The organism is Mesorhizobium newzealandense, assembly GCF_042682145.1.
GTDB classification, from domain to species: Bacteria; Pseudomonadota; Alphaproteobacteria; order Rhizobiales; family Rhizobiaceae; genus Mesorhizobium; species Mesorhizobium newzealandense.
On sequence record NZ_JBHUGZ010000002.1, the window covers coordinates 275,375 to 384,182 of the forward strand.

At 64.0% G+C, this 108,808-nt stretch carries 117 protein-coding genes and 1 pseudogene (2 of these 118 cut by a window edge); 72 read left to right on the plus strand and 46 right to left on the minus strand.

The features are described from left to right. The 3 genes from ccmB to ACFSOZ_RS05510 form a co-directional block, all read left to right on the plus strand. On the plus strand, window positions 1-71 hold the 3' end of the coding sequence (gene ccmB / locus ACFSOZ_RS05500; RefSeq protein ID WP_379094491.1) for a heme exporter protein CcmB. The gene continues 595 nt to the left of window position 1, outside the view; the window shows 71 of its 666 coding nt (coding positions 596-666); its start codon lies beyond the left edge, outside the window; it ends in the stop codon at window positions 69-71. Window positions 72-216: 145 nt separating this feature from the next. Beyond that, a complete protein-coding gene (gene ccmD / locus ACFSOZ_RS05505) occupies window positions 217-384 on the plus strand; it encodes a heme exporter protein CcmD (protein WP_095083995.1) in 168 nt (55 codons plus the stop codon). Then, entirely contained in the window at window positions 381-956 is a 576-nt protein-coding gene (locus ACFSOZ_RS05510; protein ID WP_379094493.1) for a DsbE family thiol:disulfide interchange protein, read from the plus strand. The genes ccmD and ACFSOZ_RS05510 overlap by 4 nt, the downstream gene beginning before the upstream one ends. A gap of 161 nt (window positions 957-1,117) precedes the next feature. Here ACFSOZ_RS05510 and ACFSOZ_RS05515 read toward each other — a convergent pair whose 3' ends face one another. Further along, on the minus strand, window positions 1,118-1,285 hold the full coding sequence (locus ACFSOZ_RS05515; RefSeq protein WP_379094494.1) for a hypothetical protein: 168 nt from the start codon (window positions 1,283-1,285) through the stop codon (window positions 1,118-1,120). Window positions 1,286-1,669: 384 nt separating this feature from the next. On the opposite strand from ACFSOZ_RS05515, the gene ACFSOZ_RS05520 reads away from it, so the two are divergent. Together ACFSOZ_RS05520 and ACFSOZ_RS05525 are read left to right on the plus strand one after the other, a co-directional pair. After that, entirely contained in the window at window positions 1,670-2,590 is a 921-nt protein-coding gene (locus ACFSOZ_RS05520) for an SMP-30/gluconolactonase/LRE family protein (protein WP_379094496.1), read from the plus strand. 71 nt (window positions 2,591-2,661) lie between these two features. Then, window positions 2,662-2,871: a tautomerase family protein gene (locus tag ACFSOZ_RS05525; RefSeq protein WP_379094498.1), complete on the plus strand. Its 210-nt coding sequence runs from the start codon at window positions 2,662-2,664 to the stop codon at window positions 2,869-2,871. 72 nt (window positions 2,872-2,943) lie between these two features. On the opposite strand, the gene ACFSOZ_RS05530 is transcribed toward ACFSOZ_RS05525, so the two are convergent. The 8 genes from ACFSOZ_RS05530 to ACFSOZ_RS05565 all read right to left on the minus strand — a co-directional run bounded on the left by ACFSOZ_RS05530 (window position 2,944) and on the right by ACFSOZ_RS05565 (window position 10,200). After that, window positions 2,944-3,474 carry an NADPH-dependent FMN reductase gene (locus ACFSOZ_RS05530; RefSeq protein WP_379094500.1) on the minus strand — a complete coding sequence of 177 codons (531 nt, stop codon included), beginning with the start codon at window positions 3,472-3,474 and terminating at the stop codon, window positions 2,944-2,946. A 41-nt stretch (window positions 3,475-3,515) separates the two neighbouring features. Then, entirely contained in the window at window positions 3,516-4,136 is a 621-nt protein-coding gene (locus ACFSOZ_RS05535; RefSeq protein WP_379094502.1) for a pyridoxamine 5'-phosphate oxidase family protein, read from the minus strand. Between the two features lie 111 nt (window positions 4,137-4,247). After that, a complete protein-coding gene (locus ACFSOZ_RS05540; protein WP_379094504.1) occupies window positions 4,248-4,922 on the minus strand; it encodes a septation protein A in 675 nt (224 codons plus the stop codon). Between the two features lie 61 nt (window positions 4,923-4,983). Continuing rightward, on the minus strand, window positions 4,984-6,696 hold the full coding sequence (ftsY, locus tag ACFSOZ_RS05545; RefSeq protein ID WP_379094506.1) for a signal recognition particle-docking protein FtsY: 1,713 nt from the start codon (window positions 6,694-6,696) through the stop codon (window positions 4,984-4,986). A 12-nt stretch (window positions 6,697-6,708) separates the two neighbouring features. Then, a complete protein-coding gene (mtaB, locus tag ACFSOZ_RS05550; protein WP_379094508.1) occupies window positions 6,709-8,007 on the minus strand; it encodes a tRNA (N(6)-L-threonylcarbamoyladenosine(37)-C(2))-methylthiotransferase MtaB in 1,299 nt (432 codons plus the stop codon). Beyond that, on the minus strand, window positions 8,007-8,891 hold the full coding sequence (gene dapF, locus ACFSOZ_RS05555) for a diaminopimelate epimerase (RefSeq protein ID WP_379094510.1): 885 nt from the start codon (window positions 8,889-8,891) through the stop codon (window positions 8,007-8,009). The genes mtaB and dapF overlap by 1 nt, the downstream gene beginning before the upstream one ends. 74 nt (window positions 8,892-8,965) lie before the next feature. Continuing rightward, window positions 8,966-9,115 (minus strand): DUF1328 domain-containing protein, encoded by a 150-nt coding sequence (locus tag ACFSOZ_RS05560; protein ID WP_379094512.1) that lies wholly within the window; start codon window positions 9,113-9,115, stop codon window positions 8,966-8,968. 74 nt (window positions 9,116-9,189) lie between these two features. Next, the gene (locus ACFSOZ_RS05565) at window positions 9,190-10,200 is read right to left on the minus strand and encodes an MBL fold metallo-hydrolase (RefSeq protein WP_379094514.1); all 1,011 of its coding nucleotides are present in this window, start codon (window positions 10,198-10,200) and stop codon (window positions 9,190-9,192) included. A gap of 304 nt (window positions 10,201-10,504) precedes the next feature. Here ACFSOZ_RS05565 and ACFSOZ_RS05570 point away from each other — a divergent pair, with 304 nt between their 5' ends. After that, on the plus strand, window positions 10,505-11,044 hold the full coding sequence (locus ACFSOZ_RS05570; protein ID WP_379094516.1) for an AprI/Inh family metalloprotease inhibitor: 540 nt from the start codon (window positions 10,505-10,507) through the stop codon (window positions 11,042-11,044). Window positions 11,045-11,134: 90 nt separating this feature from the next. Further along, window positions 11,135-12,331, plus strand: a complete 1,197-nt coding sequence (gene zapE / locus ACFSOZ_RS05575; RefSeq protein WP_379094517.1) for a cell division protein ZapE — start codon at window positions 11,135-11,137, stop codon at window positions 12,329-12,331. Between the two features lie 95 nt (window positions 12,332-12,426). On the opposite strand, the gene ACFSOZ_RS05580 is transcribed toward zapE, so the two are convergent. After that, the gene (locus tag ACFSOZ_RS05580; protein WP_379094519.1) at window positions 12,427-12,855 is read right to left on the minus strand and encodes a GNAT family N-acetyltransferase; all 429 of its coding nucleotides are present in this window, start codon (window positions 12,853-12,855) and stop codon (window positions 12,427-12,429) included. Between the two features lie 216 nt (window positions 12,856-13,071). Here ACFSOZ_RS05580 and mdh point away from each other — a divergent pair, with 216 nt between their 5' ends. From mdh to ACFSOZ_RS05645, 13 genes are all read left to right on the plus strand, one after another. Then, entirely contained in the window at window positions 13,072-14,040 is a 969-nt protein-coding gene (mdh, locus tag ACFSOZ_RS05585; RefSeq protein ID WP_379094521.1) for a malate dehydrogenase, read from the plus strand. 31 nt (window positions 14,041-14,071) lie between these two features. Further along, window positions 14,072-15,265 (plus strand): ADP-forming succinate--CoA ligase subunit beta, encoded by a 1,194-nt coding sequence (gene sucC / locus ACFSOZ_RS05590; protein WP_379094523.1) that lies wholly within the window; start codon window positions 14,072-14,074, stop codon window positions 15,263-15,265. Between the two features lie 4 nt (window positions 15,266-15,269). Continuing rightward, window positions 15,270-15,641 carry a cupin domain-containing protein gene (locus ACFSOZ_RS05595; RefSeq protein ID WP_379094525.1) on the plus strand — a complete coding sequence of 124 codons (372 nt, stop codon included), beginning with the start codon at window positions 15,270-15,272 and terminating at the stop codon, window positions 15,639-15,641. A gap of 2 nt (window positions 15,642-15,643) precedes the next feature. Then, window positions 15,644-16,141: a DUF1579 family protein gene (locus tag ACFSOZ_RS05600; protein ID WP_379094527.1), complete on the plus strand. Its 498-nt coding sequence runs from the start codon at window positions 15,644-15,646 to the stop codon at window positions 16,139-16,141. 13 nt (window positions 16,142-16,154) lie between these two features. Then, window positions 16,155-17,057 carry a succinate--CoA ligase subunit alpha gene (gene sucD, locus ACFSOZ_RS05605; RefSeq protein WP_379094529.1) on the plus strand — a complete coding sequence of 301 codons (903 nt, stop codon included), beginning with the start codon at window positions 16,155-16,157 and terminating at the stop codon, window positions 17,055-17,057. Window positions 17,058-17,188: 131 nt separating this feature from the next. Then, entirely contained in the window at window positions 17,189-20,176 is a 2,988-nt protein-coding gene (locus ACFSOZ_RS05610) for a 2-oxoglutarate dehydrogenase E1 component (protein ID WP_379094531.1), read from the plus strand. A 49-nt stretch (window positions 20,177-20,225) separates the two neighbouring features. Then, window positions 20,226-21,512, plus strand: a complete 1,287-nt coding sequence (gene odhB, locus ACFSOZ_RS05615) for a 2-oxoglutarate dehydrogenase complex dihydrolipoyllysine-residue succinyltransferase (protein ID WP_379094533.1) — start codon at window positions 20,226-20,228, stop codon at window positions 21,510-21,512. A 16-nt stretch (window positions 21,513-21,528) separates the two neighbouring features. Beyond that, entirely contained in the window at window positions 21,529-22,185 is a 657-nt protein-coding gene (locus ACFSOZ_RS05620; protein WP_379094535.1) for a DUF4241 domain-containing protein, read from the plus strand. Window positions 22,186-22,243: 58 nt separating this feature from the next. After that, window positions 22,244-22,744, plus strand: a complete 501-nt coding sequence (locus ACFSOZ_RS05625) for a hypothetical protein (protein ID WP_379094537.1) — start codon at window positions 22,244-22,246, stop codon at window positions 22,742-22,744. Further along, on the plus strand, window positions 22,741-23,490 hold the full coding sequence (locus ACFSOZ_RS05630) for an SDR family oxidoreductase (protein WP_379094539.1): 750 nt from the start codon (window positions 22,741-22,743) through the stop codon (window positions 23,488-23,490). The genes ACFSOZ_RS05625 and ACFSOZ_RS05630 overlap by 4 nt, the downstream gene beginning before the upstream one ends. Window positions 23,491-23,514: 24 nt before the next feature. Beyond that, window positions 23,515-24,921, plus strand: a complete 1,407-nt coding sequence (gene lpdA, locus ACFSOZ_RS05635) for a dihydrolipoyl dehydrogenase (protein WP_379094541.1) — start codon at window positions 23,515-23,517, stop codon at window positions 24,919-24,921. A gap of 72 nt (window positions 24,922-24,993) precedes the next feature. Beyond that, window positions 24,994-25,377, plus strand: coding sequence for a hypothetical protein (locus ACFSOZ_RS05640; protein WP_379094544.1), 384 nt, complete (start codon window positions 24,994-24,996; stop codon window positions 25,375-25,377). Window positions 25,378-25,674: 297 nt separating this feature from the next. After that, the gene (locus ACFSOZ_RS05645; RefSeq protein WP_379094547.1) at window positions 25,675-26,142 is read left to right on the plus strand and encodes a DUF2867 domain-containing protein; all 468 of its coding nucleotides are present in this window, start codon (window positions 25,675-25,677) and stop codon (window positions 26,140-26,142) included. An 11-nt stretch (window positions 26,143-26,153) separates the two neighbouring features. Here ACFSOZ_RS05645 and ACFSOZ_RS05650 read toward each other — a convergent pair whose 3' ends face one another. After that, on the minus strand, window positions 26,154-27,224 hold the full coding sequence (locus tag ACFSOZ_RS05650) for a TraB/GumN family protein (RefSeq protein ID WP_379094549.1): 1,071 nt from the start codon (window positions 27,222-27,224) through the stop codon (window positions 26,154-26,156). Window positions 27,225-27,285: 61 nt separating this feature from the next. Beyond that, window positions 27,286-28,224 carry a tyrosine recombinase XerC gene (locus tag ACFSOZ_RS05655; RefSeq protein WP_379094978.1) on the minus strand — a complete coding sequence of 313 codons (939 nt, stop codon included), beginning with the start codon at window positions 28,222-28,224 and terminating at the stop codon, window positions 27,286-27,288. Window positions 28,225-28,399: 175 nt separating this feature from the next. Between ACFSOZ_RS05655 and rimM the strand changes: the two genes are divergently transcribed. Genes rimM through ACFSOZ_RS05670 form a run of 3 tightly spaced genes read left to right on the plus strand, consistent with a single transcriptional unit; the run spans window position 28,400 to window position 30,112 of the window. Next, on the plus strand, window positions 28,400-28,999 hold the full coding sequence (gene rimM, locus ACFSOZ_RS05660) for a ribosome maturation factor RimM (RefSeq protein WP_379094551.1): 600 nt from the start codon (window positions 28,400-28,402) through the stop codon (window positions 28,997-28,999). Further along, on the plus strand, window positions 28,996-29,673 hold the full coding sequence (gene trmD, locus ACFSOZ_RS05665; RefSeq protein ID WP_379094553.1) for a tRNA (guanosine(37)-N1)-methyltransferase TrmD: 678 nt from the start codon (window positions 28,996-28,998) through the stop codon (window positions 29,671-29,673). The genes rimM and trmD overlap by 4 nt, the downstream gene beginning before the upstream one ends. A 16-nt stretch (window positions 29,674-29,689) precedes the next feature. Next, entirely contained in the window at window positions 29,690-30,112 is a 423-nt protein-coding gene (locus tag ACFSOZ_RS05670; RefSeq protein WP_379094555.1) for a DUF4279 domain-containing protein, read from the plus strand. 6 nt (window positions 30,113-30,118) lie between these two features. Here the strand turns inward: ACFSOZ_RS05670 and ACFSOZ_RS05675 are convergent, their stop codons facing one another. Next, the gene (locus ACFSOZ_RS05675; RefSeq protein ID WP_379094557.1) at window positions 30,119-30,871 is read right to left on the minus strand and encodes a sulfite exporter TauE/SafE family protein; all 753 of its coding nucleotides are present in this window, start codon (window positions 30,869-30,871) and stop codon (window positions 30,119-30,121) included. A 312-nt stretch (window positions 30,872-31,183) separates the two neighbouring features. Here ACFSOZ_RS05675 and rplS point away from each other — a divergent pair, with 312 nt between their 5' ends. From rplS to ACFSOZ_RS05720, 9 genes are all read left to right on the plus strand, one after another. Beyond that, window positions 31,184-31,723 (plus strand): 50S ribosomal protein L19, encoded by a 540-nt coding sequence (gene rplS / locus ACFSOZ_RS05680; RefSeq protein WP_379094559.1) that lies wholly within the window; start codon window positions 31,184-31,186, stop codon window positions 31,721-31,723. 140 nt (window positions 31,724-31,863) lie between these two features. After that, complete coding sequence (locus ACFSOZ_RS05685) at window positions 31,864-32,298, plus strand: organic hydroperoxide resistance protein (RefSeq protein WP_379094561.1); 435 nt, start codon at window positions 31,864-31,866, stop codon at window positions 32,296-32,298. Next, window positions 32,295-32,795 carry a MarR family winged helix-turn-helix transcriptional regulator gene (locus ACFSOZ_RS05690; protein ID WP_379094562.1) on the plus strand — a complete coding sequence of 167 codons (501 nt, stop codon included), beginning with the start codon at window positions 32,295-32,297 and terminating at the stop codon, window positions 32,793-32,795. Before ACFSOZ_RS05685 ends, ACFSOZ_RS05690 begins: the two co-directional genes overlap by 4 nt. A 177-nt stretch (window positions 32,796-32,972) precedes the next feature. Next, on the plus strand, window positions 32,973-33,770 hold the full coding sequence (locus ACFSOZ_RS05695) for a transporter substrate-binding domain-containing protein (RefSeq protein ID WP_379094564.1): 798 nt from the start codon (window positions 32,973-32,975) through the stop codon (window positions 33,768-33,770). 83 nt (window positions 33,771-33,853) lie between these two features. Next, window positions 33,854-34,663 (plus strand): amino acid ABC transporter permease, encoded by an 810-nt coding sequence (locus tag ACFSOZ_RS05700; protein WP_379094566.1) that lies wholly within the window; start codon window positions 33,854-33,856, stop codon window positions 34,661-34,663. Window positions 34,664-34,764: 101 nt separating this feature from the next. Then, window positions 34,765-35,400, plus strand: a complete 636-nt coding sequence (locus tag ACFSOZ_RS05705; protein ID WP_379094568.1) for a class I SAM-dependent DNA methyltransferase — start codon at window positions 34,765-34,767, stop codon at window positions 35,398-35,400. Window positions 35,401-35,691: 291 nt separating this feature from the next. Continuing rightward, window positions 35,692-37,101 (plus strand): 3-isopropylmalate dehydratase large subunit, encoded by a 1,410-nt coding sequence (leuC, locus tag ACFSOZ_RS05710; protein ID WP_379094570.1) that lies wholly within the window; start codon window positions 35,692-35,694, stop codon window positions 37,099-37,101. A 224-nt stretch (window positions 37,102-37,325) separates the two neighbouring features. Beyond that, complete coding sequence (locus ACFSOZ_RS05715; protein ID WP_379094572.1) at window positions 37,326-38,522, plus strand: GGDEF domain-containing protein; 1,197 nt, start codon at window positions 37,326-37,328, stop codon at window positions 38,520-38,522. A 76-nt stretch (window positions 38,523-38,598) separates the two neighbouring features. Further along, complete coding sequence (locus ACFSOZ_RS05720) at window positions 38,599-39,795, plus strand: GGDEF domain-containing protein (RefSeq protein WP_379094573.1); 1,197 nt, start codon at window positions 38,599-38,601, stop codon at window positions 39,793-39,795. Window positions 39,796-39,802: 7 nt separating this feature from the next. Here ACFSOZ_RS05720 and ACFSOZ_RS05725 read toward each other — a convergent pair whose 3' ends face one another. Further along, complete coding sequence (locus ACFSOZ_RS05725; RefSeq protein ID WP_379094575.1) at window positions 39,803-40,162, minus strand: hypothetical protein; 360 nt, start codon at window positions 40,160-40,162, stop codon at window positions 39,803-39,805. Window positions 40,163-40,411: 249 nt separating this feature from the next. Here ACFSOZ_RS05725 and ACFSOZ_RS05730 point away from each other — a divergent pair, with 249 nt between their 5' ends. The 8 genes from ACFSOZ_RS05730 to ACFSOZ_RS05765 all read left to right on the plus strand — a co-directional run bounded on the left by ACFSOZ_RS05730 (window position 40,412) and on the right by ACFSOZ_RS05765 (window position 46,337). Continuing rightward, on the plus strand, window positions 40,412-40,756 hold the full coding sequence (locus ACFSOZ_RS05730) for a hypothetical protein (protein ID WP_379094577.1): 345 nt from the start codon (window positions 40,412-40,414) through the stop codon (window positions 40,754-40,756). Window positions 40,757-41,002: 246 nt separating this feature from the next. Next, window positions 41,003-41,422 carry a succinate dehydrogenase, cytochrome b556 subunit gene (gene sdhC, locus ACFSOZ_RS05735; protein WP_379094579.1) on the plus strand — a complete coding sequence of 140 codons (420 nt, stop codon included), beginning with the start codon at window positions 41,003-41,005 and terminating at the stop codon, window positions 41,420-41,422. Window positions 41,423-41,424: 2 nt separating this feature from the next. Next, complete coding sequence (gene sdhD, locus ACFSOZ_RS05740; RefSeq protein ID WP_379023756.1) at window positions 41,425-41,820, plus strand: succinate dehydrogenase, hydrophobic membrane anchor protein; 396 nt, start codon at window positions 41,425-41,427, stop codon at window positions 41,818-41,820. Window position 41,821: 1 nt separating this feature from the next. Further along, window positions 41,822-43,660, plus strand: coding sequence for a succinate dehydrogenase flavoprotein subunit (sdhA, locus tag ACFSOZ_RS05745; RefSeq protein ID WP_379094581.1), 1,839 nt, complete (start codon window positions 41,822-41,824; stop codon window positions 43,658-43,660). A gap of 2 nt (window positions 43,661-43,662) precedes the next feature. Then, window positions 43,663-44,100 (plus strand): DUF3052 domain-containing protein, encoded by a 438-nt coding sequence (locus tag ACFSOZ_RS05750; protein ID WP_379094583.1) that lies wholly within the window; start codon window positions 43,663-43,665, stop codon window positions 44,098-44,100. Further along, window positions 44,100-44,879, plus strand: coding sequence for a succinate dehydrogenase iron-sulfur subunit (locus tag ACFSOZ_RS05755; protein ID WP_111548527.1), 780 nt, complete (start codon window positions 44,100-44,102; stop codon window positions 44,877-44,879). Before ACFSOZ_RS05750 ends, ACFSOZ_RS05755 begins: the two co-directional genes overlap by 1 nt. Before the next feature lie 8 nt (window positions 44,880-44,887). Next, window positions 44,888-45,607, plus strand: coding sequence for a nucleotidyltransferase domain-containing protein (locus tag ACFSOZ_RS05760; RefSeq protein ID WP_379094585.1), 720 nt, complete (start codon window positions 44,888-44,890; stop codon window positions 45,605-45,607). An 88-nt stretch (window positions 45,608-45,695) separates the two neighbouring features. Further along, on the plus strand, window positions 45,696-46,337 hold the full coding sequence (locus tag ACFSOZ_RS05765) for a YceH family protein (RefSeq protein WP_379094587.1): 642 nt from the start codon (window positions 45,696-45,698) through the stop codon (window positions 46,335-46,337). 138 nt (window positions 46,338-46,475) lie between these two features. Here the strand turns inward: ACFSOZ_RS05765 and ACFSOZ_RS05770 are convergent, their stop codons facing one another. Further along, window positions 46,476-46,901, minus strand: a complete 426-nt coding sequence (locus tag ACFSOZ_RS05770; RefSeq protein WP_379094589.1) for an OsmC family protein — start codon at window positions 46,899-46,901, stop codon at window positions 46,476-46,478. A gap of 143 nt (window positions 46,902-47,044) precedes the next feature. On the opposite strand from ACFSOZ_RS05770, the gene ACFSOZ_RS05775 reads away from it, so the two are divergent. From ACFSOZ_RS05775 to ACFSOZ_RS05785, 3 genes are all read left to right on the plus strand, one after another. Then, on the plus strand, window positions 47,045-47,365 hold the full coding sequence (locus tag ACFSOZ_RS05775) for a hypothetical protein (protein ID WP_379094590.1): 321 nt from the start codon (window positions 47,045-47,047) through the stop codon (window positions 47,363-47,365). Further along, a complete protein-coding gene (locus tag ACFSOZ_RS05780) occupies window positions 47,362-47,718 on the plus strand; it encodes a YciI family protein (RefSeq protein ID WP_379094592.1) in 357 nt (118 codons plus the stop codon). Before ACFSOZ_RS05775 ends, ACFSOZ_RS05780 begins: the two co-directional genes overlap by 4 nt. A gap of 141 nt (window positions 47,719-47,859) precedes the next feature. After that, window positions 47,860-48,387, plus strand: coding sequence for a hypothetical protein (locus ACFSOZ_RS05785; RefSeq protein ID WP_379094594.1), 528 nt, complete (start codon window positions 47,860-47,862; stop codon window positions 48,385-48,387). A 9-nt stretch (window positions 48,388-48,396) separates the two neighbouring features. Here the strand turns inward: ACFSOZ_RS05785 and ACFSOZ_RS05790 are convergent, their stop codons facing one another. Next, the gene (locus tag ACFSOZ_RS05790) at window positions 48,397-49,656 is read right to left on the minus strand and encodes a ubiquinone biosynthesis hydroxylase (protein WP_379094596.1); all 1,260 of its coding nucleotides are present in this window, start codon (window positions 49,654-49,656) and stop codon (window positions 48,397-48,399) included. Between the two features lie 99 nt (window positions 49,657-49,755). Between ACFSOZ_RS05790 and tesB the strand changes: the two genes are divergently transcribed. The 4 genes from tesB (at window position 49,756) to ACFSOZ_RS05810 (ending at window position 53,175) form a co-directional block, all read left to right on the plus strand. Beyond that, window positions 49,756-50,628, plus strand: coding sequence for an acyl-CoA thioesterase II (gene tesB / locus ACFSOZ_RS05795; RefSeq protein WP_379094598.1), 873 nt, complete (start codon window positions 49,756-49,758; stop codon window positions 50,626-50,628). Window positions 50,629-50,848: 220 nt separating this feature from the next. Next, window positions 50,849-51,187 (plus strand): P-II family nitrogen regulator, encoded by a 339-nt coding sequence (locus ACFSOZ_RS05800; RefSeq protein ID WP_379094600.1) that lies wholly within the window; start codon window positions 50,849-50,851, stop codon window positions 51,185-51,187. Window positions 51,188-51,218: 31 nt separating this feature from the next. Next, on the plus strand, window positions 51,219-52,574 hold the full coding sequence (locus ACFSOZ_RS05805) for an ammonium transporter (protein WP_379094602.1): 1,356 nt from the start codon (window positions 51,219-51,221) through the stop codon (window positions 52,572-52,574). 325 nt (window positions 52,575-52,899) lie between these two features. After that, window positions 52,900-53,175: a hypothetical protein gene (locus tag ACFSOZ_RS05810; RefSeq protein WP_379094604.1), complete on the plus strand. Its 276-nt coding sequence runs from the start codon at window positions 52,900-52,902 to the stop codon at window positions 53,173-53,175. 121 nt (window positions 53,176-53,296) lie between these two features. Here ACFSOZ_RS05810 and ACFSOZ_RS05815 read toward each other — a convergent pair whose 3' ends face one another. After that, a complete protein-coding gene (locus ACFSOZ_RS05815) occupies window positions 53,297-53,668 on the minus strand; it encodes a hypothetical protein (RefSeq protein ID WP_379094606.1) in 372 nt (123 codons plus the stop codon). A gap of 211 nt (window positions 53,669-53,879) precedes the next feature. On the opposite strand from ACFSOZ_RS05815, the gene ACFSOZ_RS05820 reads away from it, so the two are divergent. From ACFSOZ_RS05820 to ACFSOZ_RS05830, 3 genes are all read left to right on the plus strand, one after another. Next, complete coding sequence (locus ACFSOZ_RS05820) at window positions 53,880-56,555, plus strand: DNA translocase FtsK (protein ID WP_379094608.1); 2,676 nt, start codon at window positions 53,880-53,882, stop codon at window positions 56,553-56,555. 152 nt (window positions 56,556-56,707) lie between these two features. Next, window positions 56,708-57,388, plus strand: coding sequence for an outer membrane lipoprotein carrier protein LolA (locus ACFSOZ_RS05825; protein ID WP_379094981.1), 681 nt, complete (start codon window positions 56,708-56,710; stop codon window positions 57,386-57,388). Between the two features lie 165 nt (window positions 57,389-57,553). Further along, window positions 57,554-58,360, plus strand: coding sequence for an exodeoxyribonuclease III (locus ACFSOZ_RS05830; RefSeq protein ID WP_379094610.1), 807 nt, complete (start codon window positions 57,554-57,556; stop codon window positions 58,358-58,360). Between the two features lie 99 nt (window positions 58,361-58,459). On the opposite strand, the gene ACFSOZ_RS05835 is transcribed toward ACFSOZ_RS05830, so the two are convergent. The 3 genes from ACFSOZ_RS05835 to ACFSOZ_RS05845 form a co-directional block, all read right to left on the minus strand. Continuing rightward, window positions 58,460-59,560, minus strand: coding sequence for a glycosyltransferase family 9 protein (locus ACFSOZ_RS05835; RefSeq protein WP_379094612.1), 1,101 nt, complete (start codon window positions 59,558-59,560; stop codon window positions 58,460-58,462). A 205-nt stretch (window positions 59,561-59,765) separates the two neighbouring features. Then, window positions 59,766-60,221: a Crp/Fnr family transcriptional regulator gene (locus ACFSOZ_RS05840; RefSeq protein WP_379094614.1), complete on the minus strand. Its 456-nt coding sequence runs from the start codon at window positions 60,219-60,221 to the stop codon at window positions 59,766-59,768. Window positions 60,222-60,340: 119 nt separating this feature from the next. Beyond that, entirely contained in the window at window positions 60,341-61,024 is a 684-nt protein-coding gene (locus ACFSOZ_RS05845; protein ID WP_023760937.1) for a response regulator transcription factor, read from the minus strand. Window positions 61,025-61,168: 144 nt separating this feature from the next. Between ACFSOZ_RS05845 and ACFSOZ_RS05850 the strand changes: the two genes are divergently transcribed. Continuing rightward, window positions 61,169-61,705 carry a L,D-transpeptidase family protein gene (locus ACFSOZ_RS05850; RefSeq protein WP_379094984.1) on the plus strand — a complete coding sequence of 179 codons (537 nt, stop codon included), beginning with the start codon at window positions 61,169-61,171 and terminating at the stop codon, window positions 61,703-61,705. 72 nt (window positions 61,706-61,777) lie between these two features. On the opposite strand, the gene ACFSOZ_RS05855 is transcribed toward ACFSOZ_RS05850, so the two are convergent. After that, complete coding sequence (locus tag ACFSOZ_RS05855; protein WP_379094616.1) at window positions 61,778-62,044, minus strand: hypothetical protein; 267 nt, start codon at window positions 62,042-62,044, stop codon at window positions 61,778-61,780. A 129-nt stretch (window positions 62,045-62,173) separates the two neighbouring features. Here ACFSOZ_RS05855 and gcvA point away from each other — a divergent pair, with 129 nt between their 5' ends. Beyond that, window positions 62,174-63,097 (plus strand): transcriptional regulator GcvA, encoded by a 924-nt coding sequence (gene gcvA, locus ACFSOZ_RS05860; RefSeq protein WP_379094618.1) that lies wholly within the window; start codon window positions 62,174-62,176, stop codon window positions 63,095-63,097. A gap of 4 nt (window positions 63,098-63,101) precedes the next feature. Here gcvA and ACFSOZ_RS05865 read toward each other — a convergent pair whose 3' ends face one another. The 7 genes from ACFSOZ_RS05865 to tsaD are packed head-to-tail and all read right to left on the minus strand — an operon-like array spanning window position 63,102 to window position 67,877. Continuing rightward, complete coding sequence (locus ACFSOZ_RS05865; protein WP_379094620.1) at window positions 63,102-63,845, minus strand: glycosyltransferase family 25 protein; 744 nt, start codon at window positions 63,843-63,845, stop codon at window positions 63,102-63,104. Between the two features lie 12 nt (window positions 63,846-63,857). Then, on the minus strand, window positions 63,858-64,274 hold the full coding sequence (locus tag ACFSOZ_RS05870) for a DUF1761 domain-containing protein (RefSeq protein WP_379094622.1): 417 nt from the start codon (window positions 64,272-64,274) through the stop codon (window positions 63,858-63,860). 50 nt (window positions 64,275-64,324) lie between these two features. Beyond that, on the minus strand, window positions 64,325-65,023 hold the full coding sequence (locus ACFSOZ_RS05875) for a class I SAM-dependent methyltransferase (protein WP_379094624.1): 699 nt from the start codon (window positions 65,021-65,023) through the stop codon (window positions 64,325-64,327). Continuing rightward, a complete protein-coding gene (locus ACFSOZ_RS05880) occupies window positions 64,978-65,403 on the minus strand; it encodes an EVE domain-containing protein (protein WP_256751992.1) in 426 nt (141 codons plus the stop codon). The genes ACFSOZ_RS05875 and ACFSOZ_RS05880 overlap by 46 nt, the downstream gene beginning before the upstream one ends. 41 nt (window positions 65,404-65,444) lie before the next feature. Then, window positions 65,445-65,741 (minus strand): YciI-like protein, encoded by a 297-nt coding sequence (locus tag ACFSOZ_RS05885; protein ID WP_379094626.1) that lies wholly within the window; start codon window positions 65,739-65,741, stop codon window positions 65,445-65,447. Between the two features lie 37 nt (window positions 65,742-65,778). Then, window positions 65,779-66,795 (minus strand): NAD(P)H-dependent glycerol-3-phosphate dehydrogenase, encoded by a 1,017-nt coding sequence (locus tag ACFSOZ_RS05890; protein ID WP_379094628.1) that lies wholly within the window; start codon window positions 66,793-66,795, stop codon window positions 65,779-65,781. After that, window positions 66,792-67,877 carry a tRNA (adenosine(37)-N6)-threonylcarbamoyltransferase complex transferase subunit TsaD gene (gene tsaD / locus ACFSOZ_RS05895; protein ID WP_379094987.1) on the minus strand — a complete coding sequence of 362 codons (1,086 nt, stop codon included), beginning with the start codon at window positions 67,875-67,877 and terminating at the stop codon, window positions 66,792-66,794. The genes ACFSOZ_RS05890 and tsaD overlap by 4 nt, the downstream gene beginning before the upstream one ends. Before the next feature lie 101 nt (window positions 67,878-67,978). Here tsaD and hemC point away from each other — a divergent pair, with 101 nt between their 5' ends. From hemC to ACFSOZ_RS05925, 6 genes are all read left to right on the plus strand, one after another. Further along, a complete protein-coding gene (hemC, locus tag ACFSOZ_RS05900) occupies window positions 67,979-68,905 on the plus strand; it encodes a hydroxymethylbilane synthase (protein ID WP_379094630.1) in 927 nt (308 codons plus the stop codon). 1 nt (window position 68,906) lies between these two features. Continuing rightward, the gene (locus ACFSOZ_RS05905; RefSeq protein WP_379094632.1) at window positions 68,907-69,623 is read left to right on the plus strand and encodes a uroporphyrinogen-III synthase; all 717 of its coding nucleotides are present in this window, start codon (window positions 68,907-68,909) and stop codon (window positions 69,621-69,623) included. A gap of 111 nt (window positions 69,624-69,734) precedes the next feature. After that, on the plus strand, window positions 69,735-71,207 hold the full coding sequence (locus ACFSOZ_RS05910) for a COG4223 family protein (RefSeq protein ID WP_379094634.1): 1,473 nt from the start codon (window positions 69,735-69,737) through the stop codon (window positions 71,205-71,207). A 10-nt stretch (window positions 71,208-71,217) separates the two neighbouring features. Then, window positions 71,218-72,816, plus strand: coding sequence for a heme biosynthesis protein HemY (locus tag ACFSOZ_RS05915; protein WP_379094636.1), 1,599 nt, complete (start codon window positions 71,218-71,220; stop codon window positions 72,814-72,816). A gap of 103 nt (window positions 72,817-72,919) precedes the next feature. After that, entirely contained in the window at window positions 72,920-73,399 is a 480-nt protein-coding gene (locus ACFSOZ_RS05920) for a tellurite resistance TerB family protein (protein ID WP_379094638.1), read from the plus strand. A gap of 18 nt (window positions 73,400-73,417) precedes the next feature. Further along, on the plus strand, window positions 73,418-74,134 hold the full coding sequence (locus ACFSOZ_RS05925) for a glutamine amidotransferase (protein ID WP_379094640.1): 717 nt from the start codon (window positions 73,418-73,420) through the stop codon (window positions 74,132-74,134). A 104-nt stretch (window positions 74,135-74,238) separates the two neighbouring features. On the opposite strand, the gene ACFSOZ_RS05930 is transcribed toward ACFSOZ_RS05925, so the two are convergent. Continuing rightward, on the minus strand, window positions 74,239-75,477 hold the full coding sequence (locus ACFSOZ_RS05930) for an MFS transporter (RefSeq protein WP_379094642.1): 1,239 nt from the start codon (window positions 75,475-75,477) through the stop codon (window positions 74,239-74,241). Between the two features lie 19 nt (window positions 75,478-75,496). Here ACFSOZ_RS05930 and ACFSOZ_RS05935 point away from each other — a divergent pair, with 19 nt between their 5' ends. Continuing rightward, window positions 75,497-76,183 carry an arginine deiminase-related protein gene (locus ACFSOZ_RS05935; protein WP_379094644.1) on the plus strand — a complete coding sequence of 229 codons (687 nt, stop codon included), beginning with the start codon at window positions 75,497-75,499 and terminating at the stop codon, window positions 76,181-76,183. Window positions 76,184-76,238: 55 nt separating this feature from the next. Here the strand turns inward: ACFSOZ_RS05935 and ACFSOZ_RS05940 are convergent, their stop codons facing one another. The 7 genes from ACFSOZ_RS05940 to ACFSOZ_RS05970 form a co-directional block, all read right to left on the minus strand. After that, window positions 76,239-76,568, minus strand: a complete 330-nt coding sequence (locus ACFSOZ_RS05940; RefSeq protein ID WP_379094646.1) for a PLP-dependent aminotransferase family protein — start codon at window positions 76,566-76,568, stop codon at window positions 76,239-76,241. Continuing rightward, window positions 76,561-77,337: a pyridoxal phosphate-dependent aminotransferase gene (locus ACFSOZ_RS05945; protein ID WP_379094648.1), complete on the minus strand. Its 777-nt coding sequence runs from the start codon at window positions 77,335-77,337 to the stop codon at window positions 76,561-76,563. Before ACFSOZ_RS05945 ends, ACFSOZ_RS05940 begins: the two co-directional genes overlap by 8 nt. 125 nt (window positions 77,338-77,462) lie before the next feature. Then, window positions 77,463-77,921, minus strand: a complete 459-nt coding sequence (locus tag ACFSOZ_RS05950; RefSeq protein WP_379094650.1) for a Ros/MucR family transcriptional regulator — start codon at window positions 77,919-77,921, stop codon at window positions 77,463-77,465. Between the two features lie 213 nt (window positions 77,922-78,134). Continuing rightward, the gene (locus tag ACFSOZ_RS05955) at window positions 78,135-78,839 is read right to left on the minus strand and encodes an ROK family protein (RefSeq protein ID WP_379094652.1); all 705 of its coding nucleotides are present in this window, start codon (window positions 78,837-78,839) and stop codon (window positions 78,135-78,137) included. 12 nt (window positions 78,840-78,851) lie between these two features. Next, window positions 78,852-80,228: a glucose-6-phosphate dehydrogenase gene (zwf, locus tag ACFSOZ_RS05960; protein ID WP_379094654.1), complete on the minus strand. Its 1,377-nt coding sequence runs from the start codon at window positions 80,226-80,228 to the stop codon at window positions 78,852-78,854. Window positions 80,229-80,250: 22 nt separating this feature from the next. Then, on the minus strand, window positions 80,251-81,267 hold the full coding sequence (gnd, locus tag ACFSOZ_RS05965; RefSeq protein ID WP_379094656.1) for a phosphogluconate dehydrogenase (NAD(+)-dependent, decarboxylating): 1,017 nt from the start codon (window positions 81,265-81,267) through the stop codon (window positions 80,251-80,253). A gap of 49 nt (window positions 81,268-81,316) precedes the next feature. Continuing rightward, on the minus strand, window positions 81,317-83,734 hold the full coding sequence (locus ACFSOZ_RS05970) for a glucan 1,4-alpha-glucosidase (RefSeq protein ID WP_379094658.1): 2,418 nt from the start codon (window positions 83,732-83,734) through the stop codon (window positions 81,317-81,319). A gap of 152 nt (window positions 83,735-83,886) precedes the next feature. Here ACFSOZ_RS05970 and ACFSOZ_RS05975 point away from each other — a divergent pair, with 152 nt between their 5' ends. From ACFSOZ_RS05975 to ACFSOZ_RS06010, 8 genes are all read left to right on the plus strand, one after another. Next, a complete protein-coding gene (locus ACFSOZ_RS05975) occupies window positions 83,887-85,173 on the plus strand; it encodes a sensor histidine kinase (RefSeq protein WP_379094660.1) in 1,287 nt (428 codons plus the stop codon). Further along, window positions 85,173-85,907, plus strand: coding sequence for a response regulator (locus ACFSOZ_RS05980; RefSeq protein ID WP_379094662.1), 735 nt, complete (start codon window positions 85,173-85,175; stop codon window positions 85,905-85,907). The genes ACFSOZ_RS05975 and ACFSOZ_RS05980 overlap by 1 nt, the downstream gene beginning before the upstream one ends. 172 nt (window positions 85,908-86,079) lie before the next feature. Further along, entirely contained in the window at window positions 86,080-86,970 is an 891-nt protein-coding gene (locus tag ACFSOZ_RS05985; protein ID WP_379094664.1) for an SMP-30/gluconolactonase/LRE family protein, read from the plus strand. Between the two features lie 94 nt (window positions 86,971-87,064). Further along, window positions 87,065-88,078 carry a substrate-binding domain-containing protein gene (locus ACFSOZ_RS05990; protein ID WP_379094666.1) on the plus strand — a complete coding sequence of 338 codons (1,014 nt, stop codon included), beginning with the start codon at window positions 87,065-87,067 and terminating at the stop codon, window positions 88,076-88,078. Window positions 88,079-88,127: 49 nt separating this feature from the next. Next, the gene (locus tag ACFSOZ_RS05995; RefSeq protein ID WP_379094668.1) at window positions 88,128-89,597 is read left to right on the plus strand and encodes a sugar ABC transporter ATP-binding protein; all 1,470 of its coding nucleotides are present in this window, start codon (window positions 88,128-88,130) and stop codon (window positions 89,595-89,597) included. Window position 89,598: 1 nt separating this feature from the next. Then, window positions 89,599-90,579, plus strand: coding sequence for an ABC transporter permease (locus ACFSOZ_RS06000; RefSeq protein WP_379094670.1), 981 nt, complete (start codon window positions 89,599-89,601; stop codon window positions 90,577-90,579). A 2-nt stretch (window positions 90,580-90,581) separates the two neighbouring features. After that, window positions 90,582-91,529 (plus strand): ABC transporter permease, encoded by a 948-nt coding sequence (locus tag ACFSOZ_RS06005; RefSeq protein WP_379094672.1) that lies wholly within the window; start codon window positions 90,582-90,584, stop codon window positions 91,527-91,529. 170 nt (window positions 91,530-91,699) lie between these two features. After that, window positions 91,700-93,769 (plus strand): 3-hydroxyacyl-CoA dehydrogenase NAD-binding domain-containing protein, encoded by a 2,070-nt coding sequence (locus ACFSOZ_RS06010; protein WP_379094674.1) that lies wholly within the window; start codon window positions 91,700-91,702, stop codon window positions 93,767-93,769. A gap of 17 nt (window positions 93,770-93,786) precedes the next feature. On the opposite strand, the gene ACFSOZ_RS06015 is transcribed toward ACFSOZ_RS06010, so the two are convergent. The 9 genes and pseudogenes from ACFSOZ_RS06015 to ACFSOZ_RS06055 form a co-directional block, all read right to left on the minus strand. After that, window positions 93,787-94,671, minus strand: a complete 885-nt coding sequence (locus ACFSOZ_RS06015) for an intradiol ring-cleavage dioxygenase (RefSeq protein ID WP_379094676.1) — start codon at window positions 94,669-94,671, stop codon at window positions 93,787-93,789. 8 nt (window positions 94,672-94,679) lie between these two features. Then, window positions 94,680-96,434, minus strand: coding sequence for an FAD-dependent oxidoreductase (locus ACFSOZ_RS06020; protein ID WP_379094678.1), 1,755 nt, complete (start codon window positions 96,432-96,434; stop codon window positions 94,680-94,682). Continuing rightward, entirely contained in the window at window positions 96,427-97,515 is a 1,089-nt protein-coding gene (locus ACFSOZ_RS06025; RefSeq protein ID WP_379094680.1) for a branched-chain amino acid ABC transporter permease, read from the minus strand. The genes ACFSOZ_RS06020 and ACFSOZ_RS06025 overlap by 8 nt, the downstream gene beginning before the upstream one ends. Before the next feature lie 5 nt (window positions 97,516-97,520). After that, window positions 97,521-98,384, minus strand: coding sequence for a branched-chain amino acid ABC transporter permease (locus ACFSOZ_RS06030; RefSeq protein WP_379094682.1), 864 nt, complete (start codon window positions 98,382-98,384; stop codon window positions 97,521-97,523). A gap of 1 nt (window position 98,385) precedes the next feature. Then, window positions 98,386-99,090 carry an ABC transporter ATP-binding protein gene (locus ACFSOZ_RS06035; protein WP_379094684.1) on the minus strand — a complete coding sequence of 235 codons (705 nt, stop codon included), beginning with the start codon at window positions 99,088-99,090 and terminating at the stop codon, window positions 98,386-98,388. Beyond that, window positions 99,090-99,809: an ABC transporter ATP-binding protein gene (locus ACFSOZ_RS06040; protein WP_379094686.1), complete on the minus strand. Its 720-nt coding sequence runs from the start codon at window positions 99,807-99,809 to the stop codon at window positions 99,090-99,092. Before ACFSOZ_RS06040 ends, ACFSOZ_RS06035 begins: the two co-directional genes overlap by 1 nt. A 2-nt stretch (window positions 99,810-99,811) precedes the next feature. Beyond that, window positions 99,812-101,086 (minus strand): ABC transporter substrate-binding protein, encoded by a 1,275-nt coding sequence (locus ACFSOZ_RS06045; protein ID WP_379094688.1) that lies wholly within the window; start codon window positions 101,084-101,086, stop codon window positions 99,812-99,814. A 23-nt stretch (window positions 101,087-101,109) separates the two neighbouring features. Further along, window positions 101,110-102,170 (minus strand): annotated as a pseudogene (locus ACFSOZ_RS06050) (maleylacetate reductase). Further along, on the minus strand, window positions 102,167-103,036 hold the full coding sequence (locus ACFSOZ_RS06055; protein ID WP_379094690.1) for a dioxygenase family protein: 870 nt from the start codon (window positions 103,034-103,036) through the stop codon (window positions 102,167-102,169). Before ACFSOZ_RS06055 ends, ACFSOZ_RS06050 begins: the two are co-directional and overlap by 4 nt. A gap of 91 nt (window positions 103,037-103,127) precedes the next feature. On the opposite strand from ACFSOZ_RS06055, the gene ACFSOZ_RS06060 reads away from it, so the two are divergent. After that, complete coding sequence (locus ACFSOZ_RS06060) at window positions 103,128-104,078, plus strand: LysR family transcriptional regulator (protein WP_379094692.1); 951 nt, start codon at window positions 103,128-103,130, stop codon at window positions 104,076-104,078. Between the two features lie 3 nt (window positions 104,079-104,081). Here the strand turns inward: ACFSOZ_RS06060 and ACFSOZ_RS06065 are convergent, their stop codons facing one another. Further along, a complete protein-coding gene (locus tag ACFSOZ_RS06065; RefSeq protein ID WP_379094694.1) occupies window positions 104,082-104,888 on the minus strand; it encodes a response regulator transcription factor in 807 nt (268 codons plus the stop codon). A 114-nt stretch (window positions 104,889-105,002) separates the two neighbouring features. Here ACFSOZ_RS06065 and ACFSOZ_RS06070 point away from each other — a divergent pair, with 114 nt between their 5' ends. From ACFSOZ_RS06070 to ACFSOZ_RS06085, 4 genes are all read left to right on the plus strand, one after another. Further along, window positions 105,003-106,139, plus strand: a complete 1,137-nt coding sequence (locus ACFSOZ_RS06070; protein WP_379094696.1) for an ABC transporter ATP-binding protein — start codon at window positions 105,003-105,005, stop codon at window positions 106,137-106,139. After that, window positions 106,120-107,283 carry an ABC transporter substrate-binding protein gene (locus tag ACFSOZ_RS06075; RefSeq protein WP_379094698.1) on the plus strand — a complete coding sequence of 388 codons (1,164 nt, stop codon included), beginning with the start codon at window positions 106,120-106,122 and terminating at the stop codon, window positions 107,281-107,283. The genes ACFSOZ_RS06070 and ACFSOZ_RS06075 overlap by 20 nt, the downstream gene beginning before the upstream one ends. A 63-nt stretch (window positions 107,284-107,346) precedes the next feature. After that, window positions 107,347-108,210, plus strand: coding sequence for an ABC transporter permease (locus ACFSOZ_RS06080; protein ID WP_379094700.1), 864 nt, complete (start codon window positions 107,347-107,349; stop codon window positions 108,208-108,210). Further along, window positions 108,210-108,808, plus strand: partial view of an ABC transporter permease gene (locus ACFSOZ_RS06085; protein WP_379094702.1) — the 5' portion only. 214 nt of this gene lie beyond the right edge of the window; only the first 599 of its 813 coding nucleotides appear in the window; it begins with the start codon at window positions 108,210-108,212; its stop codon lies off the right edge, out of view. The genes ACFSOZ_RS06080 and ACFSOZ_RS06085 overlap by 1 nt, the downstream gene beginning before the upstream one ends.

Here is a 108,808-nt window from a genome sequence, read left to right on the forward strand (position 1 = left end):
CGCTGACCTTGTTTCTTGCTGTGCTGGGCCCGGTCTCGGCGGCCCTGGCGCTGCGCCATGGAACGGATTGAGTGACGTCAGTCGTGGTTTGCGCAACGTCAAAGGCTGCGGCGCGGCGACCGATTGCGAAGCCGATGGCGCGGGGCTAAGGGAAGGCATGTTCGAATTGTGCGAAACGATCGGTTTGGAAAGCGGCACTTTGGCGGGGCCTGCCGCATGAGCGCGCACGCACTCTACGTGACCGCCGCCTATACGATCACCGCCGTGGTGCTGGCCGGGCTGGTCGGCTGGATCCTGCTCGACCAACGGGCGCGCAAGCGGGAACTCGCGGAGCTGGAAGCGTCCGGCGTGCGGCGTCGTTCCGACAAGGGCGCCAAGCCATGAGTACAGAGACGGAAACGCCGACGCCCCGTCGCCGCCTGTTCGTGCTTTTGCCGCTGTTGATCTTCCTCGGCCTGGCCGGACTGTTCCTGGCGCAGCTGTTGTCGGGGCGCGACGTTTCGGAAGTGCCGTCGGCCTTGATCGGCCTGCCGGCGCCGCAGACCAACCTGCCGGCGCTGGAGGGCATCAACCTGCCCGGGCTCGATTCGAAAACGTTTGCCGGCAAGGTCACGTTGGTCAACGTCTTTGCGTCGTGGTGCGCGCCGTGCCGCGAAGAGCATCCGGTGCTGCTGGCGCTGGCGCAGGACAAGCGTTTCGTCATGGCGGCGCTGAACTACAAGGACCAACCGGAAAACGCCCGCCGGTTCCTCGGTGATCTCGGCAATCCGTTCCAGGCGATCGGTGTCGACGAAGCCGGCCGCACGGCAATCGACTGGGGCGTCTACGGCGTGCCGGAGACCTTCGTCGTCGGCAAGGACGGCAAGATCGCCTACAAACATGTCGGCCCGTTGACGGCCGAGGCGGTGCAGACGCTGCTGTTGCCGCAGATCGACAAGGCACTGGCGGCGCATTGATATTCAGGCGATGCCGGCCTGCAAACGGCGGTTTCCTGCGCTTCCGGTGCTCACGTACGAAAAGTACGCTCCGCTCCGGTTCTGGGAAGCCACAGTTTTCGGCTCGGCCTGACCCTGAATCTCAACGCGCCCGAGTGGCGCAAAGTCGATGGATCTTAAGATCAACCGTAGATCTGCTTGTGGACCTGGTAGAGCATTTCTGAGCGGTCGGCGCGCATGTCGGCCAGATCGCGGCTGGTGAAGCTGTCGATTTCGGCGACAAGGCGGTTGTAGTGCTTGCGCTTGGCAATGCTGGCACGAGCGCGGGTCATGAGGCTGTCGATGATCATAGCAAGGTTCCTTTTGGTGCCGCATTTTCGCGGACGTTTCTTCCTCCCTTGATCGATACGAAGCATGACATAGTAATGGTGCGTTGCAAAAAGAAGATGTTGCAATGCACCATTGCGCCCAGCGCATAGCCGGTTAACCGGCCCTTACCGGCAGTTCTGATGAGATGGCATCGCTCCCCGCCTGCCTCGAGACCTCAAGATGCGGTGAAGCACTCATCATCGATCTTGCCAGATCGATCTCCGGCTGGCTTGATCGCGCCTGCAGCGCCACGTCCTTCCGGACGCGCAAGGAACGCTGCAGCACTTCATTTCGCGCAGGATCCGTTCCGAAAATCGGAAGCGATTGTCGGGGTCATGCGCTAGCCTGAACGCCGGGAGGAAAGCATGGCCGCCGCAGATTATTATGAAATTCTCGATCCGCGTTTCGCGCGGCTGTTCAATTCCAACGCGCAAGTGGAAAAGCTGTTCACCGGATGCCAGTGGGCGGAAGGACCCGCCTGGTTCGCCGCCGGCCGCTATGTCGTCTGGTCCGACATCCCCAACAACCGCATGCTGCGCTACGACGAGACCGACGGCAATGTCAGCGTCTTCCGTCAGCCATCCGGCAATTCTAATGGCAATACGGTCGACCGGCAGGGCCGTCTGGTAACCTGCGAGCATTCGGGCCGCCGTGTCAGCCGCACCGAGTTTGACGGCTCGGTCACCACCATCGCCGACAAGTGGCGCGGCAAGCGGCTGAATTCACCCAATGACGCGGTGGTGAAGTCCGATGGCTCGATCTGGTTCACCGATCCGAGCTACGGCATCGACACCGACTATGAGGGCGACAAGGCGAAAAGCGAGATCGGCGCCTGCAATGTCTACCGGGTCGATCCCGGCACGGGTGAGGTCGAAGCCGTCATCACCGACATGGTCAGGCCCAACGGCCTTGCCTTCTCGCTCGACGAGACCAAGCTCTATGTCGTCGACACCGGCCGCACGCATGGCGCGCAAAATCCGGCCCATATGCGGGTGTTCAATGTCGGCAAGGGCGGCAAGAAGGTGTCGGGCGAAAAAGTCTTCGCCGACTGCACGGCCGGCCTGTTCGACGGCTTCAGGCTCGATGAGGACGGCCGCATCTGGACCAGTGCGGCCGACGGCATCCATTGCTATGATCCGGACGGCACGCTGATCGGCAAGGTCAAGGTGCCGGAGGTGACCGCCAATTGCGTGTTCGGTGGCAACAAGCTGAATTGCCTCTACATCGCCGGCACCACTTCGCTCTACATGGTGCGGCTGATGGTCAACGGCGCCAAGACCTATTGAGACTGGTTTCGATTAAGGCGCAGGCGGTTTCTTCAAACGATCGCGAATACGAACATCCTGGGAGGATACAAATGCCATTCGTCAACATCCGCATCGTCAAGGAAGTGATCGCCGCCGATCCGGCGGGCAAGAAGGCGGACATAGCCAAAAGGGTCACGGCGGCCATCATGGACGCCACCGGACTGGGCAACGACGATGTCTGGGTGGTCTTCGAGGAGGTCAATGCCCGCGACTGGTATGTCGGCAAGACCGATGTCGAGACGCTGAGACGGAAGGGCTAATTCCCCGACGCAGGGTGGCGGGACAGCGCCCCCGCCTCTGCCCCTGGAACGACGAAGGCATGTGGCCGCCGCTCAACGCGCGCGGATGAAATCCGCAAAGGCTGAAACGGCGTCGCGCATCACCAGCTGGTTTTCCGGCTCAGCCAGGATGCCCTCGACTTCCGGCGGCTTCTTGCCGAGCAGGGCGATCTCCAGCACATCTTCGCAAAGCGCAAACGACATGGTGCGCATGATCTCGGCCAATGCGGCGCGGGCGAACAGCGAGCGCGGCGAGGCGTGCACCAGCATGGCCGGCTTGGCGACGGCAGCGTCGCGCGACACCAGCCAGTCGAGGGCGTTCTTCAGCCCGCCGGGCACTCCATGGGCATATTCCGGACAGGAGATGATGACGCCATCGGCTTGAGTGACGGCGTCGATCAGCGCGGAGGCTTCTTGCGGCGTCCGCTCGCCCTCATCGTCGGGATTGAAGATCGGCAAGCGGCCAAGCCGGTCATGGACGGTGACGCGGCAGCTGGGCGGGGCGTTGCGCGCCAGTGCCGAGACCAGTGCGGAATTGGTGGAGGCCGCCCGCAGGCTGCCGGAAATGGCTAGGATTTCGATCAAGGGAGAGCGGCCGGATACGGGCGAATCGTGACGGGAAAAGACTACCACAAGGTCTTGCGGTAATCCTGGTCCAGCTCGCGGTCGATGCTGCCGGCAGTCTCCGCCAGCGCCAGCTGGTCGCGCAGGATCTGGCCGAGCGTCGGCAGCGTCGCGCGGTCGTACCAGGTTTCCGGCTTCCACAGATCTGAGCGCATGAAGGCCTTGGCGCAATGCATGTAGGCGGCCTTGACGGTGACCACGACGACGCTTTGCGGTTCCTTGCCGTCGACGGCGAGCCGTTCGCGCAAGGTCGTGTCGACGGTGATACGGGCGTCGCCATTGACGCGCAGCGTCTCGTTCATGCCGGGAATGAGGAAGAGCAGGCCGACCGAGGGATTGAGGAGGATGTTTTCCAGCGTGTCGAGCCGATTGTTGCCGGGCCGGTCTGGAATGGCGATGGTCGTGTCGTCGAGCACGGCGGCGAAACCCGGCCTGTCGCCCTTCGGTGTCACGTCGGCATTGCCGGCGCCGTCGGACGAGCCGATCAGCACGAACGGGCTCTTGCCGATGAAGGAGCGGCAATGGCCGTCGAGCGCCTTCAATTCCTTGCGGATCGAGCCGTCGGTTGGGCGCGGCGTCTTGTAGATCGCCCTCAGCTCATCGCGCGTGGTGACGAATTCCATGCCCTTCTCCCCAGAGCGTTTCATCGTTTCACGAAAACGCAGAACCGCTCTTTCTCTTTGTTTGGCGCAATTCCGGACGGAAAACCGTTTCACACTTTTCCTGGAATTGCTCTATTTCCCGACGTTCTCTTCTTTCCCGGTCTTGTCCTCGAGCGAATGGCGAAGGATCAGTGGCATCTGGCTGAAGGTGAACAGAAGCGTGATCGGCATGATGCCCCAGACCTTGAAGGTAACCCAGGCGTCGGTGGAAAAATTCCGCCACACCACTTCATTGGCAAGGGCCAGGAACAGGAAGAACAGGCCCCAGCGGAAGGTCAGCTTGCGCCAGCCTTCGGCGTCGAGGCTGAAGGCGGAATCGAAGACATAGCCAAGCAGCGACCTGCCGAAGTAGAGGCCGCCGAGCAACACGCCGCCAAACAGCGTGTTGACGATGGTCGGCTTCATCTTGATGAAGATATCGTCCTGCAGATAGAGCGTCAGCGCACCGAAGATGAAGACGACGACGCCCGACACCATCGGCATGATCGGCAAGGTGCGCATCAAAAGCCATGAGGCGATCAGCGCGATTGCCGTGGCGGCCATGAACAGGCCGGTGGCGACGAAGATCGGCCCGCCCAATTCGGCCAGGACGGGGAATTTCCGCACCAGCCATTCGCCGCGCGCATTGGCGAAGAAGAACACCATCAACGGCCCCAGCTCCAGCACCAGCTTGAGCAGCGGATTGACGCCTTCCTTCTTCTCTTTTTGCGGGTCGGACGGATCGCGTTCGAGAATGGGTGGGTTCATGGAATTTCTTTCTTGCGCATGATCTGATCCAAAAAGTCTGCAACTTTTTGGGATATGCTTGTTAAGCCACGCCAGCGATCGCCCTGGCGAATTCGCTGGCTGAAAAAGGTTCGAGGTCGTCGACCTGTTCGCCGACGCCGATGAAATAGACCGGCAGTTTGTGCTTTGCCGCGATCGCCACCAGAATACCGCCACGCGCGGTGCCGTCCAGCTTGGTCATCACCAGGCCGTTGACGCCGGCGACATTGCGGAAGATCTCGACCTGGTTGAGCGCGTTCTGGCCGGTGGTGGCGTCGACCGTCTGCAGCACGGTGTGCGGCGCTTCCGGGTCGAGCTTGCCCAGCACGCGGACGATCTTTTCGAGCTCGGCCATCAGCTCGGTCTTGTTCTGCAGGCGGCCGGCGGTGTCGATGATCAGCACGTCGGAGCCGGCTTCCCTGGCCTTCTCGAAGGCGTCATAGGCGAGGCCCGCGGCATCGGCGCCGATCTTGGAGGCGATGACAGGCGATTTCGTCCGCTCGCCCCAGATCTTCAATTGCTCGATCGCGGCGGCGCGGAAAGTGTCGCCTGCGGCGAGCATCACCGACAGGCCGCCATCGGTCAGTTTTGCCGCCAGCTTGCCGATGGTGGTGGTCTTGCCGGTGCCGTTGACGCCGACCACCAGGATGACATGCGGCTTGTGCGAGAGATCGAGCTCGAGCGGCATGGCGACGTGGGTCAGCACCTTCTCCACCTCGGCCGCCATGATGGCGCGTACTTCCGTGTCGGAGACATCCTTGCCGTAACGGCTGGAAGCCAGCGCATCGGTGACGCGCAGCGCTGTTTCCATGCCAAGGTCGGCGCGGATCAGCACATCTTCCAGGTCCTGCAGGGTCTCTTCGTCGAGCTTGCGCTTGGTGAAGACGCCGGCGATGTTGCCGGTGAGCTCGCGCGACGAACGGGCAAGCCCGTCCCTCATGCGCTGGAACCATGAACGCCTCGGTGCCGGTTCCGGCGCCTTCTGCGGTTCGGCTTTCTGCTCGACCTTTTTGGTGACGGTCACCTTGCCGGGGGCGGGAACAGGTTTTGGTGCAGGTTGCGGGACGGCCTGCGGTTCAGGCGCGGGCTGTACCTCTCCCTCGATGGAGGAGCGGGGCGCCGGCGCAATCTCGATCTCCGGCGCGATCTCGGCGCGCATCGGCTGCTGCTCAATCGGAGCCGGCTGGCGAATGGGCGGCAAGATTTCGGCCGGCGGGATTTCGGGTGCCGGCGTTTCGGCTGGAGCCTCGACCGGCGGCGTCGGCACTTCGACCGGCGCCGGCTCGGGCTGTCTCTCCGGTTGCGGCGGGACGACCTCCGGCCGCTTTGGCTCGGGAATTTCCTGCGGCTTCGGTGCAGGAACCGGCTCAGGCACCACAGGCGGGGGTGGGATTTCCTCGGGCGCAGGCTCCTCGGCGGGCGCTTCCGGTTCAACCGGCTGCGGCTCTTCGACCGGGGCAGGCTCGGGCTGGATTTCAGGTTCGGGCGGAATGATCGGTGTCGGCTCGGGCGCTGGTTCCTCGACCGGCGCCGGCTGCGACGGCACTTCCGGCTCGGCCGGCGGTGTCGGTACAATTTCCGCCTCGGGCTGCGGCTCGTCGCGCTTCAGAAATTCCGGAACAACCTGTTCGGCCGCCGGCCTCAGCGCATCGAGCGCTTCCCATTTGATCGGCGGCAGCGGGGCGGTCTCATCAACGCGCTCCTCGACCACTTCCTTCTTGCCGAACGAAAATATCTTCTTGAAGAAACCAGCCATGCTTTGCGTTTCTCAGGCGGCGCGAGCGGCAAGGGGCGCCGCGATCAGCCGGGCGCCATCGTGGCCGGTGATATCAGCCTCGATGATCTCACCCGGCACGCCCGCGCCGAGTGCGGCAAGCGTAAAACCTTCGGTGCGGCCAAGACCGTCACGCTCGATCAGGATCGACTGACGCGTTCCGGGAAGCGACGACAGATGGCGCCGGTACGCAGCTTCGCCGGCAGCGCGCAACCGGGCGGCGCGCTGCTTGACCACCTCGCGGCGGACCTGCGGCATGCGCGCGGCGGGCGTGCCCTCGCGTGGGCTGAACGGAAAGACATGCAGATGCGTCAGCCCGCATTCCTCGACGATTTTTTCCGAGTTTTCGAACATGTCATCTGTTTCGGTCGGGAAGCCGGCAATGATGTCGGCGCCGAAGACGATGCCGGGGCGCAGCTTGCGCACATCCTCGCAGAAGCGGATCGACTGATCGCGCAGATGCCGGCGTTTCATGCGCTTCAGGATCATGTCGTCGCCCGACTGCAGCGACAGGTGCAGATGCGGCATCAGCCGTGGTTCGGTGGCGATGGCATCGAGCAGATCGTCGTCGGCCTCGATCGAATCGATCGACGACAGCCGCAGGCGCTTCACGTCGGGCACCTGCTTGAGAATGGTTTTAACAAGCTTGCCAAGCTTGGGGGCGCCCGGCAGGTCGGCGCCAAAACTGGTCATGTCGACGCCGGTCAGCACGATCTCGGCATAGCCATTGCCGGCAAGCCGCTTGACCTGCTCGACCACGGCGCCCATCGGCACCGAGCGCGAATTGCCGCGTCCGTAGGGGATGATGCAGAAGGTGCAGCGGTGATCGCAGCCGTTCTGCACCTGGACGAAGGCGCGGGCCCGGCCCTCGATGGCGTCGACCATGTGGCCGGCGGTCTCGCGCACCGAAAAGATGTCGTTGACGCGTACCTTCTCGGTGTCGTTGACGCCGAAATCCGGCAGCGCGCGATAGGAATTCGCCTTCAGCTTCTCCTCATTGCCAAGCACGAGATCGACCTCGTCCATGGCGGCGAAATTCTGCGGCTCGGTCTGCGCGGCGCAGCCGGTGACGATGATGCGCGCTTCAGGGTTGTCGCGGCGGGCCTTGCGGATCGCTTGCCTGGCCTGGCGCACGGCTTCGCCGGTGACGGCGCAGGTGTTAAAGATCACGGCGCCGCCTTCCAGCGCGCTGAGGCCCGCGCTTTCCGCCTCGCGCCGCATCACCTCGGATTCATAGGTGTTCAGCCGGCAGCCGAAGGTGACGACATCGATACCCTTGGAGAGGGGCGCCATCAGGCCGCGCTTTCGGTGTCGCGGGCCCAGGTGCCGGTCGACGGATCGAAGCTGCCGGAAAATTCCCATTCGGCGGCACCGGTGAGGATGACGTGGTCGTCGCCGCGCCATTCGACATGCAGCGAGCCGCCGCCGGGGGTCACCAGGCTGACGCTGCGGCCAGTCCGGTTGGTGCGGGCCGCGGCGACCACCGATGCGCATGCGGCCGAGCCGCAGGCCTTGGTCAGGCCGGCGCCGCGCTCCCAGGTGCGGATGACCATGGTGTCGGGCGAAGTAACCTGGGCAATGGTGATGTTGGCGCGCTCGGGAAACATCGGGTGGTTTTCGAGCAGCGGACCGAAGCGGTCGAGCTCATAGGACCAGACGTCGCGGTCGACCCAGAAGATGGCGTGCGGGTTGCCCATCGAGACGGCCGAGGGCGAGTGCAGCACCGGCGCGTCGATCGGGCCGATCTGCAGCTCGATCATGCGGGTGTCGTGGAATTCTTCGGCCAGCGGGATGTCCTGCCAGCCGAAACGCGGCGTGCCCATGTCGACCGAGATCGACCCGTCGGCATGTTCGCGTGCGTTGAGGATGCCGGCGACGGTCTCGAAGGTGAAGGTCTTCTGGCCGGTCTCGGCGGCGAGCGCCTGGACGACGCAGCGCATGCCGTTGCCGCAGGCCTGTGCCTTGGAGCCGTCGGAATTCAAGATGTCGATGAAAAAGGCGGTGCCCGGCGTCCTGGCGTCGTGGATCGCCATGATCTGGTCGAACCTGGTCGCGGCATCGGCGTTGAGCGCGATTGCCGCTGCCGCCGTCACCCGATCGGCACGGCTACGCATGTCGGCAACGATGATCTCGTTGCCGATGCCGTTCATCTTGGCGAAAGGGGCAGTGCTGGCCATCGCTCCGCGAATTCCGTGTCCGTTTGGCGCTATATGGCGGAAACGGGCGGGAATTACCAGTGCGCAGGCGGCTCTCACGTCACAGCGAAGATGCCGAGCACCACCAGCAGGAAGATGACCAGGACGATGCCGATGAGGATGCGCGCGCCGGTGGCGGCGGCTCCGGCCAGCGCCGGCATGCCGAGCAGGCTCGCCGCCGCAGCGACGATGATCCATTTGATCATGGAGAGGCTCCCAGCCAAATTGCGTTGGGGAAGCAACGCGTTTCAGCAATTTGGGTTCCTTGGTGGGCGCCCGGCTAGATGGCTGGCACGTCCCAGACCTCGCCGGGCCGCAAGGCGCGAAAGCGTTCCTGCGGCAGGCCCTCCGCCGCCAGCGCCTCAGTCAATTTCCGGGCCGGCTCGTCGATCGGTTCGTCGGTGAGCTGGAAGGTGCCCCAGTGACAGCCGGCGGCATAGGCGGCCTTGCACAGTCTCATGCCCTGCACGGCTTCCTCCGGGTTCTGATGCTGCGGCGCCATGAACCAGCGCGGCTCATAGGCGCCGATCGGCAGGATGGCGAAACGGAAGCCACCATGCTTTTCAGCCATCAGCCGGTAGTTGATGCCATCGTGGAAGCCGGTGTCTCCGGCGAAATAGACCTTGCCACCTGGCGTTTCGATAACGAAGCCGGCCCACAGCGCCATCCGCCGGTCGCGGGCGCCGCGCGCCGACCAGTGGTGCACCGGCTCGACATGGACGGCGACGCCGTTGCCGATCTCGACCCTGTCGCCCCAGTCATGCGCCGACAGCCGCATCCCAGGAACCGCGTCGGCAATCAGGACATCGTTGCCGAGCGGGGTGATCACCAGCGGGGCATGGCTGGCCTTCAACCGCTTCAGCGTGGCGAAGTCGAGATGGTCGTAATGGTTGTGGCTGACCAGAACGAGGTCGATCGGCGGCAGGTCGGCGAAGGCGATGCCCGGCGGGGTGATCCGTTTCGGCCCGGCAAAAGAAAGCGGCGAAGCACGCGGCGCCCAGACCGGATCGGTGAGGATGTTCAGGCCGACCGTCTGGATCAGCAAGGTGGAATGACCGACCATGGTCACGTTCAGCGCGGCGCCCCCGACCCGTGTCGCCGGTTTTGCCTGCGGAAAGGGGCTTGGGGTGGTCGACGGCCATTTCGAGCGCTTGCCGCTCAACTGCCACTTCAGCAGGTCGGCGAAACGGCCAGGTGGCTGGCCGTCGGGATTGAAGAACAAGGTGCCGTCGAAATGATCGCTGGGCGGGCCATTGTAGTAGGGATTGGCAGCTCTCTTTCTCGCGGCCAATTTTGCGGCTCCGGCAGGTTTCGGTTTCCAAGAGATAGGACCAATGCCGGTCGGCGCAAGCATTTGGAAGACCGCAAGCGCGGCTTCCGGCTTGCCGAGTGCCAGGAGCAACACGGTGTTGACCGGATCCCGGCGAGCCGGGCGACAGGCGGCCAGCGCCGTTGTGATTGCGACAAATTTGCAACAGATCTTGCTGCAAACCGTATTTTAACCATATCGGGTTGAAATTTCGCCACCTTCTCCATCTTGGTGGGGGTGAGATTGCGCGGACGGCGTCCCCCAGCCGGATCCGACGGAGGTTGGAATGATTTTTTCGAAAAGTGGCCTGGTGGCCGTATCGCTGGCGGCGCTCGTTGCGAGTGGCTGTTCGACCTCACGCTTCTCGTCGATGGATGACCAGCAGCCGGCGCCGTTGCAGCCGGCCCCGGCAGGCCAGGTGACCGCCAATCAGCTGCCGCCGCCGGCAGCCCCGGGCGCCACCGACCCGTCGCAATTCCCGACCGCACCGGCCAATTCGCAGGTTGCGTCCTTGCCGCCGGACGGCTCGGCACCCGCCGGTGCCGCGGATCTGACCGCGGCCGCCGTCGCCGGTGTCTGGAACGCCAGCGTTTCCGGCCAGACCTGCAAGGTGGCGACGCCGCAGACCAAGTTCGGCGCCGGCTTCCGCGCCGGACCGCTGCACTGCCCGGCGCCGATCGACGGCATCAAGTCGTGGAACGTCGCCGGCAAGCAGCTGACGCTCTATGACGAGAATGGCGGCACGCTGGCGCGGCTCTATTCCTCGGGCGGCTCGAAATTCGATGGCCAGACTTCCAACGGCCAGGCGATTTCGCTTACAAGATAGGCTGACCTGCCCCTCATTTGTTTTTTACGCAATTCCGGATGGAAAACCGCTACACACTTTTCCTGGAATTGCTCCAGAACGACGTGACCGATGCATCTGCGTGACGGCCTCCAGACCCATGCGACCGTCAGGCAGCGCTATGACCATCTGGTGGAAACCGGGGCGATCGAACGCGATCCGGCGCAGGAGCGGATCGCCGCCGCGCTTGACCGGCTGACCGACGAGATCTCGGCCAAGCGGCTGGCACACAAGTCCAGTGCGCTTGGCTGGCTGTTCGCCCGCAGGCGCGAGACGCTTGAGCCGGTCAAAGGCCTCTACATCCATGGTGGCGTCGGCCGCGGCAAGACCATGCTGATGGACATGTTCTTCGAATTGCTGCCGGTGCGGCGCAAACGCCGCGTCCATTTCAACGACTTCATGGCCGATGTGCAGGACCGTATCCAGAAGCACCGGCAGGCGCGCAAGGACGGTGCGGTCAAGGAGGACGATCCGATCCCGCCGGTGGCCAAGGCGCTTGCGGAGCAGGCCTGGGTGCTGTGCTTCGATGAGTTCTCGGTCACCGACATTGCCGACGCGATGATCCTGTCGCGGCTGTTTTCGGCGCTGTTTGCCAGCGGCGTGGTGCTGGTCGCCACCTCGAACGTGGCGCCGGAAAATCTTTATGGTGACGGCCTGAACCGCCAGCTTTTCCTGCCGTTCATCGGCATCCTCGAACGGCATGCGCAGGTGCTGTCGCTCGACGCCGACAAGGACTACCGGCTGGAAAAGCTCGCCCGCACACCGGTCTATGTCACCCCACCCGATGCGGCGGCCGACCAGATGTTGGATGACGCCTGGCAGGCCATGACGCGCGGCGTACCGACGGCCGAGACCTCGCTGACCCTCAAGGGACGGCAAGTGGTCGTGCCGCGTGCGGCCGGTGACGCGGCGCGGTTTTCCTTCGCCGATCTCTGCGAAAAGCCGCTCGGTGCCCGCGATTTCCTGGCGATTGCCGGGCGGTTTTCGACCGTCTTCATCGATCACATCCCGGTGCTCGGCGAAGGCAAGCGCAACGAGGCCAAGCGCTTCATCCTTTTGATCGACACGCTGTACGACCATCATGTGCGGCTGGTGGTCAGCGCCGAGGCTCCGCCGCCGCAGCTCTACGTGGCCAAGCGAGGCGTCGAGGTCTTCGAGTTCGAACGCACCGCATCACGCCTGATCGAGATGCAGAGCCGCGACTGGCTGGAGGATTGGGCGGAGCGGCAGAAGCCGAAGGTGTCCGAGGCGCAACAGGCGCAGGCCTAAATAGTCTTCAGGATGTGCGAAGCGCTGAACCTGCCAATCTCCCCCCGTGTGGGAGATGTCCGGCAGGACAGAAGGGGGCGCTGTCCCGCCGACGCCTATAATTCATACGCATACATGACGAAGCTCTCCGCCGGCGCATGTGGCTCCCTGCGCGATTCATAAAGCGCGCGGGCAGCCACATTGTCCGGCTCGGTTCCGACCCAGGCTTCCCCGCAACCATGCTCTCTGCCGATCGCGAACATCGCGTCGAGCATTTTCCGCGCGATCCCCTGGCGCCGGAAGGCGGGCGAGACGCCGACCTCGTCGATATAGAGTTCGCTGACCTTGTCGGGATGGCGATGGACGACCGCGGCGCATTGCCCGACGACCAGGCCATCGGCGAGCGCCACGATCATGAAATGGCCGGGTTCGCGGAGATAGGCTGCCAGCCGATCCGGCCTGACCGGTTCGTCGAAGACGTCGTCGGCGACCTGCATCACAAGGGCGTCATCGCCGGGGGATAGCCTTCTGATTTCCATATTCATTGTGTAAATTCTCCCAAGTCGGCTTATAAACTTTGACGTTTACGTAAATCCCAATCTATCTAACCGATTGAAAATGCTAGCTTCGAAATAATCGTTTGAATTTATTTCGCGCTGGGGCTATTGGGTGCGGCGAAATTCCGCGGTTTCCTCGCAGCATTCCGGCCTCTTCCTCGACGCCGTATGGCGCCGTCACTGACAAAGGGAAAACATCCTGACATGGCACGCAACAAGATAGCGCTCATCGGCTCTGGCATGATCGGCGGCACGCTCGCCCACATGATCGGCCTCAAGGATCTCGGCGACGTAGTGCTGTTCGATATCGCCGAGGGTATTCCGCAGGGCAAGGGGCTTGATATCGCGCAGTCGTCGCCGGTCGATGGCTTCGACAGCCGCCTCACCGGCATCAATGACTATGCCGGCATCGAGGGCGCCGACGTCTGCATCGTCACCGCCGGCGTGCCGCGCAAGCCGGGCATGAGCCGCGACGACTTGCTCGGCATCAATTTGAAGGTCATGGAGCAGGTCGGCGCCGGCCTGAAGAAATACGCGCCGAAGGCCTTCGTCATCTGCATCACCAACCCGCTCGACGCCATGGTGTGGGCGCTGCAGAAGTTCTCGGGCCTGCCCAACAGCCATGTCGTGGGCATGGCCGGCGTGCTCGACAGCGCGCGTTTCCGCTATTTCCTGGCCGAGGAGTTCAAGGTCTCGGTCGAGGACGTCACCGCCTTCGTGCTCGGCGGCCACGGCGATTCCATGGTGCCGATGATCCGCTATTCGACGGTTGCCGGCATTCCGCTGCCCGACCTCGTCAAGATGGGCTGGACCTCGAAGGAAAAGCTCGACCAGATCGTCCAGCGCACCCGCGACGGTGGCGCCGAGATCGTCGGCCTGCTCAAGACCGGCTCGGCCTATTACGCGCCGGCCGCCTCGGCGATCTCGATGGCGGAAGCCTATCTCAAGGACAAGAAGCGCGTGCTGCCGTGCGCGGCGCATCTCTCCGGCCAGTATGGCGTCAAGAACACCTATGTCGGCGTTCCCGTGGTGATCGGCGCCGGCGGTGTCGAGCGCATCATCGAGATCGACCTCAACAAGAGCGAGCAGAAGATGTTCGACAGTTCGGTGGCGACGGTGCAGGGCCTGACCGAGGCCTGCGTCAAGATCGCGCCGCACCTCGCCTCGAAGTGACCCCCCAGCAGTCGACCCGGAGATATCGAAGATGAACATCCATGAGTATCAGGGCAAGGCGCTGCTGAAGACGTTCGGCGCGCCGGTGGCCGAAGGCGTGCCGGTGTTCAAGGCGAGCGAGGCGGAAGCCGCGGCCAAGGCGCTGCCCGGTCCGCTCTATGTGGTGAAGAGCCAGATCCATGCCGGCGGCCGCGGCAAGGGCAAGTTCAAGGAACTCGGCCCCGACGCCAAGGGTGGCGTGCGGCTGGCGAAGTCGGTGGCCGACGTGATCGCCAACGCCAACGAGATGCTTGGGCATACGCTGGTGACCAAGCAGACCGGTCCGGCCGGCAAGCAGGTCAACCGTCTCTATATCGAGGACGGCGCCGACATCGAACGCGAGCTCTATCTGTCGATCCTGGTCGACCGTTCGGTCGGCCGCGTTGCCTTCGTCGTCTCGACCGAAGGCGGCATGGACATCGAGGCGGTCGCGCATGACACGCCGGAAAAGATCATCACCGTCGCTATCGACCCGGAAAAGGGCGTCACCTCAGCCGATCTGAAGGCGCTCAACGGTGCGCTGAAGCTCGACGGCGACGCGGGCCGGGATGGCGATACGCTGTTCCCGATCCTCTACAAGGCCTTTGTCGAGAAGGACATGAGCCTGCTGGAGGTCAACCCGCTGATCGTCATGAAGAACGGCCGGCTGCGCGTGCTCGACGCAAAGGTGTCATTCGACAACAACGCGCTGTTCCGCCATCCCGACGTGCTCGAACTGCGCGACACCACCGAAGAGGACGAGAAGGAAATCGAGGCGTCGAAATACGACCTCGCCTATGTCGCGCTCGACGGCAATATCGGCTGCATGGTCAACGGCGCCGGCCTCGCCATGGCGACGATGGACATTATCAAGCTCTATGGCGCCGAACCCGCCAACTTCCTCGATGTCGGCGGTGGCGCGTCGAAGGAGAAGGTGACGGCGGCGTTCAAGATCATCACCAAGGATCCGGCGGTCAAGGGCATCCTGATCAACATCTTCGGCGGCATCATGAAGTGCGACATCATTGCCGAGGGCGTGATTGCCGCGGTGAAGGAAGTCGGCCTGGAAGTGCCCCTGGTGGTGCGTCTGGAAGGCACCAACGCCGAACTCGGCAAGAAGATCATCAACGACAGCGGCCTCAACGTGGTGTCGGCCGACGATCTCGACGACGCAGCCAAGAAGATCGTGGCGGCGGTGAAGGGCTGATCTGGTGCCTCCGCACAAGATAAACCTCATCGAGGCGGCGGATCAAAAGATCAAGAAGGTCTTCGATCCGCATATCGCCGGCGACGTCAACGAATCCCAGGTCAAGATCGCCAAGTTCGGCGATGTCTTCGACTGGCACGCGCATGAGAACGAGGATGAGGCTTTCCTGGTGCTGCGCGGCCGCATCGCCATCGATTTTCGCGACGGCACGGTGGAGCTTGCCAGCGGCGAGTTCATCGTCGTGCCGCGCGCCGTCGAACACCGCCCGCGCTCGCTGAGCGAACAGCCCGTCGTACTGATGTTCGAGCCGGCGACGACGCTCAACACCGGCAACGCCAAGAGCGACCTCACCGTCGCCGATCTGAAGCGGCTCTGATCATGACCGCAGCCTCCTTCTCTTCGCTCTCGGCCGATCACCAGCGCCTGCAGGCGCTGGTCGGCACGTGGCGTGGCGAAGAACAGGTGGCGGCCACGCAATGGACCGATGCCGGCACAGCGACGGCCGAAGCGGTTGCCGTGGCTGAATTTGGCGGCCTGTTCGTGGTGCAGCGCTATCGCCAGCGCCGCGACGGAACGGTTTCGTTCGGCGCGCACAGCGTATTCGGCTTCGACCAACAAACCAGCGCCGTAACCATGCATCAGTTCGATTCGATGGGCTTTGTGCCGACTGCACCCGCAACGGGCAGTTGGAACGGCCGCGACCTGGTGCTTGTCCGCTCGTCGCCTCGCGGATCGGGCCGCGTCACCTACACTATCGATACAGACATCAATTATCGCATGCGGCTGGAGTTCCAGCCGGCTGGCAGCGACATCTGGCAAGACATGGTGAGCGGCGTCTACTGCCGAGTCTCACCTTCCTCGATCAACGATTTCTAAGAAAAGGGCCACCATGTCCATTCTCGTCGACAAGAACACCAAGGTGCTGGTGCAGGGCCTGACCGGCAAGACCGGCACGTTCCATACCGAACAGGCGTTGGCCTATCACGGGACAAAAATGGTCGGCGGTATCCATCCCAAGAAGGGTGGCGAGACCTGGACCGGCGCGAAGGGCGAAAGCCTGCCGATTTTCGCCACCGTCGCCGAGGGCAAGGAAAAGACCGGTGCCAACGCCTCCGTCGTCTATGTGCCGCCGGCGGGTGCCGCCGAAGCCATCCTGGAAGCGATCGAGGCCGAGATCCCGCTGATCATCTGCATCACCGAAGGCATACCTGTGATGGACATGATCAAGGTCAAGGCACGGCTCGACCGTTCGACCTCGCGGCTGATCGGGCCGAACTGCCCGGGCGTGCTCACCCCCAACGAATGCAAGATCGGCATCATGCCGGGAAACATCTTCCGCAAGGGTTCGGTCGGCGTTGTTTCGCGCTCGGGAACGCTTACCTATGAGGCTGTGTTCCAGACCACCAATGTCGGCCTCGGCCAGACCACCGCCGTCGGCATTGGCGGCGACCCCGTCAAGGGCACCGAATTCATCGACGTGCTCGAGATGTTCCTCGCCGATGACGAGACCAAGTCGATCATCATGATCGGCGAGATCGGCGGTTCGGCCGAGGAAGACGCCGCGCAGTTCCTCAAGGACGAAGCCAAGCGTGGCCGCAAGAAGCCGATGGCCGGCTTCATCGCCGGGCGCACGGCGCCGGCCGGCCGCACCATGGGTCATGCGGGCGCGGTTATCTCCGGCGGCAAGGGCGGCGCCGAGGACAAGATCGCGGCGATGGAATCGGCCGGGATAAAAGTTTCGCCGTCGCCGGCTCGGCTCGGCACGACGCTGGTCGAGGCGATCAAGGGCTAAGGCAGTAAGGGAGTAGGGCAGTATGGCAGTAGGGAAAAACAGGACAATAGGCGAATTGCCTACTGCCCTATTGCCTTACTGCCCTAATCCCCTCCAAACGTAAGGAGACGGAGCCAGGCTCCGCAGAGAAAATGGCAAGACAAGATCAGGCCAACGACCAATTTTCGCTCACCTCATTCCTCTATGGCGGCAACGCTGACTATATCGACGCGCTCTACGCCGCCTATGAGGACGATCCAGCGTCGGTCAATCCCGAATGGCAGGAGTTCTTCGCCGGGCTGAAGGACGATTCAGGGGATGTGCGCAAGAATGCCAAGGGCGCCTCCTGGGCAAAGCCCTCCTGGCCGCTGCAGGCCAATGGCGAACTGGTGTCGGCGCTCGACGGCAACTGGGGCATCGTCGAGAAGCACATCGAAAAGAAGGTCAAGGACAAGGCCGTCGTCAACGGTGTCGCGCTTTCCGATGCCGACGTGCACCAGGCGACGCGCGATTCGGTGCGCGCCATCATGATGATCCGCGCCTACCGCATGCGCGGCCATCTGCACGCCAATCTCGACCCGCTTGGCATCGCCAAGCCGCTCGAGGACTACAATGAATTGTCGCCGGAGAATTACGGCTTCACCGCCGCCGACTACGACCGGCCGATCTTCCTCGACAATGTGCTCGGGCTCGAATTCGGCACCATCCGGCAGATGCTGGAAATCCTGACCCGCACCTATTGCTCGACGCTCGGCGTCGAGTTCATGCATATTTCCGATCCTGAGGAAAAGGCCTGGATCCAGGCGCGCATCGAGGGCGCCGACAAGGAGATCACCTTCACCGCCACCGGCAAGAAGGCGATCCTGCAGAAGCTGGTCGAGGCGGAAGGCTTCGAGCAGTTCATCGACGTCAAGTACAAGGGCACCAAGCGCTTCGGCCTCGATGGCAGCGAAGCACTGATCCCGGCGCTGGAGCAGATCGTCAAGCGCGGCGGCCAGCTCGGCATGAAGGAGATCGTGCTCGGCATGGCGCATCGCGGCCGGCTGAACGTGCTCTCCCAGGTGATGGCCAAGCCGCACCGCGCCATCTTCCACGAGTTCAAGGGTGGTTCCGCCGCACCGGACGAGGTCGAGGGCTCGGGCGACGTCAAGTACCATCTCGGCGCCTCGTCGGACCGCGAGTTCGACGGCAACAAGGTACACTTGTCCTTGACCGCCAATCCCTCGCATCTGGAAATCGTCGACCCGGTGGTGATGGGCAAGGCGCGCGCCAAGCAGGATTACCTGTTCGGCCGCAGCCGCGAGGAGATCGTGCCGCTGGAAGAGCGTGCCAAGGTGCTGCCGCTGCTGCTGCACGGCGATGCCGCCTTCGCCGGCCAGGGCGTGATCGCCGAAATCCTCGGCCTGTCCGGCCTGCGCGGCCACCGCGTCGCCGGCACGCTGCATTTCATCATCAACAACCAGATCGGCTTCACCACCAATCCGCGCTTCTCGCGCTCGTCGCCCTATCCGTCTGACGTGGCCAAGATGATCGAGGCGCCGATCTTCCACGTCAATGGCGACGACCCGGAAGCGGTGGTGCATGCCACCAAGGTGGCGATCGAATTCCGCATGAAGTTCCACAAGCCCGTTGTGGTCGACATGTTCTGCTACCGCCGCTTCGGCCACAATGAGGGCGACGAGCCGGCCTTCACTCAGCCGATCATGTACCGCAACATCCGCACCCACAAGACGACGGTGCAGATCTATGCCGACCGGCTGATTGCCGAAGGCCACATCACCCAGGCCGAATTCGACCAGCTGAAGGCCGACTGGCGGGCGCATCTCGAATCCGAGTGGGAGGTCGGCCAGCACTACAAGCCCAACAAGGCTGACTGGCTCGACGGCGCCTGGTCGGGCCTGCGCACCGCCGACAACCAGGACGAACAACGGCGCGGCAAGACCGCCGTGCCGGTCAGGACGCTGAAGGAAATCGGCAAGAAGCTGACCGAGGTGCCGAAGGATTTCGAGGCGCACAAGACGATCATCCGCTTCCTCGAGAACCGCCGCCAGGCGATCGAATCCGGCGAAGGCATCGACTGGTCGACGGCCGAGGCGCTGGCCTTCGGCGCCATCCTGCTCGACGGCAATCCGATCCGCCTCTCGGGGCAGGATTCCGAACGCGGCACCTTCTCGCAGCGCCATTCCGTGCTCTACGACCAGCGTGACGAGACCCGCTATATCCCGCTCAACAACCTGTCGGCGGCACAGGCCGGCTACGAAGTCATCAACTCGATGCTGTCGGAAGAGGCGGTGCTGGGCTTCGAATATGGCTACAGCCTGGCCGAGCCGAAGGCGCTGACTTTGTGGGAAGCGCAGTTCGGCGACTTCGCCAACGGCGCCCAGGTGGTGTTCGACCAGTTCATCTCATCGGGCGAGCGCAAGTGGCTCAGAATGTCGGGCCTCGTGTGTCTCTTGCCGCATGGCTATGAAGGCCAGGGCCCGGAACATTCCTCGGCCCGGCTCGAGCGCTTCCTGCAGCTTTGCGCCGAAGACAACATGCAAGTGGCGAACTGCACGACGCCGGCCAACTACTTCCACATCCTGCGCCGGCAGCTGAAGCGGGACTTCCGCAAGCCGCTGATCCTGATGACGCCGAAGTCGCTGCTGCGCCACAAGCGGGCGGTGTCGACGCTGCCGGAAATTTCCGGCGAAAGCTCGTTCCACCGTCTGCTGTGGGATGATGCCCAGCTGCTGCCCAACCAGGCGATCAAGCTCACCAAGGATTCGAAGATCCGCCGCGTCGTGCTGTGCTCGGGCAAGGTCTATTACGACCTCTACGAAGAGCGCGAGAAGCGCGGCATCAACGACATCTATCTGCTGCGCGTCGAACAGCTGTATCCGTTCCCGGCCAAGGCGCTGATCACCGAGCTGTCGCGATTCCGCAACGCCGAGATGGTGTGGTGCCAGGAGGAGCCCAAGAACATGGGCGCCTGGTCGTTCATCGACCCGTATCTGGAATGGGTGCTGGCGCATATCGACGCCAAGCATCAGCGGGTGCGCTACACCGGCCGCCCGGCGGCCGCCTCGCCGGCGACCGGACTGATGTCGAAGCACCTCGCCCAGCTCGCCGCCTTGCTCGAAGACGCGCTCGGTGAATAGAACAGATCCGGGGCGAATAAAACAGAACCGAAAGAAACGGACAGGCACAATGGCTACCGAAATCCGCGTTCCCACTCTCGGCGAATCCGTCACCGAAGCGACCGTCGGCAAATGGTTCAAGAAGGTCGGCGATACCATCGCCGCCGATGAACCGCTGCTCGAGCTCGAGACCGACAAGGTGACGGTGGAAGTGCCTGCCGCCGCCGCCGGCACGCTGGGCGAGATCACCGTCAAGGAAGGTGAAACGGTCGGCGTTGGCGCGCTGCTGGGTTCGATTACGGCGGGTGGCGCGGCTGCGGCTCCGGCGACCAAGCCACAGGCGGTGTCGCAGGCCTCGTCGCCGGACGCGGCATCGACCGGCAAGCAGGCGGCGGCTGAAACCGCCAAGATCGCCGGCGACGCCGGCGCGGTCGAGCCGCGCTCCATGCCGCCGGCCCCGGCCGCGGCAAAACTGATCGCCGAGAACAATCTGGCGGTCGACCAGCTCTCCGGCTCGGGCAAGCGCGGCCAGGTGCTGAAAGGCGACGTGCTCGACGCCATCTCCAAGGGCGCGCCGTCGCAGCCGGCCGAGACGCCGAAGGCAGCGCCGGCCCCTGCGCCGGTTGCGGTGCGGGCGCCGTCCTCGGGCGACGATGCATCGCGCGAGGAGCGCGTGCGCATGACCAAATTGCGCCAGACCATCGCGCGCCGCCTCAAGGAAGCGCAGTCGACAGCCGCCATGCTGACCACTTTCAACGAGGTGGACATGAGCGCGGTGATGGCGCTGAGGACCAAGTACAAGGACGTGTTCGAGAAGAAGCACGGCGTGAAGCTCGGCTTCATGGGCTTCTTCACCAAGGCCGTCACCCACGCGCTGAAGGAAATTCCCTCGGTCAACGCTGAGATCGACGCCACCGACATCATCTTCAAGAACTACGCCCATATCGGCGTCGCCGTCGGCACCGAAAAGGGCCTCGTCGTGCCGGTCGTGCGCAATGCCGACCAGATGTCGATCGCCGAGATCGAGAAGGAAATCGGCCGGCTGGGCATCGCGGCGCGCGACGGCAAGCTGTCGGTCGCCGACATGCAGGGCGGCACGTTTACGATTTCCAACGGTGGCGTTTACGGCTCGCTGATGTCGACGCCGATCCTCAACGCGCCGCAGTCGGGCATTTTGGGCATGCACAAGATCCAGGACCGGCCGGTCGTGGTCGGCGGCCAGATCGTGATCAGGCCGATGATGTACCTGGCACTCAGCTACGATCACCGCATCGTCGACGGCAAGGAAGCGGTGACCTTCCTGGTGCGCGTCAAGGAAAGCCTGGAGGATCCGGAACGGCTGGTGCTCGATCTGTGAGTGGAGCTGATCCGCAATGAGCGGCTGGCCAGATACCGTACGCCGATTGTTTCGGCGCGGATTCGTCTGGCTTTTCTCCGATTTGCCTCTGGTCGCTTCGCCCGCCGATTGGGACGCCTCCGAGGTTAGCAGCAATCTCGGCGTCTTCGCCTTAAGCGAAGCCGAGATGGCGGAGCGGAAGATCACAATCACTACGATCGGTGAGCTTGAGCTACCGACAGGCGAAATCATCGCCTGCGATCCACTGATTACCGGGTTAGGGCGGCCTGCGTTTAGCCGGAAGGTCAGACCGGGACGCTACCCGGTCACCGTGCTTGAGGCGCAAGGCCGTGTTGCCGCGGCGGTCTTGCGGTTTGGCTCCGGCTTGCCGGCGCGCTGGGAATTGGCCACCTTCGCTAGCGGTCGCCCACCGGTCTATAAGTCTGAATTTTTTGAATTTATCGTCGATGACGCGGTTGCGTCGTTCATGGACAAGTCGGTTCTGACGGTAATGACCGACCCGGAAGAATTTGACGACTATCTTGCTGACGTTGCGTGTTCTCTCGACAGGTTTGGCATGGATGATCCGATCGATGGGAATCCGCTCAATGTCGCCATGTTCGACACTGGCTTCGGCGACGCGCGTATCGGTCCTTCTGGGGATTGGATGCGGCCGGCGTACCACTTCTCCTGATGACCGACTTCGAAGTGCTCGAAAACGCGGACGGCCGAGAAAGCAACCAGGCGAACTGATGACAAACGTCACTACGCCCATAATCGGATTTTTGGCCGCTCTCACAGCGGCGAATTCTAGTGCCTATGCCGCCTGCCCGATCGAGCTTGCCGTTTATGGCGAGACCCAGAGCGGCAGCGAGATCGATTTTACCCCGACCGGCAGCTCGGCGACCGTCACCAACTCGTTCCGGATGATCCTCGACAACAATGTGGTGCTGAATGGCATCGTCATGTGGAACGAAGGCATATCGCGGCCGAACGGCGCGCTGATGTATAAATGCCCGGAGGGCGACGTCACCGGCGAGGAGCTTGCCGCCTGCACGTCCTGGCACGGTGTTATCTACACGTCGGATGACAAGGGCAGCATCGGGCTGCTGCCGGCCGAAGGCGTCGACGCGCCGAAGACGCTGATCCTGCCGGATCTTGGTCCGTGGTTGCGCCAGTCGACGGCCTATGGCGGCAGCGGATTTTCGAAAGTGCCGTGGGATGTGTTTGCCTTGAAGGGATGCCAGGAATGAGCGGGAAGGTGCTGCTGGTCACCGGCGGCAGCCGCGGCATCGGCGCCGCGATCTGCCGGCTCGGCTCGAAGGCCGGCTACCGCGTCGCGGTCAATTACACTGCGAATCAGGACGCCGCCGATGCGCTGGTCGCCGAGATCCAGGCCGGCGGCGGCGAAGCCTTTGCCGTCAAGGGCGATGTCGGCGTTGAGGCCGATATCGTTGCCATGTTCGGCGCCGTCGACCGCGCCTATGGCCGGCTCGATGCCTTGGTCAACAACGCCGGCATCGTCGACGTCAAGGCACGCGTCGACGAGATGGACGTTTCGCGGTTGGAGCGCATGATGCGCATCAATGTCGTGGGTTCCTTTCTCTGCGCCCGCGAGGCGGTCAAGCGCATGTCGACCCGCCATGGCGGCAAGGGCGGATCGATCGTCAACATCTCGTCGGCCGCAGCGACATTGGGTTCGCCAGGCGAATATGTCGACTATGCCGCCTCCAAGGGCGCCATCGACACGTTCACCATCGGGCTCGCCCGTGAAGTGGCGATGGAAGGCATCCGCGTCAATGCGGTGCGGCCGGGCATCATCGACACGGATATCCATGCCTCCGGCGGACAGCCGGACCGGGTGGAGCGGTTCCGGGATATGCTGCCGATGAAAAGAGCCGGCACGGCTGATGAAGTCGCCGGCGCGGTTCTCTATCTTCTATCCGACGCGGCGTCCTATACGACAGGCGCCATCCTGAATGTAAGCGGCGGCCGCTGAGCCCCAGTGAAGAAGGACAGTATCATGGCTTATGACGTCGTTATCATCGGATCGGGGCCGGGCGGCTATGTCTGCGCCATCAAGGCGGCGCAGCTCGGCCTGAAGACGGCGGTGGTCGAGAAGAACGCGACCTTCGGCGGCACCTGCCTCAACATCGGCTGCATCCCGTCCAAGGCGCTGCTTTACGCGTCCGAGATGTTTGCCGAGGCCGGCCATTCTTTCGACACGCTCGGCGTCGAGATACCAGCGCCGAAATTGAACCTGAAGAAGATGATGGCGCACAAGGATGCGACGGTGTCGTCGAACGTCAACGGCGTCGCCTTCCTGTTCAAGAAGAACAAGATCGATAGCTTTCGCGGCACCGGCAAGGTGATCGCGGCGGGCAAGGTGTCGGTGACCGGCGAAGACGGCAAGGTCGAGGAGATCGAGACCAAAAACATCGTCATCGCCACCGGCTCGGACGTTGCCGGCATTCCCGGCGTCAAGGTCGACATCGACGAGAAGGTCATCGTGTCGTCAACCGGCGCGCTGTCACTGGAGAAAGTGCCTGGCCATCTGGTGGTGGTCGGCGGCGGTGTCATCGGCCTTGAGCTCGGCTCTGTCTGGGCGCGGCTCGGCGCCAAGGTTACCGTCGTCGAATTCCTCGACACCATCCTCGGCGGCATGGACGGCGAGGTCTCCAAACAGTTCCAGCGGCTGCTGTCGAAACAGGGTTTCGAGTTCAAGCTTGGTGCCAAGGTCACCGGCGTCGCCAAGGCCAAGAAAGGCGCGACCGTCACCTTCGAGCCGGTCAAGGGCGGCGCCGCCGAGACCATCGAGGCGGACGCGGTGCTGATCGCCACCGGGCGGCGCGCCTATGCCGACAGTCTCGGGCTGAAGGAGGCCGGCGTCGAGGTCGACGAGCGTGGCCGGGTGAAGACCGATGGCCATCTCAAGACCAACGTGCCCGGCATCTACGCCATCGGCGATGTCATCGCCGGGCCGATGCTGGCGCACAAGGCCGAGGACGAGGGCGTGGCGGTGGCGGAAACCATTGCCGGCCAGGCCGGCCACGTGAACTATGACGTCATTCCGAGCGTCGTCTACACCAGCCCGGAAATCGCCTCGGTCGGCAAGACAGAGGAGGAGCTGAAGAAGGCCGGCATCGAGTACAAGGCGGGAAAGTTCCCATTCAGCGCCAATGGCCGGGCGCGCGCCATGCTGCACACCGACGGCTTCGTCAAGATCCTCGCCGACAAGGCGAGCGACCGCGTGCTCGGCGTTCATATTGTCGGCTTCGGCGCCGGCGAGATGATCCACGAGGCGGCGGTGCTGATGGAATTTGGCGGTTCCTCGGAAGATCTCGCCCGCACCTGCCACGCGCATCCGACGATGTCGGAGGCGGTCAAGGAGGCGGCGCTGGCCACCTTCTTCAAGCCGATCCACATCTAAAGGCCTTTCATAAACTCTACTCCGGCGGCCATCTGGCGTGGTTTTCCCCGCTTCCGGTGGTCACGGACCCAAATGTCTGCTGCGCTCGTCGCCTGCGGCAACCCGAAAACCACACCAGCTGACTCACCCGAGCGAGTTTCTGGAAAGGCCTTTCAGGCAACACCCAAAGCAAAACGGCCCGCTGAAAAGCGGGCCGTTCGTATTGATATCGAGCCGATCAGTTGGCCGGTGCGGCAGGAGCCGGTGCGGGCGCTGGAGCCGGCGCGGGAGCCGGAGCAGGTTCTGCAGGGGCAGGCGCTGCCGGAGCGGGTGCAGCCGGAGCGGGTTCGGCTGGCTTCATCGGTTCTGCAGGAGCCGGCGCAGGCGCCGGTGTGCTGGCCGCTGGCGCCTCGGCGGGTGCCGGATGCTCACCGCCGCTTCTTCCGAAAACATAATACGCGACAACCGCCAGAATAACGACGACCAGCGCAATCAGCCAGGTGCTACCGCCGCCGCCGCGTGGCGGTGGGGGGGTGGTGGCTGAATTGAACGGATCGTTTGGATTCGGTGTGTTCGCCATAAAAGTGTCCTCCGTGGATGAAAAATATCAATCAACACGACTCAACGCGCAATCGTTGAACAGGTTTCACGCTAGGGTTGGAAAACGCCAAAAACAAGGGCAATCCGCCCTTTGCGGGCCGGGACTGGCGGCGTTTCGCCACGCGACGCGGCGCGTTTGTGTTTGCTATGGTCGGTTCAGAGGATTTTGCCGTGATGAACACCACAGCACAGATTGTCCCGAATCCCCACAACGCTCTTGCCGGAGCCCAGTTCGCCGACCGCTACGCGCTGATCACCGAAGGTCTTGCGTTGACCGCAATCAGCGCGGCCGAGCGCGCCTTGGGGCGGACGCCGCGATGGGTCGGCAGGCTTATGGCGCTGCGCAACCTTGCAGTCAGGCCATTTCGACTGAAGACGGGCCTGGAACCTGCTGTGTTGCCGGACGGCAGGATCGGGATATTTCCGCTGATCAGCCAGGTTCCCGGCAAGGTCGTCCTTGGCCTGGACGACCGGCATCTCGATTTCCGCGTCCTGGTCGAAGTCAGGGAGCTTGGCATGGGCCGGCAGGAGGTGGCTGCGTCGACGGTCGTCAAAACGCACAATTGGCTCGGACGGGCCTATCTCGCGATCGTCAAGCCGTTTCACGGATCATCGTCCCGGCGATGCTGGCTCAGATCTTGATCAAGTAAAAGCTAAAGCCCCATGGCCGTGACGGTATAACCGGCCTTGCGGAAATCCTCGACCAGGCCTTCGGGGCCGGGAAGGTGGAGGGCGCCGACCGCCATGAACGCATTGCCCCTGGCAAGGATCGGCTCGGCATGCTCGACCATCACCTTGTTGCGGCTGGTGATCATGGTTTCCTCGAACGCCGCATAACCCGCGGGGTCGTCCTGCTGGTCCGGCATGGCCGCGCGGAACAGCGGCCAGAACATGCCGGTGTCGCCGCGCTGGTAGAGAACGATCATGGTTTCGTTGATGTCGTTGACCTTGTCGCCCAGCTTCAGCGTGTCGACCAGGCCCTTCATGTGAAAGGCGAGCGGCAGCGAGGCCATGGCGCGCAGCTGGCTGGCAGCCGTTTCCAGGCCTTCCACCGGCTTTCCAGCAGCCTTGGCACCCTCCGCCAGCTTGACGTCGAGCACCGGTGCGCCGCCGGACTGGCGGGCCAGTTCGCAAGGCGGAAGCGCCATCATGGCCGAGAGCATCCACGGCTTCATCTTGGCAACGGTTGCCGGCGGGATGCCGCGCGCGTCAAGTGCGGCATTCATGGCCGCCGCATCGTTCGGCGACAGCAATGACGACAGCGTCGTAGAGTCGGTGAACATCATCAGGTCCGGCTCCTTGAGCATCGCCGCCATCATCTGCTGCTTGTCGAGCACGTCGGTGGTTTCGATGACGATGGTGGCGGCGGCGTCATAGGCCTTCTGCGCGGCCGGCGGCAGCGTGGTGACGCGCGGGTCGGTCATGTGCATGGTGCCAAACAGGAAGGACGGTTCTTCGCCCGGCTTTTCCAGCTTCCAAAGCAGGCCCTTGCCGTTCGGCGTGGCGGCGGCTTCCGCTTCGATCTTCCGATAGACAGCCGGATCGCTCGTTTGCAAGGCGGACAGCATGTCGGCGCCGGTGCAGGTCGGGATTTCGGCATGCGCCCTGCCGGCGGCAAACAGCAAGACTGCGAGGAACGACAGGAAAAACAGGACATTGAGCGCGACAAGCAGCTTCAGCGATATGGAAGCTGCCCGGTCGGCGATGGCGATGACGCGTTTCATGACACCGTTCCTAGACGCAAAAAGCGGCAAAACGGTTAACCGGCACTGCAAAATTGAAGCTTCATGCCCTCGGATGCGCCGATTCGTAGATTTCGAGCAGCCTTGCGGTGTCGACGCCGGTGTAGATCTGCGTCGTCGACAGGCTGGCGTGGCCGAGTAGCTCCTGGATGGTGCGCAGGTCGCCACCGCGGCCGAGCAGATGCGTGGCGAAGGAATGGCGCAGCGCGTGCGGCGTCGCGGTATCGGGCAGGTTGAGCGCCGAGCGCAGTTTCGCCATGTCGCGCTGGACGATGGCCGGGTTGAGCGGGCCGCCGCGCGCGCCGCGAAACAACAGGCCCTTCGGGTCGAGGTGATAAGGACACAGCCGGCGGTATTCGGCGATCGCCCGCAGCGCCACCGGCAGCACCGGCACCAGCCGCGTCTTGCCGCCCTTGCCGGTGACCCGCAGCACGGTGTCGGTCGCCGACGCCAGATCGGCACCAGCGAGGCCGAGCGCCTCGGATATGCGCAAGCCGGAGCCGTAGAGCAGCGTCAGCACGGCGGCATTGCGGGCAGCGATCCACGGCTCTTGCGCCAGTTGGCCTTCGACGGAAACGATATGCTTGGCATCGCTCGCCGTCAGCGGCTTGGGCAGCGATTTGGGCTGGCGCGGAGCGCGCAACGCGGCAGCACCCGCCGCATTGACGAGGCCGCGCCGTTCGAGGAACCGCAGCAGCGAACGGATGCCGGCCAGTCCGCGGCCAAGTGTGCGGGCGCTGGCGCCGGCGTTGCGGCGGGCGGCGAGGAAGCCGCGCAGATCGGCCGGGCGCAGAGTGGCGATGTCCGAAATGCCGGGCGAGCCGCCACAATGGCCGGTGAGGAAATGCAGGAACTGGCGGGTGTCGCGCTCATAGGCTTCGACGGTTTCGGGTGACAGCCTGCGTTCGCGCGCCAGCATCTTCAGCCAGCTTTCACGCGCCGCCTGGAGATCGGGTTTTGCCGGGATGAGGAATTCCTGCATGGCGTGCTTCCAAATCTTTTGTTTCATGCATGTCGTTGTCCCCAAAACCGGGAGCCACTTTTGGGCGACATGCATTGGCGGCCATTTTCCGGCAACCGGGTTAGGAAGCAGTGAAGAGCGCGTCATTGAAATGACAATCGGGGAGCGTTAGAGCAAAGCCAAAGGATGTCGCGCCATGAGCAAGCCCCAGAACCCTGTCCAGATGGCCGTGATCGGCGCCGCCCACGGCATCAAGGGCGAATTGCGGGTGAAAACCTTCACCGGTGAGCCGCTGGCGCTGGCCGATTACGGGCCGCTCTACGCCAGGGACGGCCGCGCCTTCCAGATCATCGATATCAGGCCGGCCAACACCGTCGTCGTGGTCCGCTTCAAGGGTGTTGCCGACCGCAACGCCGCCGAGGCGCTGGCCGGCACCGAGTTGTTCGTCGACCGTTCGATGCTGCCCGACGACGGCGAGGAGGACGAGTTCTACCATGCCGACCTCGTCGGCCTCGAAGTCCGGGACGAGACCGGTGCTGCCATCGGCAAGGTCGTCGCCGTGCACAATTTCGGCGGCGGCGACATTCTCGATGTGACCTTGGGCGGGCGCAAGGGCGTGCTGATCCCGTTCACACAGGCCGCAGTGCCTGATGTGTCGATCGCCGAGGGTTTTGTCCGCGTCGACCCGGCGGCGGCCGGACTTGTCGACGACGAGGACGGCGATGGCCCGCGCGAGGAAGACTTCGACCCGAAGGGCCGGCCGCGCGGACCGAGCGACGCCGGGGGCAACCGGTGACGTTCAAAGCCTCGGTGCTGACGCTCTATCCCGAGATGTTCCCGGGTGCGCTTGGCCTGTCGCTCGCCGGCCGGGCGCTCGAAGCCGGCACGTGGTCGCTGGAAGCGATCCAGATCCGCGACTTCGCCACCGACCGCCACCGCACCGTCGACGACACGCCGGCCGGCGGCGGCGCCGGCATGGTGATGCGCGCCGACGTTTTGGCGAAGGCGATCGACCATGCTTCGCCGGAAGGCGATGCGCGGCCACGGCTGCTGATGAGCCCGCGCGGCAAACCTCTCACCCAAGCCCGGGTGCGTGAGCTGGCCGCTGGACCGGGCGCGGTCATTCTGTGCGGCCGCTTCGAAGGCGTCGACCAGCGGCTGATCGAAGCGCGCGGCCTGGAAGAGGTTTCGGTCGGCGATTTCATCCTCTCGGGCGGCGAGCCGGCGGCCCTCGTGCTGCTCGATGCGGTGGTGCGCCTGTTGCCCGGCGTGATGGGCAACGCGGTGTCGGGCGAGGAAGAGAGTTTTGAAAACGGCCTGCTCGAACATCCCCACTACACACGGCCGCAGGAGTTCGAGGGGCGCGAGATTCCCGAGGTGCTGATTTCCGGCAATCACAAGAAGATCGCTGCATGGCGACGCGCGGAGTCCGAGAAGCTGACCAAGGAGCGGCGGCCGGATTTGCTGTAAATCGGAAAAGCCAACAATGCCTGAGATTGCCCAAAGCTCGGCAAGCCTCAGGTTCTTTGGCGATGATCTGGATCCCGTGGATCTGACCAGATTGCTGGGCGGGAAACCAACCTATGCAATCGGGAAGGGGGATTTTCATACCTATCCCCCAAATCGTCCACCTCGGATAGCGCTAACCGGATTCTGGCGGCTCTCGTCGGAATACGAGGCAGGCGATCAACTCGATCGGCAGATCGCAGATATCCTCGCGACACTTACATCAGATCTTTCGGTCTGGGCCGCTCTCGTGCTGCGGTTCAAGGTAGATATGTTCTGTGGCGTCTGGCTTGGTGAAGAAAGTCGAGGTTTGGGTTTGACACCGCAGACGCTACAGAAGCTGGGCGAGCGCGGCATTAAGCTTGGCCTCGACATCTACCATGATCTGCCCGAAGCAGACTGACCTGATTCAACCCTTGCTGAAGTAGTAGAAAGCGAGGAACAGGCCGACGGCGACGACGAAGCCGCGCACCAGATTCTGCGGCACGCGCTTGGCGATCCAGACGCCGGCATAGCCGCCGAGCGCGCCGCCAGGGATCATGATGATGGCCTGCGGCCAGGCGACGACGCCGCCCGAGACGAAGACGACGATCGCGACCGCGGCGATGACCATGGCCAGCATGTTCTTCAGCGCGTTCAGCCGGTGATAGTCGCCGGCCTGGGTGAGGCCGAGTGTCGCCAGCATCATGACGCCCATGCCGGCGCCGAAGAAGCCGCCATAGACGGCGGTGACGAATTGCGCCAGCGAACCGGCCAGCGACCCCACGGCGGCTTCGTGCCCGGGTTTTGGCGCCGGCTTCAGCCATGGCCCGGCGGCGAACAATGCAGTTGCGCCCAACAGCAGCCACGGCACCAGGACACGAAACGACGGATTGTCGAGCGCCAGCAGGATCAGCGCACCGGCCAGCGCGCCGGCCGCCGAGATCAGGCAGAGCAGCAGCGCACCGCGCCAGAAATGCCTGATGTCGGCCGAGTAGGCGAGCGTCGAGGTGATGTAGCCGGGAAATTGCGTCACAGAGGAGGTGGCATTGGCGACGATCGGCGGCAGGCCAACCAATGTCATGGCGCCGAAGGTGATGAAGGTGCCGCCGCCGGCGACCGCATTGGCGGCGCCGGACAGAAAGCCCGCGAGGAAAAGCAGGATGGCGTCGAAGATGGACATGGAATGCCGCCGCGGAAAACTGTGCTGCGCCCGGCTTAGGAAGCTTGCAGGATGGACGCAACCCGGCACCGGAAGGTTATGATGGTGCCATGGGAGCAAAAAAGACTCGGGGTCAGGCGTGACAAAGCGCTGAAATAGCTGTATGTGCCCGCCCGTACCGGCAAGAAAACTCTGCCGGACCCGTCAACAATGACGGTGTAGTCGCCCCTGCCCAATGTTTTCGAACAAAGGGCATAGCCGAGCGGTCATTGGAACTGCAAGGCGAGTGTCGGACGCTCTGACTGTCGGAAGAACAAGAAGTGGATTTTTGAGATGGATATTCTCCGTCAGCTCGAGGCCGAACAGGCGGCCAAGATCGAAGCCAAGCGCAAGCTTCCCGAATTCCAGCCCGGCGACACCGTGCGCGTCCAGGTCCGCGTGACCGAAGGCACCCGCACCCGCGTCCAGGCCTATGAGGGCGTCGTCATCGCTCGCGCCGGTTCCGGCTTCCAGGAAAATTTCACCGTCCGCAAGATCTCCTACGGCGAAGGCGTCGAGCGCGTGTTCCCGGTCTACTCGCCGATGGTCGAAGGCGTCGAGATCGTCCGCCGCGGCAAGGTGCGTCGCGCCAAGCTCTACTATCTGCGCGATCGTCGCGGCAAGTCGGCCCGTATCTCGGAAAACACCGGCGTGCGCGCCCGCAAGCTGAACGATGAGGAGCGCGATGCGCTGAACGCCGAGAAGGCCCGCATCGAAGCCGAGAAGGTGGCAGCCGCCGAGGCTCTGGCCGTCGAGAAGGCCGCCCAGGACGCGGCCGAGAAGAAGGCCGCCGCCGAGGCAGCCAAGGCCGCGGAAGCAGCCACCGCCGAATAAGGTTTCGACAAGTTTCCAAAAAGGCGGCTTCGGCCGCCTTTTTTCGTTTTGGGGGTTTCGTGTCCTGGCAGAAAATCCACGGTTGACTCGATTTATATCGTGTACTAAACAATCGTGCACAAGATAAATGGAGAAACTTGATGACCGCATTGTATTCCACTCAAGCTCGGGCCGTCGGCGGCCGCGCCGGCCATGTCCAGAGCGGCGATGGCCTGCTCAGCCTCGACCTTGCCATGCCGAAGGAACTGGGCGGCAAGGGTGGTGCCACCAATCCCGAGCAGCTTTTCGCGGCTGGTTATGCGGCGTGCTTCGAAAGCGCCATGCGCTTCATCGCCGGCAAGCAGAAACTGCCGCTGCAGGATGCCTCGGTGACGGCTTATGTCAGCCTGCACCCCAATGGCCAGGGCGGTTTCCTGCTCGGCGTTTCGCTCGCGGCCGAGACGAAAGGTCTTGATCAGGCGGCGTCGGAAGCGCTTGTATCGGCAGCGCACCAGGTTTGCCCCTATTCCAATGCGATCAAGGGCAACATCGAAGTGGCGCTTTCGGCAAAGGCGCTTCCGGCAAAGGCAGCATGACCACCAGAGCGACCCCTTCGCCCCTGGACGTCCCGGCGGATTTCGCCGGGATACCGAAGCTTGAGCAGCATCTCTGCTTCGCGCTCTATTCGGCGAGCGGGCTGATGACACGGCTCTACCGGCCGCTGCTCGAGCCGCTCGGCCTGACCTATCCGCAATATCTGACCATGCTGGCGCTGTGGGAGCATGCACCGCGCACCGTCGGCGAGCTCGGTGATGCCCTGGGGCTCGATTCGGCAACGCTGACGCCGCTGCTCAAGCGCCTCGAAGCGAACGGCCTGGTGACGCGCCGGCGCGATGCCGCCGACGAACGCCGGGTGCTGGTCGAACCGACACAGCGGGGCCAAGCACTGCGGGAGAGCGCCAAGGCGGTGTCGGCCGCGATGCGGTGCCATTCGATGCTCGATGGCGACGAATTGAAATCCCTGCATCACAGCTTGACCCGGCTGATCGACGGTCTGCGTGCGGCGGGCGCCAATGCCGCGGACGGTGATTGACGACGGATCCGCAAGGATCGTCCTGGAATTTCCGGATTGAAGGTACTGGAATCCGCTTTCGCGCGCGCCGACGCAGCGGACCGTCTTGCATGACGCTTGCGGAAAGCTAAAGTCGGCGCCGGATTTTCCTGCAAGCCCGGCTGATGTCCGGGCGCTTTCACTTCCGGGGAGTGTGTCATGACCAAATCGAAACTGCTGCTGGCCGGCCTGCTTGCCCTCATGCTGGCGCCGGTTGCCGCCTTCGCGCAGGCGCTGCCCGATCTCGGCGGCAAGAAGGTGGTGGTGGTGACGGAAAACGCCTATCCGCCGCTGCAGTTCATCGATGCCAAGACGGGAAAACAGATCGGCTGGGAATATGATGCGATGAACGAGATCGCCAAGCGGCTGAACTTCACCGTCGAGTACCAGAACACCTCCTGGGACGCGATGATCCAGGCGGTTTCCGACAACCAGTACAACATCGGCATGACCGGCATCACCATCAAGGACGACCGCAAGCAAAAGGTGGATTTCTCCGACCCCTATATGCGTTCAGAACAGTTCATGCTGGTGCGTGGTGACGAAAGCCGCTTCACCGACGCCAAGACGTTCGGCGCCTTCAAGGATGGGCTGATCGGTGCGCAGGCCGGCACGACGCCGTTCTACACCGCCGTCTACAGTGTGCTCGACGGCAACGAGCAGAACCCGCGCATCAAACTGTTCGAGACCTTCGGCGCAACGGTGCAGGCACTGAAGTCCGGCGACGTCGATGTCGTCCTGACCGACGGCACCGCGGGCAAGGGCTATGTCGACGCTTCCGACGGCAAGCTGAAGCTGATCGGCGGGCCGCTCGGCACCGAGGATTTCGGGTTTATCTTCCCAAAGGGTTCCGATCTGGTGAAGCCGGTCAACGCGGCAATCGCGGCGCTCAAGGCGGATGGGACCTTCGACACGCTCAACAAGAAGTGGTTCCTTGATTACAAGATGGGGCAGTAGTTCGTCTTGGCGCGGGTGTGGGGTGATGCTAGCGCGCTGAAACCTGCACGACCGTCGAGGGGTGCCTTGGTGCAACCCTTCTGATGCAGGCCCCTTCCACCTCCAAATCCGACTTCCCCTGGTGGCTTGTCGTGGCCGTGGCCATCGCGATCGCGGTGGCCGTCTTCGTCGCCACCAGTAATCTCTACGCCCAGGTTTTTGCCACCGTCGCCAAGGGCATCGGCATCACCGTCTTCGTCACCGTGGTCGCCTTCGTGCTGGCGTCCGCCATCGGACTGGGCATTTCGCTGATGGGGCTGTCGGGCTCGCGCTTGCTGCGCCAGATCGCCCGCTTCTATGTCGAGATCATTCGTGGCGTGCCGATCCTGGTGCTGTTGTTCTGGATTGCCTTCGTTGGCGCGCCGGCCTTCGTCGCGGGCTGGAATGCGTTGACCGCGCCGCTGCAGAATGCCGGCCTCGTGGACGAATTGCTGGTGCGCGACGTGTCGCTGTTGTGGCGCGCCATCATGGCGCTGACCATCGGCTATTCGGCTTTCATCTCGGAGGTTTTTCGCGCTGGCATCCAGGCGGTCGAGAAAGGCCAGATCGAGGCGGCGAAGGCGCTGGGCCTGACGCGGGCGCAACGCTTCCGGCTGATTGTGTTCCCACAGGCGATCCGCACCATCCTGCCGCCGCTCGGCAATGATTTCGTCGCCCTGGTCAAGGATTCCTCGCTGGTCTCGGTGCTCGGCGTCGCCGACATCACCCAGATGGGCAAGGTCTACGCCGCCGGCTCGTTCCGCTTCTTCGAGACCTATTCGATCGTCGCCTATGTCTATCTCATCCTGACCGTCGGTCTGTCTCTGGCCCTGCGGGCGCTGGAACGGCGGTTGCGCCGCCAGCACGAGGAATAGGCTTTGGGCCAAGACAGCGGTATCTTGCGTTGGTGCATGCCGTTGTCCCAAAACCGCTGCGCACTTTTGGGCGACATGCATAGCTGGGAGAGGCACGACCTATGATCGTCGACAAAGCCAATGCGGCGCTGGATTCCGTCTATACGGCCGATACGCCGGAAGCACTCGCCGAGGCCTATGCCGCATGGGCCGCGACCTACGACAGCGAGACCGCGTCGCTCGGTTATTTGCTGCCTTTCCTGATCAGCGCCTGGGTGGCGCGCCACGTGCCGGCTGGCGATGGACCCTTGCTTGATGCCGGCTGCGGCACCGGCCTGTCGGGCCCTTCGCTGAAGGCGCTCGGTTACGACGATATCGCCGGTCTCGACCTCTCCGACGACATGCTGAAGATCGCCGGCAGCCGCAACGCCTACAGCGAGCTGAAACAGGCGATGCTGGGCGGGCCGCTGCCTTGGCCGGATGGCCATTTCCGCGCCTTCGTCTCGACCGGCGTGTTCACCATCAGCCATGCGCCGGCATCGGGCCTGCACGAGCTGGTGCGCATCACCCGGAAGGGCGGCCACGCCATCTTCACTGTGCGCGACCAGGTTTTTGCGAGCGGCGGGTTCCAGGCTGTTTTCGACGAACTGGAGCAGGCGAAACAATGGCGACCGGTCGAGCAAAGCTCGTGGTTCCGGTGCTACGCGATCGCGGAGCCCGACGCGCTGGTGAAGACTTTTGTGTTTGAAGTGCTTTGAGGGACGCATCTTTCCTTCTCCCACAAGGGGAGAAGGAAAGAGCCGCGCCGCACGCCGCAATTGCCGAAAACCCAAAACATTGATATGAGCCACGCCATGGAAGAGCTTTTTGGCGATCCGGCTTACAAGGGGTTCGTGCTGCAGGACAGAAAACGCCTGCCGTCGCGTTTCTCCGCGCGCGTGTCCGGCGCACTGACCAGCCGACTTACCTAGGCCGACCTGTCCAGGTCGTTTCGCCGGGCCGGAGGTCTGGCATCTCTTTCCCATTCTCTTATCGACGGATTTACGCACATGAGCGCACCGCGCACCCTCTACGACAAGATTTTCGAAGACCACGTCGTCGACCGCCAGGACGACGGCACCTGCCTGCTCTACATCGACCGCCACCTTGTCCATGAAGTGACCAGCCCGCAGGCCTTCGAAGGCCTGCGCCTGAGCGGCCGCAAGGTTCGGCATCCGGAAAAGACGCTGGCCGTGGTCGATCACAATGTCTCGACCTCGCCCGAGCGCAAGTTTGGCATAAAGAACGAGGAAAGCCGCATCCAGGTCGAGGCGCTGGCCAAGAACGCCAAGGATTTCGGCGTCGAATATTATTCCGAGAACGATATCCGCCAGGGCATCGTCCACATCATCGGTCCGGAGCAGGGCTTTACTCTGCCCGGCATGACCATCGTCTGCGGTGACAGCCACACCTCGACGCACGGTGCTTTCGGCGCGCTGGCGCACGGCATCGGCACGTCGGAGGTCGAGCATGTGCTGGCGACGCAGACGCTGATCCAGCGCAAGGCCAAGAACATGCTGGTGCGTGTCGACGGCCAGTTGCCCGATGGCGTTACCGCCAAGGACATCATCCTCGCCATCATCGGCGAGATCGGCACCGCCGGCGGCACCGGCTATGTCATCGAATATGCCGGCGAGGCGATCCGTGCGCTGTCGATGGAAGGCCGCATGACGATCTGCAACATGTCGATCGAGGGCGGCGCACGCGCCGGCCTGATCGCCGCCGACGAGACGACTTTCGCTTATGTCAAGGACAAGCCGCGCGCCCCGAAGGGCGCGGCCTGGGATGCGGCACTCGAATACTGGAAGACGCTGCAGTCCGACGAGGGCGCGCATTTCGACAAGGTGATCGTGCTCGACGCGGCCAAGCTGCCGCCGATCGTCTCCTGGGGCTCCTCGCCCGAGGACGTCGTGTCGGTGCAAGGCATCGTGCCGAACCCGGACGACATCTCGGATGAAAACAAGCGCACCTCCAAGCAGCGCGCGCTCGACTATATGGGGCTGACGCCGGGCACCAAGATCACCGATATATCGCTCGATCGCGTCTTCATCGGCTCCTGCACCAACGGCCGCATCGAGGACCTGCGCGCCGTCGCCAAGGTGGTCGAAGGCAAGACAGTCAGCCCACATGTCGATGCGATGATCGTGCCGGGCTCCGGCCTGGTCAAGGAACAGGCGGAAGCCGAAGGCCTCGACAAGATCTTCGTCGCCGCCGGTTTCGACTGGCGCGAGCCGGGCTGCTCGATGTGCCTTGCCATGAACGACGACCGGCTGAAGCCGCATGAACGCTGCGCCTCGACCTCGAACCGCAATTTCGAGGGCCGGCAAGGCTTCAAGGGCCGCACCCATCTGGTGTCGCCGGCGATGGCGGCGGCGGCGGCGATCGCCGGCCACTTCGTCGACATCCGCGAGTGGAAGTAGAGCAATTCCAGGAAAAGTGTGAACCGGTTTTCCGTCCGGAATTGCCTCAAACAAAAAGATTGAGCCGCAGCTTCCAGCTGCGGATGCATGCCAGGCCCCGGAGCTTTGCGGCTTCCGGGGTCTTTTTTCATCCGCCCGGCCGCACATTCGATTTTGCTTAACCGCTTGTTTGGGCTTGCGCCCTAAGGTCTTCCCTCACGTAAGCGAGGGGAAGTCACAGTCCTTTGGACACTGGCCTGTTGATAGCGCTGCTCAATCCGACGATCGCGCTGGCACTCGGCGCGGCCTTCCTCCTGCTGTGGTCCTATCAACGCCACCGCCCATATCTCGCCGTGCTGGCGATCAGCTACAGTCTGTCGGCGGCCGGCTTCCTGCTGCAGTATTTCACCTTGCCCATCGGCATGCCGCTGACCAAGGTGGCGTCGAACATCTGCTTCACCGTTGCCGGCTGCTGCCTGTCCAGCGCCATCATCCACCGCTATGGCCGCAAGGTGCCCTATGTGGGGATCGGCGTGCTGGCCGGCGGTGGTCTGGCGTCGTTGTGCTGGTTCCTGTTCGTCGTGCCGGATCTCACCTGGCGCATCCTGGCGATGAATTTCGCCTTTGGCGGGATCAGTCTTCTGGTCGCCGCCGAACTGCGGCCCGTGCGCCGCAATGGCCCGACCGAAAACATCCTGTTCGTGCTGTCGCTGCTGTCGGGCCTGAACTTCTTCGTGCGCACCCTTGTCGTCGTCATCGCGCACGGACCCTTCACCAGCTATGACGGATTCTACGGCTCATCCTACTGGACGACGGCGCTACTGTCGCATGCACTGCTGTCGCTGCTGATTGCGCTCTGCCTGTTCTCCGCCGCAGCACTCGACGTGTTGAAAGCGCTGAAGACCGAGACCTACACCGACCCGCTTTCGGGCCTTCTCAATCGCCGTGGTTTCGAGGAGCGAGGCATGCAGCTGCTGCGGCACTGCGCCACCGCGCGCTTCCCGGTCGCGCTGGTGCTGGCCGACCTCGATCATTTCAAGGCGCTCAACGACGTGCACGGGCATGCCGCGGGCGATCGCGTGATCGCCGACTTCGCCAGCAAGCTTCGCTTGGCCGCCGGCGCGCGCGGCGTTGCCGGGCGTATTGGCGGCGAGGAGTTTGCCGTGCTGCTGCCGTTGAGCGACCTCGCCGCCGCGCGGCTGTTCGCCGAGGCGGTGCGCACGGTCTATTCGGCCGGCCATGTCGACGGGCTTCCTGCCGGCACAAAGGTGACGGCCAGCTTCGGCGTGGCGGCTCGCAGCGGCGACGAGGCCCTGGAGCCGCTGATGCGTCGTGCCGACGACGCGCTCTACAAGGCCAAGAAGAATGGCCGCGACAGCGTCCGCCTGTCCTACGAGCGGCCGGAAACGGTGTTCGTGCCGGAGCCGCTCAAGGCAGGCTGATCCTGCCCGGCCGGGCCAGCGTTAACGTCTTCTTCGCCCGTCGATGCTTAGCTGTCGGGGCGGGTGCGGGAAGAACATGAGCGGCGCCAATTTCATCCTGTTGATCAATCTGTCGGTTGCCGGCCTGCTGGCGGCATCCTTCCTGGCGGTCGCGTTGCATGAGACCGGCCGCGCCGCGCCGCGCTGGCTGGCGTTCGGCTATCTCCTGGGCATGGTCTATTTCGCCATCGAATTCAGCATCCCCGCCTTCGACAATGCGCGGCCGGTGGTCGTCGCTGCCTTCGCCGTCTTCCTTGGCGCCACCATCGCCTTCAACGGCGGGCTTGCGCACAAATACGGTGTGGCGCCGCCATGGGCGCCAATGCTGTTCTTCCTGCTCGCCACCGCCGTCGCGGTGTATGTCGTGCAGGACCTGCCGCGCCAGTCGCTGCCCCGCATGATGGCCTATCAGCTTCCCTATGCGGTCATGCAGTTCATCGGCCTCGCCATCGTCTGGTCGTCGAAGCAAAGGCCCGCCCGCCTCGACCGCATATTGATGGCAGTGCTGGCGGCCAGCGGGCTGCAGTTTGCGTCAAAGCCGTTCATCGCGCATGCGCTCGGCGGCTGGGGCGCCAACCCGCAGGCCTATGTGCAAAGCAGCTACGCGCTGGTGTCGCAGTCGCTCGGCACCGTCTTCGGCCTGGCGCTGGCGCTGCTGATGCTGGCCATCCTGGTTCGCGACGTGCTTGCCGAGGTGACGTCGAGGTCGGAGACGGACACGCTGTCGCGCCTGCTCAACCGCGGCGGCTTCACCCGCCAGGCGGAGCTGGCGGTGCTTGGCGCGATGCGGCAAGGCGTGCCGGTCGCGCTGGTCATCGCCGACCTCGATCACTTCAAGAGCGTCAACGACAGTTTCGGCCATGCGTCGGGCGACCGGGTGATCGAGACCTTCGCCGGCTTCCTGCGCGAGGCCGCCGCCGGTCACCATGTCGCCGGCCGTATCGGCGGCGAGGAGTTCGCCATCATCCTGCCGGGAACCAACCTTGCCGCCGCCCGGCTGTTCGCCGAGGGCACACGCAGCGCTTTCGGTGCGCTGCCCATCGACGGGCTACCGGCGGACAATCGCTGCACGGCGAGCTTCGGCGTCGCCGAACTTCATCCGAGCGAAGATTTTGCCGAGCTGATGCGGCGCGCCGACCAGGCACTCTATCAGGCGAAGAATGCCGGGCGCGACTGCGTGCGGGTGTCGGCCGGCCCAACCGGCGAACGAGTGGCTACGGCCAGCGCTGGTTAGATCCGGATCAGCGGCAGGGGCTGAGTTCGGGCATCTCGCCGTCGGAAAGCCCGTACATATAGCTGCGACCCTTCACGAACACTGGCGGCCGGTAGCAATCGAAGCCGGTGATTTCGTCGGCTTCATTCTCGTAGATCACCTTGGGCTGACCGGCGCTGGTGTAGTCGGACAGCTGCTTGGCCAATTTGCCTTCGCCGACCAGGATGCGCTTGTAGCCGGCGGCGCTGTCGATGACGAGATTGCCGAGCGAATCGGCGTAGACGCGATCCTGATGACGTGCGCCGGCGAGGGCTGGCGCTGCCAGGCCAACGACGGAAGCCGCCACCATAAGCGCCGCAAGACGCATTCTTCCCGAGTTCGAACGCATGGCGTCCTCCTTGTTTAGAGGAAAGCCTCCTCGAATCAGAAATTAACCGTTTCTTAACCTTTGTTAAGAGGCTGGCGCGTTTCGCGGCGAGGTCTCGGTAAACATGGTTAATATCCGACTGGGTGGAAAACCCGGCGGCCATCTTTCGGCCATGCTTGGCCGCACCATTGCGGCCGGCGTTCAGTTCGGCGTCGACCTTGATCTTAGCGATGCATCGCGGCCAGTTTTGCCGCGCGGGAGGGACAGCACATGGCGTTGCGCCGGACGTTTCAGGTGACGCTTGCCCTTTCGCCGCTCTTTGTCGCCATGGCCTGCGTGCCCCAGAATAATTCTCAGAAAGCCGCCGTCACGGACGTGTCCGCGCCGCAGCCGCGCACCGCGACCTACACTTGCGCCGATGGCGGCAGGATGACCATCGAGAATCTCGGTACCTCGGTGCGCGTTCTCGGTGCCGACGGAGTCAGCGAAGATCTGCCGGCCTCGCCCGCCAATCAGCACAGCCGCTTCGGCCAGGAGCATGACGCGATTGTGATCGATGGCCGCGAGGCGCTGGTCATGAAGGCGGGCTCCACGCCGGTGACCTGCACCCGCTAGCCGAAACGGCGGATGCCCATGCGCATGCTGCACTGCAGCGATACCGAGCCGGCTGCAGTCTCCAGCCCCTAATCGATTGAAGCCCAAGCCTGCCTTTAAGTCAGACTAAATTACGTTTTCGAAACGGTTTTCTGGCTTTGACGCGGTGCAAAAAGAGCATTAGAAACCGGCTGTCCGAAGTCGCAACCGAAAGCGGCAATGCCGCATTTCCACCTGAGGCTCCAGGGACGCCGAACTGGGGGAGCCATGAGCAAATCACCAGCCACCCGCGAATTTGTCAGACGTGAACGGCCACTTTCGCCGCACCTGACCGTGTACCGGCCGCCGATCACCATGACGATGTCGATCATCCATCGCATCACCGGTGGTGCGCTTTATTTCGGCACGCTGCTGGTCGCGCTGTGGCTGATGGCGGCGGCGAGCTCGCAGGCGACGTTCGACTGGGTCAACTGGGCCTTCGGCAACTGGCTCGGCCGGCTCATCCTGTTCGGCTACACCTGGGCGCTGATGCACCACATGCTGGGTGGCGTGCGTCATCTGGTATGGGACACCGGTGCCGGCCTGGAGAAGCACACGGCCTCGAAGATCGCCTGGGCGACGCTGGCCGGCTCGATCCTGTTGACACTGCTGATCTGGATCGCCGGCTACATGGCGCGGGGAGCCTGATCATGAGCACTGGAAAGACCGATATGCGCACGCCGCTGGCGAAAGTCCGCGGCCTCGGTTCGGCCCGCGAGGGCACCGGGCATTTCTGGCGCCAGCGCCTCACCGCGATCGCCAACATCCCGCTGACGCTGTTCTTCGTTGGCTTCCTCATCGCGCTCAACGGCGCCGGCTATGCCGACGTGCGGGCAGCGCTTGCCAATCCGTTCGTGGCGCTGGTGCTGGCCCTGGTGCTCATCTCCGGGCTCATCCATATGCGGCTCGGCATGCAGGTGATCATCGAGGATTACGTGCATGGCGAAGGCATGAAGCTGGCGCTGATCGCGCTCAATACGTTTTTCACCATAGCGGTCGGCGTCGCCTCGATCTTCGCCCTGCTCAAGCTCGCATTCGGAGGCTGAGTTGGCCAAGGACGCAAAAACCGCCAACACCGGTTCCGCCTACACCTATGTCGACCACAAATTCGACGTCGTCGTCGTCGGCGCCGGGGGCGCCGGCCTGCGCGCCACGCTCGGCATGGCCGAACAGGGACTGCGCACCGCTTGTATCTCCAAAGTGTTCCCGACCCGCTCGCACACGGTGGCGGCGCAGGGCGGCATTGCCGCTTCGCTGTCCAACATGGGTCCCGATTCCTGGCAGTGGCACATGTACGACACCGTCAAGGGGTCGGACTGGCTGGGCGATGTCGACGCCATGGAATATCTGGTGCGCGAAGCACCGGCGGCGGTCTACGAGCTCGAACACTACGGCGTGCCGTTCTCGCGCACCGAAGAGGGCAAGATCTACCAGCGACCGTTCGGCGGCCACATGATGAATTACGGCGACGGCCCGCCGGTGCAGCGCACCTGCGCGGCCGCCGACCGCACCGGCCACGCCATCCTGCACACGCTCTACGGCCAGTCGCTCAAGAACAACGCGCAGTTCTTCATCGAGTATTTCGCGCTCGACCTGATCATGGAGCCGGATGGCACCTGCACCGGCGTCGTCGCCTGGAACCTCGACGACGGCACCATCCACCGTTTTTCCGCCAAGATGGTGGTGCTGGCGACCGGCGGCTACGGCCGCGCCTATTTTTCGGCGACCTCGGCGCACACCTGCACCGGCGACGGCGGCGGCATGGCGGCGCGCGCCGGCTTTCCGCTGCAGGACATGGAGTTCGTGCAGTTCCACCCGACCGGCATCTATGGCGCCGGCTGCCTGATCACCGAAGGCGCGCGCGGCGAGGGCGGCTATCTTGTCAATTCCGAGGGCGAGCGCTTCATGGAGCGCTACGCGCCGTCGGCCAAGGATCTTGCCTCGCGCGACGTCGTCTCGCGCTGCATGACGCTGGAAATCCGCGAAGGGCGCGGCGTCGGCAAGAAGAAAGACCACATCTTCCTGCACCTCGACCATCTCGATCCGGCGGTGCTGCATGAGCGGCTGCCAGGCATTTCGGAATCGGCGAAGATCTTTGCCGGCGTCGACCTGACCAAGGAGCCGATCCCGGTGCTGCCGACGGTGCACTACAATATGGGCGGCGTGCCGACCAATTACTGGGGCGAGGTGCTCAACCCCACGCCGAGGAGCCCGGACAAGGTGTCGCCCGGACTGATGGCGGTCGGCGAAGCCGGCTGCGCCTCGGTGCACGGCGCCAACCGGCTGGGTTCGAACTCGCTGATCGATCTGGTCGTGTTCGGCCGCGCGGCGGCGATCCGGGCCGGCCAGGTCATCGACCGCAAGTCGGCGATCCCCGCACCCAATGAAGCCTCTGTCGAAAAGATCATGGACCGCTTCGACCGTCTGCGCCACGCCAACGGCTCGACGCCGACGGCGGTGCTGCGCGAGAAGATGCAGAAGGCGATGCAGGAAGACGCGGCGGTGTTCCGCACGCAGGAATCGCTGGAAAACGGCTGCAAGCGCATTTCGCAGATCTGGGGCGAGCTCAAGGACGTCAAAGTGTTCGACCGCTCGATGATCTGGAATTCGGATCTGGTCGAGACGCTGGAGCTGGAAAACCTGATGGCCAATGCCATCACCACGGTCTATGGCGCCGAGGCGCGCAAGGAGAGCCGTGGCGCGCATGCGCGAGAAGATTTTTCAGCGCGCGACGACAAGGTCTGGCGCAAGCACACGCTGGCGCGGCTCAGCGAAGACGGCAAGGTGACGCTCTCCTACCGGCCGGTGCACACCGAGCCACTTTTGGCGGAAAAGGACGGCGGCATCAACCTCGCCAAGATCGCACCCAAGGCACGGGTGTACTGACGATGGCGATGGCGGCCTCGGGATATTCCGGTACGCCCCTTCCGGCCAAGCTCGGCCTGAAGGACGGCATGACCGCCGCCTTTATCGCACTGCCATCGGAACTCGACGAATTGGCCGGCGCCGCGGCCTTTGCCGATGTCGACCGGCTGGCCGATTGGTCCAGTATTTCGGGAACGACCCTGAAATACGACGCCGTCCATGCCTTCACCCGACAGCGCGCCGAGATCGAGGATCGCCTCGGCGATGTCGAGGCGGCGATCAAGCGCGACGGCATGGTCTGGGTGTCCTGGCCGAAGAAGGCATCGAAAGTGCCGACCGACGTCACCGAGGGCGTCGTTCGCGCCGAGGCGCTGAAGCTCGACCTGGTCGATGTGAAAGTCGCCGCCGTGAATGAAATCTGGTCCGGGCTGAAGCTCGTCATCCGAAAGGACCGCAGGTAATGGTCGAACTGACGCTCCCCAAGAACTCGCAGATCAAGCAGGGCAAGACCTGGCCGAAGCCAGAAGGCGCCACCAATTTGCGCGAATACCGCATCTATCGCTGGTCGCCGGACGATGACGAGAACCCGCGCATCGACACCTATTTCGTCGACATGGACGATTGCGGGCCGATGGTGCTCGACGCGCTGCTCTGGATCAAGAACAAGATCGACCCGACGCTGACCTTGCGCCGCTCCTGCCGGGAGGGCATCTGCGGCTCCTGCGCCATGAACATCGATGGTTCCAACACGCTCGCCTGCACCAAGGGCTGCGACGACATTTCCGGCGCCGTCAAAGTCTACCCGCTGCCGCATATGCAGGTGGTCAAGGATCTGGTGCCCGACCTCACCAATTTCTATGCTCAGCACGCCTCGATCCAACCGTGGCTGAAGACGGTGTCGCCGGAGCCGGCCAAGGAATGGCTGCAGAGCCATGAGGACCGTGAAAAGCTGGATGGCCTCTACGAGTGCATCCTGTGCGCCTGCTGCTCGACCTCGTGCCCGAGCTACTGGTGGAACGGCGACCGTTATCTCGGCCCGGCAACGCTGTTGCAGGCCTATCGCTGGCTGATCGATTCGCGCGACGAGGCCAAGGGCGAGCGGCTCGACAATCTCGAAGACCCGTTCCGGCTCTATCGCTGCCACACCATCATGAACTGCGCGCAGACCTGCCCCAAGGGCCTCAATCCGGCCAAGGCGATCGCCGAGATCAAGAAGATGATGGTGGAGCGGCGGGTTTAGGCATCTGGATGGAGCCGCTGCCTGCTGATTTTTCGCCGGACGCCGTCGCGGCGATCCGTGCTCGTCTCGACCTGGTGCGAACACAACGGGTAAGAATCCTGTTCGCCATTGAAAGCGGCAGTCGCGCCTGGGGGTTCCCGTCTCCCGACAGCGACTATGACTGCCGCTTCGTCTATGTCAGGCCTGTGTCCGACCATCTCGTGCTGGAGCAGGCACGCGACGTGATCGAGTTTCCCATCGAAAGCGAAATCGATGCCGGCGGCTGGGATCTGCGCAAGGCCTTGCTGCTGGCGCTCGGCGGCAACGCGGTCATCGTCGAATGGGCAAAGTCGCAAATCGTCTACGAAGAGGTCGCGGGATTTCGCCGGCGCCTTCTCGACCTGCTGGCCGAAATCGTCGATCCGGCAAAGGTGTCGCGCCACTATCTCGGCCTCGCGCGTTCGCATGTCACGAAGATCGGCAGCTTTTCCGGCGAGGTGAAGTTGAAGAAGCTGTTTTATCTCATTCGCCCGCTGGTGGCTCTGGACTGGATGGAGCATCGCGGCTTTGCCAGCCTGCCTCCGATGAACCTTGGCGAGTGCCTCGACCAGACCGAAGTGCCCGTGCTGGCAAGCGACGAAATCCGCAGCCTGATCGACCGGAAAAGCCAGACGCGAGAGATGGAGTCCGGTCTCATCCCGACCGCATCGCGCGCTATCTTGAAGCACGCTACGGTCATCACGAAATGAACCTTGCCGGCTTGGTCCGTGATGAGGCCCGGCAGGCGCGGAACCGTGCTCTTGCAACCGAGTTTTACCGCCGGGAGGCTGAACTTCAATGAGCGACGACCTTCCCATTCTCTCCCCGATCGAAGCGCGCGTGCTCGGTTGCCTGATCGAGAAGAAGGAGCTGACGCCGGATGTCTATCCGCTGACGCTCAACGGCGCGCATGCCGCCGCCAACCAGAAGACGGCGCGCGAACCGGTGATGGCGGCCGAGCTTGTCGAGGTCAGGCGGGCGCTGAGCCAGCTGGAGCAGAAGGGCTTGGTCCGGCAGGTCTTCGCTTCGCGCGTCGAGCGCTACGAGCATCTGGTGGCGCAGCGTTTCTCGCTGACCTCGGCGCAGATCGCGCTGATCGGCCTGATGCTCCTGCGCGGCGCGCAGACGGCGCATGAATTGCTGGCGCGCGCCGAGCGCATGGCGCGGTTTTCGTCGATCGATGCGCTGCGCACCGACCTCGACCTGCTGATCGGCCGCAGGCCGCCGCTGGTCATGCTGATCGAGCGTGGACCCGGCCAGCGCGAGGAGCGCTTCATGCATCTGCTGAGCGGGACACCGCAGATCGCGTCCATCGCCCTGCATCAGGCCCCGTCGTCGGCCTCTGCCGCCTCCGGCCTCGAAGAGCGAGTCAGCGCCCTTGAGGAAGAGGTTGCGAGACTGCGCGCCCGCATCGAGGCGCTGACCGGCGAAGGGGGCTGATAATTATTTGAGACGCTGGCGAAGGATCGGGACGCTCGTTCTCCGCCATTCACAATCTCTGCCTTTCGCCGCTGAGGATTGCCACAAATCGAAACGCCGGCCCTGAGGCCGGCGTTTCCTGGTACGAGGTCGTTTCGTTCAACCAAGCCTAGCGTCGAGCGACACATTTATGGCGCCGAGCGCCTTCGAGACCGGGCATCCGGCCTTGGCCTTTTCGGCCAGCTCCTTGAATTTCGCCGCATCGATGCCCGGCACCTTGCCGACCACCGTGAGGGCGCTGCCGGTGATCCCCGTACCTGGGACCAGCGTCACCACCGCCTTGGCGTCGAGTTCGGTGGCGGGCGTGCCGTTCTCGGCCAGGAAATGCGAGAACTGCATGGCAAAGCAGCCGGCGTGTGCCGCGGCGATCAGCTCTTCCGGATTGGTGCCGGATTTGCCGCTCTCATCCTCGAAGCGCGCCTTGAACGAATAGGGCGTGCCCTTCAGGGTCCCGCTTTGGCTGTCGAGCGTGCCTTTGCCCTCTTTCAGATTGCCTTTCCAGACGGCGTTTGCGGTGCGGTCCATGAAATCCTCCTTGGTTGTCGTGGCTGGTTGTCGTGGCTGGTTGCCAAGGCTTGGTCGGGCTGGGCCCGGCGTCCGGTCAACTATAGCGCGCGCGGACGCGAAGGCCACTGCGCTCTTTGGCCCATTGTACGGTGTCGACAGCGATGGCTTCGATTTTTGAAAAAAATGCGCGTGCAAAAATGTCGACTTCGATCCGTCTCGCCCGTCCTGCGGGCGGCCACGCAAGTGATGGCCGGATGGAGGATCATATGGATACGTTGTTTTGCGCGCACTGGAAGAAAGACGCACGCAGATCCGGCGGGCATGAGGGCGACTGGATGCACCAGCCAGCGCCCGCGTTCGGCCGGTTTCTGGCGGCGGTTGCCATCATCGGGGTTGCGGTGTGCATTCTCGACCATGCGGCGGCAGGCAAGAGCCGGGCCGACGCGCTCGTCGCCTCGTCACAGCATGGGAGCTGGAAATGAAATATGTTTGCCTGGTCTATGGTGAGGAAAAGGATCTCCACGCGCTGACCCCGGCAGGGTCGGCCAAGCTCGACGCCGATTCGCTGGCCTATGACCGATCGCTGGAGGAAAAGGGCCTGCTGATCGTCGCCCAGGCGCTGCAGTCGGTGACGTCGGCCAAGACCGTGCGCCGGCGCAAGGGCAAGCGGCTGGTCACCGACGGTCCCTTCGCCGAAACCAAGGAGCAATTGCTTGGTTTCGTCATGATCGAGGCGGGAAATCTCGAAGAGGCGCTGGACATTGCCGCCGGTATTCCGCTGGCCGAACTCGGCACCATCGAGGTCCGGGCGATCTACGACATACCGGGGTCATAGAGTCCCGCCACGCACTGCAGCAACCTGGAACCCAGGGCATTCGGTTGAGCGAACGTCCTGGTTCATTTCGTGCGCAACTTTTGCGTGTTGAAGCAAGGCAAGAGTTCTCTTATCGTCGCCGGGATCTTGGGGGATGTCGGCATGCCGTTCTTGATTGCTATCCTTGGCGCGTTGGGTGCGGCGGCGTTCTGGTGGTACCGGATGAAGGCGATGAACGAGGCCGCGCGCGACGTTGCCGATGTCATCGGCCGAGTCCAGGGCTCCGTGCGCCGCAAGAAGCTGCGCAAGCAGGCGGCCCTGTCGCCGCTGACGGCGATCGACGATCCGGTCGTGGCGGCGGCGACGCTGATCACCGCCATCGTGTCCGAGGATGGGCCCGTGCTGCCGCAGCGCGAGGCTGTCATTCGCGCGGTGATTTCGGAGATTGCCGACAAGAAGAAGACCGACGAGGCGGTGATCTACGCCAAATGGGCCGCGTCACAGATCGACGACACGACTGTTGTCATCGACAAGCTGGCGCCGTTCCTGCGTGATCGGCTCGATGTGGCCGAGCGAAACGATCTGCTGCAGATGGTCAATCGCGCCGCCCAAGGCGGCGAGAAACGCCTTGAGATATCCGACCAGAGGATATTGCGGCTGCGGCAGAAGCTGGGCTTCGAAGTGAACTAGCGACAAGGTTTAGATCGCCTCGCCTTTCAAGAGGCGCGGCGTGCTGGCGGAAAGCCCGGACGCCTGGCGAATAAAAAACTCCTTCAGCCGCGGCATGCGTTCGACGAGGCCGAGCCCGATGTCACGGACGGTGCGCAGCGGGCCGATATCGTTGGAAAACAGCCGGTTCAGGACGTCCGTGGTGACGCCCATCTGCACGGTGTCGAAGCGCCGCCACTGCTGGTAGCGTTCGAGCACGTCGAGCGCGCCGATGTCCTGGCCAAGGCGATCTGCCTCGACGATCACTTCGGCCAAAGCGGCGACATCCTTGAAGCCGAGATTGAGGCCTTGGCCGGCGATCGGGTGGATGCCGTGGGCGGCATCGCCGGCGAGCGCGATACGCGGCGCGACGAAGGCGCGCGCAATGGTCAGGCCGAGAGGCCAGGCGCGTGGCTTGTCGGCGACGCGGATTTCGCCGAGTTTAAGGCTGAAGCGCTGTTCGAGTTCGTGCTCGAAGACGAGATCGTCACCGGTAACCAGCTTCTCGGCATCGGGCGTGCGCTCGACCCAGACGATCGACGAGCGGTTGGTGCCGTCCTCGCCGGGTTTCAGCGGCAGCGTGGCGAACGGGCCGGCGGGCAGGAAATGCTCCTCGGCGCGGCCATTGTGCGGGCGTTCATGCGCCACGGTGCAGACGATGCCGGACTGGCCATATTCCCACTTCACCGTCTTGATGCCGGCCATGTCGCGCAGCTTCGAGTTGACGCCGTCGGCGGCGACCAGCAGCCGGGTCTTCAGCGTCGCGCCGTCAGCAAGATGCACGGTGATGCCGGCGCCGTTGGTTTCGAAACCTTGCACGGCGACGCCTTCGATGATGTCGATGCCGAGCATTTCGGCGCTGGCCCGCAAGGCGCCGTTCAGCGCCCGGTTGGCGACCATATGCGCAAAGGGCTCGCCCGGCGCGACCTCGCCGTCGAAGGTCAGGAAGACCGGACGCACCGGATCGGAGGTGCGCGAATCGGTGATGATCATCTCGGTGATCGCCTGTGCCTGCGGCGCGATCTCGGCCCACACGCCAAGCTGGTCGAGCATTCGGCAGGCGGCGGCTGCAATGGCCGACGCGCGGCCATCCCTTTGCCAGGCGCCAGCAGGCGCGGCATCGACGAGAGCGATGGCGAGGCCGGGGCGCGCCTGCTTCAGCGAGACGGCCGCGGCAAGGCCGACATAGCCGGCGCCGGCGACCAGAACATCGAGCCCGGACTTGGTTTTCGCGTCCGCCTTGCGTTCCATCTTCTTCGCTCCTTGCGCGCCGACCGGGTCTCGCGCCCTTGACTGCCTGTCCGTCCTGTCGGAAACCGCCATAACACTTCTGCTGCGAGGGCGCGAAATATGACGGCAGCCATGGACGAGCTTCTCGGCATTCTCGACCTCGAGAAGCTGGAACACAATCTGTATCGTGGTCGCAGCCCGTTGCTCGACTGGCAGCGCGTCTTCGGCGGCCAGACCATCGCCCAGGCGCTGGTGGCGGCACAGCGAACCGTCGATCCCGATCGCCACGTGCATTCGCTGCACGGCTATTTCATGCGGCCCGGCGACACCAAGGTGCCGATCGTCTACGAGGTCGACCGCATCCGCGACGGCGGCTCGTTCACCACGCGCCGCGTGGTGGCGATCCAGCACGGCCAGGCGATCTTTTCGCTGGAGGCCTCGTTCCAGCAGGACGAGGTCGGTCTCGAACATCAAGTGCCGATGCCGCAGGACGTACCGGCGCCAGACACATTGCTGTCGCAGCGCGAATTGCTGGGCAAGTTCGGCGAGGCGGTGCCCGAAGGCATCAAGCGCTACTGGGAGCGCGACCGACCGATCGAGATGAAGCCGGTGATGCTGAAGCATTACACCAGCCGCGAAAAGCTGGAGCCGAAGCAGAACATCTGGATCCGCACGACCGGTCCGGTGCCGGCGGATCGCGCCACCCAGGCGGCGGTGCTCGCCTACCTTTCCGACATGACGCTGCTCGACACATCGACCTTCGCGCATGGCCGCGCCATTTTCGATCGCGATATCCAGGCCGCGAGCCTCGATCACGCCATGTGGTTCCATCGCAGCCATCCGCTCAACGACTGGATGCTCTACACGCAAGACAGCCCGTCGACACAAGGGTCGCGCGGCTTTACGCGCGGCTCGCTGTTTGCCCGCGACGGCACTCTGATCGCCTCGGTTGCGCAGGAAGGGCTGATCCGGCTCAAGCGATCGCCTGCATAGTAGGCAATTTGAGAAAATTGCCTACTTTTTAAGCAGGCGCGCTGCCAGCGTTGCGTGCACGTCGCCGTGCTAGTCGCTTCAATTCCTTTGTTTACAACAGGTTAACACCCTGCTTCGGCAATTGGCACGGAGCTTGAATCCTCGTGGGCACTCTCCGGCTCTTTGGGATCGGTGAAGTCGTGCAAACGCGGGGGACCGCAACAGCAAAGGGTGAAACCTTATGAAAATCGTGATGGCAATCATCAAGCCGTTCAAGCTCGACGAGGTACGCGAAGCGCTTACCGCCGTCGGCATCCAGGGCCTGACCGTCACCGAAGTCAAAGGCTACGGGCGTCAGAAAGGGCATACGGAAATCTATCGCGGGGCGGAATACGCGGTCAGCTTCCTGCCGAAGATCAAGATCGAAGTCGCGGTCAGTGCGGACCTGGTCGACAAGGCCGTCGAGGCCATCACCGCGGCCGCCAAGACCGGCCAGATCGGCGACGGCAAGATCTTCGTTTTCGGCATCGACCAGGCGGTGCGCATCCGAACCGGCGAAACAGACACCGACGCGCTCTGAGCGGCGAACACGTATTCCAATGGAGAGTTCAATGAATATTCCTTCCACCTTGAAGAAGACGGGACGCGCCGCCCTTTTGGGTTCGCTCGCTCTCGCAGCATTGGGCACGGTCGCCGCCTTCGCGCAGGAAGCGGCTCCGGCCGCGGCCGCGGCTGCACCGGCTGCTGCCCCCACCCCGGTGCTCGACACCGGCAACACCGCCTGGATGCTGACCTCGACGGCCCTCGTGCTGATGATGACCATCCCGGGCCTGGCCCTGTTCTACGGCGGCATGGTGCGCAAGAAGAACGTGCTCGCCACCATCATGCAGAGCTTTGCCATCACCTGCCTGGTGACGGTGCTGTGGTTCATGTTCGGCTATTCGCTGGCCTTCTCCGACGGCGGCGGCATGAATGCCTATCTCGGCGGCACCTCGAAATTCTTCCATCACGGCATCACCACCTCCTCGTTGTGGCTGCCGGGCGTCGCGAACATTCCTGAATTCGTCTTCTCGATGTTCCAGATGACCTTCGCCATCATCACCCCGGCGCTGATTGCCGGCGCCTTCGCCGAACGTTTCAAATTCTCGGCGCTGCTGATCTTCATGGCGCTGTGGCTGCTCGTCGTTTACGTGCCGATCGCGCATTGGGTCTGGGGTGGCGGCTTCCTCGGCACGGCCGGCGTGCTCGACTTCGCCGGCGGTACTGTCGTTCACATCAACGCCGGTGTCGCCGGTCTGGTCTGCGCTCTGGTTCTCGGCAAGCGTGAAGGCTACGGCACCACCAACATGGCGCCGCACAACCTCGTTTACTCGGTGATCGGCGCTTCGCTGCTGTGGGTCGGCTGGTTCGGCTTCAACGCCGGTTCTGAACTCGCGGCCGACGGCCTTGCCGGCGCTGCCATGCTCAACACCCAGGTTGCCACCGCGGCTGCGGCGCTGGCCTGGATGTTCGCCGAATGGATCGTCGCCAAGAAGCCCTCCGTGCTCGGCATCATCTCGGGTGCCGTCGCCGGCCTGGTGGCGGTGACGCCGGCCTCCGGTTTCGTCAACCCGACCGGCGCCTTCATCGTCGGAATTGTTGCCGGCGTCGTCTGCTACCTCTCGGCGGTCAAGGTCAAGCACATGTTCGGCTATGACGACTCGCTCGACGCCTTCGGCGTGCACGGCGTCGGCGGCATCATCGGCGCCCTGCTCACCGGCGTGCTGGCCGATCCGGCGATCAACAGCCTGTCGTCGGGTGCTTCGCTCGGCAAGCAGATCTACGGCGTCGCCGTCACCATCGTCTGGACAGCCATCGCCACCTTCGTGATCCTCTACATCGTCAAGGCGCTGGTCGGCCTGCGTCCGACGACCCAGGAAGAGGTCGAGGGCCTCGACATCTCCCAGCATGGCGAAGTGGTGCCGTAAGGCCAGCTTAGCCAACGGGGCCGGCGGAACCCTCCTCCCGCCGGCCCCCTTGTTTCGCAGTTCCGAACGGAAAGCTGCTGCACGTTTTCCTGGAATTGCCTTGAAGATCCCGTCGTGACGCTCCCGAAAGGAGTTCACGCATTGAGGCCCGGATCACGTCCGGGCCTCTTTTTTTGGTACAACCGTTCTGCCGATGCCACGATCCCCGCAGTCACGTTCGCGTGAAGAAGATTTTCGAGGAAACATCGACCACTCCCGCTCCGAACTGTGGAGGCGATCGTCGTTCTGGCGTTCGTATGCAAAAACACAGGGAAGGAATTTTCTCATGAACCTCAAGAATATCTGCCTCGGAGCGCTCGCTCTTTCCATGGTCAGCGGCGTTGCATTTGCCGGTGCTCTCGACGAACCGGACAACATGGCGCCGTTCTTCACGGATTCCGGCATGAAAACCATGAAGCCGATGGCGGACTTCAAGACTGCCTTCATGGCGATGCCGATGGAGAAGCAAGAAGCCATGAAGAAGGAATGCAACGATGCGGCAATGAGCAAGCCGCATGCCGAGTTCTGCGCCAATGTGCAGGCGCTCGGCGGCGCCAACTGATCTGCCGCGATCGGGCCGAGGCCCCGATTTCTTGTGGCCAAACGAGATAATGGCGTGCCCGCGTGCCCGCCATTGTCCATTTGGCAGGCTGGTCGCGAAGCCGCGCTGGGGGAAGACGGTTCTATCCGCCGGCGCCGTCGTCCATCATGGTGTTTGTCAGCGCCTCATAGGCCCCGCTGCATGTCTGGGAATGAGGGCAATTCCTGACAATCAGCACAGGCGCCACCGTCAGGACCGCCGCGATCAGGATCTGCAAGCCGAGACCCGGCACCGCAAACCCCTTGCCGAAAACACCCCTGTACAGAAAATACAGGCCTTGCATCAGGCAGGCCGTGGCGAGGACGTGCAGGAGCGGGCCGGTCGCCCTGGCAAAGGGCGTCACATAGCCATCCGGGAAGCCCGCCATGCCGAGGTCGACAAACCAGTGAAGGGCGAGCAGGAGACTGAGCCCTGCCCAGGCCAGAACCGCCACGCGAAGGATGACAGATTGCATGCCTCTACCCAAATTGGTGGCCCTGCGGCAACCTCACGGTCCCGTTGTCGCTTTCCTCGGGCAGCTAGCGGCTCAACCGGCGGTAACCAGGTTTGATCATCTCAACCTCTTATAGTTAATGCGCCCTTAACCTTCCCGCCGATAGTCTGAGACCCGAATCTGCCGGAGTGCGCCACGCACCCGCGCGAAGCAATGACAGACGGGGAAGAGCATGCGTTCAGGGGCTTCAGCACCGCTCGCGCTGGCCGATACCGGGCACGGCATCCAGGCGTTCGCGCGGCGCCAGGTCGGGCGGCTGGTCGGAGCCGGACTGTTCGTGCTGGCCGCCTTCGGTGTCGCCAGCCTTGCCACCTGGAACGTCGCCGATCCGAGCTTCTCCCATGCGACGAACAACACCGTTACCAATGCCATGGGCTATGCAGGTGCTGTGTTCTCCGATCTTGCCATGCAGTTCTTTGGCCTGGCCGCCGTCGCGGCACTGGTTCCGACCGTCATCTGGGGCTTCCTGCTGTTTTCAGCGCGCGGCGTCGACAGGCTGCCCAGGCGCGGGCTGTCCTGGTTCGGTTTCGCGCTGCTGGCCGCGGCCATGGCGGGCTGCGTAGTGCCGCCCAAGACCTGGCCGCTGCCCACCGGCCTCGGCGGCGTGTTCGGCGACATGGTGCTGAAAATCCCCGGCGTTGTCATCGGCGGCTATCCAACCGGGCTGTTCGCCAGCATCATCGCCATCTTGCTGGCCGCACCGGCGCTGTGGCTCTTCGCCCACGGCTCGGCGCTGATCGGACGCAAGAACGGCTTCGCCGTGATGGAGGACGAGCCTGCCGCCGATCCGCGCGAGGACGACCTTTTGTTCGACAATGACGAGGATGAGGGCGACGAGGGCATCCTGGCACTCGGCGCGATCACCCACTGGTGGCTGTCGCTGCGCGCCTGGATGCACCGCCGCGCCGCGCGCCGCAGGCAGGAGCGCGACGAGTACGAGCCGGAGATGGAGCAGCGCTCCACGGCCTGGCGGCGCGCCGCCGAACGGGTCGAATCGGCCGAGTTCGCCGAATCGCGGATGAGCCAGGATGGCCGAGCTCGCGTCGAGCCTGAATTCTTCGCCGCAATGGTCAACGACCGCAACATTTCCGTCGATCCGGACGATGACGATATCTTCGGCGATCGCTTCGACAATGACGGCGAAGATGCCGATCTCGACGATGAGCCCGTCATGCGACGCCGCGCGGCCCCGACGGCCAAGGTCCAGCAGTTCCGCTCCGATGCCGCCACCCGCGTCGAGGCGCCGGCGCCGCGTCCGGCTCCGGGTGCCCGCGTCCAGCGTGAGGCGCAGACATCGCTGATCGGCTCGGAAAAATTCGAAATGCCGTCGCTGCATTTCCTGTCCGAACCGAAGAACGTGGTGCGCGACGCCAGCCTGTCCAAGGACGCGCTGGAGCAGAATGCGCGCCTGCTTGAGGGCGTACTGGAGGATTTCGGCGTGAAGGGCGAGATCATCGCCGTCCGTCCCGGTCCGGTCGTCACGCTTTACGAACTCGAACCGGCGCCCGGCATCAAATCGTCGCGGGTCATCGGCCTGTCCGACGACATCGCCCGCTCGATGAGCGCCATCGCCTGCCGCGTCGCCGTGGTGCCCGGCCGCAACGCCATCGGCATCGAACTGCCGAACGCCAAGCGCGAAACGGTCTATCTCAGGGAGATCCTGGCCAGCCGTGACTTCGAGACGACGAAGGCCAAGCTGGCATTGGCGCTGGGCAAGACCATCAATGGCGAGGCGGTCATCGTCGACATCGCCAAGATGCCGCACGTGCTGGTCGCCGGCACCACCGGCTCGGGCAAATCGGTCGCCATCAACACGATGATCCTGTCGCTCCTCTACCGGCTGACGCCGCAGGATTGCCGGCTGATCATGATCGATCCGAAGATGCTGGAACTCTCGGTCTATGACGGCATCCCGCATCTGCTCACGCCCGTGGTCACCGATCCGAAGAAGGCGGTGGTGGCGCTGAAATGGACCGTGCGCGAGATGGAGGACCGCTACCGCAAGATGTCGAAGGTCGGTGTGCGCAACATCGACGGTTTCAACGCCCGTGTGCAGCAAGCCGACAAGAAGGGCGAGAAGATCTCGCGCACCGTGCAGACCGGCTTCGACCGCCAGACCGGCGAGGCGATCTACGAGACCGAAAACCTCGATCTTGAGCCGATGCCCTACATCGTCGTCATCATCGACGAGATGGCCGACCTGATGATGGTCGCCGGCAAGGACATCGAGGGTGCGGTGCAACGCCTGGCGCAGATGGCACGCGCCGCCGGCATCCATGTCATCATGGCGACGCAGCGCCCATCGGTCGACGTCATCACCGGCACCATCAAGGCCAATTTCCCGACCCGCATCTCCTTCCAGGTGACGTCGAAGATCGACAGCCGCACCATTCTGGGCGAGCAGGGCGCCGAACAGCTGCTCGGCATGGGCGACATGCTCTACATGGCCGGCGGTGGCCGTATCCAGCGCGTGCACGGCCCGTTCGTCGCCGATGAAGAGGTCGAGAAGATCGTCGCGCATCTGAAGCTGCAGGGCGTGCCGGAATATCTCGACGCCATCACCGAGGACGATGGCGAGGACGACGACGAGCCGTCGGGCAAGGGCGGTTCCGGTGGTGGTGGCGGCAACAGCAATTTCGAGGATTCCGATGATCCTTACGATCAGGCGGTTTCCGTGGTGCTGCGCGACGGCAAGGCTTCCACCAGCTATATCCAGCGACGGCTCGGCATCGGTTACAACCGCGCCGCCTCGATCATCGAGAAGATGGAGAAGGAAGGTATCGTCGGCCCGGCCAACCACGCCGGCAAGCGCGAGATCCTGGTGCCGACCGAAGAGGACAAGTTCTGACCAGACGGCCCGACCCTTTGACATCTTCCGTCTGGCAACCTTGAGGCGTTCAAGGCGTTGAAGCGAATGAGGGGCGGCCGACCCGCCAAACTTCAGCCCAACTGGGGGTCCAAGCACTAGGGCAACTCAGGAATCAGATGAGAGTGACCGACATGAAAAACGATCCTTCAACGCTCGGCAATTTTGCCCCCACGCGGCGCCAGTTGCTCGGCCTCGGGCTGGCGTTTGCAGGGGCGGCAGCCTTCAACGTGATACCCGGCTTCCAGTTGCTGGCTTCGGCGCAGGCCGCCGTGCCGCCTGCCGCACAGAAGATCGCCGACCATTTTTCCTCGGTCAAATCGATGAGCGGCGAATTCGTGCAGTTCGGCCCCAAGGGCGAGCAGACCGGCGGCAAGTTCTTCCTCGAACGGCCGGGCAAGATCCGCTTCAATTATGACGGTTCCTCGAATTTCCGGGTGATCTCGGACGGCAAGTCGGTGGTCATCCTGAACAAGAAGCTGAACACATCGGATCTCTATCCGTTGGCGAAGACACCGCTGAAGCTGCTGCTCGATGACAAGATCGACCTCACAGGCGACCGTGTCAAAAGCGTCAAGCAGGAGGATGACCTCACCACCATCCAGCTCGCCGACAAATCGGTGTTCGGCAATTCGAAGATCACGATGATGTTCGATCCCAAATCCTACGAGCTGCGCCAGTGGACGATCACCGACGCACAGGGCAAGGACACGACGGTGATGATCTTCAACGTCAAGGAAGGCGTAAGTTTCGCCGCCGATACCTTCGCCATCGACTACACCGCGAATCGCGAAGTCAACACCAAGTCGCGCTAGCCTTTCATTGGCTGTGGAAAGTCGCGGGCTGTGCCTTGTCTGGCTCAGCCCGGCTTGTCTTTGCGGCTCGCGGCTGGCAGTTTCCCGGACTGACTCCGTCAAAAGGCGTCTTCCCCGTCAGGGCCCATCGGTTCTGGCTGGCCGTACGCTGCCCTGGATTGCCAAATGCCCTTTTCCATCGCCACCTGGAACATAAACTCCGTTCGCCTGCGCATGCCGATCGTCGAACGCCTGCTTGTCGAGCACGCGCCTGATGTGCTCTGCCTGCAGGAAACGAAGGTTCCAGACGAGCTTTTTCCCGAAAAAGCGTTCCGCAAGCTCGGCTACGAGCACATCGCCTTCCACGGCCAGAAGGGCTATCACGGTGTCGCGACGGTGGCGCGGCGACCGATCGAGGTGGTCGAGAAGCGCCGCTTCTGCGAGATCGAGGACAGCCGGCACCTGTCGGTGACGGTGCGGGCCGGCGGCAAGGCGATCCTGCTGCACAATTTCTACGTTCCGGCGGGCGGCGACGAACCGGATCCCGTCATCAACAGGAAGTTCAAGCACAAACTCGATTTCGTTGCCGAGATGAATGCCATCCGTGCCGAGCATGACGAGGTGTCCGGCTCTGTGCTGGTCGGCGACCTCAACATCGCCCCGCTCGAACACGACGTGTGGTCGCACAAGCAGCTGCTCAACGTGGTCAGCCACACGCCGGTCGAGACGGAAAATTTCGAGGCGATGCGGCTGGCCGGCAACTGGGTGGATCTGATGCGGCTCAACGTGCCGCATGAGCAGAAGCTCTATACTTGGTGGAGCTATCGCGCACAGGACTGGGAAGCCTCGGACCGCGGCCGGAGGCTCGACCATGTCTGGTCGTCGCCAAACCTTGTGCCTGATTTTACCGGCTACGAGATCCTGCGCCTGGCGCGCGGTTGGGAGCGTCCGTCGGACCATGTGCCCGTCATCGCGCGGTTCGATCTCGATTAGGCTGTGTTGATATTCAGGTGATGCCGGCCTGACCTGAATCTCAACACACCTTGAAGCCTTCCTGGGATCGCTCCCAAAGCTGCGTCGCGACCAGGCGGTTCAAACGGCGCGTTTCAAGTCTTCGTCTGTGTGCTTGTCGTTGTCCAAAGACTGCTGCGCAGGCAGGCATCCTGCCTTGTCAGCGCCATCCAGCAGATAGGGATGGTCGCGGCGGCGCACCGCCAACATCCCGCGAGCCGCTTCGATGATTTTCGGCGCCGGGACATTGGCGACCAGGCCAGCTGGACTTGCATAGCGCGCCTCAACCACGTCCACGTTGTTCGAAAGTGGCCGCCAACGCCGCATGTTGGCGCCGCCACTGACGATAACCATCGGCGTCATCACCGTAGCCATGAGATGTGCCGTACCGCCTTCGGCGCCAATGTAGAGATCGGCAAACTCTCCAAGCGCCAGCAGAATATCGCTGACGTCGACATCCTCCACCGTGCCGGAATCGACAAGCTGCAACTTCGGCACGCGCTGAATCAGTTCAGCCACGTCGGGGCCATCACCGGGCGTTTTCACATAGATAAGGTTTGCCCCGTCGGCGATCATACTGTCGGATATCGCGACAATTTGATCCGCTGTCATTCGTTTGTCGCCATCGCCATGCGCCGCAATGACGATCAATGGGCCATGCCTGCCGCCGGCCAGGCGCACGGCCGCCGCCCGTGCGGCCGGGGTGGGCTCAAGCCTATGATCGAAAGGCAGCCGTCTCCCCGCAAGACGCTCGACAAGGCGGTGGCAGCGCCATGCATTGTGCTCGGGGCGTGCTTCGGGTTTTCGGTCAGGAGGCAAGGACAGAGCGAAGGCCGGAAAGTTCGCTTCATAGGCAATCCCGCGCCCGAGCAGCGAAGCCCAGGTCCGAATCAGCCAAGGCGCCACGATGCGGAAATCGACAACGGCCACCCGCTCCTTGCCCTTGCGGTGGCTGGCCACCAGATGCGCCAGCGGTGTGCGTACATTGATGGCATTGACCAGATGGTCGACATGGCGATTGAGCACATGCTCGAGGGTCGATGCCCTGGTGGTTCCGTATACGATGAAACTATCGGGAAATGCCGTTCTGGCGGCCCGCAAAGCCGGGACCCGGATCAATCCATCGCCGAACGCGTCGTTCCGGGAATACAGGATAATCGTCTCGTAGCGAGCTGGCAGCATGCCGCGCTCCCCCCAAGGAGCTTGGTGGTGGCGGTGCCTGCTATTGCCCGCCGTCGAGGTTCTGTAGGATTTCACCCCTTGCCTGTCAACGGAACCTCGCCCATCAGGTGTTGGCAGAGCGAGATGACCAACACGTCGCGCTTTAGGCCTTGTCTTCAAGCATGTCGTTCTCCCAAAACCGCCAAACACTTTTGGGCGATATGCATCAGCCGGAGAAGCGTGGCGCCAGTTCCTGGATGCGGCGGATCATCGCCTGAAATTCCTCGGAGATGCGCTGGTGCAGCTTGACAGCGATCTCCGGGTATTCTTCCAGGATGCGACGGAACATCTTGCGGCTGAGCCGTATCACTTCCGAATCGATTTCGGCCGACGCGCTGGTCAGCCGGTTCGTGTCGGCGATCAATGCCAGTTCGCTCAGGATCGTGCCGGGGCCGGCCGTGCCTATCGGGATGCGTTCGCCATTCTGCTCTCGATAGAGCACGATGCGTCCGCTGACCACGATATAGGCAGAATCGGCCTCGTCGTCCTCGCGGTAAAGCTTGTGGTTGGCGAGCAGAACGGTGTTTTCGGCGCCGAAGGCGAGCAGGCGCAACTGTTCCTGCGTGAAGCCCTCGAAGAGCCTCACGGCGGACAGGATGCGGATGTCGTCATCCAGCGCCATCTAGCTGTGTCCCCGAACGGTCAGTCCAGTCCCTCCTCTGCGGTACGATCCAAAACCCCCTCCAACTGGATCGTACCCGAAAGCGGCCCCGCCCGATCGCTCATTGGATAATGAAATGTTTAAGGAACCAGCTTGTAGCCGCCGCTTTCTGTCACAAGAATTTCCGCATTGGAAGGATCGCGCTCGATCTTCTGGCGCAGCCGGTAGACATGGGTTTCCAGCGTGTGCGTGGTGACGCCGGAATTGTAGCCCCACACCTCCTCGAGCAGCACGTCGCGCGTCACCACCTTCTGGTCGGCGCGATAGAGATACTTGATGATCGAGGCCTCCTTCTCCGTCAGCCGCACCTTGCCGCCGCGCGGGTCGATCAGCAGTTTCTGGCTCGGCTTGAAGGTGTAGGGCCCGACCGAGAAGGTGGCGTCCTCGCTCTGTTCATGCTGGCGCAGTTGGGCACGGATGCGCGCCAGCAGCACGGCGAAGCGGAACGGCTTGGTCACATAGTCGTTGGCGCCGGCTTCGAGACCAAGGATGGTATCGGAATCGGTGTCGTGCCCGGTCAGCATGATGATGGGCGCCTTGTAGCCGCCCTTGCGCAGGATCTTCACCGCTTCGCGGCCATCCATGTCGGGCAAGCCGACATCCATGATGAGCAGATCGATGAGGCCTCCGCGCGCCGTGGCTACGCCTTTTGCCGCAGTCGATTCCTGCAGCACGTCGAATTCCTCGTAGAGGGACAATTGCTCGACCAGTGTGCCGCGCAGGTCGTCATCATCGTCGACGATTAGAATGGTGCGTGAAGTCATGGATCAATCCGTTGTTTTGAAAAGAAAATTCAGTTGACCGCTGCCTGTTTATGCGGAAGCTGACCGACACAACAGCCGATCACAGTGATTTGTTCCGTGGCACGATCATACAAGAAAAAACGCGATCGCAATGCAGCCGGCGCAATTTTGCGAAAAGGGCTGCGCGTGCTGACCGTGCGGGCAAGGCCCGGCAATCCAAGCCAGGGCCTGCTGCAGGCTGGCAGAACGGTGTTTGCCTGTGCTTTGGGACGTGGCGGCATCTCGGCCGACAAGCGCGAAGGCGACGGCGCCACGCCCCTTGGCCACATGCGGATCCTGTCGGGGTATTTCCGGGGAGATCAGTTCTCCAGCGGCCGCAGGACCCGTCTGGCGATGACGCCGATCGGGCCTGACCTGGGCTGGTGCGAAGTGCCCGACGACCGCAACTATAACAGGCCGGTCAGGATTCCCTATGGCGCCAGCCATGAACGCATGCGACGCGACGACCGGCTCTATGACGCCTGCCTGGTGCTCGACTGGAACATGGCGCCACGCCGGCGTGGGCGCGGCAGCGCCATCTTCTTCCATTTGGCGCGCCCCGGCTTCACACCGACTCAAGGGTGCGTGGCGGTGACGGCGCAAACGATGGCGCGGCTGCTGCCGTTGTTGTCGGACAGGACCGTGATGAAGGTGGTTAGATAGTAGGGGAGTAGGGGAGTAGGGGAGTAGGGATAAGCCTCTGCGTAGCCTTGGTTTTTCCTATTCTCCTACTGACTACTCCCCTATTCCCTTCCTGCGTGGCTTCTGCCAGCCGATGTCGAGCAGGCCCAACCGGCCAAGCTCCCTGTCCATCGCGCGGGCGACGTCACGGCGCTCGGCGCCGATGTCGCGTAGCTGGCGATCGGAGAGATCCTCGACGTCCTGGTGGGCGACATCTTGGTGGGCGAGGCGTACGGCGACCCTGGCATGACGAAGCCAGTCAAGCACCGCGCGCAGCCAGACCGGCGTGGACGCTGGTGGGTTCAAAACGGTGACGGACATGATGTGCTCGGTTTCTCCGGATATCAAATCCGGCTTGATAGTGTTTCGATGAAAACATCATGCTGCATTGAAAATTAAATGAGAAACGAGTAGTTCTTTCGAGATCATCAAGTTTTATTTGAGGATAGCATGTCCCGCCTGCTGCCTGGAACCAGAGCGCTGAGGACACTGGAAGCCGCCGCCCGGCACCTCAACTTCACCCGTGCCGCAGACGAACTCGGCCTGACGCCGGCTGCCGTCAGCCATCAGATCAAGGAAATCGAGGATCAGTTGGGCATCGTGCTGTTCACGCGCACCAGCCGCACCATTCGGCTGACGGCGGCTGGCACCGTGCTGTTCGAGGCCTCGATCGATGCGCTCGACCTGCTTGGCCGGGCCGTGTCGCGGGCGCGCAAGCTGACGCGCGGCACGGCACTGCTGAAGGTAACGCTCGACGCGCAGTTCGCGTCAAAATGGCTGATGCGGCGCGTCGACGATTTTCGCCGGCGTCAGCCCAATATCGAGCTCAGGTTCGACATCGCCTACGAAGTGCGGGATTTCGACCTCGACGACGTCGATGTCGGCATCCGGTTCGGCGTCGGGAAGTACCCGGGCCTTCGCGCCCATCGCCTGTTCGACAACATCATCATTCCGGTGTGCAGCCCGGGCCTGCTGACCTCCGGTCCGCCGCTACGCGAGCCGCGCGATCTCTTCAATCACACGCTTGCCCATATCGAATGGGCGCGACAAGGCGTGACATGGCCGAACTGGCGGATGTGGATGGCGGCGGCCGGCATCAACGATTTCGACGACAGCCGGACCATCGTGTTCAGAAACTCCACCGACGCCGTTCAGGCGGCGATCGAGGGCAATGCCGTCGCGCTCGCCGATTTCGCCATGGTGGCAAACGACCTCTCCGAAGGCAGGCTGGTGCAGCCTTTTGAGCTCGGCCTGCGGGTGGGGGCCGAGTTCGCCTATTTCCTGGTCTACCCCGAGAGCACCGGCGACGACCCGCGCATCGTCGCCTTTCGCGAATGGATTCTCGAGGAAGTCACCAAAACGCAAACCATTTAACCGCTTACCGGGCTTTGTGGCCGAGGATCATCCGGGTGTATTTTTCCCAGTTCCATTTCAGACGCCTGTAGAAAAGCGGATAGTTTTTCCCGCCAATGGACGTCTGGAACGTTCCGTTGTGGGTTCCTTGTTCGACAATCGGCCGTTCGAACCACAGCATTTCAATTCCAAGTTCGTCGTCCATCTGTTCGATCTGGTGATCGATCACTTTGGATATCCGGTTCTGGGCGACCCAGGCGCAACGGGCTTCGGCAACCGGGCGCGTGATGAGATAGGAATCGGTGCATCTGCCATGCCGTGCCGGGTAAAGCCTGCGCCCTTTGCGCAATTTCCAGCTCGGCGTGTAGTAGTTGCCGCCATTGCCAAGAGAGATGACGGCCTTGCGTAAGGGATCGCCGAATTCGGCCAGCCCTTGCCGGAACTTGGCGTTAAAGTCGCGGGCAAGGAACACGTCGTCCTCGAAAACCAGGCAATAGGGCAGGTCGGTCTCGAGGAAGTCGCGCCAGATGCCGACGTGCTTCAGCGACAGCGAGACGCCCGCCGGGTGGACAAAGCCGGGGGCGATCAATTCATCGCGAATCTCCGGGGTGACGTCCGGCTGGTCCCAATCGGTGTAGAAGTAAACCGGCACTCCGCGCCGCTCGAACTCGCTGACGATGTGCCGGCGCCGGTCCTCGTAGCCTTGTTTGACATGGCAGACCCGGGTGAACACCAGTTCGCGAGGAAATCCGGAATCGTCTGCCAGCATCAAAGCACCGTCTCAGCTTGCTGCCGCACCGAACCAGCCGATCACCGCACCGATGATGAGCAGCACGCCGAGCCAGTGGCCGCCGTCGATGAGGGTCAGGTCCCAGCCGAAATTCTCATAGCGATGGTTGACCGAGAGCGTCGTGGCGACGAAGCCCAGCCAAAGCACGAAACCGAAGACAAGTCCGGCGAGCCATGTCGGCTCGCCGCCGGTCATCGCGCCGACGACCAGGGCCATTATGTAGGCCATGACCAGTTCGGCGATGAAGCTGATGACGAAGGGCAGCGGCGACTTTTTCATTGTTGCCGGATCAAGCTTGGCGGCCTTCAGCCACGGCTTGCTCAGGCCCATGTACCAGGCGGCGCCGAACAACCATGCCACGACGGCGGCGGCGATCACCGCCAGCCAGTTCACTGCTTCAAAATCCATGAATAGCCCCCTCCGATGCGGATTGATGGAACGCCTGTTCGGCGATGGCGTCAAGCAAACCGCCAGACGGTGGTGCGCTTGACCAGCGAATCCTCCAGTGCCCTGGTGACCGCCACTTCATAGACCGCCAGGGGTTCCAGCCCCGCCTTCGGCATATACGACCGGCCGGGATCGCCGACGAGGATATCCGCGCCGCGCGCCTTCAGCTTTGCGAACCATGGCATCAGCCGGTCGGCGAAGGATTTGTCGTAGAAAACATCGCCAGCCAGGATCACGTCCCAGCCCGCATCGGTGCCGATGCAATCCGTACCGAGGAATTCGATCCCGACGCCGTTGGCTTGCGCATTGAGACGGATCGCGGTCACGCAGAACGGATCGATGTCGGTGGCGATCACCTCGGCAGCACCTGCCTTGGCGGCGGCGATGGCGACAAGGCCGGAGCCGGAAGCGAAATCAAGCACGCGCTTTCCCCGCACCGTGTCGGGATTGTCGATGACATAGCGGGCAAGGCCCTGGCCGCCGGCCCAGGCAAAGGCCCAGAAGGGTGGCGGCAGGCCGATCTCGACCAGTTCGTCCTCGGTCCGCTGCCACAAATCGTGCGCTTCATCGGCAAGATGAAGCGCAATCTCCGGCACATGCGGCGGCGCCATCAGCGCCGTGTTGTCGAGGATGAATTGTTTCGCGCTGTCCGGCGTCAGCGCCGTCACGGGGCAGGTGTCAAGCCGCCCATGCGGCAGACTTCCTTCCATTCGGCCGGCGTCACCGGCTGCACGGAAAGCCGCCCGAGCCGCACCAGCGCCATTTCGGCAAGCTTCGGATTGGCCTTGACCTGTTCCAGCGTCGGCGGGTTCGGCACATCCTTGAAGGCGCGGATGTCGACGCATTCCCAGCGCGGATCGTCTGATGTGGTGTCGGGATGGGCAAGCGCGCAGACTTCGGCAATGCCGACCACGTTCAGCCCCTCATTGGAATGGTAGAAGAAGCCGAGATCGCCGATCTGCATCGCCTTCATGTTGTTGCGCGCGGCATAGTTGCGCACGCCATCCCATTGCGTGCCGGCCTTGCCCTTCGCCTTCAGCGCCTCGAAGGAGAAGACCGAGGGTTCGGATTTGAACAGCCAGTAGTTCATTCTTTTGCTCCTCCTTGCGCTCGCTCGCCAGCGACCACGATTTAACTAGCCGCCGGCTTGTTGAACGTCCAGTTCCACTGGCGGATTTCGACGCTTTCGAACAGCCCGGCCTTGGCGTACGGATCGGCAGCGGACAGGGCCTGTGCCCCGGCCAAATCCGGCGCCTCGACGACCACGAGGCTGCCATTGGGCTTGCCTTCGGCATCGAGGAACGGACCGGCGAAAGCCAGCTTCTTGTCGCCGTTCAACCCTTCGAGAAAGGCAACATGCTCGGGCCGCGTGTCGAGGCGTACCTGCAGGCTTCCGGGCTTGTCCTTGCAAATCAACGCAAACAGCATGGTCTTTCTCCTGGTCGTGGGATCAATGTCTTGGGGATCAATCGTTGGTTTCGGTCTTCAGCGGCCGGGTCATCAAGGCCGTCACAGCCTGCCGGATGGTGATAGTGCCGTCCAGTATGGCGGCGACGGCGGCGATGATCGGCGCATCGATGTCGCGCTCGGTGGCGATGCGGGCGGCTATGGCCGCCGTCGGCACACCCTCGGCCAGCGGCAATCCGGCAAGCGGCTTGCCTTGCCCGAGCGCCAGCCCATAGGCGAAATTGCGCGATTGGGTCGATGAGCAGGTGAGCAGCAGGTCACCAAGGCCGGAAAGCCCCATCAGCGTTTCGGGCCGGGCGCCGAAGGCGGCACCGATGCGCCGCAGTTCGACAAAGCCGCGCGTCACCATGGCGGCCTGGGCGCTGGCGCCGAGCCCGGCGCCGGTGACCGCGCCGGCGGCAATGGCGAAGACGTTCTTCAAGGCGCCGCCGATCTCGACGCCGATCAGGTCGTCACTCGAATAGCAGCGCAGATTCTCCGCCGAAAAGCGGGCAGCGAGGTCTGCGGCCAGGGCCTCGTCGCGGGCGGCGACCACCACGGCTGTCGGCAGGCCGCGGGCGACATCGGTGGCGAAGCTCGGACCTGACAGAGCGGCGACCGGATTTCGCGGCAGAATCTCCTCGACAATCGCCGACAGCAAGGCGCCGGTGTCGCGCTCGATGCCCTTGGCGCAGAGAACGAGCGGGATGCCGGCGGGCATATGGACTTTGGCGGCCGCCAGCGTTGCCCGCAGCGATTGCGCCGGCGTCACCGCCAGCACACAATTGGCCCCGGTGAGTGCTGCCTCGATGTCGCTCGTCGCCTCGATGCCGGGCACGATGGCGATGCCGGGCAGATAACGCGGATTCTCGCCCCAGCCGATCGCGGCGACGGTGTCCGGGTCGCGCGCGAACAGCCGCACCGAATGGCCGGCGCGCAGCATGGCCAGTGCCAGTGCCGTGCCCCAGGCGCCGCCGCCAAGCACGCTGACGCGCCAGCCACTTTTTTCCTGCACGCTCATGTCCCGATCAGTCATGCCTTGGCTCCGCGCCGGCCGGAGCCGACCATCGGCGTCGAGATGCTGTCCAGCGGCCAGCGCGAGCGCGGCACGAAGTCGAAGCCGTTCTCTTGCGCCATGCCTTCACGCAGCCGTTCGATGCCGGCCCAGGCGATCATCGCCGCATTGTCGGTGCAAAGTTTGAGCGGCGGCGCGACGAAGGCGAAACCGGCCTCCGCGCACTGCCGCTCCAGCGTTGCCTTGATGGTGCGGTTGGCGGCGACGCCGCCGGCCACCACCAGCGCCGGATTTTTGGTGCCGGGAAATGTTTCCCGAAAGCGCGCCAGCGCGCGCGCGACACGGTCGGCCAGCGCATCGGCCACGGCCGCCTGGAATGAGGCGCAGATGTCGGCGACATCCTGGTCGCTCAGCGGAGCAATGGCGGTTGCGGCTTGGCGCACGGCGGTCTTGAGGCCGGAAAAGGAGAAGTCGGGCTGGGCCGAGCCCTTCATCGGACGCGGAAAGGCAAAGCGCGACGCGTCGCCGGTTTGGGCCGCCTTTTCGACATTCGGTCCACCGGGATAGGGCAGGCCAAGCATCTTGGCCGTCTTGTCGAAGGCCTCGCCGAGCGCGTCGTCGATGGTGGTTGCCCAGCGCTGATAGTCACCGACGCCGCGCACGGCGAGAATCTGCGTGTGGCCGCCGGAGACCAGCAGCAGCAGATAGGGAAAATTGAGCCCGTCGGTCAGCCGGGCGGTCAAGGCATGACCTTCGAGGTGGTTGATGGCGATCAGCGGCTTGTTCGCCGCCGCGGCGATCGCCTTGGCGGTCATCAACCCGACAATCAGCCCGCCGACCAGACCGGGGCCGGCAGTGGCGGCAATCGCATCGATATCGGCAAGTTCCGTGCCCGAATCGGCGAGAGCCGCCTCGACGATGCCGTCCAGCGCCTCGACATGCGCGCGCGCCGCGATCTCCGGCACGACGCCGCCGAATGCGGCATGTTCCTCGACCTGGCTGAGCACGATGTTGGACAGGATTCTTGGCGCGCCATCGCCGTCCAGCGCCACAACGCTGGCGGCGGTCTCGTCACAACTCGTCTCGATGCCCAGAACGCGGATCAATTCGTCGCTGTCCCAACAGATTGTATGTCAGGGCTTTCCGCTTTAGGAGGAAGCCCGGAAAAACCTCGCTGGCCGGGGGTTATCACGGACTGCATGCCATGCAAACAATCTTGAGAATCGGAACACGCGGCAGCCCCTTGGCGCTGGCACAGGCCCAGGAAACGCAGGCGCGGCTGATGGCCGCGCACGGCATGCCGGTGGAGGCGTTCGAGATCGTCGTCATCTCGACCAGCGGCGATCGCATCCAGGACCGGCCGCTATCGGAAGCGGGCGGCAAGGGCCTGTTCACCAAGGAGATCGAGGAGGCGCTGCTGGCGGGCGGGATCGACATCGCCGTGCATTCTTCGAAGGACATGCCGACGCAGCTGCCCGACGGTCTAGAACTCAGCGCCTTCCTGCCGCGCGAGGACGCGCGCGACGCCTTTGTCGGCAAGGCGGCGAAGACCATCGCCGCGCTGCCGCGAGGGGCGAAGGTGGGCTCGTCGTCGCTGCGGCGGCAGGCGCTGATCCGCAGGATGCGGCCGGATCTCGACGTGGTGATGTTCCGCGGCAATGTGCAGACGCGCCTGCGCAAGCTCGACGAAGGCGTCGCCGCCGGCACCATCCTCGCCTATGCCGGGCTGAAGCGGCTCGGGCTCGAACATGTCGTCACCGACCTGATACCGCTCGACAGCTTCCCGCCGGCGCCAGGGCAAGGCGCGATCGGCATCGAGACCCGCATCGGCGATCGCGATGTCGAAAAGATGCTGGTTGCCATCCATGATGTGCCGACCGGCCAGGCGCTCGCCTGTGAACGCGCCTTTCTTGCGGCACTCGATGGTTCATGCCGCACGCCGATTGCCGGCTACGCGGCGATCGTGGCCGGAAAGCTGTCTTTCGCCGGGCTGATCATCTCGCCTGACGGCACGCAGTCGCACTCGGTCGAGCTGCAGGGATCGGCACAGGATGCCGCCCGTGTCGGCCATGAAGCCGCCTTGACGGTGCGCGCCAAGGCCGGCGAAAAGTTCTTCGACGGCTGGCTCTGAAATGCTTCGCGTCCTGGTGACGAGACCGGAACCGGGTGCTTCCCGTACTGCGCAGCGGCTTCAGGACATAGGGTTCCGGTCGGTCCTTCTGCCATTGACCGAAACGGTGGCTTTGCCGGTCGATGCCAAACTGCTTCCAGGCGATGCCATCGCCGTTGCCGTCACCAGCACCAATGCCGTGCGCCACGCTCCAAAAGGGATCATAGCAAGGCTTGCCGGTCTGCCCTGCTATGCCGTCGGCAAAAGGACGGCGGATGCCGCGCGCGAAGCGGGTTTTTCGTCCGTTAGCGAAGGTCCGGGCAACGCCGAAGCGCTTGCCGACAGTCTTGCTGGTGATTTCTCCGGGAATGCCATCGTCTATCTCTGTGGACGCGTGCGGTTTCCGGTGTTCGAACAAGAGCTCAAGACGGCAGGCGTTCAGGTCCATGCCGCCGAGACATATGACACGCTCGCGGTGGGTTATTCGGACGAAGCCATCCTCAAGCGTCTGTCCGGCCAGCCCGCCGATGTGGTGCTGCTCTATTCGGCCAAGGCCGCCGCCGCGATGCGGGCTCTGGCCGGCCGGCCCGCTCTGCAAAAACTCTTTGAAAAAGCAAGGTTTTTCGTTCTTTCCGAGCGCATCGCGGCAACCCTCGACGATACCGCCGGGGAAAGAATCCGCGTTGCCGCACAGCCGGATGAGGAAGCGCTGCTGGCACTTTTGCGGGCGCGGCTCTGACCCGCGTCATCACACCGCCCCTTTTCACCGCTTGGTGATGTGCTAGACCCTTTCTGAACCATCATGCGCCGCCAGGCGTTGAGACGAAGCGAATTGTGCGGAGCCCAAGGCATGGTCAAGACGCCGAAGATGCGACACTCGAAAAGCCGCCGCGAGCCGGTGACCATCGATCTCGAACCCGGCGCCGTCTCGCGCGTCGTCGACGAGGATGCCGCCAAGCCACAGGCCGGTGCCGAAGCGGCACCTGAGGAGGCCGCCTCGCAAGCCGAGATCCCCGAAGAACCGGTGCATGCCGACCAGACCGATCTCGAGCCGTGGGAGCATGCCGACGCCCAGGCCGAATCGGAGCAGACAGCGGCTGCGGCAGCCAGGGATGGCACCGAAGCTGAATCTTCCTATCCCGGACCGTCCGATGCGCCGGCCAGCAAAACCAGAGCCTTCGACTACAATTTCGAGGATGCATTGGCCAAGCGCACCCAGGCCGACGACAGCAAGGCAAGAACCGAGACACGGGACGAAAGAGTGGCGCCAACACCTCCGGCAAAACGCGGCGGCCTCAACGGCATCGCCGCCGGCATCATTGGCGGTGTCATCGCGCTGGTCGGCGCCGGTGGGCTGCAATTCGCCGGCCTGCTCGGCGCGCCGGGATCCGGTTCCGGCGTCTCGCTCGACGGTGTCAACAGCGAGATCGCGGCGCTGAAGAGCGAAATCGCCGGCTTGAAAGAAACGGGCGGCAACGCCGACGCGTCGGCCAAGGTGGATGGACTGTCGGCGGCGCTCGATCAGGTCAAGACGGACGTTGCGGCGCTGAAATCGGCGGTCGAATCCGGTGGAGCTGGCGACAACGCCGGGCTCGCGGCGCTTGGCGACAAGGTCAAGCAGATCGAAACGGCGGTCGCCGCCCTCGGCAAGGCTGGCGGTACGGCGCCGGTCGATCTCGGCCCGCTCAACGAAAAGCTGGCTGCTCTCGATGCCCTGGTGAAGTCGGCCGGCGAGGCGACGACGGCGCAGGATGGCCGGCTCACGGCACTGGAGCAGTCGGTGTCGCAGCTTTCCGGCAAGGTCGAGGCGGCGGCAGGACAGCCGAAGATCGCGCTGGCCATCGCCGCGTCGGCGCTCAAGGCGGCGCTCGAGCGTGGCGCGCCGTTCTCTGCCGAGCTCGAAACCTTTGCCGCGATTTCGCCGGACGCGCCGCAGCTCGCGGCGCTGCGCGCCTATGCCGAAAAAGGCGTCCCGACCCGCACCGAGATCGCATCGCAGGCGGATACCGCCGCCAATGCCATGGTCGCCGCGGCGACGCCCGTCGATGAGAATGCCGGCTTCCTGCAGAACCTTTTGTCGAGCGCGGAATCGCTGGTCAAGGTCCGGCCGATCGGTGCCGTTGAAGGTGCCGGTGCGCCGGAAACCGTCGCGCGCATGGAGGTGGCGGTCAAACAGGGCGACTATGCCAAGGCGCTCAGCGAGTATGATACGCTGCCCGAAGCGGTGAAGGCGGCCGGTGCCGACTTTGCCGGCAAACTGAAAGCACGCATCGAGGTCGAAACCCAGGTCGACGCGCTGATCTCCGGCGCGATGAAGGCATGAGGGCAACACCATGATCCGCCTGTTGGCCTTCCTCATCGTCGTTTTCGCGCTCGGACTGGGCTTTGCCTGGCTGGCTGACCGGCCGGGCGACATGGTCGTCACCTTCAACGGCTACCAGTACCAGGTCAGCCTGATGGTGGCGGCGGTGGCCGTGGTTGCCGTGGTCGCCGCGGTGATGATCCTGTGGTGGCTGGTCAAGTCGCTGTGGAACAGCCCCTACACCATCTCGCGCTATTTCCGCGTGCGCCGCCGCGACCGTGGCTATCAGGCGCTGTCGACCGGCATGATCGCGGCCGGCGCCGGCGACGGCGCGCTGGCCCGCAAGAAGACCAAGGAAGCGGCCAAGCTGATCCGCTCCGACCAGGAGCCGCTGATCCATCTGCTCGAGGCGCAGGCGTCGCTGCTCGAAGGCGATCATGAAGGCGCGCGGCAGAAATTCGAGAGCATGCTCGACGATCCCGAAATGCGGCTGCTCGGCCTGCGTGGGCTCTATCTCGAAGCCGAACGGCTCGGCGACCGCAACGCCGCCCGGCACTATGCCGGCCGCGCGGCCGTGATGGCGCCGCAACTGGCCTGGGCGGCCGAATCGACGCTGGAAGAATTGACCACGCGCGGCGACTGGGACGGCGCGCTGAAACTGGTCGACGCGCAGAAGTCGACACGCCAGATCGAGCGCGACGCCGCCAACCGCCGCCGCGCCGTGCTGTTGACCGCCAAGGCGCAGGCGCTGGCCGACAGCGATCCCGCTGCCGCCAGAACCGCGGCGATCGAGGCCAACCGGCTGCAGCCGGACTTCGCGCCCGCCGCCGTCGCTGCCGCGGCTGCGCTGTTCAAGCAGAACGATGTGCGCAAGGGCTCAAAAATCCTCGAGGCGGCGTGGAAGGCCGAGCCGCATCCGGAGATCGCCGAGCTCTACACCCATGCACGGCCGGGTGACGCGGTGCTCGACCGCCTCAACCGGGCGAAGAAGCTGCAGGAGCTGAAGAAGAACCATCCCGAGTCGTCGATGACGGTGGCGCGTGCGGCGCTCGACGCGCTCGATTTTTCGACCGCGCGCCGTGAGGCCGAGGCGGCGATCCGGATGGACCGCCGCGAGGGCGCCTATCTGCTGCTGGCGGACATCGAGGAGGCCGAGACCGGCGACCAGGGCAAGGTGCGGCAGCTGCTGTCGAGGGCGGTGCGGGCGCCGCGCGATCCGGCCTGGGTCGCTGATGGCGTCGTTTCCGAGCGCTGGGCGCCGGTATCGCCGATCACCGGCCGGCTCGACGCGTTCGAGTGGCGCGCGCCGATGGAGCGGCTTGGCCAACTGATCGACAGCCATGACGATGCCCCGGCCGTCGCCGTGCCGGTCATCGAAGCGCTGGCAAAGCCGGCGAGCGAGAGGCCCGTCGAGGTGATCGATGACACTGGCCAAGGCGCGCCCACAGGCAAGGACGCCGAGCGCCACGAGGATGATGTCCGGCCGATAACGGCGGCGGCCTTCGCAGCGGTGCCGACTGACGCGGAAGCCGTCGAGCCGGCCGAGGAGCATGCGCGGCTGCCGGACGATCCCGGCGTCGATCCGGACGAGGAAGCGGAAAAATCGTCGCGCCGGTTCCGGCTGTTTTGAATTGGGCCGGCCGTCAGGCCCCCTCTAACTCAAGCAGATAGAGCATGATGTCGTCCGAAAACCGCTTCACACTTTTCGGCATCATGCTCTAAGGAATGGATCTATGTTTGAACGCGTTCTGTCGTTTCTCAGGGATTTGCCGGCCGCCGCCGGCGCGCATGCCAGCACCGATGATCCGCGCATCGCGGCTTCGGCGCTCCTCTATCACGTCATGAATGCCGATGGCGTGCGCCAGGATGTCGAGTGGGAGCGGTTCAAGGCAGTGCTGGCCGAGAGCTACTCGATCAGCGGCGCCGAACTCGAAGCGCTCGTCGCCGCCGGCGAGCGGGCCGACAATGAGGCGATCGATCTCTATGCCTTTACCAGTGTCTTGAAGCGCCACCTCGACGCCGATGCACGCAAGGCCTTCATCGGGCTGATGTGGGAGATCGTCTATGCCGATGGCGAGCTGCACGAGCTGGAGGACAACACGGTCTGGCGCGTCGCCGAACTGATCGGCGTCGAACGCCGCGATCGCGTCGAGGCGCGCCGCAAGGCGGCGGCGCACGCACCCGATGCCACCGGAACATCGAGCGACGAATAGACGGGATTCCGCCTGCCCATGCCGCGCCAAACGAGTTCGAAACCAAAGATCCTGATCGTGCTGCATCAGGAGAATTCGAGCCCCGGACGCGTCGGCCACATGCTCCTGGAAGAGGGCTTCGATCTCGACATCCGCCGGCCGCCGCTTGGCGATACCTTGCCGGAAACGCTGGACGGCCACGCCGGCACGGTGGTGTTCGGTGGGCCGATGAGCGCCAATGACGAGGACGAGTTCGTCCGCCGCGAGACCAGCTGGCTGGAAATACCGCTCAGGGAGAACCGGCCGTTCCTCGGCATCTGCCTTGGCGCGCAGATGCTGGTCAACCATCTCGGCGGCAGGGTCGAGGGTCATGGCGAAGGGCTGGTCGAGATCGGCTGGTACCCGCTGAAGGCGACCGAAGCCGGCAAGAAACTGATGCACTGGCCGGAGATGGTCTACCAGTTCCATCGCGAGGGCTTTTCGCTGCCCAGGGACGCGACGCTGCTGGCGACGGCCGAGACCTATCCCAACCAGGCCTTCCGCTATGGCGACAATGCCTGGGGCATCCAGTTCCACGGCGAACTGACCAGGGTGATGATGCAGCGCTGGGTGGTGCGCGGCGCGCATCGCTTCGAATTGCCGGGCGCGCAGCCCGGCCGCGACCATCTCGGCGGCCGGCTGATCTGGGACATGCATCTCAAGCGCTGGCTGGACGAGTTCCTGCGGATGATTTTCGGCAAGCCGGTGATGCGATAAGGGTCAGAGCCGTTCATCGTTTCACGGAAGCGCCAAACCGCTCTATCTCTTTGCTTGACGCAATTCCGGACGGAAAACCGCTTCACACTTTTCCTGGAATTGCTTCAATTTCGCCCGTTGAGGTGGCGCACCTTGCGCAGTTGCGGGAACAGCACCATCCAGAGGCCGGCGACGGCGATGGCGCCGATGCCGCCGACCACGACGGCCGGGACCGTACCGATCAACGCCGCCATGGTGCCGGCGCGGAATTCGCCGACTTCGTTGGAGGCGCCGACGAAGACCTGGTTGACGGCATTGACGCGGCCACGCACATGGTCGGGCGTCCACAGCTGGATCAAGGTCTCCCTGATGTAGACGCTGAACATGTCGGTGGCGCCGAGGAAGGCGAGTGCGACGATCGACAGCCAGGTGATCGTCGACAGGCCGAACAGTACGGTGAAGGCACCGAACGAAGCAGCGGAGGCTAGCATTATCATGCCCGCGTGGTTGCGGAGCGGATGGCCGGCCAGCCAGATGGCGACGCAGATGGCGCCGACGCTGGGCGCTGAGCGCAGCAGGCCGAGCCCCCAAGGGCCGAGCTGGAGGATGTCGCGCGCGTAGATCGGCAGCAGCGCCGAGGCGCCCGACAAAAGCACCGCGAACAGATCGAGCGAGATGGCGCCCAGCACGATCTTCTCGCTCCAGATATAGCTGAACCCACCGAACAGGTTCTGCAGCGTCGGCTTCTCGGTCTCGGTGCGTTGCGAAGGTTTCGGGATGGTGAAGATCAGCAGCCCGGAGGCCAGCATCAGCACGGCCGCGGTGCCATAGGCCACTTCCGCCGACACGCCATAGAGCAGGCCGCCGGCGACCGGGCCGACGATGGTCGCCGTCTGCCAGGCCGACGAATTCCAGGCGATGGCGTTGGCGAAATCCTCTGGCGGCACCAGATTGGCGAACAGCGAGGCCGAGGCCGGGCCGAAGAAGGCGCGGGCGACGCCGAACATGGCGAGCACGGCGAAGATCGGCAGCGGTCCGCTGATGCCGTGCAGTGTCAGAAACAGCAGCGCCAGTGCGCACATCGCCTCCACCACCACCGCCAGCGCCATGATCAGGCGGCGGCCGAAGCGGTCGGCGACGACGCCGGTGACCAGCACCAGCAACAGCGACGGCAGGAACTGGACGATGCCGACCAGGCCAAGATCGAGGGGATCGCGGGTCAGGTCGTACATCTGCCAGCCGACCGCGACGGACACGATCATGGTGGCGAATGTGGTGAGGAAACGCGCCGCCCAATAGCTCAGGAAGGAGCGGTGGCGGAACGCGGCATAGCGCTGGTCCGGCGACGTTTGTGCGGCAGTCATGGATCGAGGCCCCGTTGCGATGGTATTGGAGCGACGTGCGTCCAATTGGACGCACAAAGTACGCTCCAACACTGTTTGGTTGTCGCATCGTGCTTTTCCGAAAATCGGAACCGATTTTCGGGCCCATGCGATAGCCGGCGGGGCACTTCCCGGATGGGCGCTGTTCCGGCCAAGGGAACTTCTAACAAAGTTCGCTGCGCGATGTGCGCCAAAATCAGCACTGGATCAAGAAATTTCTGCGCCAAGGCAAGCCCTGGAGAGAGCCTCATACGCTGCTCAGCGCTTCTGTACCCGTTTCAACTTCGAGCCGATGCTGTTCGATGCCTTCGACCGATCCGGCCGGCCCATCTACCACACCAACGTCATGATGTGCGTCGGTACCGAGCTCTGCCTCATCGGCCTCGCCAGCATCATCTCGGATCGCCGGCGGGCCGAAGTCCGTGAACGACTGGAAGCGGGAGGGCGCACGGTAATCGACCTGACGCACGAGCAGATCGAGGCGTTCGCGGGCAACGCTCTCGAACTCCAGGGGCGCGGCGGTCGCCTGCTGGCGATCTCATCGCGGGCAATGCGGTCGCTGCGAGCTGACCAGATCGCTGCCATCGAGCGCTGCATTGCCCCGCTCAGCCTCGACATTCCGACCATCGAGCTCGCCGGCGGCTCGGTCCGTTGCATGCTGGCAGGAATCCATCTGGCGCAACGCTGAACCAGGAGTCCGCAGGAGAGCGCCCCGCGGAAAAATCCAGACACCGCGACTGCGCTCAGTCCCGCAGCGCGGCCGAGATGGCGTCGAGGCCACCGCTTAACTCGGCTTCCGTCGGCCAGCCAAATCCGACGCGGAAGAAGCGCTTCTCCATTTCGAACCAGTGGCCGGGTCCGACATAGGTGCCATGGTTTTCCAGCAGGTTCACGTAGAACCGGTCGAGGTCGAAGCCGGGATCGACATTCAGGCGCGGAAAGCCGACGACGCCGCCTTGTGGCCGCACCCAGTCGACCAGCGGCTCACGCTCGATCCAGGCCTGGACGATGTCGCGACGCCTGGCCATTTCGGGCAGCAGTGTCGCCAGGAACGCGTCCCGGCGCTCAAGCATACCACGCGCGATGCCTTCGTCGATGACGCTGCCGCAAATGCCGATCTGCTCCTTGGCGGCGAGGAACTTCCTGAAGCTCTGCATCCCTGGTGATCAGCCAGCCGATGCGGATGCCGGGAATGCCGAAGGCCTTGGACAGCGACGAGACGCTGATTGCCTTCGGGCTCAGCGACGCAGCCGACGGCAGGCGCTTGCCATAGGAGAGGTCGCGATAGGTCTCGTCGACCAGCAAATGGCAGTTGCGGCTTTCGGCAAGCGCCACCAGCGCGTCGAGTTCGGCTCGGCCCATCATCGTGCCGGTCGGGTTGTGCGGGCAGGTGACGCTGATCAGCCTGGTGTTCGGCTGGATCGCCGCCGCGACCTGGCCGACATCGATGGCGAAGCCGTCCTCGAAGGCCAGGTCGACAAAGCTGATGGTGCAGCCGATCGCCCTTGGGGTCTCGATGTTGGTGGCGTAGTTGGGCCTGATGACGACCAAATGATCGCTCGCCGACAAAAGCGAAGTCGAGATGATGAACAGCGCGCCGGCTGCCCCGGCGGTGACCAAAACATCATCGGGCGAAACGCCGGCGTCCTGCGCCGCGATCAGCGCGCGCAACGCCTTGTCGCCGCGATGCTCGCCATAGAAAAGCGTGAGGTCGGGCAAGGACAGGCCGATGTCGGAGAGTTTTTGATCGGCGATCGAACTTTCTGAGAGATTGTAGCGGATCCGGTCATAGCCGTATTCTTCCGGCGCCTCTTTCTCGATCACCATTCTGGCGTAGTTCATGGCTTCCCCCAAAGAATCCGTCCGATTCATCCAAGCCACAAAAACATGAAGCCTGCCAAGGCGGATTCGCCGGCAGGCTCCAATCAATCCATTGGCTCAGCCTCTGGGCTCAGCGCGGAATTGCCTCAGGCCGAAGCCTTGGCCTTCCTGCCCTTGACGACCGGCTTCGGGGCGGCCTTGCGGCCGAGGCCGATCGACTTCGCCAGCAGCGAACGCGAGGCGGCATAATTGGGGGCGACCATCGGATAGTCCGACGGCAAGCCCCATTTGGCGCGATAGGCGTCCGGCGTCAGGCCGAAATGCACGCCGAGGTGACGCTTCAGCGATTTGAACTTCTTGCCGTCTTCGAGGCAGATGATGAAGTCCGGTGTCACCGATTTCTTGGGGTTGACCGCCGGGACCAGCGGCGCCGCCACCGGGACCACCGGTTGGCCGAGCCCGCTTATCGAAGTGCTGACGCTGGCGATGAGGTCGGCCAGGCCGGAAACGGGCAAGCGGTTCTTCTCGACGTAAGCGGACACGATGTGAGCGGTCAACTCGAGCAGGTCGATGTCTTTACGGGCGCTGTTGCTATCGTCGGTCAATCTATTTCTCCGTCTAGCGCGAATGACCTGAAAATCGGATTCGATTCCCGGAAAGGATCATGCGCAAAATCAAAATGCTAAGGCGTCCTTGTGATCCACGGGACGGGCGGCGTTGTTGTGGCGCGAAATTCCTAGTCGGCAAATCTGCGCAGCGCAATGACTTGATGCCGCGGCACACGTTATTTTGAACAACTATATTAAACAATAACAATATCAGACTATCAGCGCCTTGTCGCGCCACAAACGAAACCCGCCTTCGAAGGCGCGTGTGTTGTCGCCACGCCGGCTGTCGGCGGGCAATTCATCGAGCTTGTCGACATTGCCGCCGCCAATGACGACATAGTCAGGCTGCATGGCGGCGCGGAGCCGGTCGACGACGTCGAAAACATATTTGCGCCATTTCTTCTTGCCGCGCTTTTCCAGGCCGCGTTCGCCGACATAGTCCTCGAAACTCTTGCCCTTCTTGTAGGGAAGATGGGCGAGTTCCATCGGCTGGGCGACATTGTCGACGATCATCGCCGCGCCGAGGCCGGTTCCCAGCCCGATGAACAGCATGCGACCGCCCTCATAGCTGCCGATGGCCTGCATCAGCGCGTCGTTGACCACCTTCACCGGCTTGCCGAACTGCGCGGCGAAATCGTAGCCGGCCCAACCCTTGCCGAGATTGGCAGGGTCGGTGAGCGGCCTGTTGTGGTTGACCGGGCCGGGGTAGCCCATCGAGATGACGTCGTAGGACAGGCCTTCGGCGAGCTTCCTGACCGTATCGGTCATCTGCTGCGGTGTCAGGCCAGGCCCGGAATCGGCGCGGCGCTCCGCGCCGCCGGCACTCGAGAGGATCTTGACATGCGAGCCGCCGATATCGATCGAAAGCACGATCTTCTCGGGGCTCGATGCTGGTTGCTTCACCGCCTTGGCCATCGCGTCACCTCCTCACGTTACCGGATCGATCCAGCCGTTGGGCGGCCCGAACCCGGCCATCACGTCTGCCGGACCCCATGTGAGCGGCTCATAGAGATAGGGAGGCGTGGTGTCGCCGAGCACCGGGCCGACGATGCGCCAGGCCAGTTCGCTGGCATCCTGGCGGGTGAACAGCTGGCCATTGCCGTTCATGGCATCGCCGATCAGCCGCTCATAGGGCGGCATGTCGCTCTTGCTGTCGTCGAGCGCCGTCAGTTCGACCTGTTCGCCGATCATGTCGTCGCCCGGCGCCTTGCGCTGGGCGCCGATGGCGATCACCACCTGCGGATCGATGCGGAAGCGGACGTAGTTCTGGTCGGCGGGCTTGATCGGGTCGAAGACGTCGAGTGGCGGCCGCTTCAGTCGCACCACCACCTCGGTGACATGCACGGGCATGTTCTTGCCGGCACGGATGAAGAACGGCACATCCTGCCAACGCCAGGTGTCGACGAAGAAACGCACCGCTGCAAAGGTCTCGACCGGTGAGTTCGGCGCCACGCCGGGTTCCGCGAGATAGCCGGTGAACTGGCCGCGCACGACATCGTCTTTCGTCAAGGTGCGGATCGCGCGCAGCACCTGCACCTTCTCGTCGATCAGGTCGTCGGCCGAGCGGCCGACAGGCGGCTCCATGGCAAGCAGCAACAGGATGTTGAGCAGATGGTTCTCGATGACGTCCCTGATGCAGCCGACATCGTCATAGAAGCGGCCACGCCCCTCGACGCCGAAATCCTCGGCCATGGTGATCTGCACGCTCTCGACGAAGTTGCGGTTCCAGATAGGCTCGAGGAGGGAATTGGCGAAGCGGAAATAGAGCAGGTTCTGGATCGCTTCCTTGCCGAGATAGTGATCGATGCGGAAGATCGACTGTTCGTCGAACACAAGATGCAGCACCCGATTCAGCCAGCGCGCCGATTGCAGATCATGGCCGAAGGGTTTTTCCACCATCAGCCGTGCGCCGTGCGCCGTGCCCGATTGCTCCAGCCCCTGGACGACGGTCTCGAACATCGTCGGCGGCACCGCCATGTAGTGCAACGGCCGTTGCGCCGTGCCGAGTGCGGTTTTCAGTTTCTCGAACGTCGCCGGATCGCGGTAGTCGCCACTGACGTAGCGGAGCATGGACGCGAACTTGGCGAACACCTTTTCGTCGATCTTGCCGAGTGCATTGACGATGCCGTCGCGGGCACGCGCCTGCAATTGCTTGAGGTCCCAGGCGTCGAACGCGACGCCGATCACCGGTTCGGTGAGCGTCCCCTTGGCGACCATCTGGTAAAGTGCTGGAAATATCTTCTTGTGGGCGAGGTCGCCGGTGGCCCCGAAGAGCACCAGCGTGTCCGACCGTTCCTGGCTCATCAAACTGTCTCCCCTGCCGCCGTCACGAGCCGGCCTTCGGCTTCTCGACATGGCCACCAAAGGCATAGCGCATGGCGGACAGAAGCTTGTCGGCGAATTCGGATTCGCCTTGCGAGGAGAAGCGGTCGAACAAGGCCGAGGACAGCACCGGCGCCGGCACGCCGGTGTCGATCGCGGCCTTCAGCGTCCAGCGGCCCTCGCCGGAATCCGAGACGCGGCCACCGAAACTCGCCAGTGAGGCGTCGGACTTGAGCGCGCCGGCGGTCAGGTCGAGCAGCCAGGAGCCGATGACACTGCCATGCCGCCAGACCTCGGCGACATTGGCGAGGTCGATATCGAACTGGTAATATTCGGGGTTCTGCAACGGGCTGGTCTCGGCGTCGGCGACGCGCTTGACCTTGCCGGCATTGCCGGCCTTGAGGATGTTCATGCCCTCGGCATAGGCCGCCATGACGCCGTATTCGATGCCGTTGTGGATCATCTTGACGAAATGGCCGGCACCGCTCGGGCCGCAATGCAGATAGCCGAAGGGTGCCGTGCCCGCGGCCCTGTCGGGAGCAGGCGCGCCGGTATCGGCGCCGGGCGCCAGCGTGGCGAAGATCGAATCGAGATGCTGGACCGCTTCGTCAGGTCCGCCGATCATCAGGCAGTAGCCACGGTCGAGGCCCCAGACGCCGCCGCTGGTGCCGACATCGACATAGCTGAGGCCCTTATCCCTGAGCTTTGCCGCCCGGTCGACATCGTCATGGTAGTAGGAATTGCCGCCGTCGATGATGATGTCGCCGGGCTCCATCAGGGCTGCCACCTGGTCGACGATCTTGCCGGTGATCGCCGCCGGCAGCATCAGCCACACACAGCGCGGCTTGGCCAGCTTGCCGACGAATTCTGCCAGGGATGCCGTTCCGGACGCACCGTCGGTAACGAGTGCGGCGACGCTGGCGGGGTTAATGTCGTAGACGACGCATTGGTGGCCGTCGCGCATCAGGCGCCGGACCATGTTGGCGCCCATCCGGCCCAGTCCCATCATTCCGATCTGCATGGTTTCGTCCCTGTTTCCTAGAGATTTGCTGGGTTTGTCGAGGAAGGATCTACTGGCCATCCTGCTCGCCTGACATGACGGAGAAGTCGACATTCTCCCAATCGCCGGTCCCGGACCAGAAAAAAGTGAAGATCAGTGTGCTTCCGCCGGGGAGGCTGGCCGTGGGCATCTCGGCGAGATGGATGCCGAAAGCGTTCTCCTCTGTCTGGCTGTCGACTGCGGTCGCCCAGTTGTCGGCGCTCCAGCGGATCGTCGCCGGGGCCAGCAGTTCGATACGCAGCGTCTTGCCGGTTGGGATCGTGCGGATCTTGTTGTTGAACCGCCACGTCCTGAACGACGATACCGTCTTGTCCTCGATGTAGCGCTTGACGCCTTGCGGCGGCATGTCGAAGACCGCGCCGTCGCCCAGCGAGCGCAACAGCTTGATATGCTCCGAATGCGCCCAGACCAGCGGCATGGCGCTGCCCGAGGGGCCGCCATGCAGCAGTTCGTGCTCGGCCAGGTCGGCGCCGTCCCAGACCTGCTCGGGCAGCAGGCCGCCCGCTCCGGCCGAGCCTTCGAGTGCCGCCAGCAGGCTGGCTGCCTTGTCCTTGCGCCCCGCCGCCAGCTCGTAGTGGGCACGTTCGCCGGCCAGCAATGGCCACGGCCGGCCCTGGCCGGTGCCGTCGAAGGGCGCGCCATCCTCGTGCTCGCCATAACCATCGCCATTGTAGCGATACCAGAGCGGTCCTTGCGGCAGGTCGCAGCGCAACTGCGCGTCGATGATCTTGACCGTGTCGACGATGCGCGGATCATCCGCGGCCCTCAGGCCGAAGCGGACGAGCGCCAGCGCGTCCGGGCTGACGATTGCCTCGGCGGGCCGGTCGGTGTCGCCGGGCGGCCGGTTCTTGATCGGCACGTAGCCGTCCTTCGGCGAACCGGCCTCGGCACTGTCGGGCGCCGCGATGCGGACGTAGTACCCCTCGACGCCGTTTCCCGCGCAGAGTGGTGTGCCGGTGACATAGGTCCAGCGCTCGACCTGGTCGTTCCAGACATCGGCGGTCTCGCGCAGATAGGCCGCCGGCTCAGGCTTGCCGCAGGCGTCGAGCAGGTCTGCCGCGGCAAGCAGTGCCGCGATCTCGACGGCCAGCGTGAACGGGCTGTAGCCGGCATCCTCCTCCCAGCGGTCCTCGCCGGTGACGGGTCCGTTGCGCACGACATAGCTGGCTGCGCGCTCGATCATCGGCTGGAAGGCGGAGAGCCTGGCGCGCGGCAGGTGGCCTGCGCGGTGCAACGCGTCGGCCAGCAGCAGCGGGAAGGCGCATTCGTCCATCTGGATGCCTGGCCAATAGGCCGACCCGTCGAGCCAGGCATTCTGCGGCCAGTGGCCATCCGGCTGCTGGATGGAGTGGAGGTAGTCGAGGATTTGCAGGGCCGACGCGGCGTCGCCGGCGGCGAGAAAGCCACCTGCCGTTTCGACCAGATCGCGCGGCCAGACCAGATGATAGCCGCCGAGGTCGTCGTCGCCCTTGTTGAACCCCCACGGAATCGAAAGGCTGGCGACCGCAGCACCGGGTATGGTGATCGACCGGTGCGTCGCGAGGACCGCGGTCGAGACGCGATAGAAGTTGATCCCGGATGCGCCATGCCGGTCCAGCGGCAGCAGGTCCTTTTGCCACTTGCGCCATGTCTCGACATAGGATTTCGCCGCGGGTTCAAAACCCCGCTTCAGGCTCGCGAAGGCATTTTCAGCAGCTTCGTCAGGCGTCGCTCCAAACCCCAGCGCCAGTATGGCCGTTGTCTTCGAAGCGGAAAAGCCGATCTCGCCGGTCAACGCGACATTGCCGTCCTCGGCCCGCTGGCAAGCCGGGTCGAGCGCGCCGGTGTTGTGGAGTTGCTGCCAGCCGTCGGAGACGCCGACATAGCCGGCCGAGCCGGTTCGCCAGGGCAGCGACGAGGCCAGCGCCAGGCAGGTGCCACGCCCCGCGGCGAACAGCACAGGCCTTCCGTTGTGGTCGCCGACCCAGGCGGTGTTGCCCATGCCGGCGTTGACCAGATGCGGCGCCAGCAAGGCGTAGACGCGGTAGTCACCGGGTGCACCCTTGAGCGCCGTGAAGGTGATCTCCTGCAGCAGCGCGGGCCGGGCCGGGTCGGCGAGGATGCGTTTCTCGATCCGGTAGGCGCCGTCGGCGGCGGTGTTGACCAGCCCGTAGGCGGGCACGCCGTCCTCGAACGGTTCGATGGCGTGCACGGCGTCTCGCTTCTCTTCGGAGAAATAGCCGTCAGGGCCGGTGACGATCAGGCCGAGGTCGCGCGTGCAGGCGCTGTCGACGCGCGGATAGTAGATCTCGTTGAGGATGCCATGGCTGATCGTGAACCAGATCTGGCCGGTTGGCGAAAGGGACGTTCCGACGCCGCTCTTGGCGCTTGACGTCCAGCGGGCCGGAATTCCCGGGGCGCCCGGAGCAACGGTTGGCGTCACTGGCATTCTGTTGCGGTCTCCTGGCCCCTTCCCTAGACCAGGACGCGAACCCTTTTCAATCATTGCACCGCAAGTTGATCGGACCCGTCAATGGAGCTGTCGTTGACAGCGGCGCCGGCCTGCGTCCACTATTCCCGGCACGGGAGGATCGCGAAGCCATGCCGGAGGTGTCCCTGGTCCTGATCGACCGGTTGCTGGCGATTTCGGCGGCGCTTGCCGGGCATATCGATCCCGGCACGGCGTTCCGCGCGACAGCCATCGAGATCGGCACGCTGATTCCGCACGATCACATGGATCTTGCGGTGCTGTCGCATGATGGGCGCAGGCATGCCTGTTATGAGGCCGGCTTCCACACCAGCTGGAGCGAGCTTGCCCAGCATCCGCTGCCGACCGAAGTCAGCCCGATACGCTCGGTGCTGTGGGGTGAGGTGCCCTATCTGCTTGCCAACGACGCGCTGCGCGACCAGCGCTTCCATTTCGCCACCGCCATCGACGGGCCGATCTTCGCCGCCCGGCTGCGCAGCCGCATCGTCGTGCCGCTCAGGGCCCGCGGGGGCATCATCGGAGCGCTGAACATCAGCCGGCACGAGGTCGGCTGCTACACGCTTGCCGATGTCGCGGTCGCCCAGCAATGCGCCGATCTGATCGCGCCCTATATCTTCGCGCTGATCCAGACCGAGGAGGCGCGCCGGGCCATGCTTGCCGAGAGCGAGGCGCGCAACCGCGTTGAACTGCTGCGGGTTGGCGCCTCGCAGCTGACCGAAGGCATGGAGCGCGAACGCCGGCGCATGGCCATGGATTTGCACGACCAGACGCTTGCCGACCTCGCCCGCATCGCGCGCCAGCTTTCGGCCTTGCGCGGCCAGGGCGTGGCGCGGGCCGCGCAGCTTGCCGATCTCGAACAGGAGGTCGCCGGCTGCCTGACGGAACTGCGCCACATCGTCGACGACATGCGGCCGAGCGTGCTCGAACTGTTCGGCCTGCGCGATGCGGTCGAGGCGCATCTCAACCGCAGCGTCGCCAGAGCCAAGCCGCCGATCGCCGTGCGCATCGCCGACACCAGCGACGGCAGCGCCGACAGCCTGCCGGAGCCGGTCCGCACCGCGCTCTACCGGATCGTGCAGGAAGCGATCAACAATGCCGTCCGCCACGCCGCGCCGCGCCGCATCGATGTGCTGCTGGCGTCGACCGCGAGCGTGCTGCGGGTGATCGTCACGGATGACGGACAGGGTTGCGGCACCGTCGATCCGGCCGCCCATGGCGGCATTGGCCACATGCATACGCGGGCCGCGCTGATCGGAGCGCGGTTGCGCATCGGGCAAGCCGGCCGCAAGAGCGGCGGCACCCGTGTCGTCATCGAGATCGACCGCCAGCGGTCCCGGGAATTGCCGGATGCGGCTACCGCAACGGTGCCAGGCCAGATGGCCGTATCGGAGGCCATGTGATGCTTGTGATGATCGCCGAGAATGACGGGCTGCACCGCACATTCGCGCGCCGCACCGTCGAGCAATTGTGGCCCGGCGACGTCGAGGTGATCGAGGCGAGCGACGGCGAGGACGCGATCAACCTGGCGGCAGAGCGGGAGCCGCCGCATGTCGTGCTCGACCTGCAGATGCCGAAGGCGACCGGGATCGAGGTTGCCAGGGCGATCTGGAACCGCCGCGCCGGCACCCACATCCTGTTCTGGTCGAATTTCGCCGACGAGGCCTATGTGCGCGGCGTGGCCCGTATCGTGCCGCCGGGTTCGGTCTATGGCTACGTGCTCAAATCGGCGACGGAAGAGGGCATGCGCTCGGCCCTGCGCGGCGTTTTCCGCGAGGGCCACTGCATCATCGACCGCGAGATACGCGGCATCCAGCACCGCGTCCAGGACAAGTTCGAGGGCATCACCGACGGCGAGTATGAAAGCCTGATCGACATCGCGCTCGGCTTGACCGACCGGGCGATCGCGGCACGCCGAGGCCTGTCGATCCGCGGCGCGCAGAGCCGCATCAAGCATGTCTACGACAAGCTCGGCATCGTCCCGGCGGAGGACGGCGTCGGCGATGCTTCCGTGTTCAACTCGCGAACGCGGGCGATCTATCTCGCCATGGCGCGCGGCCTGATCAACATCGACGCTCTGCGCCGCGAGCAGGACCGGCTCGACGCCTGGCTGGCACAGGCGTCGCCCAATCCCTAATCCCGGCTGGCGCGACTGTGCAAATGCACAGTCGGCCGTGCGCTTTGACCCGTATCGCTACGCCCGTGCCGCAACTACGCTCGACCCCATAAAAAGACCATATCGGGGAAGCGCTCATGCCATTCGTCACCATGCGGATTCGCACGGCTGTTCGCGCCGCCAGGAGCCTGTGATGTCGGTGTCGGCGCGAGCCCGCCATTCCGGCTTCGACGACGTCGTCGGCGATGGGACGATCGAAACGCTGGCGAGCGGCTTCGGCTTCCTCGAAGGACCGGTGTGGCATCCCTACGAGAAATGGCTGGTCTTTTCCGACATCCCGGAAAGCCGCATGTATCGCCGTAGTGCCGCCGGCGAGATCGAGCTGTTCCGGGAGCCGAGCCACAAGGCCAATGGCAACACGCTGGACCGGCAGGGGCGGCTGGTCACCTGCGAGCACGCGACGAGCCGGGTGACCCGCGCCGAGCCCAATGGCAGCGTAACAGTGCTCGCCACGCACCACCAGGACAAGCAGCTCAACAGCCCGAACGACATCGTCGTTGCCACCGGCGGATCGATCTACTTCACCGATCCGGGCTATGGCAGGGTGGAGTTCTATGGCTTGCCGCGCCCACAGGAGCTGTCGTTCCAGGGCGTCTACCGCATCGATGGCGACGGCGCCCAACTGACATTGCTGGCCGACGATTTCGTCCAGCCGAACGGGCTCTGCTTTTCGCTGGACGAGTCGCGGCTGTTCATCAACGACACCGAGCGAGGCCATATCAGGGTGTTCGGCGTCGAGGCGGATGGTGATTTGAACGGCGGTGCGGTGTGGGCCGTGACCGAGGGCGAGGGGCCGGGAGCCCCCGACGGCATGAAGATCGACAGCCGCGGCAATGTCTATTGCACCGGCCCCGGCGGCATCCATGTGTTCGATGCGTCGGGTGCCATTCTGGGCGTCATCCGGACGCCGGAAGACTGCGCGAATTTTACTTTCGGCGACGACGACCTGAGGAGCCTCTACATCGCCGCGTCGACGTCGCTGTACCGGCTGCGGGTGCGCGTGCCGGGATTGAGACTGTTTTGAGACTGGGATTATCCGTGCTCAAATCAGATTGGGAGTGAGGCCGGGGTCAAAGCCGGCAGGAACTGCAGCAGTCAACATCTGGGAGGATTAAGACATGAAGAAACTGTTCGTCTTGGGCGCCTTCGCCGCGATGCTCGCGTCGGGCACGGCACTGGCCGACACCAGTGGCAAGAAGATCGCCTTTTCCAACAACTATGCCGGCAATTCGTGGCGGCAGGCGATGCTCGACAGCTATGGCATCGTCACCAAGAAGGCGGTCGCCGACAAGGTCGTCGGCGCGGCCGATATCTTCACCACCGCCGACAAGGAAGTGCCGACGCAGGCGGCCCAGGTGCAGAACCTGATCCTGCAGGGCTATGACGCCATCGTCATCAACGCCGCTTCGCCGGACGCGCTCAACGGCGCCATCAAGCAGGCCTGCGACGCCGGCATTGTCGTCGTCTCGTTCGACGGCACCGTCACCGAACCTTGCGCCTACCGTGTCGTCGTCGACTTCAAGGACATGGGCAAGCAGGAAGTGGAACAGATGGCCAAGTTCCAGCCCAAGGGCGGTAATCTGCTGGAAATCCGTGGCCTGGCAGGCACCTCGATCGACGATGCCATCCATGCCGGCATCCTCGAAGGCGTCGCCGCCCATCCCGAGTTCAAGATCGTCGGCTCGGTGACCGGCGACTGGGACCAGACGACGGCGCAGAAGGCGGTGGCGACCATCCTGCCGTCGCTGCCGGATATCGTCGGCATCGTCGACCAGGGCGGTGACGGCTATGGTGCGGCGCAGGCCTTCGCCGCCGCCGGCAAGCCGCGCCCGACCATCATCATGGGCAACCGCCAGGACGAATTGCAGTGGTGGAAGGAACAGAAGGACAAGGACGGCTACCAGACCTGGTCGGCGTCGATCGCGCCCGGCGTGTCGTCGCTCGCCTTCTGGGTGGCGCAGCAGGTGCTCGATGGCCGCACGGATATTCCGCACGATCTGCTGGTGCCGTATCTCGCCTTCACCCAGGACGATTTCGAGGCCGAGTTGCCGAAAATCGTCAAGGGCGGCGTCGCCAGCCACGAATACACGCAGGAAGACGCGATCGCGGCCATCAAAGCCAACATCAAGTGAGCGTCGGGCAAGCGTTGCCTTCCGGATCATCGAGCGGATATCGTTGAGCATGCCTGAAGGGAACGCTGACATCATCAGACTGAGCGGCGCCGAAAAGCATTTCGGCGCCGTTCGCGCGCTGGGCGGCGTGGATTTCCACGTCGGCCCCGGTGAGTGCGTCGGCCTCGTCGGCCACAATGGCGCCGGCAAGTCGACCCTGATGCACATGGTGGCGGGCACGCTGATGCCCGACAGCGGTCAGATCGGCGTCCATGGCGGCATCGAGGAGACCTACTCGGTGTCGCGGGCGCAGCAACTCGGCATACGCTGCGTGTTCCAGGAACTGTCGCTGTGCCCCAATCTCAGCGTCGCCGAGAACACGCGCATCAACCACGCTTCGCTGCGCGGCTTCGGCTGGCGGCGCAAGGCAGCGGATCTGATCGCCGCCAAGCTCGACGAGATCTTTCCGGGGCACAGCATCTCGGCGGGCGACATTGTCGGCGACCTGTCGATCGGCCGGCGTCAGATGGTCGAGGTGGCGCGCGCCTTCACGGTGACGCAGGACCGGCTTGACCTCGTCATCCTCGATGAGCCGACATCGTCGCTCGACGCGCATACGGCAGGCCAGTTGCTGGCCTTCATGCGCCGCTTCGTCGCCAGCGGCAAAAGCTGCATCCTGATTTCGCATGTGCTGGGCGAAGTGCTGCGGAACGCCGACCGCATCGTGGTGATGCGCGATGGCAAGGTGGTTGTCGCCGACGCTGCTGGTGCGTTCGACCGCGACCGGCTGGTGACAGCGATGGGTGGGGCGGAAGCGCGCCAGAAGATCGCGGCGCAAGTCGCCGCCGCCAAGCCGGTGGCCAGCCCGTTGCGGGTGCGGGCGCGCCCTGCCGTGCAGAAGGACGGCACCGACCTTGTTGCCTGTGCCGGCGAGATCATTGGCCTTGCCGGGCTGGCGGGCCATGGCCAGACCGACCTGTTGCTGGCGATCTTCGAGGCCGCATCGCGCACCAAGGCCGGTATCGAGGTGACCGCGCCGGTGGCGCTGGTGGCCGGCGACCGCCAGTCGGACGGCATCTTCCCGCAATGGTCGATTGCGCAGAATATCGGCATCCGCTCGCTGGCGCGCTTGCGCAACGGGCTGTTGATCTCGCCGCAGCGCGAGGCCGAGCTCGCTGCATTTTGGCAAAAGAAGATCGGCATCCGCACGCCGGACATGAACAACAACATTTTCTCGCTGTCGGGCGGCAACCAGCAGAAGGCGCTGTTTGCCCGCGCCCTCGGCTCGGACGCTGAGATCGTGCTGATGGACGATCCGATGCGGGGCGTCGATATCGGCACCAAGCTGGAGGTCTACGACCTCGTGCGCGAAGAGGCCAGGAATGGCCGCACCTTCCTCTGGTACACCACGGAAACCGAAGAGCTCGACAATTGCGACCACATCTATGTCTTCAAGAACGGCCGCATCGTCGCCAATCTGCGCCGCGACGAGTTGACCGAAGAGAAGATCATCCAGTCCTCGTTCGGCGATGCGGCCTGAGATGACGGCCGCCAGCCTCGAAGCCACCGCCAGGAGTTCCGCCGAGCGTGGCGCGCTGGCCCGTGGCCGCCTGCTGCGCGGGCTGCTGCCGGCGTTGTCGCTGGCGCTGGTGCTGATCGCCATCGCCTGGCTCAATCCGCGCGCCATCAGCTATTTCGGCTTCAGCCTGATGCTGAACCTGGCGATCCCGATCGCGCTGGCGACGATCGCGCAGATGTTCGTCATCGCCGGCAACGAGCTCGACCTGTCGATCGGCACCTTCGTCGGCTTTGTCGGCTGCGTCACCGCGACCTGGCTGAAGGACGCGCCGCTGGTTGGCGTGGTCATCCTGCTCGGGTCGATCGGCGTTTATGCGTTGCTCGGTGCGCTGATTCATCTGCGCAACCTGCCTTCGATCGTGGTGACGCTCGGCATGAGCTTCGTCTGGCAGGGCTTGGCCATCCTCGTCCTGCCCAAACCGGGTGGCAAGGCGCCGGACTGGCTGCTGGCGTTCATGGCCTTCAAGCCGCCTTTCGTGCCATTCCCGATCATCGCGGCGCTGCTGATCGGCCTCATCGTTCACTTCGCCCTGATGCGCACCTCCTATGGCGTCATCCTGCGCGGCTCCGGCGGCAATCCGGCGGCGCTTGGCCGCGCCGGCTGGTCGCTGCTCAAGACCAAGATCGTGCTGTTTTCGCTGGCCGGCGTGTTCGGCGTGCTGTCCGGCATGGCGCTGATTGGCATTACCACCTCGGCCGATGCCAATATCGGCAATGGCTACACGCTGCTGGCGATCGCTGGTGTCATCCTTGGCGGTGGCGAGTTCGTCGGCGGCCGGGTGTCGCCGATCGGCGCGGTGATCGGCGCACTGACGTTGGCGCTGGCCGCATCGCCGCTGCTCACCTTCATGCACATTCCGCCCGACTGGCAGGTGGCCGCCAACGGCGCCATCCTGATCATCGTGCTGGCGGCCCGCGTCCTGATCAGCCGCAGGGAAAGATAGCCATGGCCGTGTTGAAACCACTGCTTGCCAAACCCTGGATCTGGTCTTTCCTCGGCGCCTTGCTGGTATGGCTGGCGACGATCGCCTTCACCGGCGGCTATGGCGCCGGCGGCATGGTCACGGCGGCGCTGTCGCTTGCGGTGTTCACAGTCATCGTCGGCGTCGGCCAGATGTTCGTCATCACGCTCGGGCCGGGCAATGTCGACCTGTCGCTGCCGGCCAATATCGGCCTTGCCAGCGCCGTCGCCATGAAGGTGATGGACGGCAACGACTCCATGATCCTGGTCGGGCTTTTGGCGGCGATCGCCACCGGGGCGGCGATCGGCGCCGCCAACTATCTGCTGATCTGGGCGCTGCGCATTCCGCCGATCATCGCCACGCTGTCGGCCAGCTTCATCATCCAGTCGATCGACATCAGCTATGGGCGCGGACTGCAGATCAAGCCGCCACCCGGCTTTGCCGATTTCGCCAACTGGCAGGTGCTGGGCATTCCGGTGCTGGCGATCCTCACCGTGCTGTTCACCATCGGAGCGGCCGTCGCGCTGCAGCGCATGATCTATGGCCGCTCGGTGCTGGCGATCGGCCAGAACATCCGTGCGGCGTGGCTCGCCGGCGTCAATGTCGGCCGCATTCGTTTCCTCACCTATACGCTGTCGGGCGCGCTCGGCGGCATCGACGGCGCGCTGCTCGCCGGCTATTTCCGAGGCGCCAATGTCGATATCGGCAACGAGTATCTGCTGGCCTCGATCGCCGTCGTCGTCATCGGCGGAACGTCGGTGGCCGGCGGCAAGGCCAATGTCCCCGGTGTCTGGGGTGCGGCGCTGTTCCTGGTGCTGCTGTTGACCATGCTCAACACCTTCGGTGTCAGTGCCGGCGTGCGGCTGCTGCTGACAGGGCTGATCATCGTTGGGGTGATCACGGCGGCGGGCGGACAGAAGGCGCTGCGGTAACGACTACGCCGCGATTCCAGAGACGATGGCGGCGGAGCTGCCGGCCAACGCCAGGCCCTTCAAGGCCGGTAATCATTGTGCCAGGCCGGCATCCGGTTCCCATCCGCCTCCTGGCGCTGTAAATCCCGTTCGCGCGGCACGAAGCCGCTCGCCATTGCTGGGAGGTTTGCGTGTCCGATTTCCTGAAGGTCAGCCGCGACGGCGATGTCGCCATCGTCATCATCGACAATCCGCCGGTCAATGCGTTGAGCCTTCACGTTCGCGAGCCGCTGAAGCAGGCTCTCGTTGAGTTGCGGGACGATCCGTTGGTTGCGGCCATCGTCATCACCTGCGCCGGCCGGACTTTCGTTGCCGGGGCCGACATCACGGAGTTCGGCAAGCCGGTGCAGCAGCCCGAGCTGCGCGCGATCATCGCGACGTTGGAAACCATAGCCAAGCCTACCGTCGCCGCCATCCATGGCACCGCACTCGGCGGTGGTCTGGAGCTGGCGCTCGGCTGCCATTTCCGCGTCGCCGACGCCAGCGCCAGGCTCGGCCTGCCGGAAGTAAAGCTCGGCCTCTTGCCGGGCGGCGGCGGCACGGTGCGACTGCCGCGCCTGGTCGGCGCGTTGAAGGCGCTCAAGATGATCGTTTCCGGGGCGCCGATCGGTGCCGAAGAGGCGCATACCACCGGTCTGGTCGATGCCCTCTTCGAAGGCGATCTGACCACGCATGCCGTGAACTTTGCCCGGGAAATAGCCCGCAAGGGTGGTCCCTTCACGCCGGTGCGCGATCGCGATGATGAGCTTAAGGGAACCAACCTGGCGGCTTTCGACGCCGAGGCGGCGGATCTCGCCAAGAAGGCGCGCGGCCTCGAAGCGCCGGTCGCGTGCGCGCAGGCGGTGCGCAATGCCGTCACGCTGCACTTCGATGAGGCGCTGGCGGTGGAACGCGCGCTGTTCGTGAAGCTCGTCGCCAGCGACCAGTCGCGCGCGCAACGCCATCTGTTCTTCGCCGAACGTGAGGCGGCAAAGAGTCCGGGCAAAGATCCCGTCAAGCGCAGGATCGCTCGCGTCGGCGTCATCGGTGCCGGCACGATGGGCGGCGGCATCGCCATGGCCTTCGCCAATGGCGGCTATCCCGTCACCTTGCTGGAGACCGGCCATGAGGCGCTACAGCGCGGATTAGCGACCATCGACAAGAACTATGCCGTTTCCGTCACGCGCGGCTCATTGACCGAAGATGCGAAGCGGCAGCGGCTCGCCCAGTTCACTGGTTCCACCGACTATGCCGATCTCGCCGATTGCGACCTGATCGTCGAGGCGGTGTTCGAGGACATGGCGGTCAAGAAGGAGGTCTTCGGCAAGCTCGACGCCGTGGCCAAGCCGGGCGCCATCCTTGCCACCAACACCTCCTATCTCGACATCAACGAAATCGCCGCCTCGACCTCGCGACCGCAGGATGTGCTCGGCCTGCATTTCTTCTCGCCGGCCAATGTCATGAAGCTGCTGGAGATCGTGCGGGCCGAGAAGACCGCGCCCGATGCGCTGGCGAGCGTCGTCGACCTGGCGCGGCGGATCGGCAAGGTGGCTGTCGTTGTCGGCGTCTGCCACGGCTTCGTCGGCAACCGCATGCTGGCGGCGCGCGGCTCGGAATCCGAGGCGCTTCTCCTCGAGGGCGCGACACCGCGCCAGATCGACCAGGCGTTCACCGATTTCGGCTGGCCGATGGGGCCGTTCCAGATGGGCGATCTCGCCGGCCTCGACATTGGCTGGCGCAACCGCAAGGCGCGCGGCCAGACGGCCGTGATCGCCGATACGCTGTGCGAACAAGGGCGTTTCGGCCAGAAGACCGGCCGTGGCTACTATCTCTACGAGGCCGCGCGCACGCCGGTACCGGACCCGCAAGTCGAGGCGCTGATCCGCGACAAGGCCGCCGAGCAGGGCATCGCGCCACGCGCGATCGAGGCGGAAGAAATCATCGAGCGCACGCTCTATCCCCTGGTCAACGAGGGTGCCAAGATCCTGGAGGAAGGGATCGCGGTCCGCGCCTCCGACATCGATGTCGTCTGGGTCAACGGCTACGGCTTTCCCGTCGGCAAGGGCGGCCCGATGTTCTGGGCCGGACTTGAGGGGGCGGACAAGATCATCGAGCGGCTCGAGTACTGGCATCATCGAACTGGCAAGGACGTGTTCAATGTGGCGCCATTGCTCAGGCGAATGGCCGAGACCGGTTCCTGGGAAGGCGCCGCCGCAGCCTGATCGCGCCACATAGGGGCTTATCCCTGGTGTCTCGCCAGCACGAAATCGTGCTCGACGTCCCAGAAGGAGCCGGCGAATTCGAGGCCCTTGGCGCGTGCCGGATCGTCGATGCGCTTGAACTGCGCCAACAGACTCTCCTTCACGCCGAAGACGGCGTCCGAATTGATGTAGGGATCGTCCGGATCGAAGATGTGGGTGGTCAGCGTCTCGAAGCCATCGACCTTGAGGATGTAGTGCAAATGCGCCGGGCGATAGGGATGGCGGCCGAGTGCATGCAGCAGCTTGCCGACCGTGCCGTCGTCAGGGATCGGATAGAATTTCGGCTTCACCGCGCGGAACCAGTAGCGGCCATCGGCGCCGGTGCGGAAGACGCCGCGCAGATTGAAGTCGGGCTGGATGCCCTTCTGCTGCACGTCGTAGAAGCCTTCATCATTGGCCTGCCAGACGTCGAGCACTGCATTGGCGATCGGCTTGCCCTCGGTGTCGAGGATGCGGCCATGGATGAACATGTCCTCACCCTTCTGGTCGAGGCAGATGTTGGCGCCCATCGGCAGTTCCGGCGCGTCGGCGAGATGGAACGGGCCGAGCACCGTCGATTCCGAAGCGCCTGACGGTTTGCGGTTGTTGATGGCGTCGACCAGCATCGAGACGCCGAGTACATCCGACAGCAGGATGAATTCCTGCCGCCATTCGGTCGACAGCTGGCCGGTCCTGGTCAGGAACATGATGGAATCGAACCATTCGTCCTGCGTCGGCTCGATCTCCTTGACCGCCTCGTGCAGTTTCCGGGTGATGACCTCCATCACCGCCTTCAGCCGTTCGCTTTTGGCGTTGGCGTTGCGGCCGGTGACCACCTCGACCGAATTCTCTTCGGTGAAGAAGCCCTTTTCGTGCGCTTCCATATCCGTCCTCACCTGTCCAGGATTGCCGTCAGGGCGCGGCGCAGGTCCGCTACCGGATCGCCGCTTATCGCATCCTTGCGCCAGCCGACATGCTGGTCCGGGCGCACGAGCAGGATGCCGCTGTCGCGCACTTCGCGGGCGCGCGCCCAGTCGCCGGAAAAATCCTGCCAGGGCTGGCGAGGGCCGATCAGATGGCCAGCAATATCGATGCCGAGTTCCTTGCCGACCGCCTTGGCCGCATCGAGCCAGCCTTGCCCGCCGATGCCAGTCAGCACGGTGAATTTGCCACGGCCGGTCAGGTCAAGCGTCGAGACCTTGTCGCCGCGTTCCGAATGCACCCAGACATGCGGCAGACGAGCGCCCGGCCAGGAGGTCGGCTGATAATGCAACTCGGCATCCTTGGTGAAGGCCGGTTCTTTCTGGCCGTCACTGACGATGGCGTTCGACTTGTAGCGCTGGTTCATCTCGACGCCATGGGCGTCGAATTCGTAGACCTTGGAGGCGATGGTCTCGCGGATCTTGGTGCGCTGCGCTTCGGCCGCCGGCGTGTCGTCACAGCGCGCATCCATGTTCGACTGCATCTTCACCGGGTCGATGGAATCGAGCAGGCCGAGCGCCTTGAAGATCGGGCCGAATTCCTCGATCGACTTGTTGGCGCGGGTGACGATCTGTCTGGCGACCGGCGCACGCTCCTGCGAATAGCTGTCGAGCAGTTTCGAGCCGGCCTTGCCCTTGATGACATAGGCGAGCTTCCAGGCGAGGTTGAAGCCGTCCTGGATCGAGGTGTTGGAGCCGAGCCCATTTGACGGCGGGTGGCGATGGATGGCGTCGCCCATGCAGAACACGCGGCCCTCGGAGGTCTGCGTGGCGTACATGTTGTTGACGGTCCAGGTCGAGACCGACTGGATGTCGATCTCAAGCTCGGGGTCGCCGACGAGATCGCGCGCCACCTTCCTGGCGAAGGCGTCGTCGACCTTGGGCGCCGGCTGGTTGATGTCGTAGCCCCAAACGATCAGCCATTCGTTCCACGGCCGGATCATGCGCACCAGACCCATGCCGATGCCGCCGACATCGGCGCCCGGCTGCACCACCCAGTAGAGCACCGAGGGGCGGTGGGCGACGTATTTCGACAGGTCGGCCTTGAACAGGATGTTCATCGAGCCGCCGACGCCCATCTTGCCTTCGAAGGGCAGGCAGGCATGTTCGGCGACCAGCGAATTGCCGCCATCGGCGCCGACCAGATACTTCGAGCGGATGGTGATGTCCTTGCCGGTCAGCCGGTCGCGGCAAGTGGTGGTGACGCCGTCGGCATCCTGGACATGCGATAGGTACTCCATCGACATGCGCGACTGCGTGCCGCGCGAACAGGCGGTCTTGAACAGCAGCGGCTCCATGAAGGTCTGCGGCAGGTCGTTCATGTGAGAGGGTGAGGACAAGAGATGCTCGGCACGCGAGAGCGGATGCTTGCCCCAGCTGCGCATGCGGCCGATCTCCTCGCCGGCGAGCGAGGTGCAGAACACGTTCTCGCCCATCATATCCTGTTCGGTGGCGTGCATGTAGGCTTCGGCCTCGACCTCCCCGCCGAGGTCGCGCAGCACCTCCATGGTGCGCTGGTTGGTGATGTGGGCGCGCGGTGTCGCGGCCAGCCAGCGGTAGCGGTTGATGACCATGTTCTCGACGCCATAGGTCGAAAGCAGTGCTGCGGTTGCCGAGCCCGCTGGCCCGGTGCCGATGGTCAGCACGTCGGTGGTGATGTCAGCCATGCGGCCCTCCCTTTTTGCTTGGTGATACAGGTCCGCCGGCCAGCCGGCGGCGGACCGGGAAAAGCTGGATGCCGGTGCGCTCGGCAAACAGGCCCCACAGGCCGCGCGGCGCAAACAGCATGATGACGATGCCGATCAGTCCGAGGATCAGAAGATACCAGGAGCCGTAATCGGCCAGCAGGTTCTGCAGGATGTAGAAGACGATGACGCCGACGATCGGACCTTCGATGGTGCCGATGCCACCGATGACGACGATGAAGATGACATAGGCAGTCCAGTCGACGACGGAGAAGGCGGCGTCGGGCGAGATGCGGGCCTTCTGCACATAGATCAGCGCGCCGGCGAGGCCGGTGCCGAAGGCTGCCGCCAGATAGACCAGCGTTTTCATGCGGCGGGCGTCAACGCCGACCGAGCGCGCCGCTTCCTGATTGTCGCGCACGGCCGCCAGGCCCAGCCCCTGTTTCGAGCGCAGCAGGCGGTAGACAAGGCCGATGGTGGCGATGGCCAGCAATAGCGCCAGCCAGTAGGTCAGGATGTCACCAGCGCTTGACGATTTGACGCCGAACAGTTCGCCGACCAGCTTCAGGGCCGGCATGTCGCGGGTTGCCTCACGCGGCAGCGAGGTGCCGGTGCCGCCGCCCAGCATTTTCCATTGCGCCAGCGCAAGCCGCACCACTTCGGCGATGACCCAGCTGCCGATGGCGAAATAGGCGCCCTGCAGGCGAAACAGGAAGAAGGCGGTCGGGATGGCGAGCAGGGCGCTGGCGATACCGGCAAGCAGGATCGCAGCCAGCGGGTCAAGCCCAGCGAGGATGACGAGTGCGAACATGGAGTAAGCGCCGAAGCCGACAAAGGCCTGCTGACCGACCGAGACCAGCCCGGCATAGCCGGCCAAGAGGTTCCAGTTCTGCGCCAGCACCAGCATGGTGAGGATGAAGAACAGGTCCTGCAGCACGCTGCGCGAGACGAACAGTGGTGCGGCGAAAGCGAGCAGGATGACGAGCGCAGCGACGATTGCGAAGGCCGCCGATGCCCTGGTTCGCGTTTCGACTTTCCAGCGACTGAGTGTGACGTCGGTCATGGCGCTCAATCCACCGCCCTCGGAAAGAGACCGCGCGGCCTGACCAGAAGCACCACCAGGAAGGCCACATGTCCGGCCAGGATCTGCCATTCCGGATTGATCGCGGCGCCAAAGGTCTGGGCGATGCCGATGACGATGCCGCCGAACAGCGTTCCCCACAGCGAGCCAAGGCCGCCGATGATGACCGCCTCGAAGGCGTAGATCAGTCGCGCCGGTCCGATGGTCGGATCGAAATTGGCGCGCGTGCCGAGGTAGAGCGCGGCGATCGTCACCACCACCATGGCGATGCCGGTGGCAGTGGCGAAAATCCGCTTCGGCTGGATGCCCATCAGCCCGGCGGTGACCGGGTCGTCCGAGGTGGCGCGAAAGGCGCGGCCGAGCGACGTGCGGTAGAACAGCTGGTTGAGGCCGACGATCACCGCGATGGCCGAGGCCAGCGTCAGCAGCGGCATGACACCGACATTGATCGGTCCAAGCGCCACCGATGCGGATTCCAGCCCGCCGACCGAGATGCGGCGGCTGTCGGCGGAAAAGCCTTCGAGCAGGCCGTTCTGGATGACGATCGACAGGCCGAAGGTGACCAGCAGCGGCGGCAATATGTCGGTGCCCAATGTTCTGTTGAGAAGATAGAATTGCAGCGCCCAGCCGATGGCGAACATCAGCGGCATCGCCACAAGGGCTGCGACGAACGGATTGAGGCCAAGGGCGGTAACCAGCATCAGGATCAGGAAGGCGGCAAGCACGATGAGGTCGCCATGCGCCAGGTTGACCAGCCGCATGATGCCGAAGACGAGGCTCAAGCCCGCCGCGAACAGCGCGTAGAGGCCGCCAAGCAGGATGCCCTGGATGATGGTGTCGAGCCACGCCATGTCAGGCCACCCCAAAATACGCGGCGTGGATCTTCTCGCGCGTCAGCGTAGCCGGCTCACCGGAGAGCGTGATGCGGCCTTCCATCATGCAATAGACGCGATCACTGACCTTCAGCGCCTGGCCGATGTCCTGCTCGACCACGACAATCGAAGCGCCGGCGGCGCGGATGCGCGGAAAGGCGGCGTAGATGTCCTTGATGACGACCGGCGCCAGGCCAAGGCTGATCTCGTCGCAGAGCAGCACACGCGGGTTGGACATCAGCGCGCGGCCGATCGCCACCATCTGCTGCTGGCCGCCGGATAGCGCCGTGCCCGGATTGCTGCGCCGCTCCTTCAGGATCGGGAACAGTTGGTAGACGGTTTCGAGGCTCCAGTGCCCGGCAACGACGCGACCGTAGCGACCGATCAGCAGGTTCTCCTCGACGCTGAGTGAGGGAAACAGTTTTCGCCCCTCGGGCACCATGGCGATGCCGCGCGCGACGATGTCGGGAGCGGGCAAGGCGCCGATCGCTTCCCCATCGAACAGCACCGATTCCGGCCGGTTGGCCAATATGCCCGAGATCGAGCGCATCAGCGTCGTCTTGCCGGCACCGTTGGCACCGATGATGGCGATGGTCTCGCCTTGGTCCAGCGCGATGTCGACACCAAACAGCGCCTGGAAGTCGCCATAGCGGGCGGTCAGGCCTTTTGCCTCGAGCAGCGCCATCAGACTTCGATCCCGAGATAGATCTCGCGGACCTCGCGCGACGCCATGACTGTGTCGGGCGCGCCCATGCCGATGACCTTGCCGAAATTGAGCACCAGCAGCCGCTCGTCCAACGAGTTCAGCGCATGCAGCACATGCTCGATCCAGATGATCGACATGCCGCCCTTGTGGATGGCGAGGATGGTGTCGACCAGCATGCCGCATTCGCCTTCGGTCAGGCCGCCGGCGATCTCGTCCAGCAGCAGCAGCCTGGGTTCGGTCGCCAGGGCGCGGGCAAGCTCCAGCCGCTTGCGCTGCAGCAGGCTCAAGCCGCCGGCCGGGTGGTTGGCGCGGTCGATCAGCCCGGTCTCGACCAGGATTTCGGCGCAGCGGTCGCCAACCTCGGCTTCCGCCTTTCTTGCCCCGAAGGCGCCGGCGACCAGCAGGTTCTCGAAGACGGTCAATTTCTCGAACGGTTGCGGGATCTGGAACGAGCGTCCGACGCCGGCAAAACAACGCTGCATCGGCGGCAGCCGTGTCACGTCCCGGCCATCGAAGATGATGGTGCCGGCATCGACGGCGATGTTGCCGGTGATCAGGTTGAACAGCGTCGATTTGCCGGCGCCGTTCGGGCCGATGATGCCGAGCGCCTCGCCCTGCCGTAGCTCGAACGAAACTGCATCGGCGGCCGTGAGGGCGCCGAAGCGTTTCGAAACGTTGGAGAGCGCGAGCATGGGCATGGCTAGCCAATGGCTTCCATCTTGCCGCCGGTCGGGATGTTTGGCGCAGTCTTGTTGTCGGTGATGACGAGATCGTAGCCGCCAGCATCCTTCAGCCGCCACTGGCCGCCGACCAGCGGCGTCTTGGCGATGTTCTTGGCGGCGAAGGGCGGCAGCTTGGCACCGTCCCAGGCGATCGGCCCGACCAGCGTGTCGAGCTTGGTCGCGGCGATCGCCGCCGCCACCTTGTCACCATCGCCCGCTTCGCCGGCCCGCTTCATGACGTCGACGGCGATCTCGAACAGCGCGTGGACAAAGCCGATCGGCTGCGTCCATTGCCGGCCGGTGGCCTTGGTGAAGCCCTCGGCGACCTGCGCCGAGCTTTCGCTGGTCAGCGACGATTTGAACGGGTGGTTGGGCGTCCACCAGACTTCCGACGACAGGTTGTGGCCGGACTTGCCGAGCGCCTCGACCGATTGCGGGAACAGCAAGGCCTTGCCGATCGATGCCACCTTGGGCGCGAAGCCCTGTTGCTTGGCCTGGTTCCAGAAGGTGGTGAAGTCGGGCGGGATCATCACGCCGGTGATGATCTCGCAGGATGCGCCCTTGAAGGCGTTGATCTGTGCCGAGAAATCGTCGGTCAGGTTCTGGTAGCGGCCGGTGTCGGTCAGCCCGTAGCCGCCCTTGTCCAGCACCGGCGGGAAGCCGACCGTGCCGTCGCCCCAGGCATTGCCGTCGCCGTCATTGGGGAACAGGCCGCCGACCTTCTTGTTGGTCTCGACCTGCGCCCACATGTTGGTGAAGACGGCGATGACGTCCTCCAGCCCCCAGAAGAAATGGTAGGCGTAATTGAACGGCTTCCACGAGGCCGGGTCGCCGGGATTGCCTTGCTGGCCGATGAACCAGGGCTGCCAGGGCGCCACGGTCGACAGGCAGGGCACCTCTTCCGCCTCGCACGTGGTGGCGACCGGGTTGGTGGTCTCCGGCGTCGAGGCGACAAGCATCAAATTGACCTTGTCGTTGACGATCAGCTCCTTGGCGACTTCCGCCGCCCGGTTGGGGTTGGACTGGCTGTCCTTGACCACGACCTCGTAGTTGAGGCCGGCGGCCTTGGTGGCGGTGAGGAAACCGTCGATGATGAACTTGTCGGCCTCGGCGAAGGCCGCCAGCGGACCAGACTGCGGGCTGACATAGCCGAGCTTGATCGGTGCATTCTGGGCGATGGCCGGCATGGGCAAGCCGCCGGCAAGCAGGCCAGTGGCGGCGGTGTTGCGGATGAATTCGCGTCGGGTAATCATTGGTGTTCCTCCCTTTGTTGCCGTCAGTCCTGTGGACGTCTTCCCTCCCACGCGTCCTGCAACAGGACGCGGATTGCAGCGCGGTCGAAGGGCCGCGGATTCCAGTATGGATTTTTGGTGGCGATCTCGGCGGCGCGATCAAGATCGGCCTGCTTGAGGCCAAGTTCCCTCAGCGTTAGCGGCGCATTGATGGATTTGGCAAATCGTGGAGGCTGCCACCAGCACTGCCACCGAAAATATCGGCAACGGGCTTGAGCAATTCGGGCACGGCGACGGCGTTGAAGCCGATCGTGTGCGGCAACATCACCGCGTGGGTCTCGGCATGCGGCATGTCGAAGGAGCCGCCCAGCGTGTGGCAGATCTTGTGGTGCAGCGCCATGCCGACGGTGCCGAGCACGGTGCCGCACAGCCAGGCGCCATAGAGCGCGTCACCACGCGCGGTGAGATTCCTGGGCGCCTCGATCAGGACGGGAAGCGCTTGCTTCAGGGCGCGCAGCCCCTCGGTAGCCATCAGCGTCGAGACCGGGTTGCTGTCCTGCGCGTAGAGCGCTTCCGCCGCATGCGCCATGGCGTTGAGGCCCGAGGTGACGCTCATCGTCACCGGCAGTCCGACGGTCAGTTCCGGATCGTAGATCACCACTTCCGGCAGGATTTTTGCATCACGCACGGTGGTCTTCACGCCGTTTTCGGTCTGGCCGAGGATCGGCGTCACTTCCGAGCCGGCATAGGTGGTCGGAATGACGATCTGCGGCAGGTCGGTGCGATAGGCTATCGCCTTGCCCAGTCCGGTGGTCGATCCGCCGCCGAGCGCGACGACACAATCGGCATTGACTTCATGCGCCTTGGCCAGTGCCGCCTCGGTCACCTCGACGGGTGTGTGCATGGCCGCACCGGAAAAAGTGCCAGCCGACAGGGAACCAAGCTTTTTCGCCAGTGCCTCGCCGTCGCCCGCCTGGTACGACGTCGACAGCACCAGCGCGCGTCTGCAGCCGAGCCTTTCGACCCAGGCGCCGACCTCGGACGAGGCGCCGTTGCCGAAGACGATATGCGCCGGGCTGCCGGAATAGGTGAATTGCCTCGTCATGCAGCCCGGCTCCCTTTTCGCGCCATCGCCATGACGAAATTGAAATCGAGCGAGCAGCTGTCGCCGCCGCTCAAGTGCTTGAAGTCACCGACCAGCTCCGGCTTGACGCCGAACAGTGCGTCTTCGTCGAGGCGCGGGTCGCCGCGATCGAATACTTGCGTTGTCAGCGTCTCGAAATTGTCGGCGCGGATGAGGAAATGCAGATGTGCTGGACGGTCGAGGGGATAGTTTAGCCGGCCAAGCATCTGCCCGACCGGGCCGTCATTGGGTACGCCGTAGCCGGCCGGCTTGACCGTACGGTAGTGGAAGCGGCCGTCTCTTTCGGTGGTGAAGACGCCGCGCAGGTTGAATTCCGGCTGCAGATCGGGCTGCTGGTTCTCGTAAAAACCTTGTGCGTTCGCTTGCCAGGTTTCGACCGTCGCGCCCGCTATCGGCGTGCCGTCGAGATCGGTGACCCGCCCCGACACGGTGAGCGGTACGCCGACGCCATCGAGTGAAATGTTGGCGCCGAGCGGCTGCCTTGGCGCGTCGGCGCGATAGAACGGGCCGCGTCCGGTGTTGGGCGTGGCGCCGGTCGGGCGGCGGGAGTTGATGTCCTCGACCAGCGCGGTGACGCCGAGCAGGTCGGACAGCAGCACCCACTCCTGCCTCTTGTCGTCACTGGCATGGCCGATTTCGGTGAGGAAGGCGATCGCCTGGCGCCAGTCCGCCGCTGTCGGGCGGGTCTCCCGGACGATCTGGTGGAGATGGTCGACGACGGTCGCGAGGAAACGCGGCAACGGCCCAGCCTTGCCCTTCAATAGGCGCTGGGCGACCATCTCCGCGGAGTTGGTCTCGTTGAACGACGGTCTGCCAGCCTGTGACATGTTCCTCCCCGGTTTCATCTCACCTGGCAACATTAGCGCAGGCCGGACACAAAGATGATGATTTCTTCCCGATTTAATATAACATATTGATATGAAGCTCGACGAAAGGCATTTGATCCAGCTTGCAGCCGTGGTGCAGGCCGGCGGCGTCACCGAGGGTGCCGCGCTGGTCGACCTGTCGCAGCCCGCTGTCTCGCGCACGCTGTCGATGCTGGAGAAACGGCTGGGCGAGCCGCTGTTCCTGAAGGGGCGCCGGCCGTTGCAGCCGACACCGCTCGGCCGGGCACTGGCCGATCATGGCCAGGTCATGCTGGCGGCGTCGCGCAAGGCCTCGGACATCGTCGCCAATTTCAGCCAGGGCCGCTCCGGCGTGGTGCGGGTCGGCGGTACGCCGTTCTTCATGGACGCGCTGATCTCCGGCATGATCGCCGATTTCCAGAATGCCTATCCGGATGTGCGCGTCGACCAGAGCTATGGCTACCTCTCCGACCTGCGCGCCGCCATCAACGCCGACCGCATCGACCTTGCGGTCTGCCCAATCGACATTCTCGAGGAAGGATCGGGCATGGAGTTCCGCGAGATCCTGCCGGGGCGCAATGTCGTCGCCTGCCGCGCCACGCATCCTTTGCTGCTGCGACGCAAGCTCAGGACCAGCGACCTGCTCGACTATCCCTGGATCGCACCGCCGCCCGGCAGCCCGCTGCTGGACGATCTGCGCAGCCTGCTTTTGTCACTGGGCGCCACGGAGATAAAGATCCGCTATTCCGGCGGTTCGCTGACCAGCGCCGTCAACTACATGAAGCAAACCGATGCGCTGACCGTGCTGCCGCACAGCGTGGTCTTTGCCTTTCGCAAGGACAAGGCGATCACGGCGCTGCCGGTTGCGATTCCGCACCCCGAGCGGGCGCTCGGACTGCTGCGGCTCGCCGATACGCCGCGCGCACCGGCCGTCGACGCCTTTGCCAAGCACATCCGCCTGGGTTTCGACAATCTCAAGCACCTGATCAAGCGCCACGAGCAAGCGGTGGTCTGGGGGGCGTAACCCCTACCGTATCCGCGCACCGATGATCTCGACGAAGCGAGCGAACAGGCCGGCCTGCGACTTGATCTTGAGCTTGCGGTAGATGTTGCGGCGATGGACCTTCACGGTTCCCGGCACGATGCGCATGGCTCTCGCGATCGATTCCGTCGAATGCCCCTGCAGCACCAGGTCGACGACATGCTTTTCGCGTGGCGTCAGCGACAGGCTTTGCCAGATATGGGCGCGATCGAACTCGTTGACCGGGGCGATCGTCTCGTCCGGCTTCACTTCAGCCGGTTCGTCGGCCGGAAGGGCGGGCCAGCGCAGCCTGGTGAAGCTGATCACTGCCGGCGCCATATCGCGCAGCAGTCTGGCATCGGCGGTGCCGAACGGACCCGAAGCGCGCAGCCGCATCAGCGACAGCACAAGCGCATCCTTGCCCGGCAGCGGCACGAAGAAGCCGACCTCCTCGGCCAGCCTGGTCTGGCTGTAATAGGAGCGGAAATACTCGCTGGCATAGAAGCGGTCCGGCGCGAGTTCGCGCATGCGCCAGAACCCTTCCTTGCGCTCGACCGCCGCGTGGTGGAACGGGTCGAGCAGATACGGCCCCTCCTGATAGAGCGCGACGAAGACATGGCTTTCAGCCGGCGAGAAGGTCTCGAACAGCAGCGGCGGGCGCGCAGCACCCCGGTAACCGAAGATCACACAATGATCGAAGCTGACGCGCTGCCGCAGCCAATCGACTATCGCCTTGCCGAACAGGTCGCCGCTCGTCTCGCGCGTCGCCGCGACAAGCGCGGCGAGCTGGCTGTATTCGTCGCTGCGGGACAATCCATACCCCCTTAAATGAGAAAATAGGTCAGATATACCACCTGCGAGGTATATACTAGCCGCCATTGGCTCTGGTAGCGTTCCGAAATTGCCCTGTCGCTGGAGCCAGCAGCCTTGACCGCAGTGCCCGACATCGAGTTTCGCGGCGTCACCAAGCGCTATGGCAGCGTGACCGCGGTGAGCGGCATCGATCTCGCCGTGCCGCCCTCTGCGTTTGTCGCGCTGCTGGGACCATCCGGCTGCGGCAAGACGACCTGCCTGCGCATGATCGGCGGCTTCGAACAGCCGAGCGAAGGCCAGGTGTTCATCCGCGGCCAGGACATGGCCGGCACACCGCCCTACAGGCGGCCGGTCAACATGGTGTTCCAGCAATATGCGCTGTTTCCGCATCTGGATGTCGAGGACAACGTCGCCTACGGGCTGCGCCAGGCACGGCCACGGCTGTCGTCGCGCGAGATCGGCCTGAGAGCGGGTGAGGCGCTCGCCATGGTGCGGCTCGCCGGCTATGGCCGCCGCAAGATCCACGAACTGTCCGGCGGCCAGCAGCAGCGCGTCGCGCTGGCACGCGCGCTGGTCAACAAGCCGGCGGTGCTGTTGCTCGACGAGCCGCTGGCCGCGCTCGACAAGAAGCTGCGCACCGACATGCAGATCGAGCTGCAGAACCTGCAGCGCGAGATCGGTATCACCTTCGTGCTGGTCACCCACGACCAGGAGGAAGCGTTGTCGATGAGCGATTTCGTCTGCGTCATGAATGGCGGCCGCATCGTCCAGCTCGGTCAGCCGAGCGAGATCTATGACGAGCCGGCCGACCTGTTCGTCGCCGATTTCGTCGGCAAGACCAATCTGCTGAGCGGCACGGTCGCCGGGCATTCGGGCGAACTGGTGGAGGTGGCGCTCGCCGACGGCAGCGTCATCGCGGCACGCAAGCGGACCGCCTTGCAGCAGGGCGAGACTGTTGCGGTCAGCCTTCGTCCTGAATCGCTCAGTCTCGGCGCGCCGGAAAGCGGCCGGTTCAAGGGCATCGTCCGCAACCGGATTTTTCTGGGCTCGACCGCGGAATACGCGATTGAGGTCCAGGGCATCGGAACGCTGCTGGCCAAGGCCGACCACCTGATCGGCCACGGCAATCTCTTCAAGCCGGGTGAACCCGTCGCCATCGGCTTTGCCGCCGGAACGCCGCTGGCGTTTCCGGACCCCAAGAACAACGGGACCAACCAGAGGGTAACCAAACATGTCGAAATCATATCGTGATGGACTGCCGATAAGCCCTGAGAATTTTGTCGACCAGCTGATGCGTCTCAAGCGCGGCTCGATCGGCCGTCGCGATTTCCTCGGCCTCACCGGCCTCGGTATCGCAACGGCGGTGATGGCGCGCGAGCTCGGCATCATGCCGACGCCGGCCTTTGCCGCCGAAAGCCTCGGCGACCGCATGTCGATCGCCACCTGGCCGAATTATCATGACCCGGCGACGTTCGAGAACTTCAAGAAGGACACCGGCGTCGCCGTCGAAGTCAACGTGTTCGGCTCCAACGAGGAGATGCTGGCCAAGCTGCAGGCCGGCGCCTCGGGCTGGAGCCTGTTCGTGCCGACCAACTACACGATCTCGACCTACAAGAAGCTCGGCATCATCGAGGCACTCGATATGGCGAAGCTGCCGAATTTCGACGGCTCGCAGGAAGACCCGCGCTTCACCTCGGAAGGTACGATCGACGGGACGACCTACGCCGTGCCGAAGAACTGGGGAACCACCGGCTTTGCCGTCAACACCAAGAAGCTGACCAAGCCGATGACGAGCTGGAAGGAGTTCTGGGACACCGCGATGGCGGAAGGCGATGGCCGCACCATGGTGCATGATTACCAGCTGACCACGATCGGCAATGCGCTGAAATATTACGGCTACTCGTTCAACTCGCTGAAGCCGGATGAACTCGCCAAGGCGGAGGAATTGCTGCTGAAGGTCAAGCCGCATCTGTTCGCGGTCTCCAGCGACTATCAGCCGGGAATGCGTGCCGGCGACGCCTGGATGACCATGTGCTGGACCAATGACGGCGCGCAGCTGCATCGCGACATTCCGGAGATCGCCTACGTGCTGGGCAAGGAAGGCGGCGAGATCTGGACCGATTTCTATGCCATTCCCAAGGACGCCCCGAACAAGCCCGCCGGCTACGCCCTCCTCAACTACCTGATGAACCCGCAGGTCGCGGTCAAGGAGCACTTGGCCAATGGTGCGCCCTCGATCGATGCGCGGGTCAACAAGCTGCTGCCGAAGGAGGTGCTCGACAATCCGATCCTCTATCCGGCGGCCGACCTGTTGACGCCGCTCGAATTCGGCGCGGCGGCAACGCTGACCGATCCTGGCCGAGCCGAACTGATGGCCCGTTTCAAGTCGGCCTGAGTGCCGGCCTGACGCAGACAACTGACCGGCGGGCGTGTGTCCGCCGGCACCGGGGCGGTTTTCATGCACGGCAACAAATTTCGTCATAATCTGCTGACCGCCTTGCTGCTCGGCCCGGCAGCCGCGTGGCTGGTGGTCTTCCTGGTGCTGCCGTTCATCGCCATCGCCGTGTTCAGCGTCGGTGAGCGAGCACCGGAAGGCGGCTACCAGGCCGCCATTACGCTCGCGCAATATGCCAATCTTCCGGCGCGGGCGACCGCCTTCTGGAACACGATGATGCTGGCGCCGGTGGGGGCGCTCGCTTGTCTTCTCGTCGCCTATCCGGTCGCCTATTACCTTGCCCTGCAAGCGCCGCAGCGCTGGCGGCTGATCCTGCTGGCGCTCGTCGTCATTCCGTTCTGGACCAGCCTTCTGATGCGGACCTATGCCTGGATGTATGTGCTGGGCGGGCGCGGCATTCCGGCTCTGCTCGCCTATATCGGCTTCGAGGACATCAGGCTGATCAACACGCCCGGGGCCGTCCTGCTCGGCATCGTCTATGGCTATCTGCCGCTGATGATCCTGCCGATCTATGTCAGCCTCGAGCGGCTCGACCGCCGGCTGCTGGAAGCCTCCGCCGATCTCGGTGCGACGCCGCTCTCCACCTTCCTGGGGGTGACATTGAAACTGTCGCTGCCGGGGGTGATGACCGGCTTCTCGCTGGTCATGATCCTGCTGCTCGGCGAATATCTGATCCCGACGCTGCTTGGCGGCGGCAAGGTGTTCTTCATCGGCAATGCGCTCGTCGACCTGTTCCTGCAATCGCGCAACTGGCCGTTCGGATCGGCCATCGCGATCACGCTGGTGCTGGTTTCGGTGGTGGTGCTGATTGCCGCCAACCGCATTTCGACCCGGGTTTCGGGCGCGCGCCGGGTGGATCTGATCTGATGCGCGCCTTCGTCATCGTCGTCTTCGCTTTCCTCTATCTGCCAATCGCGCTGGTGGTGCTGTTCTCCTTCAACGCGGGCCACCACGCGAGCGAGTTCACCGGTTTTTCGGTGCAATGGTACGGCAAGGCGCTGGCGAACCCGTTCCTGGTCGAAGCGCTGAAGAACAGCCTGTTCATCGCCACCACCAGTGCTCTGCTGGCGGCGCTGTGCGGCACCGCGGCCGCCCTTGGCCTGGCGCGCGTCAGCGTACGGACCCGCGCCATCTTCGATGCGCTTATGGGTGCCGCAATCGTCGTTCCGGGTGTCGTCATCGGCATCTCGACGCTGGTCGCGCTCGTCCAGCTGTTCGCGGTCGTCAATCCGTTCCTTGCCTCGATCTGGCCTGACGACCAGCCGCCGCGGCTGTCGCTTGGCTATGGCTCGATCATCGCGGCACACGGCCTGTTTTCGATGGCGCTGGTGACGATGATCGTCGGCACCCGTCTTGGCAGCCTCGACCGCAATCTGGTCGAGGCCTCGAGCGATCTCTACGCCACGCCGTTGACGACGTTCCGCAGCATCGTCCTGCCGCAGATCATGCCGGCGGTGGTTGCTGG

Excerpts from the sequence above, each read along its gene's own strand:
- ccmD (WP_095083995.1), top strand. The coding sequence starts at position 217 with ATGAGCGCGCACGCACTCTACGTGACCGCCGCCTATACGATCACCGCC.
- ACFSOZ_RS05510 (WP_379094493.1), top strand. The coding sequence starts at position 381 with ATGAGTACAGAGACGGAAACGCCGACGCCCCGTCGCCGCCTGTTCGTG.
- ACFSOZ_RS05515 (WP_379094494.1), bottom strand. The coding sequence starts at position 1,285 with ATGATCATCGACAGCCTCATGACCCGCGCTCGTGCCAGCATTGCCAAG.
- ACFSOZ_RS05520 (WP_379094496.1), top strand. The coding sequence starts at position 1,670 with ATGGCCGCCGCAGATTATTATGAAATTCTCGATCCGCGTTTCGCGCGG.
- ACFSOZ_RS05525 (WP_379094498.1), top strand. The coding sequence starts at position 2,662 with ATGCCATTCGTCAACATCCGCATCGTCAAGGAAGTGATCGCCGCCGAT.
- ACFSOZ_RS05535 (WP_379094502.1), bottom strand. The coding sequence starts at position 4,136 with ATGGAATTCGTCACCACGCGCGATGAGCTGAGGGCGATCTACAAGACG.
- ACFSOZ_RS05540 (WP_379094504.1), bottom strand. The coding sequence starts at position 4,922 with ATGAACCCACCCATTCTCGAACGCGATCCGTCCGACCCGCAAAAAGAG.
- ftsY (WP_379094506.1), bottom strand. The coding sequence starts at position 6,696 with ATGGCTGGTTTCTTCAAGAAGATATTTTCGTTCGGCAAGAAGGAAGTG.
- mtaB (WP_379094508.1), bottom strand. The coding sequence starts at position 8,007 with ATGGCGCCCCTCTCCAAGGGTATCGATGTCGTCACCTTCGGCTGCCGG.
- dapF (WP_379094510.1), bottom strand. The coding sequence starts at position 8,891 with ATGGCCAGCACTGCCCCTTTCGCCAAGATGAACGGCATCGGCAACGAG.
- ACFSOZ_RS05560 (WP_379094512.1), bottom strand. The coding sequence starts at position 9,115 with ATGATCAAATGGATCATCGTCGCTGCGGCGGCGAGCCTGCTCGGCATG.
- ACFSOZ_RS05570 (WP_379094516.1), top strand. The coding sequence starts at position 10,505 with ATGATTTTTTCGAAAAGTGGCCTGGTGGCCGTATCGCTGGCGGCGCTC.
- zapE (WP_379094517.1), top strand. The coding sequence starts at position 11,135 with ATGCATCTGCGTGACGGCCTCCAGACCCATGCGACCGTCAGGCAGCGC.
- ACFSOZ_RS05580 (WP_379094519.1), bottom strand. The coding sequence starts at position 12,855 with ATGAATATGGAAATCAGAAGGCTATCCCCCGGCGATGACGCCCTTGTG.
- mdh (WP_379094521.1), top strand. The coding sequence starts at position 13,072 with ATGGCACGCAACAAGATAGCGCTCATCGGCTCTGGCATGATCGGCGGC.
- sucC (WP_379094523.1), top strand. The coding sequence starts at position 14,072 with ATGAACATCCATGAGTATCAGGGCAAGGCGCTGCTGAAGACGTTCGGC.
- ACFSOZ_RS05600 (WP_379094527.1), top strand. The coding sequence starts at position 15,644 with ATGACCGCAGCCTCCTTCTCTTCGCTCTCGGCCGATCACCAGCGCCTG.
- sucD (WP_379094529.1), top strand. The coding sequence starts at position 16,155 with ATGTCCATTCTCGTCGACAAGAACACCAAGGTGCTGGTGCAGGGCCTG.
- ACFSOZ_RS05610 (WP_379094531.1), top strand. The coding sequence starts at position 17,189 with ATGGCAAGACAAGATCAGGCCAACGACCAATTTTCGCTCACCTCATTC.
- odhB (WP_379094533.1), top strand. The coding sequence starts at position 20,226 with ATGGCTACCGAAATCCGCGTTCCCACTCTCGGCGAATCCGTCACCGAA.
- ACFSOZ_RS05620 (WP_379094535.1), top strand. The coding sequence starts at position 21,529 with ATGAGCGGCTGGCCAGATACCGTACGCCGATTGTTTCGGCGCGGATTC.
- ACFSOZ_RS05625 (WP_379094537.1), top strand. The coding sequence starts at position 22,244 with ATGACAAACGTCACTACGCCCATAATCGGATTTTTGGCCGCTCTCACA.
- ACFSOZ_RS05630 (WP_379094539.1), top strand. The coding sequence starts at position 22,741 with ATGAGCGGGAAGGTGCTGCTGGTCACCGGCGGCAGCCGCGGCATCGGC.
- lpdA (WP_379094541.1), top strand. The coding sequence starts at position 23,515 with ATGGCTTATGACGTCGTTATCATCGGATCGGGGCCGGGCGGCTATGTC.
- ACFSOZ_RS05640 (WP_379094544.1), top strand. The coding sequence starts at position 24,994 with ATGTCTGCTGCGCTCGTCGCCTGCGGCAACCCGAAAACCACACCAGCT.
- ACFSOZ_RS05645 (WP_379094547.1), top strand. The coding sequence starts at position 25,675 with ATGAACACCACAGCACAGATTGTCCCGAATCCCCACAACGCTCTTGCC.
- ACFSOZ_RS05650 (WP_379094549.1), bottom strand. The coding sequence starts at position 27,224 with ATGAAACGCGTCATCGCCATCGCCGACCGGGCAGCTTCCATATCGCTG.
- ACFSOZ_RS05655 (WP_379094978.1), bottom strand. The coding sequence starts at position 28,224 with ATGCAGGAATTCCTCATCCCGGCAAAACCCGATCTCCAGGCGGCGCGT.
- rimM (WP_379094551.1), top strand. The coding sequence starts at position 28,400 with ATGAGCAAGCCCCAGAACCCTGTCCAGATGGCCGTGATCGGCGCCGCC.
- ACFSOZ_RS05670 (WP_379094555.1), top strand. The coding sequence starts at position 29,690 with ATGCCTGAGATTGCCCAAAGCTCGGCAAGCCTCAGGTTCTTTGGCGAT.
- ACFSOZ_RS05675 (WP_379094557.1), bottom strand. The coding sequence starts at position 30,871 with ATGTCCATCTTCGACGCCATCCTGCTTTTCCTCGCGGGCTTTCTGTCC.
- rplS (WP_379094559.1), top strand. The coding sequence starts at position 31,184 with ATGGATATTCTCCGTCAGCTCGAGGCCGAACAGGCGGCCAAGATCGAA.
- ACFSOZ_RS05685 (WP_379094561.1), top strand. The coding sequence starts at position 31,864 with ATGACCGCATTGTATTCCACTCAAGCTCGGGCCGTCGGCGGCCGCGCC.
- ACFSOZ_RS05690 (WP_379094562.1), top strand. The coding sequence starts at position 32,295 with ATGACCACCAGAGCGACCCCTTCGCCCCTGGACGTCCCGGCGGATTTC.
- ACFSOZ_RS05695 (WP_379094564.1), top strand. The coding sequence starts at position 32,973 with ATGACCAAATCGAAACTGCTGCTGGCCGGCCTGCTTGCCCTCATGCTG.
- ACFSOZ_RS05700 (WP_379094566.1), top strand. The coding sequence starts at position 33,854 with ATGCAGGCCCCTTCCACCTCCAAATCCGACTTCCCCTGGTGGCTTGTC.
- ACFSOZ_RS05705 (WP_379094568.1), top strand. The coding sequence starts at position 34,765 with ATGATCGTCGACAAAGCCAATGCGGCGCTGGATTCCGTCTATACGGCC.
- leuC (WP_379094570.1), top strand. The coding sequence starts at position 35,692 with ATGAGCGCACCGCGCACCCTCTACGACAAGATTTTCGAAGACCACGTC.
- ACFSOZ_RS05720 (WP_379094573.1), top strand. The coding sequence starts at position 38,599 with ATGAGCGGCGCCAATTTCATCCTGTTGATCAATCTGTCGGTTGCCGGC.
- ACFSOZ_RS05725 (WP_379094575.1), bottom strand. The coding sequence starts at position 40,162 with ATGCGTTCGAACTCGGGAAGAATGCGTCTTGCGGCGCTTATGGTGGCG.
- ACFSOZ_RS05730 (WP_379094577.1), top strand. The coding sequence starts at position 40,412 with ATGGCGTTGCGCCGGACGTTTCAGGTGACGCTTGCCCTTTCGCCGCTC.
- sdhC (WP_379094579.1), top strand. The coding sequence starts at position 41,003 with ATGAGCAAATCACCAGCCACCCGCGAATTTGTCAGACGTGAACGGCCA.
- sdhD (WP_379023756.1), top strand. The coding sequence starts at position 41,425 with ATGAGCACTGGAAAGACCGATATGCGCACGCCGCTGGCGAAAGTCCGC.
- ACFSOZ_RS05750 (WP_379094583.1), top strand. The coding sequence starts at position 43,663 with ATGGCGATGGCGGCCTCGGGATATTCCGGTACGCCCCTTCCGGCCAAG.
- ACFSOZ_RS05755 (WP_111548527.1), top strand. The coding sequence starts at position 44,100 with ATGGTCGAACTGACGCTCCCCAAGAACTCGCAGATCAAGCAGGGCAAG.
- ACFSOZ_RS05760 (WP_379094585.1), top strand. The coding sequence starts at position 44,888 with ATGGAGCCGCTGCCTGCTGATTTTTCGCCGGACGCCGTCGCGGCGATC.
- ACFSOZ_RS05765 (WP_379094587.1), top strand. The coding sequence starts at position 45,696 with ATGAGCGACGACCTTCCCATTCTCTCCCCGATCGAAGCGCGCGTGCTC.
- ACFSOZ_RS05770 (WP_379094589.1), bottom strand. The coding sequence starts at position 46,901 with ATGGACCGCACCGCAAACGCCGTCTGGAAAGGCAATCTGAAAGAGGGC.
- ACFSOZ_RS05775 (WP_379094590.1), top strand. The coding sequence starts at position 47,045 with ATGGCTTCGATTTTTGAAAAAAATGCGCGTGCAAAAATGTCGACTTCG.
- ACFSOZ_RS05780 (WP_379094592.1), top strand. The coding sequence starts at position 47,362 with ATGAAATATGTTTGCCTGGTCTATGGTGAGGAAAAGGATCTCCACGCG.
- ACFSOZ_RS05785 (WP_379094594.1), top strand. The coding sequence starts at position 47,860 with ATGCCGTTCTTGATTGCTATCCTTGGCGCGTTGGGTGCGGCGGCGTTC.
- ACFSOZ_RS05790 (WP_379094596.1), bottom strand. The coding sequence starts at position 49,656 with ATGGAACGCAAGGCGGACGCGAAAACCAAGTCCGGGCTCGATGTTCTG.
- tesB (WP_379094598.1), top strand. The coding sequence starts at position 49,756 with ATGACGGCAGCCATGGACGAGCTTCTCGGCATTCTCGACCTCGAGAAG.
- ACFSOZ_RS05800 (WP_379094600.1), top strand. The coding sequence starts at position 50,849 with ATGAAAATCGTGATGGCAATCATCAAGCCGTTCAAGCTCGACGAGGTA.
- ACFSOZ_RS05805 (WP_379094602.1), top strand. The coding sequence starts at position 51,219 with ATGAATATTCCTTCCACCTTGAAGAAGACGGGACGCGCCGCCCTTTTG.
- ACFSOZ_RS05810 (WP_379094604.1), top strand. The coding sequence starts at position 52,900 with ATGAACCTCAAGAATATCTGCCTCGGAGCGCTCGCTCTTTCCATGGTC.
- ACFSOZ_RS05815 (WP_379094606.1), bottom strand. The coding sequence starts at position 53,668 with ATGCAATCTGTCATCCTTCGCGTGGCGGTTCTGGCCTGGGCAGGGCTC.
- ACFSOZ_RS05820 (WP_379094608.1), top strand. The coding sequence starts at position 53,880 with ATGCGTTCAGGGGCTTCAGCACCGCTCGCGCTGGCCGATACCGGGCAC.
- ACFSOZ_RS05825 (WP_379094981.1), top strand. The coding sequence starts at position 56,708 with ATGAAAAACGATCCTTCAACGCTCGGCAATTTTGCCCCCACGCGGCGC.
- ACFSOZ_RS05830 (WP_379094610.1), top strand. The coding sequence starts at position 57,554 with ATGCCCTTTTCCATCGCCACCTGGAACATAAACTCCGTTCGCCTGCGC.
- ACFSOZ_RS05835 (WP_379094612.1), bottom strand. The coding sequence starts at position 59,560 with ATGCTGCCAGCTCGCTACGAGACGATTATCCTGTATTCCCGGAACGAC.
- ACFSOZ_RS05840 (WP_379094614.1), bottom strand. The coding sequence starts at position 60,221 with ATGGCGCTGGATGACGACATCCGCATCCTGTCCGCCGTGAGGCTCTTC.
- ACFSOZ_RS05845 (WP_023760937.1), bottom strand. The coding sequence starts at position 61,024 with ATGACTTCACGCACCATTCTAATCGTCGACGATGATGACGACCTGCGC.
- ACFSOZ_RS05855 (WP_379094616.1), bottom strand. The coding sequence starts at position 62,044 with ATGTCCGTCACCGTTTTGAACCCACCAGCGTCCACGCCGGTCTGGCTG.
- gcvA (WP_379094618.1), top strand. The coding sequence starts at position 62,174 with ATGTCCCGCCTGCTGCCTGGAACCAGAGCGCTGAGGACACTGGAAGCC.
- ACFSOZ_RS05865 (WP_379094620.1), bottom strand. The coding sequence starts at position 63,845 with ATGCTGGCAGACGATTCCGGATTTCCTCGCGAACTGGTGTTCACCCGG.
- ACFSOZ_RS05870 (WP_379094622.1), bottom strand. The coding sequence starts at position 64,274 with ATGGATTTTGAAGCAGTGAACTGGCTGGCGGTGATCGCCGCCGCCGTC.
- ACFSOZ_RS05875 (WP_379094624.1), bottom strand. The coding sequence starts at position 65,023 with ATGGAAGGAAGTCTGCCGCATGGGCGGCTTGACACCTGCCCCGTGACG.
- ACFSOZ_RS05880 (WP_256751992.1), bottom strand. The coding sequence starts at position 65,403 with ATGAACTACTGGCTGTTCAAATCCGAACCCTCGGTCTTCTCCTTCGAG.
- ACFSOZ_RS05885 (WP_379094626.1), bottom strand. The coding sequence starts at position 65,741 with ATGCTGTTTGCGTTGATTTGCAAGGACAAGCCCGGAAGCCTGCAGGTA.
- ACFSOZ_RS05890 (WP_379094628.1), bottom strand. The coding sequence starts at position 66,795 with ATGACTGATCGGGACATGAGCGTGCAGGAAAAAAGTGGCTGGCGCGTC.
- hemC (WP_379094630.1), top strand. The coding sequence starts at position 67,979 with ATGCAAACAATCTTGAGAATCGGAACACGCGGCAGCCCCTTGGCGCTG.
- ACFSOZ_RS05905 (WP_379094632.1), top strand. The coding sequence starts at position 68,907 with ATGCTTCGCGTCCTGGTGACGAGACCGGAACCGGGTGCTTCCCGTACT.
- ACFSOZ_RS05910 (WP_379094634.1), top strand. The coding sequence starts at position 69,735 with ATGGTCAAGACGCCGAAGATGCGACACTCGAAAAGCCGCCGCGAGCCG.
- ACFSOZ_RS05915 (WP_379094636.1), top strand. The coding sequence starts at position 71,218 with ATGATCCGCCTGTTGGCCTTCCTCATCGTCGTTTTCGCGCTCGGACTG.
- ACFSOZ_RS05920 (WP_379094638.1), top strand. The coding sequence starts at position 72,920 with ATGTTTGAACGCGTTCTGTCGTTTCTCAGGGATTTGCCGGCCGCCGCC.
- ACFSOZ_RS05925 (WP_379094640.1), top strand. The coding sequence starts at position 73,418 with ATGCCGCGCCAAACGAGTTCGAAACCAAAGATCCTGATCGTGCTGCAT.
- ACFSOZ_RS05930 (WP_379094642.1), bottom strand. The coding sequence starts at position 75,477 with ATGACTGCCGCACAAACGTCGCCGGACCAGCGCTATGCCGCGTTCCGC.
- ACFSOZ_RS05935 (WP_379094644.1), top strand. The coding sequence starts at position 75,497 with ATGGTATTGGAGCGACGTGCGTCCAATTGGACGCACAAAGTACGCTCC.
- ACFSOZ_RS05940 (WP_379094646.1), bottom strand. The coding sequence starts at position 76,568 with ATGCTTGAGCGCCGGGACGCGTTCCTGGCGACACTGCTGCCCGAAATG.
- ACFSOZ_RS05945 (WP_379094648.1), bottom strand. The coding sequence starts at position 77,337 with ATGAACTACGCCAGAATGGTGATCGAGAAAGAGGCGCCGGAAGAATAC.
- ACFSOZ_RS05955 (WP_379094652.1), bottom strand. The coding sequence starts at position 78,839 with ATGGCCAAGGCGGTGAAGCAACCAGCATCGAGCCCCGAGAAGATCGTG.
- zwf (WP_379094654.1), bottom strand. The coding sequence starts at position 80,228 with ATGAGCCAGGAACGGTCGGACACGCTGGTGCTCTTCGGGGCCACCGGC.
- gnd (WP_379094656.1), bottom strand. The coding sequence starts at position 81,267 with ATGCAGATCGGAATGATGGGACTGGGCCGGATGGGCGCCAACATGGTC.
- ACFSOZ_RS05970 (WP_379094658.1), bottom strand. The coding sequence starts at position 83,734 with ATGCCAGTGACGCCAACCGTTGCTCCGGGCGCCCCGGGAATTCCGGCC.
- ACFSOZ_RS05975 (WP_379094660.1), top strand. The coding sequence starts at position 83,887 with ATGCCGGAGGTGTCCCTGGTCCTGATCGACCGGTTGCTGGCGATTTCG.
- ACFSOZ_RS05980 (WP_379094662.1), top strand. The coding sequence starts at position 85,173 with ATGCTTGTGATGATCGCCGAGAATGACGGGCTGCACCGCACATTCGCG.
- ACFSOZ_RS05985 (WP_379094664.1), top strand. The coding sequence starts at position 86,080 with ATGTCGGTGTCGGCGCGAGCCCGCCATTCCGGCTTCGACGACGTCGTC.
- ACFSOZ_RS05990 (WP_379094666.1), top strand. The coding sequence starts at position 87,065 with ATGAAGAAACTGTTCGTCTTGGGCGCCTTCGCCGCGATGCTCGCGTCG.
- ACFSOZ_RS05995 (WP_379094668.1), top strand. The coding sequence starts at position 88,128 with ATGCCTGAAGGGAACGCTGACATCATCAGACTGAGCGGCGCCGAAAAG.
- ACFSOZ_RS06000 (WP_379094670.1), top strand. The coding sequence starts at position 89,599 with ATGACGGCCGCCAGCCTCGAAGCCACCGCCAGGAGTTCCGCCGAGCGT.
- ACFSOZ_RS06005 (WP_379094672.1), top strand. The coding sequence starts at position 90,582 with ATGGCCGTGTTGAAACCACTGCTTGCCAAACCCTGGATCTGGTCTTTC.
- ACFSOZ_RS06015 (WP_379094676.1), bottom strand. The coding sequence starts at position 94,671 with ATGGAAGCGCACGAAAAGGGCTTCTTCACCGAAGAGAATTCGGTCGAG.
- ACFSOZ_RS06020 (WP_379094678.1), bottom strand. The coding sequence starts at position 96,434 with ATGGCTGACATCACCACCGACGTGCTGACCATCGGCACCGGGCCAGCG.
- ACFSOZ_RS06025 (WP_379094680.1), bottom strand. The coding sequence starts at position 97,515 with ATGACCGACGTCACACTCAGTCGCTGGAAAGTCGAAACGCGAACCAGG.
- ACFSOZ_RS06030 (WP_379094682.1), bottom strand. The coding sequence starts at position 98,384 with ATGGCGTGGCTCGACACCATCATCCAGGGCATCCTGCTTGGCGGCCTC.
- ACFSOZ_RS06035 (WP_379094684.1), bottom strand. The coding sequence starts at position 99,090 with ATGGCGCTGCTCGAGGCAAAAGGCCTGACCGCCCGCTATGGCGACTTC.
- ACFSOZ_RS06040 (WP_379094686.1), bottom strand. The coding sequence starts at position 99,809 with ATGCCCATGCTCGCGCTCTCCAACGTTTCGAAACGCTTCGGCGCCCTC.
- ACFSOZ_RS06045 (WP_379094688.1), bottom strand. The coding sequence starts at position 101,086 with ATGATTACCCGACGCGAATTCATCCGCAACACCGCCGCCACTGGCCTG.
- ACFSOZ_RS06055 (WP_379094690.1), bottom strand. The coding sequence starts at position 103,036 with ATGTCACAGGCTGGCAGACCGTCGTTCAACGAGACCAACTCCGCGGAG.
- ACFSOZ_RS06060 (WP_379094692.1), top strand. The coding sequence starts at position 103,128 with ATGAAGCTCGACGAAAGGCATTTGATCCAGCTTGCAGCCGTGGTGCAG.
- ACFSOZ_RS06075 (WP_379094698.1), top strand. The coding sequence starts at position 106,120 with ATGTCGAAATCATATCGTGATGGACTGCCGATAAGCCCTGAGAATTTT.
- ACFSOZ_RS06080 (WP_379094700.1), top strand. The coding sequence starts at position 107,347 with ATGCACGGCAACAAATTTCGTCATAATCTGCTGACCGCCTTGCTGCTC.